Annotated in this window: 86 protein-coding genes, 2 tRNA genes and 8 pseudogenes (2 of these 96 only partly in view); 33 read left to right on the top strand and 63 right to left on the bottom strand. The window is 37.6% G+C overall.

Annotated features, from left to right (window positions below):
• A protein-coding gene (gene aspS / locus NNJ73_RS07970; RefSeq protein WP_254493588.1) for an aspartate--tRNA ligase crosses the window boundary here: on the bottom strand, positions 1 to 1,705 show its 5' portion. The gene continues 89 nt to the left of window position 1, outside the view; the window shows 1,705 of its 1,794 coding nt (coding positions 1–1,705); it begins with the start codon at positions 1,703 to 1,705; its stop codon lies beyond the left edge, outside the window.
• 133 nt (positions 1,706 to 1,838) lie between these two features.
• Between aspS and rnd the strand changes: the two genes are divergently transcribed.
• Positions 1,839 to 2,993: a ribonuclease D gene (gene rnd, locus NNJ73_RS07975; RefSeq protein WP_254493589.1), complete on the top strand. Its 1,155-nt coding sequence runs from the start codon at positions 1,839 to 1,841 to the stop codon at positions 2,991 to 2,993.
• A 374-nt stretch (positions 2,994 to 3,367) separates the two neighbouring features.
• Here rnd and NNJ73_RS07980 read toward each other — a convergent pair whose 3' ends face one another.
• Both NNJ73_RS07980 and NNJ73_RS07985 read right to left on the bottom strand, forming a co-directional pair.
• Positions 3,368 to 4,885 carry a Ppx/GppA family phosphatase gene (locus NNJ73_RS07980; protein WP_254493590.1) on the bottom strand — a complete coding sequence of 506 codons (1,518 nt, stop codon included), beginning with the start codon at positions 4,883 to 4,885 and terminating at the stop codon, positions 3,368 to 3,370.
• A 6-nt stretch (positions 4,886 to 4,891) separates the two neighbouring features.
• Complete coding sequence (locus tag NNJ73_RS07985) at positions 4,892 to 7,075, bottom strand: RNA degradosome polyphosphate kinase (protein WP_254493591.1); 2,184 nt, start codon at positions 7,073 to 7,075, stop codon at positions 4,892 to 4,894.
• A 325-nt stretch (positions 7,076 to 7,400) separates the two neighbouring features.
• On the opposite strand from NNJ73_RS07985, the gene NNJ73_RS07990 reads away from it, so the two are divergent.
• Both NNJ73_RS07990 and NNJ73_RS07995 read left to right on the top strand, forming a co-directional pair.
• Positions 7,401 to 7,649, top strand: a complete 249-nt coding sequence (locus NNJ73_RS07990) for a zinc-finger domain-containing protein (RefSeq protein WP_120100827.1) — start codon at positions 7,401 to 7,403, stop codon at positions 7,647 to 7,649.
• Between the two features lie 46 nt (positions 7,650 to 7,695).
• Positions 7,696 to 8,943 carry an FAD-binding protein gene (locus NNJ73_RS07995; protein WP_254493592.1) on the top strand — a complete coding sequence of 416 codons (1,248 nt, stop codon included), beginning with the start codon at positions 7,696 to 7,698 and terminating at the stop codon, positions 8,941 to 8,943.
• 179 nt (positions 8,944 to 9,122) lie between these two features.
• Here NNJ73_RS07995 and dnaE read toward each other — a convergent pair whose 3' ends face one another.
• Positions 9,123 to 12,611, bottom strand: coding sequence for a DNA polymerase III subunit alpha (gene dnaE, locus NNJ73_RS08000; protein ID WP_254493593.1), 3,489 nt, complete (start codon positions 12,609 to 12,611; stop codon positions 9,123 to 9,125).
• A 376-nt stretch (positions 12,612 to 12,987) separates the two neighbouring features.
• Here dnaE and recG point away from each other — a divergent pair, with 376 nt between their 5' ends.
• Positions 12,988 to 15,096 carry an ATP-dependent DNA helicase RecG gene (gene recG, locus NNJ73_RS08005; RefSeq protein ID WP_254493594.1) on the top strand — a complete coding sequence of 703 codons (2,109 nt, stop codon included), beginning with the start codon at positions 12,988 to 12,990 and terminating at the stop codon, positions 15,094 to 15,096.
• Positions 15,097 to 15,497: 401 nt separating this feature from the next.
• Here the strand turns inward: recG and glmS are convergent, their stop codons facing one another.
• From glmS to NNJ73_RS08030, 5 genes are all read right to left on the bottom strand, one after another.
• Entirely contained in the window at positions 15,498 to 17,321 is a 1,824-nt protein-coding gene (glmS, locus tag NNJ73_RS08010; RefSeq protein WP_254493595.1) for a glutamine--fructose-6-phosphate transaminase (isomerizing), read from the bottom strand.
• A 174-nt stretch (positions 17,322 to 17,495) separates the two neighbouring features.
• Positions 17,496 to 18,860: a bifunctional UDP-N-acetylglucosamine diphosphorylase/glucosamine-1-phosphate N-acetyltransferase GlmU gene (glmU, locus tag NNJ73_RS08015; RefSeq protein WP_254493596.1), complete on the bottom strand. Its 1,365-nt coding sequence runs from the start codon at positions 18,858 to 18,860 to the stop codon at positions 17,496 to 17,498.
• 14 nt (positions 18,861 to 18,874) lie between these two features.
• On the bottom strand, positions 18,875 to 19,681 hold the full coding sequence (locus tag NNJ73_RS08020; RefSeq protein ID WP_254493697.1) for a cytochrome c biogenesis CcdA family protein: 807 nt from the start codon (positions 19,679 to 19,681) through the stop codon (positions 18,875 to 18,877).
• A 25-nt stretch (positions 19,682 to 19,706) separates the two neighbouring features.
• On the bottom strand, positions 19,707 to 20,690 hold the full coding sequence (locus NNJ73_RS08025; protein ID WP_254493698.1) for a carboxypeptidase regulatory-like domain-containing protein: 984 nt from the start codon (positions 20,688 to 20,690) through the stop codon (positions 19,707 to 19,709).
• Positions 20,691 to 20,730: 40 nt separating this feature from the next.
• Positions 20,731 to 21,054 (bottom strand): iron-sulfur cluster assembly accessory protein, encoded by a 324-nt coding sequence (locus NNJ73_RS08030; RefSeq protein ID WP_254493597.1) that lies wholly within the window; start codon positions 21,052 to 21,054, stop codon positions 20,731 to 20,733.
• A gap of 109 nt (positions 21,055 to 21,163) precedes the next feature.
• Between NNJ73_RS08030 and NNJ73_RS08035 the strand changes: the two genes are divergently transcribed.
• The 3 genes from NNJ73_RS08035 (at position 21,164) to NNJ73_RS08045 (ending at position 26,816) form a co-directional block, all read left to right on the top strand.
• Positions 21,164 to 22,366: a deoxyguanosinetriphosphate triphosphohydrolase gene (locus NNJ73_RS08035; protein ID WP_254493598.1), complete on the top strand. Its 1,203-nt coding sequence runs from the start codon at positions 21,164 to 21,166 to the stop codon at positions 22,364 to 22,366.
• A 30-nt stretch (positions 22,367 to 22,396) separates the two neighbouring features.
• The gene (argS, locus tag NNJ73_RS08040; RefSeq protein WP_254493599.1) at positions 22,397 to 24,154 is read left to right on the top strand and encodes an arginine--tRNA ligase; all 1,758 of its coding nucleotides are present in this window, start codon (positions 22,397 to 22,399) and stop codon (positions 24,152 to 24,154) included.
• Positions 24,155 to 24,305: 151 nt separating this feature from the next.
• Positions 24,306 to 26,816 carry an SPOR domain-containing protein gene (locus tag NNJ73_RS08045; RefSeq protein ID WP_254493600.1) on the top strand — a complete coding sequence of 837 codons (2,511 nt, stop codon included), beginning with the start codon at positions 24,306 to 24,308 and terminating at the stop codon, positions 26,814 to 26,816.
• A 173-nt stretch (positions 26,817 to 26,989) separates the two neighbouring features.
• Here NNJ73_RS08045 and NNJ73_RS08050 read toward each other — a convergent pair whose 3' ends face one another.
• Positions 26,990 to 27,265: a hypothetical protein gene (locus tag NNJ73_RS08050; protein ID WP_254493601.1), complete on the bottom strand. Its 276-nt coding sequence runs from the start codon at positions 27,263 to 27,265 to the stop codon at positions 26,990 to 26,992.
• Between the two features lie 308 nt (positions 27,266 to 27,573).
• Here NNJ73_RS08050 and NNJ73_RS08055 point away from each other — a divergent pair, with 308 nt between their 5' ends.
• Positions 27,574 to 28,680: a branched-chain amino acid aminotransferase gene (locus NNJ73_RS08055; RefSeq protein ID WP_254493602.1), complete on the top strand. Its 1,107-nt coding sequence runs from the start codon at positions 27,574 to 27,576 to the stop codon at positions 28,678 to 28,680.
• Between the two features lie 115 nt (positions 28,681 to 28,795).
• Here the strand turns inward: NNJ73_RS08055 and glpX are convergent, their stop codons facing one another.
• Together glpX and NNJ73_RS08065 are read right to left on the bottom strand one after the other, a co-directional pair.
• Entirely contained in the window at positions 28,796 to 29,782 is a 987-nt protein-coding gene (gene glpX, locus NNJ73_RS08060; protein ID WP_254493603.1) for a class II fructose-bisphosphatase, read from the bottom strand.
• A 133-nt stretch (positions 29,783 to 29,915) separates the two neighbouring features.
• Positions 29,916 to 31,232 (bottom strand): homoserine dehydrogenase, encoded by a 1,317-nt coding sequence (locus NNJ73_RS08065; protein WP_254493604.1) that lies wholly within the window; start codon positions 31,230 to 31,232, stop codon positions 29,916 to 29,918.
• Positions 31,233 to 32,658: 1,426 nt separating this feature from the next.
• On the opposite strand from NNJ73_RS08065, the gene NNJ73_RS08070 reads away from it, so the two are divergent.
• From NNJ73_RS08070 to NNJ73_RS08080, 3 genes are all read left to right on the top strand, one after another.
• Positions 32,659 to 32,733, top strand: a tRNA-Glu gene (locus NNJ73_RS08070).
• Positions 32,734 to 33,502: 769 nt separating this feature from the next.
• Positions 33,503 to 34,717, top strand: coding sequence for an NADP-dependent isocitrate dehydrogenase (locus NNJ73_RS08075; protein ID WP_254493605.1), 1,215 nt, complete (start codon positions 33,503 to 33,505; stop codon positions 34,715 to 34,717).
• A 116-nt stretch (positions 34,718 to 34,833) separates the two neighbouring features.
• Positions 34,834 to 36,264 (top strand): MFS transporter, encoded by a 1,431-nt coding sequence (locus NNJ73_RS08080; RefSeq protein ID WP_254493606.1) that lies wholly within the window; start codon positions 34,834 to 34,836, stop codon positions 36,262 to 36,264.
• 43 nt (positions 36,265 to 36,307) lie between these two features.
• On the opposite strand, the gene NNJ73_RS08085 is transcribed toward NNJ73_RS08080, so the two are convergent.
• The gene (locus NNJ73_RS08085; RefSeq protein ID WP_254493607.1) at positions 36,308 to 37,507 is read right to left on the bottom strand and encodes an MFS transporter; all 1,200 of its coding nucleotides are present in this window, start codon (positions 37,505 to 37,507) and stop codon (positions 36,308 to 36,310) included.
• 654 nt (positions 37,508 to 38,161) lie between these two features.
• Complete coding sequence (gene tgt, locus NNJ73_RS08090) at positions 38,162 to 39,280, bottom strand: tRNA guanosine(34) transglycosylase Tgt (RefSeq protein WP_254493699.1); 1,119 nt, start codon at positions 39,278 to 39,280, stop codon at positions 38,162 to 38,164.
• Between the two features lie 928 nt (positions 39,281 to 40,208).
• Here tgt and NNJ73_RS08095 point away from each other — a divergent pair.
• Entirely contained in the window at positions 40,209 to 40,493 is a 285-nt protein-coding gene (locus NNJ73_RS08095; RefSeq protein WP_254493608.1) for a hypothetical protein, read from the top strand.
• 239 nt (positions 40,494 to 40,732) lie between these two features.
• Here NNJ73_RS08095 and NNJ73_RS08100 read toward each other — a convergent pair whose 3' ends face one another.
• The 5 genes from NNJ73_RS08100 to ssb all read right to left on the bottom strand — a co-directional run bounded on the left by NNJ73_RS08100 (position 40,733) and on the right by ssb (position 45,920).
• Positions 40,733 to 41,245: a peptidylprolyl isomerase gene (locus NNJ73_RS08100; protein ID WP_254493609.1), complete on the bottom strand. Its 513-nt coding sequence runs from the start codon at positions 41,243 to 41,245 to the stop codon at positions 40,733 to 40,735.
• 17 nt (positions 41,246 to 41,262) lie between these two features.
• A complete protein-coding gene (locus NNJ73_RS08105) occupies positions 41,263 to 41,865 on the bottom strand; it encodes a peptidylprolyl isomerase (protein WP_254493610.1) in 603 nt (200 codons plus the stop codon).
• A 12-nt stretch (positions 41,866 to 41,877) separates the two neighbouring features.
• Entirely contained in the window at positions 41,878 to 42,375 is a 498-nt protein-coding gene (gene coaD, locus NNJ73_RS08110; RefSeq protein ID WP_254493611.1) for a pantetheine-phosphate adenylyltransferase, read from the bottom strand.
• A gap of 24 nt (positions 42,376 to 42,399) precedes the next feature.
• The gene (gyrA, locus tag NNJ73_RS08115) at positions 42,400 to 45,183 is read right to left on the bottom strand and encodes a DNA gyrase subunit A (RefSeq protein ID WP_254493612.1); all 2,784 of its coding nucleotides are present in this window, start codon (positions 45,181 to 45,183) and stop codon (positions 42,400 to 42,402) included.
• A gap of 230 nt (positions 45,184 to 45,413) precedes the next feature.
• Positions 45,414 to 45,920 (bottom strand): single-stranded DNA-binding protein, encoded by a 507-nt coding sequence (gene ssb, locus NNJ73_RS08120; protein ID WP_254474180.1) that lies wholly within the window; start codon positions 45,918 to 45,920, stop codon positions 45,414 to 45,416.
• Positions 45,921 to 46,249: 329 nt separating this feature from the next.
• Between ssb and uvrA the strand changes: the two genes are divergently transcribed.
• Positions 46,250 to 49,165 (top strand): excinuclease ABC subunit UvrA, encoded by a 2,916-nt coding sequence (uvrA, locus tag NNJ73_RS08125; protein WP_254493613.1) that lies wholly within the window; start codon positions 46,250 to 46,252, stop codon positions 49,163 to 49,165.
• 154 nt (positions 49,166 to 49,319) lie between these two features.
• On the opposite strand, the gene NNJ73_RS08130 is transcribed toward uvrA, so the two are convergent.
• Positions 49,320 to 49,490 carry a hypothetical protein gene (locus tag NNJ73_RS08130; protein ID WP_254493614.1) on the bottom strand — a complete coding sequence of 57 codons (171 nt, stop codon included), beginning with the start codon at positions 49,488 to 49,490 and terminating at the stop codon, positions 49,320 to 49,322.
• A gap of 748 nt (positions 49,491 to 50,238) precedes the next feature.
• On the opposite strand from NNJ73_RS08130, the gene NNJ73_RS08135 reads away from it, so the two are divergent.
• The 3 genes from NNJ73_RS08135 (at position 50,239) to NNJ73_RS08145 (ending at position 52,745) form a co-directional block, all read left to right on the top strand.
• The gene (locus tag NNJ73_RS08135) at positions 50,239 to 50,577 is read left to right on the top strand and encodes a P-II family nitrogen regulator (RefSeq protein WP_254493615.1); all 339 of its coding nucleotides are present in this window, start codon (positions 50,239 to 50,241) and stop codon (positions 50,575 to 50,577) included.
• A gap of 56 nt (positions 50,578 to 50,633) precedes the next feature.
• Complete coding sequence (gene glnA, locus NNJ73_RS08140) at positions 50,634 to 52,043, top strand: type I glutamate--ammonia ligase (RefSeq protein WP_254493616.1); 1,410 nt, start codon at positions 50,634 to 50,636, stop codon at positions 52,041 to 52,043.
• Between the two features lie 156 nt (positions 52,044 to 52,199).
• Positions 52,200 to 52,745, top strand: a complete 546-nt coding sequence (locus NNJ73_RS08145; RefSeq protein ID WP_254493617.1) for a hypothetical protein — start codon at positions 52,200 to 52,202, stop codon at positions 52,743 to 52,745.
• Between the two features lie 29 nt (positions 52,746 to 52,774).
• On the opposite strand, the gene NNJ73_RS08150 is transcribed toward NNJ73_RS08145, so the two are convergent.
• Positions 52,775 to 53,557: an ATP12 family chaperone protein gene (locus tag NNJ73_RS08150; protein WP_254493618.1), complete on the bottom strand. Its 783-nt coding sequence runs from the start codon at positions 53,555 to 53,557 to the stop codon at positions 52,775 to 52,777.
• A gap of 264 nt (positions 53,558 to 53,821) precedes the next feature.
• Between NNJ73_RS08150 and NNJ73_RS08155 the strand changes: the two genes are divergently transcribed.
• From NNJ73_RS08155 to NNJ73_RS08170, 4 genes and pseudogenes are all read left to right on the top strand, one after another.
• Positions 53,822 to 54,055: a hypothetical protein gene (locus tag NNJ73_RS08155; RefSeq protein WP_254493619.1), complete on the top strand. Its 234-nt coding sequence runs from the start codon at positions 53,822 to 53,824 to the stop codon at positions 54,053 to 54,055.
• Between the two features lie 83 nt (positions 54,056 to 54,138).
• Positions 54,139 to 54,552, top strand: a complete 414-nt coding sequence (locus NNJ73_RS08160) for an EamA family transporter (protein ID WP_254493700.1) — start codon at positions 54,139 to 54,141, stop codon at positions 54,550 to 54,552.
• Between the two features lie 12 nt (positions 54,553 to 54,564).
• Positions 54,565 to 54,999: pseudogene (locus NNJ73_RS08165) on the top strand (EamA family transporter); the annotation flags it as partial.
• The gene (locus NNJ73_RS08170) at positions 54,996 to 56,255 is read left to right on the top strand and encodes an acetyl-CoA carboxylase biotin carboxylase subunit family protein (protein ID WP_254493621.1); all 1,260 of its coding nucleotides are present in this window, start codon (positions 54,996 to 54,998) and stop codon (positions 56,253 to 56,255) included. The pseudogene NNJ73_RS08165 and the gene NNJ73_RS08170, both read left to right, overlap by 4 nt.
• A gap of 568 nt (positions 56,256 to 56,823) precedes the next feature.
• Here NNJ73_RS08170 and NNJ73_RS08175 read toward each other — a convergent pair.
• The 3 genes and pseudogenes from NNJ73_RS08175 to NNJ73_RS08190 all read right to left on the bottom strand — a co-directional run.
• On the bottom strand, positions 56,824 to 59,574 hold the full coding sequence (locus NNJ73_RS08175; protein ID WP_254493622.1) for an autotransporter outer membrane beta-barrel domain-containing protein: 2,751 nt from the start codon (positions 59,572 to 59,574) through the stop codon (positions 56,824 to 56,826).
• A gap of 1,463 nt (positions 59,575 to 61,037) precedes the next feature.
• Positions 61,038 to 61,445 carry a hypothetical protein gene (locus NNJ73_RS08185; protein ID WP_254493623.1) on the bottom strand — a complete coding sequence of 136 codons (408 nt, stop codon included), beginning with the start codon at positions 61,443 to 61,445 and terminating at the stop codon, positions 61,038 to 61,040.
• A 374-nt stretch (positions 61,446 to 61,819) separates the two neighbouring features.
• Positions 61,820 to 62,023, bottom strand: a pseudogene (locus NNJ73_RS08190) (hypothetical protein); the annotation flags it as partial.
• A 165-nt stretch (positions 62,024 to 62,188) separates the two neighbouring features.
• Here NNJ73_RS08190 and NNJ73_RS08195 point away from each other — a divergent pair.
• Entirely contained in the window at positions 62,189 to 62,530 is a 342-nt protein-coding gene (locus NNJ73_RS08195) for a hypothetical protein (RefSeq protein WP_254493624.1), read from the top strand.
• 1,157 nt (positions 62,531 to 63,687) lie between these two features.
• On the opposite strand, the pseudogene NNJ73_RS08200 reads toward NNJ73_RS08195, so the two are convergent.
• The 9 genes and pseudogenes from NNJ73_RS08200 to NNJ73_RS08225 all read right to left on the bottom strand — a co-directional run.
• Positions 63,688 to 63,882, bottom strand: a pseudogene (locus tag NNJ73_RS08200) (hypothetical protein); the annotation flags it as partial.
• Positions 63,879 to 64,433, bottom strand: a complete 555-nt coding sequence (locus NNJ73_RS10125) for a filamentous hemagglutinin (RefSeq protein WP_371923255.1) — start codon at positions 64,431 to 64,433, stop codon at positions 63,879 to 63,881. The gene NNJ73_RS10125 and the pseudogene NNJ73_RS08200, both read right to left, overlap by 4 nt.
• Complete coding sequence (locus NNJ73_RS10130; RefSeq protein ID WP_371923256.1) at positions 64,370 to 65,134, bottom strand: hypothetical protein; 765 nt, start codon at positions 65,132 to 65,134, stop codon at positions 64,370 to 64,372. Before NNJ73_RS10130 ends, NNJ73_RS10125 begins: the two co-directional genes overlap by 64 nt.
• The gene (locus tag NNJ73_RS10135) at positions 65,076 to 65,411 is read right to left on the bottom strand and encodes a hypothetical protein (protein WP_371923257.1); all 336 of its coding nucleotides are present in this window, start codon (positions 65,409 to 65,411) and stop codon (positions 65,076 to 65,078) included. Before NNJ73_RS10135 ends, NNJ73_RS10130 begins: the two co-directional genes overlap by 59 nt.
• Positions 65,412 to 65,464: 53 nt before the next feature.
• Complete coding sequence (locus NNJ73_RS10140; RefSeq protein WP_371923258.1) at positions 65,465 to 65,584, bottom strand: hypothetical protein; 120 nt, start codon at positions 65,582 to 65,584, stop codon at positions 65,465 to 65,467.
• Between the two features lie 592 nt (positions 65,585 to 66,176).
• The gene (locus NNJ73_RS08210; RefSeq protein ID WP_254493625.1) at positions 66,177 to 67,553 is read right to left on the bottom strand and encodes an amino acid permease; all 1,377 of its coding nucleotides are present in this window, start codon (positions 67,551 to 67,553) and stop codon (positions 66,177 to 66,179) included.
• A gap of 453 nt (positions 67,554 to 68,006) precedes the next feature.
• Positions 68,007 to 68,255 (bottom strand): hypothetical protein, encoded by a 249-nt coding sequence (locus NNJ73_RS08215; protein ID WP_254493626.1) that lies wholly within the window; start codon positions 68,253 to 68,255, stop codon positions 68,007 to 68,009.
• Positions 68,256 to 68,773: 518 nt separating this feature from the next.
• On the bottom strand, positions 68,774 to 70,312 hold the full coding sequence (gene hutH / locus NNJ73_RS08220; protein ID WP_254493627.1) for a histidine ammonia-lyase: 1,539 nt from the start codon (positions 70,310 to 70,312) through the stop codon (positions 68,774 to 68,776).
• A 179-nt stretch (positions 70,313 to 70,491) separates the two neighbouring features.
• Positions 70,492 to 70,679 (bottom strand): annotated as a pseudogene (locus tag NNJ73_RS08225) (hypothetical protein); the annotation flags it as partial.
• 394 nt (positions 70,680 to 71,073) lie between these two features.
• Between NNJ73_RS08225 and NNJ73_RS08230 the strand changes: the two are divergent.
• The 4 genes from NNJ73_RS08230 (at position 71,074) to parE (ending at position 75,583) form a co-directional block, all read left to right on the top strand.
• Positions 71,074 to 71,700 (top strand): LemA family protein, encoded by a 627-nt coding sequence (locus NNJ73_RS08230; RefSeq protein ID WP_005773316.1) that lies wholly within the window; start codon positions 71,074 to 71,076, stop codon positions 71,698 to 71,700.
• On the top strand, positions 71,700 to 72,551 hold the full coding sequence (locus NNJ73_RS08235) for a YgcG family protein (protein WP_254493628.1): 852 nt from the start codon (positions 71,700 to 71,702) through the stop codon (positions 72,549 to 72,551). The genes NNJ73_RS08230 and NNJ73_RS08235 overlap by 1 nt, the downstream gene beginning before the upstream one ends.
• A 145-nt stretch (positions 72,552 to 72,696) precedes the next feature.
• Entirely contained in the window at positions 72,697 to 73,434 is a 738-nt protein-coding gene (gene lipB, locus NNJ73_RS08240) for a lipoyl(octanoyl) transferase LipB (protein WP_254493629.1), read from the top strand.
• Positions 73,435 to 73,516: 82 nt separating this feature from the next.
• Complete coding sequence (gene parE, locus NNJ73_RS08245) at positions 73,517 to 75,583, top strand: DNA topoisomerase IV subunit B (protein WP_254493630.1); 2,067 nt, start codon at positions 73,517 to 73,519, stop codon at positions 75,581 to 75,583.
• Positions 75,584 to 75,600: 17 nt separating this feature from the next.
• Here parE and recJ read toward each other — a convergent pair whose 3' ends face one another.
• Positions 75,601 to 77,385 carry a single-stranded-DNA-specific exonuclease RecJ gene (recJ, locus tag NNJ73_RS08250; RefSeq protein ID WP_254493631.1) on the bottom strand — a complete coding sequence of 595 codons (1,785 nt, stop codon included), beginning with the start codon at positions 77,383 to 77,385 and terminating at the stop codon, positions 75,601 to 75,603.
• 294 nt (positions 77,386 to 77,679) lie between these two features.
• On the opposite strand from recJ, the gene rplM reads away from it, so the two are divergent.
• Both rplM and rpsI read left to right on the top strand, forming a co-directional pair.
• Entirely contained in the window at positions 77,680 to 78,144 is a 465-nt protein-coding gene (rplM, locus tag NNJ73_RS08255) for a 50S ribosomal protein L13 (RefSeq protein ID WP_254493632.1), read from the top strand.
• A gap of 3 nt (positions 78,145 to 78,147) precedes the next feature.
• A complete protein-coding gene (gene rpsI, locus NNJ73_RS08260) occupies positions 78,148 to 78,633 on the top strand; it encodes a 30S ribosomal protein S9 (protein ID WP_254493633.1) in 486 nt (161 codons plus the stop codon).
• Between the two features lie 313 nt (positions 78,634 to 78,946).
• Here rpsI and NNJ73_RS08265 read toward each other — a convergent pair whose 3' ends face one another.
• The 6 genes from NNJ73_RS08265 to NNJ73_RS08290 all read right to left on the bottom strand — a co-directional run bounded on the left by NNJ73_RS08265 (position 78,947) and on the right by NNJ73_RS08290 (position 85,595).
• Positions 78,947 to 79,312: a response regulator gene (locus NNJ73_RS08265; protein WP_005773308.1), complete on the bottom strand. Its 366-nt coding sequence runs from the start codon at positions 79,310 to 79,312 to the stop codon at positions 78,947 to 78,949.
• Positions 79,313 to 79,874: 562 nt separating this feature from the next.
• A complete protein-coding gene (locus NNJ73_RS08270) occupies positions 79,875 to 80,108 on the bottom strand; it encodes a hypothetical protein (RefSeq protein ID WP_254493634.1) in 234 nt (77 codons plus the stop codon).
• A 1,126-nt stretch (positions 80,109 to 81,234) separates the two neighbouring features.
• Positions 81,235 to 82,023 carry an ABC-2 family transporter protein gene (locus NNJ73_RS08275; protein WP_254493635.1) on the bottom strand — a complete coding sequence of 263 codons (789 nt, stop codon included), beginning with the start codon at positions 82,021 to 82,023 and terminating at the stop codon, positions 81,235 to 81,237.
• A complete protein-coding gene (locus NNJ73_RS08280; RefSeq protein WP_254493636.1) occupies positions 82,007 to 82,741 on the bottom strand; it encodes an ABC-2 family transporter protein in 735 nt (244 codons plus the stop codon). Before NNJ73_RS08280 ends, NNJ73_RS08275 begins: the two co-directional genes overlap by 17 nt.
• A 64-nt stretch (positions 82,742 to 82,805) precedes the next feature.
• Positions 82,806 to 83,825 (bottom strand): ATP-binding cassette domain-containing protein, encoded by a 1,020-nt coding sequence (locus tag NNJ73_RS08285; protein WP_254493637.1) that lies wholly within the window; start codon positions 83,823 to 83,825, stop codon positions 82,806 to 82,808.
• Between the two features lie 786 nt (positions 83,826 to 84,611).
• A complete protein-coding gene (locus tag NNJ73_RS08290; protein WP_254493638.1) occupies positions 84,612 to 85,595 on the bottom strand; it encodes an RluA family pseudouridine synthase in 984 nt (327 codons plus the stop codon).
• A gap of 234 nt (positions 85,596 to 85,829) precedes the next feature.
• On the opposite strand from NNJ73_RS08290, the gene NNJ73_RS08295 reads away from it, so the two are divergent.
• The gene (locus NNJ73_RS08295) at positions 85,830 to 87,617 is read left to right on the top strand and encodes a glucan ABC transporter ATP-binding protein/ permease (RefSeq protein WP_254493639.1); all 1,788 of its coding nucleotides are present in this window, start codon (positions 85,830 to 85,832) and stop codon (positions 87,615 to 87,617) included.
• 665 nt (positions 87,618 to 88,282) lie between these two features.
• Here NNJ73_RS08295 and alaS read toward each other — a convergent pair.
• The 10 genes and pseudogenes from alaS to NNJ73_RS08350 form a co-directional block, all read right to left on the bottom strand.
• A complete protein-coding gene (alaS, locus tag NNJ73_RS08300) occupies positions 88,283 to 90,955 on the bottom strand; it encodes an alanine--tRNA ligase (protein ID WP_254493640.1) in 2,673 nt (890 codons plus the stop codon).
• 167 nt (positions 90,956 to 91,122) lie between these two features.
• Positions 91,123 to 92,166: a recombinase RecA gene (gene recA, locus NNJ73_RS08305; RefSeq protein ID WP_254493641.1), complete on the bottom strand. Its 1,044-nt coding sequence runs from the start codon at positions 92,164 to 92,166 to the stop codon at positions 91,123 to 91,125.
• A 452-nt stretch (positions 92,167 to 92,618) separates the two neighbouring features.
• Positions 92,619 to 93,442 (bottom strand): annotated as a pseudogene (locus NNJ73_RS08310) (DNA adenine methylase).
• A gap of 154 nt (positions 93,443 to 93,596) precedes the next feature.
• Complete coding sequence (locus NNJ73_RS10145; protein ID WP_371923265.1) at positions 93,597 to 94,964, bottom strand: phage tail sheath subtilisin-like domain-containing protein; 1,368 nt, start codon at positions 94,962 to 94,964, stop codon at positions 93,597 to 93,599.
• A gap of 711 nt (positions 94,965 to 95,675) precedes the next feature.
• Positions 95,676 to 97,673 (bottom strand): transposase domain-containing protein, encoded by a 1,998-nt coding sequence (locus NNJ73_RS08325; RefSeq protein ID WP_254493050.1) that lies wholly within the window; start codon positions 97,671 to 97,673, stop codon positions 95,676 to 95,678.
• Complete coding sequence (locus NNJ73_RS08330; RefSeq protein WP_254493642.1) at positions 97,657 to 98,133, bottom strand: hypothetical protein; 477 nt, start codon at positions 98,131 to 98,133, stop codon at positions 97,657 to 97,659. The genes NNJ73_RS08325 and NNJ73_RS08330 overlap by 17 nt, the downstream gene beginning before the upstream one ends.
• Complete coding sequence (locus tag NNJ73_RS08335; RefSeq protein ID WP_254493643.1) at positions 98,130 to 99,101, bottom strand: ParB/RepB/Spo0J family partition protein; 972 nt, start codon at positions 99,099 to 99,101, stop codon at positions 98,130 to 98,132. The genes NNJ73_RS08330 and NNJ73_RS08335 overlap by 4 nt, the downstream gene beginning before the upstream one ends.
• Complete coding sequence (locus NNJ73_RS08340; RefSeq protein WP_254493644.1) at positions 99,101 to 99,499, bottom strand: hypothetical protein; 399 nt, start codon at positions 99,497 to 99,499, stop codon at positions 99,101 to 99,103. The genes NNJ73_RS08335 and NNJ73_RS08340 overlap by 1 nt, the downstream gene beginning before the upstream one ends.
• Positions 99,483 to 99,620, bottom strand: coding sequence for a hypothetical protein (locus tag NNJ73_RS08345; RefSeq protein WP_254493047.1), 138 nt, complete (start codon positions 99,618 to 99,620; stop codon positions 99,483 to 99,485). The genes NNJ73_RS08340 and NNJ73_RS08345 overlap by 17 nt, the downstream gene beginning before the upstream one ends.
• A 67-nt stretch (positions 99,621 to 99,687) precedes the next feature.
• Complete coding sequence (locus NNJ73_RS08350) at positions 99,688 to 99,993, bottom strand: helix-turn-helix transcriptional regulator (RefSeq protein ID WP_254493645.1); 306 nt, start codon at positions 99,991 to 99,993, stop codon at positions 99,688 to 99,690.
• Positions 99,994 to 100,139: 146 nt separating this feature from the next.
• Between NNJ73_RS08350 and NNJ73_RS08355 the strand changes: the two genes are divergently transcribed.
• Positions 100,140 to 100,667 (top strand): helix-turn-helix domain-containing protein, encoded by a 528-nt coding sequence (locus NNJ73_RS08355; RefSeq protein WP_254493646.1) that lies wholly within the window; start codon positions 100,140 to 100,142, stop codon positions 100,665 to 100,667.
• Positions 100,668 to 102,464: 1,797 nt separating this feature from the next.
• Here NNJ73_RS08355 and NNJ73_RS08360 read toward each other — a convergent pair.
• The 3 genes from NNJ73_RS08360 to ilvA all read right to left on the bottom strand — a co-directional run bounded on the left by NNJ73_RS08360 (position 102,465) and on the right by ilvA (position 105,978).
• Positions 102,465 to 103,847: a DEAD/DEAH box helicase gene (locus NNJ73_RS08360; protein WP_254493647.1), complete on the bottom strand. Its 1,383-nt coding sequence runs from the start codon at positions 103,845 to 103,847 to the stop codon at positions 102,465 to 102,467.
• A 287-nt stretch (positions 103,848 to 104,134) separates the two neighbouring features.
• Positions 104,135 to 104,665, bottom strand: coding sequence for a hypothetical protein (locus tag NNJ73_RS08365; RefSeq protein WP_254493648.1), 531 nt, complete (start codon positions 104,663 to 104,665; stop codon positions 104,135 to 104,137).
• Positions 104,666 to 104,700: 35 nt separating this feature from the next.
• Complete coding sequence (gene ilvA, locus NNJ73_RS08370) at positions 104,701 to 105,978, bottom strand: threonine ammonia-lyase IlvA (protein WP_254493649.1); 1,278 nt, start codon at positions 105,976 to 105,978, stop codon at positions 104,701 to 104,703.
• A gap of 149 nt (positions 105,979 to 106,127) precedes the next feature.
• Here ilvA and NNJ73_RS08375 point away from each other — a divergent pair.
• Positions 106,128 to 106,213: transfer RNA gene (locus NNJ73_RS08375), tRNA-Leu, on the top strand.
• 200 nt (positions 106,214 to 106,413) lie between these two features.
• Here the strand turns inward: NNJ73_RS08375 and NNJ73_RS08380 are convergent.
• The 4 genes and pseudogenes from NNJ73_RS08380 to NNJ73_RS10150 all read right to left on the bottom strand — a co-directional run.
• Positions 106,414 to 106,927, bottom strand: a pseudogene (locus NNJ73_RS08380) (antA/AntB antirepressor family protein).
• A gap of 486 nt (positions 106,928 to 107,413) precedes the next feature.
• Positions 107,414 to 108,571, bottom strand: a pseudogene (locus NNJ73_RS08385) (tyrosine-type recombinase/integrase).
• Between the two features lie 179 nt (positions 108,572 to 108,750).
• Positions 108,751 to 109,113 carry an XRE family transcriptional regulator gene (locus tag NNJ73_RS08390; RefSeq protein ID WP_254493650.1) on the bottom strand — a complete coding sequence of 121 codons (363 nt, stop codon included), beginning with the start codon at positions 109,111 to 109,113 and terminating at the stop codon, positions 108,751 to 108,753.
• A 64-nt stretch (positions 109,114 to 109,177) separates the two neighbouring features.
• A pseudogene (locus NNJ73_RS10150) lies at positions 109,178 to 109,332 on the bottom strand (DNA adenine methylase); the annotation flags it as partial.
• 127 nt (positions 109,333 to 109,459) lie between these two features.
• Here NNJ73_RS10150 and NNJ73_RS08395 point away from each other — a divergent pair.
• From NNJ73_RS08395 to NNJ73_RS08405, 3 genes are all read left to right on the top strand, one after another.
• On the top strand, positions 109,460 to 109,609 hold the full coding sequence (locus tag NNJ73_RS08395; protein ID WP_254493651.1) for a hypothetical protein: 150 nt from the start codon (positions 109,460 to 109,462) through the stop codon (positions 109,607 to 109,609).
• A 964-nt stretch (positions 109,610 to 110,573) separates the two neighbouring features.
• Positions 110,574 to 110,855 carry a hypothetical protein gene (locus NNJ73_RS08400; protein ID WP_254493652.1) on the top strand — a complete coding sequence of 94 codons (282 nt, stop codon included), beginning with the start codon at positions 110,574 to 110,576 and terminating at the stop codon, positions 110,853 to 110,855.
• A gap of 231 nt (positions 110,856 to 111,086) precedes the next feature.
• Positions 111,087 to 111,365 carry a hypothetical protein gene (locus NNJ73_RS08405; RefSeq protein ID WP_254493653.1) on the top strand — a complete coding sequence of 93 codons (279 nt, stop codon included), beginning with the start codon at positions 111,087 to 111,089 and terminating at the stop codon, positions 111,363 to 111,365.
• Between the two features lie 13 nt (positions 111,366 to 111,378).
• Here NNJ73_RS08405 and NNJ73_RS08410 read toward each other — a convergent pair whose 3' ends face one another.
• The 6 genes from NNJ73_RS08410 to NNJ73_RS08440 form a co-directional block, all read right to left on the bottom strand.
• Entirely contained in the window at positions 111,379 to 111,609 is a 231-nt protein-coding gene (locus NNJ73_RS08410) for a hypothetical protein (protein WP_254493654.1), read from the bottom strand.
• 116 nt (positions 111,610 to 111,725) lie between these two features.
• A complete protein-coding gene (locus NNJ73_RS08420) occupies positions 111,726 to 111,953 on the bottom strand; it encodes a hypothetical protein (protein WP_254493656.1) in 228 nt (75 codons plus the stop codon).
• Positions 111,950 to 112,612 carry a lysozyme gene (locus NNJ73_RS08425; protein WP_254475209.1) on the bottom strand — a complete coding sequence of 221 codons (663 nt, stop codon included), beginning with the start codon at positions 112,610 to 112,612 and terminating at the stop codon, positions 111,950 to 111,952. The genes NNJ73_RS08420 and NNJ73_RS08425 overlap by 4 nt, the downstream gene beginning before the upstream one ends.
• A gap of 64 nt (positions 112,613 to 112,676) precedes the next feature.
• A complete protein-coding gene (locus NNJ73_RS08430; RefSeq protein WP_254492184.1) occupies positions 112,677 to 113,006 on the bottom strand; it encodes a hypothetical protein in 330 nt (109 codons plus the stop codon).
• A gap of 9 nt (positions 113,007 to 113,015) precedes the next feature.
• On the bottom strand, positions 113,016 to 113,825 hold the full coding sequence (locus tag NNJ73_RS08435; protein ID WP_371923267.1) for a hypothetical protein: 810 nt from the start codon (positions 113,823 to 113,825) through the stop codon (positions 113,016 to 113,018).
• Positions 113,826 to 115,158: 1,333 nt separating this feature from the next.
• A protein-coding gene (locus NNJ73_RS08440) for a biotin transporter BioY (RefSeq protein ID WP_254493658.1) crosses the window boundary here: on the bottom strand, positions 115,159 to 115,343 show its 3' portion. The gene runs 370 nt beyond the window's last position; 185 of the gene's 555 nt are visible here — the last part of the coding sequence; its start codon lies beyond the right edge, outside the window; the stop codon is at positions 115,159 to 115,161.

Consider the following 115,343-nt stretch of genomic DNA (forward strand, 5'->3'; position numbering starts at 1 on the left):
GATCAAGTGCCTGTTGATTCATAGGAAATAAAGCAACTTCACGTAAATTTTTAACACCTTGCAACAGCATAATAATGCGGTCAATTCCCGCAGCCATACCACCATGGGGTGGAGCCCCATAATGGAATGCACGATAAAGAGCACCAAAACGATCTTTCACAACTTCCTTAGAAAGTCCTACAAGTTCAAAAACTTTAAGCATCATTTCAGGCAAGTGATTACGAATTCCACCGGATGCAATCTCATAACCATTACAAACAAGATCATATTGAAAAGCTTTAAGCGTAAGAGGATCTTGACACTCAAGAGCATTTTCTCCCCCTTGAGGCATAGAAAAGGGATTATGGGCAAAATCAATCTTTTTCTCATCTTCATTCCATTCAAAAAATGGAAAATCAACAATCCACGCTAAAGAGAAACTCTTTCTATCGACAAGGTCTAATTCTTCCCCTACCCGTATGCGGGCTGCTCCAGCAAAAGATGCGAATTTTTTTGGATCTCCAGCCACAAAAAAACAAGCATCCCCATTTTCAAGTCCAAGTTGCATACGAAGTGCTTCAGTTCGCTGCTCACCAATATTTTTGGCAATAGGCCCTGCTCCTTCAAATTTTCCTTCTTCTTCACGCCAGAAAATATAACCGAGCCCTGGTTGCCCTTCACCTTGTGCCCATCCATTCATACGATCACAAAAAGCACGACTTCCACCCCTTTTAGCTGGAATAGCCCACACTTGTGCTTTATCATCATTCGCTAAAATCTGAGCAAACACTTTGAAACCAGAATTATAAAAATGCTGAGAAACATCTTCCATAATAATCGGATTACGCAAATCAGGCTTATCAGAACCATATTTCCGCATTGCTTCATCATAAGAAATGCGAGGAAAGCTTTGTGTCACCGTTTTTCCATTTGCAAATTCTTCAAAAATAGAACGCATAATGGGTTCCATAGTTGTTAAAACATCTTCCTGCTCAACAAAACTCATTTCAACATCTAATTGATAAAACTCACCAGGAAGACGGTCAGCCCGCGGATCTTCATCTCTAAAACATGGCGCAATTTGAAAATAACGATCAAAACCTGACATCATCAACAACTGCTTATATTGCTGTGGTGCTTGTGGTAATGCATAAAATTTTCCCTGATGAACACGACTTGGAACCAAAAAATCACGTGCACCTTCCGGCGATGAGGCTGTCAAAAGCGGTGTTGTAAATTCCGTAAAACCATTATTTTGCATAGCCCGTCTCATAGCCGCAATAATTTCAGTTCGACGCATGATATTTTTGTGCATAGTCTCCCGACGCAAATCAAGAAAACGATATTTTAATCGGATATCTTCAGGATAATCAGGCTCACCAAAAACCGGTAAAGGAAGCTCTTCAGATTTTGAAAGAATTTCTACCTCTTGTGCAAAAATTTCAATCTCACCTGTTGGAAGCGTTGCATTAATAACCTCATCAGAACGTGCACACACCTCCCCATCCACACGAATAACCCATTCAGAACGCACTTTTTCAATAACTTTAAAAGCTGGCGAAGCAGGGTTCGCAACAATTTGTGTGATTCCGAAATGATCGCGTAAATCCACAAAAAGAATTCCTCCATGATCACGAACACGATGAACCCATCCCGAAAGACGAACTTGTGTTCCTACATCACATTTACGAAGAGCCGCACAATGATGACTGCGATAACGGTGCATGTTTTTTTGCCTTTGATTATAATATTCACATGCGCTACAAACGCTTTTTAATAACCATTTGTCAAGATATGAGAATAAAAACGCGAAAATAAAGTCAATAAAAGACAAATTTAATGTATCGAATGATAATAAAATGATGAATCTTATTACACAAACAACAGATCTTGAAATTGCACTTAATGCTCTACGGACCTCTGATTTTGTAACAGTTGATACTGAGTTTATCCGCGAAACAACTTTTTGGCCTCAACTGTGTTTAATTCAGCTCGCATCACCAGATGTTACAGTTTTAATTGATCCCATAGCACCAGATATTGATTTACAAGCATTTTTTGACCTCATGATCGATAAAAAAATTGTCAAAGTTTTTCATTCTGCTCGCCAAGATATTGAAATGATTTATTATCTTGGAGGCGTTATTCCTTCCCCTCTCTTCGACACACAAATAGCAGGATCAATTTGTGGATTTGGTGATTCGATCTCCTATGATCAAATTGTACAACGCTGCACAGGGCATCATCTTGATAAATCTTCCCGCTTTACAGATTGGAGTTGTCGCCCCCTGTCTGAAAAACAACTACTCTATGCCCTTGCCGATGTAACTTATCTAAGAGATGTTTACCTCCTCTTAAAAAAAAGATTAGAAAAGAGTCAACGTGTTCACTGGATGGATGACGAAATAACGATTCTTTTAAATCCTAAAACCTATGATATGCCAGAAGATGAAGCATGGAAAAAAGTGAAAGGAAAAGTTAAAAAACCGCGTGAACTTGCTGTATTACAAAAGATAGCAGCTTGGCGTGAACGTAAAGCGCGAAAATACAATATGCCCCGTCGCCATATCATGAAAGATGAATGTCTCATAGAAATAGCAACCCAACAACCAAAAGATGAATCTGCGTTAAAACGGTTGCGCAGTCTCAGTAAAAATTGGGATAAACACTCAATTGCGCAATCATTAATCAAAGCTGTCCATGAAGGCTTAGAGGTCGATCTTTCTACTTTACCCCCCATTCCTAAATATAACCCACTCAATGATACGACAGCCGCTGCTATCGATCTGCTCAAAGTCTTATTAAAACTTGTTGCAGACGAAAACAGCATTGCCCCTAAAATTATTGCAACATCCAATGATTTAGAAAAAATCGCCAATGGAGGAATAAAGAAAAATATCCCCGCTATGAATGGCTGGCGCTATGAAATATTTGGTCAAAAAGCCGAACAACTTCTAAAGGGTCAGATAGGTTTTTACTTTAACGATGGAAAAATAAGCACAAAACAGCTCTAAATGTACATTTCCCCCACATTCTCAGATTTCCATAAAATCTCCTAAAGGAAAGCTTGTTCTATGTCAAAATGAGTAGCAAATCAAAAGAGAAAAATTTTGTAATCGCATCTTATTAAATCAATTTTATTTGAAAAATATAAAAGAACTTCTGAGTAAATTTAAAACATTCTCATTTTTTAAAGATCCATTATGCTCCTTATATCTACATCAATTGGTATCGTTATAAGAATAATACAAATAGGATAAATAAAATCTGCTGCTGACAAATTTAAAAACTTAAATAGTAAGCTCTTATTAAAGAGAAATGAGCGAGCATAAAACCTAAAATACCTAATCTTTTAAGATCTAAAATGCGAATAAACAAGGAGGAAACATCAAGAAACTTCAAAAGCAAGAGGTTGTTTTATTATTTTTGATAACTTCTTTAATCGCCCAAGAGGACGTTCTCCTAATAATCCAGCATAATTTTTTGGAATCTGCAAAACGATATGATCTTCTTTTTTAAGCCACAATAAATGAGGTAAAATCCCTGCAACAGAAGCGCTAAACAGGTGAGCAATACGCATGGTTTCACCAAGAATACGTGCTTTTTCAATGATACTTTGCGTTGCTAATTGAAAAATGGGAAGAGATTCTTTATCAACCAATAAACTTGTATTGCGAAAAAAAACAGCAAGTGCTGCATAAAGGCGCCCCTCATGAGAAATTCCTGGATAAGACCCTAATGCTATCTGATTGGCTGCTTCATTCCCCCGATAATCTGGATGTATACGCCAACCAATATCCGCAAGAAGACAAGCCGCTTGACGATAGCGGCTTTCATTTTCAGTTTCTGAAATTCCAAAAACATCAAAGGCATTCGCCGTAAAATCAATAAGTTCTTCTGCTTGTTTTGGTGAACGTGCTCGTAAAATAGCCATTTCTGTACAGGCAGCAATGAGAGGGTCTGAAAGTCGAATCGCCTGCGGCAAACGTGAATAAAGAAAACCTTCACGAACACCAGCACCAGAAAAGATTATCTTTTCAAACCCCATACACTGAATGAGTTCAATAAGAACAATGGCCCCATACGATAAAAGTTTCCGACGATTCTGTGAAACCGCCGCAATCCCTCTCATATTATCAATATTGCCACCTGCGACAAGATGTAAAAAACTCTCCATTTCCACGGCATCAACTTCATAGCCATGCATAACAGGAAGTCGATAGTGTTTCATTGCCATATGGAGTTTTGCCAAATTACGCCATGTTCCCCCTACGGCATAAAAATAAGGTGCCATACCTCTACGTGTACGTACAACAGAAGATTTATAAAATTGCTCATGTACAATTTTTGCAGCGACAGCACTATCATTATTTGACATATACTGTAGTCGTAAACCACCCAATGGAAGCGTTATCCCTTCACCAACATCAGAATGATCAACACCAATGAGTTCTAGACTTCCACCACCAAGATCTCCAGAAAGTCCCTTTGGTTGATAAAAAGTAGAAACAACCCCATAGGCGGAATACATCGCTTCTTCACTTCCTGAAAGCAGATATATTTTATTTTGTAAAATATCTTCAGCACTTTGAATAAACGCGACGCCATTTTTTGCATCTCGTGCTGCTGCCGTTGCTAAAGTATAGACCTCATCGGCCCCAATCTGTCGACAAAGCGTACGAAATCGCTTAAGCGTTTGCAACGCCATTTTCATCGCTTTTTCTTCTAAAAATCCCGTTTTTGCCACACCATGACCGAGACCACACAGAATCTTTTCATTAAACAAAACCGTTGGTGAGCGAACAAGCCCCTCATAAATAACCAACCGAACAGAATTTGATCCAATGTCAATAACAGCAACAGGCTTACGCCCTTTTAACCGGCCTTGAGCATCTCTATATGTCATTGGAATTCAGTCTTTATGCACTTCAGCTTGTTGCCGATGCACCGCAACCAAGCGCGAAATAGAAGATTCAAAAGACTCACTTTCCCCCGCAAAACCTGTATTGGCCATAAAATACTCCTGCGCATTAAACGGACTTTCACCTCTCTGCGGTGTGATACGTTTTGATGTTCCATCTTTCAGTATATCAAAGCTTTGTTGATTATCAATCAGATTAGCCAGCATAATTTGTAAAAGAATCTTCCGCCGCACCATTTCATTAAAAATTGGAACCAATATTTCAATACGGTAGTCTAAATTACGAGGCATCATATCAGCAGAACCTAAGTAAACAAGTGCATTTTCATTAGGCAAATCTTGACCATTCCCAAAACAAAAAATGCGACTATGTTCAAGAAAACGCCCTACGATTGATTTTACACGAATATTATCCGAAATTCCTGGAATACGAGGACGTAAACAACATATCCCCCGCACAACCAAATCAATCTGTACCCCTGCTTGACTAGCACGATATAAAGCATCAATAATTTCAGGATCAACTAATGCATTTACTTTCATCCAAATAGCAGCAAGCTTTCCTTGTTGTGCATGAGCGATTTCTCCTTCAATATGCTGAAGAATACGACCACGCAATGTTAAGGGCGAAAAAGCAATCTTCATTGTTTCATGTGGGCGCTCATAGTGCACAATATAATTGAACAATAACACAACATCATGAGCGATATCATCATCCGTGGAGAAAAAAGAAAGATCCGTATAAGTTTTAGCGTTAACAGGGTGATAATTTCCTGTTCCAAGATGAACATAAGAACAAAGACGTTTTCCTTCACGTCTCACAACAAGAGACATCTTGGCATGTGTTTTTAAGGTAATAAAACCAAAAATAACTTGAACTCCAGCACATTCAAGATCTCGTGCCCAACGAATATTCGCTTCCTCATCAAAACGTGCTTTAAGTTCTACCAAAGCCGTTACAGACTTTCCCCGTTTAGCAGCTTCAATCAAAGCGCTAACAATTGGGCTATCATTTGATGTACGATAAAGTGTTTGTTTAATTTCTACAACATCAGAATCGCAAGCAGCTTGACGTAAAAATTGGACAACAGCATCAAACGTTTCATAAGGGTGATGAATCACGATATCATTTTCACGAATAGCCGCAAAACAATCCCCATTATGTTTACGAATAGATTCGGGAACACGAGGAATATAAGGAATAAATTTGAGATCATCACGGGGAATAGAAACAATCTCTGAAACCATATTAAGTGCCAAAGGCCCATCAAGAACATGAATACAGTTATCAGGAACAGCAAGACAATTCGCTATAAATTGGCGTAAATTCTCTGGCATTTTTGCGTCAAATTCAACGCGAATAACCTGCCCACGCCGCCGCCTTTTAAGCGCCTTTTCAAAAAAATGAACAAGATCCTCAGCTTCTTCTTCTACTTCAATATCGCTATCTCGAATCACTCTAAATGTACCAATTTCATTAATCTCATAGTGAGGAAAGAGATATTTAATAAAAAGGTAAATAACATCTTCAGATGCAATAAAACGAAAATGATGCCCCTCTTCTTGAGGAAGAAGAATAAAACGCCTCAAAAGCATTGAAATGGGCAATAACACTGTACGTGCGTGTTGCCCCGCCTCTTCAGACAATTGAAACGCAAGAGAAAATCCTAAATTAGGGATAAAGGGAAAAGGATGTGTAGGATCAACAGGCAAAGGTTTTAGAACAGGCAAAATTGTATCAAGAAAATATTTTTCAAGCCACGATTTTTCAATGTCTGAAAGATCATCAGAACAAATAATTTCAATATCATTCTTTTTTAATTCGCCACGTAAAACATTTAATTCCCGTAGTTGCTGAACCTGCAACTTTGAAATTTCAGCTAATACAATATCAAGTTGCTCCTGTGGAGTATACCCATCTGCACTGCGTGCTGTAACATGAGCACGAATTTGAGCCGCAAGACCAGCAACACGAACCATAAAAAATTCATCAAGATTTGTTGCTGAAATCGAAAGAAATTGTAACCGTTCCAATAAAGGATGTTTCGAATTAGCCGCTTCCATCAAAACACGATTATTAAATTGTAGCCATGAAAACTCTCGATTAATAAACCGCACCGGATTTTTCATTGTTATATCCGATAGAGAAATTTTATCTGCCACCCTCTGTTCCATATATGCTCATTAATCTTCTTTTATACTGTCTAAAATTCTTGACGCGATATCTCACATAACATTCTATAATATGTTATCTTCCTCATAATACATCAATGTCTCATTTTTATTATTATGTTTCCATTTAATATTTAAAAATACTTAGAAAAAAGTCCCATATGCAAAGTGCTAAAACCATGACGATTATTCTATATAGCATAAAAGAAAAGCACTTTGCCTTAAAAAGCATCTTGCATTATTATAAGCATTATTACAAACTCACGCTTGTAAAATGGAAGAGCCGCATCATAGCTGATGAGACAATTTATTCTGGAGTTCATACACCATGGCTGATCATAACATTCCCCATTTCCAAAATGACCTTGGATATAAAACAATTGAAATTGGTGTGAAAGAATTTATGTGCGTAGGCGCAACACAACCATTCGATCATCCTCATATCTTTATCGATATGGGAGCAGCTGATGAGAAAATCTGCCCTTATTGCTCAACCCTTTATCGTTATGTTCCCTCACTCTCCTACGATCAAACAAACCCAACAGGATGTTTATATCATCCAGAAGAGCGAGTATAATGCGTTATCGGGCTTTCTACCACTCTTTTAGTTCTGCTTATTGAATATGAAATCATTTGTGGAGCAATCACCCATCATCGTTGGAGGCGGAATTGCGGGTTTAAGCACCGCTTTAGCGCTCGCTCATAAAGGAATTGCAAGCACCATTATCGAAAAATGTAAGCAACTTGAAACGATAGGTGCTGGTATTCAACTCACTCCAAATGCAACATCTATTCTTGCTCACTGGAAACTTCTTAACAAACTCACTGAAGTCGCAATAATCCCAGATTTTCTTGAGTTAAAAGATGGAATATCTTTAAAAACACGTCTACATGCTCACCTTATCAATCTAACAGAAAAATATTGGAAAGCCCCTTATATGACCATTCATCGTGCGGCTTTACAAAAAATTTTATATAATGCAGTGATTGAAAATCCCCTGATTAAATACAAAGCAGGCGAAACAATCGTATCTTCTAGCCACTCCGCAACCAACATTAAAATAACGACAACAAAAACAGATACAGCAACAAAACAGCTTTATTCAACGCCCCTCCTGATCGGATGTGATGGTGTATGGTCAACATTAAGGCAACAAGCTCCTTTTCATGAAAAAGCAAATTTTAGTGGCTTTATTGCTTGGCGTGCAACAACAGTATATGATAATCTTCCTCAAAGCTTTCGTTCTTCGCTGCAAAATATGAGGACAATCACAGCATGGATGGGACCAAACAATCATCTTGTTGTCTATCCCCTTCAGGCGTCAGAAAAAATTTTTAACTTTGTCGCTATTACGCATGGAGAAAATTCAAAAGAAGGATGGGCGCATAAAGGAGATAAAGAAAAACTCAGATCTCTTTTTAAGGATTGGAATTCAAAAATCTTACAAATCTTTGATCATATTGATGAATGGAGATATTGGCCGCTCTTTCACATGAAAAAAAGTCGTTTTCTAGGCTTAGAGAGACAAATATTTGTTGGCGATTGCGCACATGCAGCTTTACCTTTTGCAGCGCAAGGTGCTGCTATGGCAATTGAAGATGCTGCCACATTAGCAGAAGCACTTTCATTGAAAGATCTTTCATTAGCAAAAGCACTTTCGCTTTACGAAACAACACGCATCCCCCGTATCGCATCAGTCAAAAAACGTGGAGATTTCAACAGATTAGCTTATCATGCAACCGGTCCCATAGCCATTGCACGTAATCTCATGATGAAAATTTGTACGCCTGAGAGCATTATGTCAAATCTTAATTGGCTTTATAGGTATGATGCGATGAATTCCATAAAAAGTAATGATAAAAGCTTATAAAATTCTTTCAGTACTTTGAATATCACCAAAGAAAGAGATTTTTTTGACTTTATGATACTAAAAGCCCGTCAATAATTTAACAAGACCTTTCAAAATCCCTTATCTGATTTTTAAAGCTCAACTTTTAACTTTTCCAAAAGCAAAAATCCCCCCAAATAGCCTCTATCTTTAATCTCGTTTTAACTCAATTCCACTTCGACAATACCCTGAATTAATTTCATAGCATTTGCAACATGTGAATTGACCTTATATCGCTTTGGAAGTGCAATTTCGACTTCTCGCAATCCCTCTTCTTGAATTAAAATAAGCCCAACCTCTCCATTTCCCCCAAGCTTTAAATTTTGTTCAATTTGTGGAAGCATATCAACTGTTTTTATAAAAAGACGCATCATTTTATGCTGCTGTAATGCTTCCTTTTCCAAAGACTGAATTGTCTCAATTCGCAAATTAACCCCTTCAGAGCGATTTTCTGCGCTCACTGTAATAATAAAAGATTTTCCAGGTTCTAGCATCTCCTCATAATCCGAAAGTGCTTCAGAAAAAAGAACGGCCTCATATTGTCCGCTTGTATCAGAAAAATGAATAATTCCCATTTTTTTACCGGACTTTGTTTTGCGCACATTTTTTGCGACAACGGTTCCAGCAAGACGCGCAGCTGTTGCTCCCCCTTTAACGGCATTGGCAAAATGACTCCAAGTCTGAACGCGTTTTTTGGCAAGAATAACCTGATACTCATCCAATGGATGAGCCGAAAAGTAAAAGCCTATTGCTTGAAATTCTCGATAAAGTTTCTCAGCTGGCAACCAAGGAGTCGTTTGGGATAAAATCAATGGTTCTTTTAATCCACCTTCCATTCCAAATATATCAACCTGCCCGCTAGAGTTGTCATCGAGAATACGAAGTGCCCGCGCATGAAGTGTTCCAAGATTGGCTAATAAAACCTCACGCGCAATATTAAAACAATCAAAAGCGCCAGCACAAACTAAACTTTCCATTGCACGCTTATTAACAATACGAAGATCAACGCGTGCACAAAAATCTTCCAGATCCTTAAAAATCTTATTTCCACGACAAGCGACGATATGATCGACAACTGTTTCTCCTACCCCCTTAATGGCAGCAAGAGAATAATAAATACAGTTATCACCAACTTCAAAAACACGATGAGATGTTTGTATAGAAGGTGCAATAACTTCAATACCCAGCCTTAATGCCTCACGCCGAAAATCATTGAGCTTATCGGTATTCGTCATATCATGCGTCATTGAAGCAGCTAAAAACTCAACGGGATAATTGGCTTTCATATAAGCTGTTTGATAAGAAACAATTGCATAAGCAGCAGCATGAGATTTATTAAATCCATAATCGGCAAATTTTGCTAAAAGATCAAAGATAATATCAGCCTGCTCTTTATCAACACCACCAGCAACGGCTCCATTGACAAAACGTGTACGCTGTTTTTGCATTTCTGCATGAATTTTTTTCCCCATAGCACGACGTAATAAATCAGCTTCTCCAAGTGAATAACCAGCCAGCACCTGAGCAATCTGCATCACCTGTTCTTGATAGACTATAACACCTTGTGTTTCTTTAATCAGATGATCTATTTTAGGATGAATAGAAGCTATTTCCTCTTCCCCGTGTTTGCGTGCATTATAGGTTGGAATATTCTCCATTGGACCAGGACGATAAAGCGCAACCAGCGCAATAATATCTTCAATACGGTCTGGCTTCATTCCAATCAGCGCCTTGCGCATACCAGAACTTTCCACCTGAAATACGCCAACCGTTTCACCACGTGCCATCATAGCGTAGGTTGCTTCATCATTCAGAGGAATATTTGACAAATCTATTTTGATCCCTTGTCTAGCAACAAAATCAACAGCCATTTTCAAAACAGTAAGCGTTTTTAATCCAAGAAAATCAAACTTTACCAGCCCGGCCTGTTCAACATATTTCATATTAAATTGCGTAACAGGCATATCAGAACGAGGATCACGATACATCGGGACAAGCTCCCAAAGTGGACGATCTCCGATAACAATCCCAGCAGCATGAGTGGAAGCGTGACGATAAAGTCCCTCCAACTGAAGTGCTATATCTAATGTGCGTCCAACAACGGGATCTTTTTTCTTTTCTTCTTCAAATTTAGGTTCATCCTTAATCGCATCCGCTAATTCTACCTGACTTCCTGGTGTGGCAGGAATTAATTTTGTAAGATAATCCACCTGACGATAAGGAACTTCTAAAACACGCCCTACATCACGCAAAACCGCACGAGCTTGTAACTTACCAAAGGTAATAATTTGAGCAACTTGATCACGTCCATATTTTTTTTGAACATATTGAATAACTTCTTCACGCCGCTCTTGACAAAAGTCGATATCAAAATCTGGCATCGAAACACGGTCTGGATTGAGAAAACGTTCAAAGAGAAGAGAAAAACGCAATGGATCAACATCGGTAATCGTCAATGCATAAGCAACAAGTGAACCAGCACCAGAACCCCGCCCTGGACCAACAGGAATATCATGAATTTTCGCCCATTTTATGAAATCTGAAACGATAAGAAAATATCCAGAAAATTGCATACGCGTAATAACCGAGACCTCATAATCAAGCCGCTGTTCATAATCTGCGATCGTATAGCCTTCAGCCAATCCAATCGTTTTAAGTCGCATCTCTAAACCAGCTTTAGCTTGATTTAACAATTCACTATCTTCTGCTTCTAAAGTAGTTTCTGAACTAACAGATTGTTCTATAAAACGAGGTAATATCGGTTTTCGAAGAGGCGTGGCAATATGACAACGTAATGCAATTTCAACACTATTTTCTAAAGCTTCTGGAAGATCAGAAAACAGTGCAACCATTTCATCTTGTGACTTCAAATAATGATCTGGCGTCACCCTTTTGCGATCAGGGTTAGAGACGATCTGCCCTTCTGAAACAGCCATTAATGCATCATGCGCTTCATACCCTTCTCTCTTCAGAAAAAAAGCTTCATTCGTTGCAACAAGAGGAACTTCATGCGCATAAGCCAATTCAATAAGATCTGCTTCTACTCCTCGGTCATAAGAGCCATGCCGTTGTAATTCCATATAAAGACGATCAGCAAAAATTTTTTTTAAATAAATTAAGCGCTCAACAGCGCGTTCTTTTTTTTCTTCTGCCCAGGAAAGATTAATAGGTCCTCCCTTGCCCCCCGTTAAAGCAATTATGCCTTCACTGTGTGCCGACAACCAATCAGCTTTAATATGAGGAGGATCAGTATCACATTTATCAAGATAAGCACAGCTTACAAGACGAACCAAATGAGCATAACCAGTTTCACTCGCAGCTAACAGAATGACAGAGCAGAAATCAGAAGCATGACGTCCTTTAACCAAACGTGAATGATCATTTTCATCACAAAAATCAACGGTAAGCTGACAGCCAATAATAGGTTGAACTCCATGAGAAAGACAATACTGCGAAAATTCCAAAGCCCCAAATAAATTATTGGTATCGGTAATAGCAACCGCTGGTGCATGATCTGAAATCGCCTGTTGAATAATTTGTGGGATTTTTAAAGCCCCTTCAAGCAAGGAATAAGCAGAATGCACTCTCAAATGAATAAAGCGAGGAAGAGAATTTTTGTCCTCTTGTAGTTTATTTTTATCTTTGATCACTCTCACAATTTCCCACTAAAAACTAAATGCTAAACAGCACCCTTTAAAGAAAAAATTCCACGCTAACATAACTTTAAAGCTATAAATTTATCATCCTACATAGGAAAATATTCCAATTTTATTGATATTTATAAGAGAGTTCCATCAAGAAAATGCTTCTATTCACAGCAAATAAACGCCTAAAATAAAAAGAAACCAAATATAGCTCATATAAGCCCTTTAATTTTAGTATTCTTTTATTGTATTTCTCTTTAAATATTCATTTTTCTTCCTAACACTCAATAAGTTAATAAAACAATTTCTTCTTTATGAATTTATCCCCAAAAAGCTCTTCTAAAGGTCTAGAAAAAACAAAAAGAGCAGGTTAAATTTCCTCATGCTTCCAAGTCTTCTTACCCCTCTTTTTAATTCTATTCGAACCCTTTCTGGTATTACACCTAAAATCTATGGCTTACTGACAAAACTTTTAAATGTTAATCCTACACAACGTGAAGCAACCCTTATTGATCTTCTTCAATTAATGCCTCATTCTGTTATAGACCGCAGAATGCGTCCCAGCATTGCCTATGCAAAAGAAGGAGAGACTGTTACGTTAGAAATTGTCATCGATCAACATCAACCACCCCCTCGTGGTCATAACAAGATCCCCTATCGTGTTATCGCCCATGATCAAACAGGAAAAATAAATTTAGTCTTTTTTCACGCTCAACCTCTTTGGCTCAAAAAACAGCTCTCTGAGGGAAAAAAAGTCATTGTATCAGGGAAAGTTGAATGGTTTAATGGGCAACTTTCAATGGCGCATCCCGACCATATTATCCCGAGTGAACAATCAAATCAGATTCCTCTCATCGAACCTGTTTATCCCTCTACCGCCGGACTCACTTCAAAGACGTTAAGACGTGCTATACAAAACGCTCTCGATTTTATTCCTCTCCTCCCAGAATGGATAGATGAAAATGTTAAAAAGCAACAAAACTTTTCTTCCTTTTCTGTTGCTTTACGCCGTATCCATGCCCCTATTAATCCCGAAGATCTATCCTTAGAAAGTACAGCACGTAAACGTCTTGCCTACGATGAACTGCTCGCTTGTCAATTGGCGCTAGGTCTTGTGCGTTTGAAAACCAAATCTCTTGTTGGGACTTCTCGACCATCAACGGGAATTTATACGAAAAAATTGCTTAATATTCTCCCCTTTCAGCTCACAAAGGGACAGATAAAAGCGCTAGAGGATATAGCCAATGATCTTGCTTCACCAGAACCGATGCTAAGACTGCTCCAAGGTGATGTAGGTGCAGGAAAAACAGTCGTAGCACTCATGGCAATGGCACAAATTGCTGAAAATTCAGGACAATCAGCTTTAATGGCTCCCACAGAAGTGCTTGCTCGGCAACATTTTGCCACCATTGCCCCTCTTGCCGAAAAGATAGGCTTACAAACAACGCTTTTAACAGGACGAGAAAAAGGAAAGTTGCGGACAAATATTTTGAATGATATTTTATCAGGCCAAGTTTCTATCGTCATTGGAACCCATGCTCTTATACAAGACAGCGTTACTTATAACAATCTCGCTTTAACCATTATCGATGAACAACACCGTTTTGGTGTGCATCAACGTATTGCCCTTACAGAAAAAGGCAATAAACCGGATATGCTGGTCATGACCGCCACACCCATTCCCCGCACACTTGTTTTAACAGCTTTTGGTGACATGGATGTATCCAAAATTACAGAAAAACCAATGGGACGACAACCCATTACAACAGCAATACTTTCTTTGAAACGTATGCATGAACTTATAGAACGAATCGCAATTGCACTCGAAAAAGGAGAAAAACTCTATTGGATTTGTCCTTTAGTGGAGGAATCGACAGCTCTTGATCTTACTTCAATTGAAAATCGTTTTGCGTTTCTCCATGAACGCTTTGGAACTCGCGTTGGGATGATCCATGGCAAAATGTCTACAGCAGAAAAAGAAGCTGCTATGGCATCTTTTAAATGCGGAAATACACGTATTTTAGTTGCAACGACCGTCATTGAAGTCGGCGTGGATATCCCAGATGCTTCAATTATTATCATCGAACATGCAGAACATTTTGGTCTTTCACAATTGCACCAATTGCGTGGACGTGTAGGACGAGGTGATAAAAAATCTTCCTGTATTTTGCTCTATAAAGATCCACTCACCAAAACAGCAGCAAAACGCCTAAATATTATCCGTAATACAGAAGACGGTTTTGAAATTGCCGAAGAAGATTGGCGCTTGCGAGGCGAAGGAGAACTTTTGGGAACAAAACAGTCCGGCGTCCCTGAATTTCATATAGCAAATCTTGCTGTTCACAGTGATCTTTTGTCAATAGCAAGAAAGGATGCACGCTTATTTTTACAACGCGATCCTCACCTTTCTTCTGAACAAGGACAAGCTTTACGGCTGCTCCTTTATCTTTTCGGACACGACAATGCTACACGTCTCTTACGAGCAGGATAATGATAGAAAAAAAACTTTGATAAAAAATAAAAATACTTCCCATGCAAATATACTTTTCTTTCTTGGAATCACTCATAAATGATTTAACACCTCCCTACGCCATTTATGCTTCATGAAAGTATAACAAACCAATAGCAGCATCTTTTCTCTCGATCTGGATTACTCTTGCATTAAAGGAGGAGAAGCATAATGCGTTCTTTTGCCCCTTATCTTCATAGATCTGATCCATTTTTTGATCGCTTAAGAGAATATTTTTTATTCTGTCATTAAGGATTTGGAATGAAAAATTCTATCTTTGATATTCTCATTCAACAGAAAAAATGAGAAAACAAACTATCATTATAAATCAATTTGTTATATTTTGATTATTCTCCTAAAATTCAGAAATATACAATCTATTTTTATTCAACGGTGACTGATTTTGCTAAATTACGCGGTTGATCAACATCTGTTCCTAATAAAACAGCCGTATGATAAGCGATTAACTGAATAGGGAGCGCATAAATAATAGGAGCAATAAATTCTGGAACAACGGGCAAAGTAATCGTTGATAAAGTCTTAAGACAAGCTGCTTCTGCTCCTTTTTTATCGGTTATCAAAATAATACGACCATTGCGCGCTCCTACTTCTTGCATATTAGACAAAGTTTTTTCAAACCACCGATCATAAGGAGCCACAACAATAACGGGGATTGTCTCATCCACCAGTGCAATTGGTCCATGCTTCAACTCCCCCGCTGCATAACCTTCAGCATGAATATAAGAAAGCTCTTTCAGTTTTAGAGCTCCCTCCAAAGCAATCGGATAAGAAGTTCCACGTCCCAGATAAAGAACACTTTTTGCATTCACCAAATCACGACAAAGAGATTCAATTTTGCTTTCTAATTTTAAGACCTCATTTAAAATACGGGGAACTTCTGCCAACTGTTGAACCAATTGCTTTGCCATTTGAACCGTGAGATAACCACGTTGTTTAGCCGCGCTAAGTGCGAGTGAAGCAAGCGTTGCCAATTGGCAGGTAAAAGCTTTTGTTGAAGCAACACCAATTTCCGGTCCGGCAAGTGTTGGGAAAATAAAATCAGCCTCTCTTGCCATTGTTGATTGCTCAACATTCACAATTGTAGCTGTTTTTACACCCCGCTCACGACAATAACGCAAAGAAGCCAATGTATCAGCTGTTTCACCAGATTGAGAAACAAACAGGGATAATACATCAGAGGTTATAGGGGGTTCACGATAACGAAACTCCGAAGCAACATCATTATCAACACTCAAAGCGGCATATTTCTCAAACCAATAGCGGGCAACTAAGGTTGAATAATAAGCCGTTCCACAACTCGCAAAAAGGAGACGATGAATATTTTTCCAATCAATCAAATTCTCGAAAGATCGAACGGTATAATTTCCAAGATCAAGATAATGCGCCAAATTATGAGAAATCACTTCAGGTTGTTCAAACATTTCCTTGTGCATAAAATGACGATGATTTCCCTTAGAAATCAATAATGCTTGTTCAAGTAAGGTTGTTACAGAACGTTTTACCAGCTGATTGTCTCTATCGTAAATTGTGACGCCTTCCCGTGTGAGGACAGCCCAATCCCCATCTTCCAAATAACTAATATGATCAACGAATGGTGCCAAAGCAATAGCATCTGATCCCACAAAAAATTCATCTTTTCCATAACCAATTGCCAACGGTGGGCCAGAGCGAGCCGCAATCATAAGGTTATCTTCACCTTCGAAAATAAGAGCAAGTGCAAAAGCCCCCTGCAGCCTTTTCCAACTATTACGCATGGCTTCTTGCGGAGAAAGACCACTTTTTAATGCACGCGTTATTAAATGTGCAATAACTTCAGTATCCGTCTCTGTTTCAAAGATATAACCATCTTCGATGAGTTCTTTTTGCAATTCTACAAAATTTTCAATAATACCATTATGCACAACCGCAAGCTTTTCAGTTACATGGGGATGCGCATTGCGCTCAACAGCAACGCCATGTGTCGCCCAGCGGGTATGTCCAATCCCTAAATTTCCTTCCAGAGGAGTTTTTTTTAATTTTTCTTCTAAATGAACAAGCTTCCCCTCAGCACGTACACGATAAAGATGCCCATTATAAACTGTTGCCACCCCAGATGAATCATACCCCCTATATTCAAGACGTTTTAATCCCTCAACCAAAGAAGATGTAACACACCTCTTTCCAAGAATTCCAATAATTCCACACATTAAAAAGCTCCAACCCACATATCTTAAGATTTAAATCTCATAAAACAATCTAACAGTTTTTATTTTAAACGATAAATAATAAAATAATTCAAACATGGAGTACGGCAATCTTTAAGAATAAACCTCCTCTCCATCGTTAGATCAGTACAAAACAAAGGAATAGACTAAAAATAATCATTTTTTCTGTTTGTTTTTTGACAAGTTATTCTCTAACAAGCGCGCCCGAAATTTTGTTGCATAGCCTTCTTTTATAACCTGTCGTGCACGCCCAAAAGCCATACTGTTCACAGGAATATTTTCAGTAATAACACTTCCTGAAGCGACATAAGAGCCATCCCCTATCACCAATGGGGAAACAAGCGCCGTATTAGACCCAACAAAAGCATGATCACCAATCGTGGTTTTATATTTGTTAAACCCATCATAATTGCATGTAATCGTACCGGCTCCAATATTAGTATGTGCACCAATTTCGGCATCACCAATATAACTTAAATGATTAATTTTAGAAGATTCTCCTACCTTAGCTTGTTTGACTTCACAAAAATTTCCAACCTTTACGAATTTTGCCAACTCTGTTCCAGGACGCAAACGTGCATAGGGACCAATCTGCGCATCTTGACCCACCACAGCACCTTCGAGATAACTAAATGCATGAATAACAGCACCAGAGTGTACTTTCACGCCTAATCCAAAATAAACATTTGGTTCTATCACCACACCTGGTTCAATTTCTGTATCATGAGAAAAATAGACTGTTTCTGGTTTTAAGAGTGTAACACCCGATAACATTAAATCGCGCGCTTTACGTTTTTGCCACAAAGAATCAGCCTCAGAAAGCTCAAGACCGTTGTTAATTCCTACAATATTTTCAAAAGGGACTTCAACAACACGTACATCCAATCCTTCGCGCGAAGCAAGAGAAGCAATATCGGTTAAGTAATATTCCTTTTTCATATTGTTATTATCAACCTTCTCTAAAAGAGAAAGGGCATGTTTTCCACGCATAGCGAGTATTCCCCCATTACAAAAAGAAATCTTTTTTTCTTCATCGCTTGCGTCTTTTTCTTCCACAATTGCAATCAATTGACCATTTTTCTCGAGAAGACGTCCATAACCTGTTGGATCTTGGGTATGAAAGCCTGCAAAAACAACATCTGCTCCATCAGCAAGCTGTGCACGTATTTGGTGCAAAGAATCTTTCTGAATGAGAGGCGTATCCCCAAAAACAATGAGAACATCATCCACTCGCCTTTGCAAAGCTAAACGAGCCGATAAAACAGCATGCGCCGTTCCTAAACGCTCTTTTTGTTCAAAAATCATCACATCTTTTACACATGACTGAACAACATGTGCAACCTCTTGAGCACCAAATCCCACAACAACAGCCAATTGTGAAGATCCTGCCAATTCTATTTGTTTTAGAACATGGCATATAAGAGGCAGTCCAGCAATTTTATGAAGCACCTTAGGCAGAGACGACTTCATACGCGTCCCCTCACCTGCAGCAAGAACAATAGAAAGACAACTTCTAACCATAAAAACACATCAGACTAACGAGAAAATCCAAAAAAGTTCATAATATCGTGCCAACGAATATCTTCAACATAACTCAATGAAGGATAATGCTCTAAAAGCCAAAATGAAAGATCCTGCATAGAGCCTGTTAAAAACAAAATCCCCGTAAGAATAAGAAAAACACCAATAATTTTTTCAACTTTTCCTAAATGAATACGAAAAGCTGCTAAAAACCGCATAAAACGACTGGAAAATAAAGCCGCCAATACAAAAGGAACAGCAAGACCTAATGCATAAACTGCTAATAGAATAGCACCCTCACCCACAGTTTCTTTTGTGCCAGCAAGCGTTATAATAGGTCCTAAAATGGGACCAATACACGGTGTCCAACCAAAAGCAAAAGCTAAACCAATAACATAAGCTCCTAAAGGACCAGCAGGTGTTTTATGAGTCTGAAAACGAGCTTCACGAAATAAAAACGAGATCTTGAAAAGTCCTAAAAAATTTAAACCAAAAATAATAATGATCATTCCAGCAGCAAGAGCAAACCAATCACGATAATACCCGATGAATTTACCAATTGTACTTGCACTAGCGCCTAAAGCAACAAAAACAGTGGTAAATCCAAAAACAAAAGCGATAACAGAAGACAATAAAGCCCACCGTATAAAGACTTTCTCATCACGCTTTTCTGACCGAAAGTCATCAATACCAATCCCTGCCATATAGCATAAATAAGGAGGAACTAACGGCAAAACACATGGCGACAAAAAAGAGAGAGCCCCTGCAAAAAACACACCAACTGTTGAAATTTCAATCAAAACGCACACCCCATCTTTCATCACGGTTTAGTTCTATGAACAACAATCAATCCATATCCTCATCAATTCGTTGCATATTTTGTTCATTCGCCACCACGCTTATATCTTCATCATGACCAGAAACGACAGAAAAAACCTTTTGATAAATTTTATCTTTATTTTTAGCAATGGCAATATACTCTCCCTCCGCTAACACAAGTGAAACATAAGCCCCAACTGTTTCATAAACAATATCACCAGAATCATTGGCAAGAGACCAACTTGTATCTGCAAGCGCTTCTCCTCCTTCTTGTCGTACCAGCTTTAACACAATTTGAGCTGCCTGATGTTCAAGAGTAACTTCCGTTATTTTACCAGCCTCTACTTGAATATCCGAACGAGCCGTCGCATTAATGGAACCATAATGGGAAGCAACATGGTAGCGACCAGCTTTTAAACGCACAACAGATTGAGGTTTAACATTTGATAAAATGATCCCCGTATCATCATTTTCTTTTTCATCCTCATAGATCGTAAAACGTAATTCCTTTTCATTGATTTCACCATTGAGCAGTGTCGCATTTAAAATAAGACCACCTGCCTCAAGATGAAAGTTTTTCACAAGACTCTGCCCATTTTCTAGACGAATATGGCGCATAGCACTCATATGACCAAATGAGACATGAACAAGATAACTTCCTGGCTCTAAATCAAAACGCGCACTTCCCCCCTTATGGGTTGCCACTAATGGTAATTTATTATCAATCCCTAGAATAGGAGCATAAACCCGCCAGACAAGCCCTTTCTCAATATCTTGACGGCTATTTGTTAATCGAGCATTCAAAATGAGTTGTGCTTGAGATGCTAAGTTCTCTTTTTCCTGCTCTTGGGACTTTAGAATAAAACTCCGTGATGGTTCCTGCTGCTGATCTACTCCTTCTTCACAAAAAGCACAGGGGCTCCAGATCAACAAAGTAAGCACCACGCATAACCGCACACATCGGTGCACTATTTTTATAAGACTAGCCATTTTTACATTGTTGACCAACATGATATTTTTTTCAAGAAACAATATCACAAAGCCCCCACTCTCAAATTGAAAAACTTACACCACAACCACACGATGAAACAGCATTGGGATTATGAATTTGAAAAGACTGCCCCATAAGATCATCAACAAAATCAATCTCAGCTCCTTCCATGAAAGGAAGCGATAGTGAATCAATAAGCACAATTGCCCCATCTTTTTTGAGAACGAGATCATCTTTACACATTTCAGAAACCAAGTCATATTTATAAGAAAAACCAGAACATCCACCACCTTCAACAGAAATACGTAAGGCTATTTTATCAGGTTCACGCAAAAGTATCTGTACAATTTGCTGAGCAGCAGCCTCTGAAATTTTCACATTCATTTTATATATCCTTGCATTAAACCATCAAGAAAGAGTATCCCACACTATAAAGAGGAATTTATTCATCATAAACCACTCTCAATTTTAAGATGATAATGGACAGCTTGCAATGGATATAGGCACAATCAACTTCAATTACCAATCTCGAGCCGTCTACAGTGCTCATCCACAAACAAGCCGTGGACGATTATTCCATGAAACGATGAGCTCTACACGCTCACCCTTTCAGCGAGATAGAGATCGTATTATCCATTCTAATGCATTTCGACGTCTTAAACATAAAACGCAAGTGTTTATTGCTGATGAAAGCGATCATTATCGTACCCGCCTTACCCATTCCATAGAGGTTTCTCAAATTGCACGAACACTCGCCCGTGCCCTGTATCTTGATGAAGATCTTGCCGAAGCCATTGCCCTTGCTCATGACTTTGGGCACACGCCCTTTGGCCATGCAGGGGAAGAGGCTCTTAATGAAGCCATGGCTCATTATGGCGGCTTCGATCATAATGCACAAGCCTTACGCATTGTTACAAAACTAGAACAGCGCTATGCAAATTTTGATGGACTCAACCTTACGTGGGAAACCCTCGAAGGTCTTGTAAAGCATAACGGGCCTCTTTTAGGGACTCACACGAAAAATAAAGAAGTTCCCCCCGATATTTTACAATACAATGCCAAGCAAGATCTTGCACTCGATTGTTTTGCAGGACTAGAAGCGCAATGTGCTGCGATTGCAGATGATATCGCATACAATGCCCATGATATTGATGATGGTTTACGATCGCAATTTTTAACCCTCGATCAATTTGAACACATTTCACTAACAGCAGCCATCTTAAAAGATATAACCGATGAGCATCCCCGCCTTGACCAAGCACGACGCGGTTACACACTTGTACGAAGACAAATCACAACCATGGTCGAAGATGTTATCAAACAATCACATGAAAATTTGGCACGCATCAAACCAACCAGTATAAGCGATATTTACCAAGCAAAACAAACTATTGTTACCTTTTCACCGTCAATGACCGTTTACGAAAAAGAACTAAAAAACTTTCTTTTTAAAAATCTTTATTACCACGAACAAGTTCTTAGTCGTCGCAATGCAGCAAAATGCATTGTACAAAAATTATTCAATTGTTATTATGAAAATCCAGATACACTGCCTGAAAGTTGGTGCAAAAAAGCAGTACACTTAAAAAATCAAGAGTTAGCACGTCTGATTGCTGACTTTCTTTCAGGGATGACTGATCACTATGCTTTACGTGAATATCACCGTTTATTTGACCATACAGATCATTTCGTTTAATGGCTTTTAGCATCATCATGGAAGCTTAATATGAATATCTTTAAAAACTTCGAAAAAAAAATTAAAAGATCCATTGAATTATCTGATATAAAAGGAAAAAATGGAGAAGATCTAGATTTATCAAAAATCACCGTTGATCCCCCACGTGATTCCTCCCATGGTCATTTATCAACCAATGCTGCTATGGTTCTTGCAAAATCTATTGGGATGGGGCCCCGTACACTTGCAGATAAAATCATAGAACTGCTTAAAAATGATTCCTCTATTGAAAATATTGATGTTGCCGGTCCTGGCTTTATCAACATCAAGCTTACAAAATTATTTTGGCAAGATGCTATAAAGTCCATGCTTGAATTAGGGCTTTCTTATGGTCGCATGCCGATGGGACAGGGAAAACGCGTCAATGTTGAATATGTCTCAGCAAATCCGACGGGCCCTATGCATGTAGGGCACTGTCGCGGAGCTGTGGTGGGAGATGTTCTCTCCAATTTGCTGCAATTTACGGGCTATAACATCACGAAAGAATATTATATCAATGATGCTGGTCAACAAATCGAAGTTCTCGCTCACTCTGTACTGTTGCGCTATCGCGAAGCTCTTGGACAAAAAATTAATGAAATTCCAGAGGGGCTTTATCCTGGAGAGTACTTGATACCATTGGGTCAATCGTTGGCTCAAGAGTTTGGTGACCAATTCCTCACCATGGATAAAGATGAAGCCTTATCTATCGTGAAAGAACGGGCGATTCAGGCAATGATGTCCATGATTCGCGAAGATTTGGCAGCTCTTAATATTTATCATGATATCTTTTTCTCTGAGCGAATGCTTTACGCAGATAATGCCCGCGCTATTCGTAATACCATTAACGACCTCACTTTAAACGGTTATATCTACAAAGGAAAGCTTCCCCCTCCCAAAGGACAAAATATAGAAGATTGGGAAACAAGCGAGCAAACTTTGTTTCGTTCAACAAATGTTGGTGATGACCAAGATCGTGTTTTGGTCAAATCTGATGGTTCTTACACTTATTTTGCTGCTGATGTTGCTTATTTTCGGGATAAATTTAATCGTCATTTTGATGAAATGATTTATATTCTAGGCGCAGACCATGCTGGCTATGTAAAGCGGCTAGAAGCCATGGCAAAAGCAATTTCTGGGGATAAAGCCAAATTAAGTGTTTTCTTATGTCAATTGGTCAAACTCTTTCGCGATGGTCAACCTGTACGCATGTCAAAAAGAGCAGGATCATTTGTGACTCTAAGAGATGTTGTCGAAGAAGTTGGTCGTGATCCAGTGCGTTTTATGATGCTATACCGCAAATGCGAAGCACCTCTTGATTTTGATTTTACAAAAGTAACGGAACAATCAAAAGATAATCCCATCTTTTACGTACAATATGCAAGTGCACGTTGTCACTCAGTCTTTCGTCAAGCACAAGAAGTGCTTCATATTGAAAGCTTTTCAAAGGACACATTGACCTCCCATCTTCATCGACTAACAGATGACAATGAAATATTATTAATACGCAAACTTTCTGAATATCCGCGTATCATCGAACAAGCCATCATTCATAAAGAACCCCATCGATTAGCGTTTTATCTTTATGATCTTGCCTCCTGCTTTCACACCCATTGGAATAAAGGGAGTGAAAGTCTCAATTTACGCTTTATTCAGCCTAATGATAAAGAGTTATCCTTTGCAAGATTGGGCTTGATACAAGCTGTTATCAATATTTTATCATCAGGACTTAGCATCATAGGAGTCGAAGCCCCAATAGAAATGCGTTGAAAAAGTTCTATAAATACATACAATAGACACTTTATTGGTAAACTTTTTCATGTATCCTTGCATGAGAGGGGGAAAATTTATTATTTTAATATAACAAATCAAAATTAACCATTGATTGCACGTCAGTGCAAATCATTATGTGAGAAAAGCCATGAGCGATAACGATCGCAAAAATCCGCACGAAACAAACCACGATCATGAACATCATGATCCTTTAGAAAAACTTACGCGCATTTTTAATCCGACCAAACAAAACGGAAACCAAAATGAGCACTCTTCTTTAGAGACAGATCGCTCGACATCTCATTCCAAAACATCATCCCCTGATGATTTCGATTTGTCCTTCTTAGAAGAAGAACTTGAAAACAATTTAACACACGACTCAACCTTTGATGATCAAAAAAAGCAATGGAACTTGCATGCAACCAGCAACGCAACAGCCTCAGATATTGCACAAACTGGTTCTTTCAACCATTCAAAAAAAAATAATTTATCTGAAGAAAAATATTCTTCACCGATCAGTCATGATGAAGAACAAATTTTAGACGCGCTTTCTCCATTACCAATCCAAAAGAATCAATTGTCTCAACAGAAAAAGACAGCAACAAGTGATAATCCTTTTTTTGAAAAAAGGAATTTTATCTCACAATCAGAATCAGAAAAATTCTTTTTTAATGAATCTGAAAAGCGCGAAAACAAAAGAGATGAGACAGAAACTGTTGAAAGAACCAATCGTTTTTCACAAACAACCTCACAACAACCTAAGACTTCAAATATACAAAAAACTTATGATGATAATCAAAACTTCTATGATCCTTCCATAAACCATCCCTATAAAATTTCAGCAAACCAAGAAAATTGGACCAAAGAAGATTATATGGATGTCTCCTCTTCTTCAAAAGCAAATGAGTTTTTCTCATCTTCCAACCTTGTGTCGGAAAAACAAAACACGCCAAGAAATCAAACAACAAATGACTTCTCCTCTCCTTTGGATTCTACACACGTTGACCAACAATCTTATTTAGAGAGAGCTTCACAAGAAGATCATACAACCAATTATCCCTATTTTTTTGAAGAAAATCCCTCACAACAAGAAACTTATAGTGAAAAAGTTCCAACATATAATGAGGCTCAAACCCAATACATCAATAAGCCTGAAAATGTCTCTAACCCAAACAGAGAAATTTCATATAACCAAAATAATTTAGATACGTTTCTTTCCTCACCAAAACCTCTTAATACAAAACAAACAGAGAGTTTTTTTGCCCATAATTATACACACAGAGATACGCCCCCTCCCAATGTTGATACTTATAAATTTTCAGAAGAAATTGTAGAAAAAACTGGTCCTATTATGGTTCCAGAAGTCCCGTATGAAGCTCCAGAATATGATGTACCAGCAGGTGGTTTGGAAGAAGAATTTGCAGATGTACTCAATGTAGGAAATGTTCCAACAGATAATTTTTCTCAAAAACAACAGAAAAATAAAGCTTTCACTGAAATTTTTCATCAAACTATGCAAAATTCAAAAGAAGGGGTTTATATAAACTCTAAAGAACAAAATGCCGACTATTTTTCTGCTGGCAATATGGAATATAATTCTCCCTCTTTGAGTGAGAATTCACCATACACAAGCTCAGATGGAATCCCTACGCCTCCCTCAGCGCCTCCTCCCTTTAAAAGTTCTGTTTTGGGGAAAGTTTTCATCAAAGGTATTTTTCTTATTATTTTAGTAGCCATTGGATTTGCTGGTTATTCTTATTTTTTCATGCCATCACAGAAAAATGAAGAAAGGGTCATTATCCACGCTGATAATACACCTTTTAAATTCAAACCAGAAACAATTGAAACGAAAAATGATGTTGCCCATAATCTAGATGTCTACCAACAAACAACTAGACAAAATGACAAACAAGAAAATACACAACAATTTCTTATTGATAGCTCTGAACAACCTGATAACTTAGAGGGATTAAATCCAGAAGAGTCTCCAAACGTTTCATCATCTTCTTCGACTGAATCTGATGTTGAAGATGCAGTCACTGAAGCTATCAATCATACTATTCCAACACGAGAAGTACAAACCGTTATTGTCAATCAAGATGGTACAATAACACTCGCTCCTGTGCATCCAACAGAGAGCAAAACGGCTGCTCAATCTACACAATCCATTGATCAAATTCCTGACGAAATTCAAGATTCGTCCGTTATTTCGTCGCATAATTCCGATAAAAATGACCAAGAAAGTGATTATGCTCTCAAAAATAATATTGATAAAATAATCGCTGAGAATACTTCTAATGCGAGTATTGAAGAAAAATTTATCCCAATTCCATCTCATGCAGAGAGAAATGCAGAAGTTGAAACGCACGCCGCCACTCGTCCCACATCACCAAACAGAGTTTCACCCCAAAATTCAGAGGGTTATTATGTGCAACTTTCCTCTCAACCAACACATGAATTAGCGAGAGATTCTTTGAAAAAGATGAAATCCAAATATGGATTCATTATCGGGTCCCGTCCTTTAAATATTCAGCCGGCTTTTATACCAGAAAAAGGAACATATTACCGTGTTCGTATTCAAACGCAGAACCGTAATGAAGCCATAATCCTTTGTGAAACTATTAAAAATTCTGGTGGAAGTTGCTTCATCACACGTTAAAGACTAACCATGTAACGGTTATTAAAACCGTTTCATGGTTTATCTCTATGATTTATCAAAAACTTCAGAAATTAAAATCATCTCAATCTTTTTCGCTTATGTATTTACGCTAACTTTATTTTTTAATCTGCGTCAGTTTTCACTTTATTTAAAAGATTATGTTTACAAAAAAATCACTGCGTACTCTTATTGGTATAAGGTACAGGAGGGGATGAATTTAAATCTTTTTGGGGCGTTGTTATGCTCTGGTTTGTTTCTAGAGTATTATAATGTGAACTATGTTCAGGAGATTTTGCAAAAAAAGATCCTAAAAAACCAAAAATAAACCAAATAATAAACAGCGCGAGAAGAATAGCAAAAATACCTTTAGCAATTGAAACACGCTGTTCATGATCTTTTTTTTCTTCAGCAATACGTTCTTCATATGTGTGATAATTTTTATCAATCATAGTGGATTTCCTTTTCTCGATTCCCTTACCTTTAAATTTCTAGAAAATATGCATATATGAAATTATTCAGATACTTATTTTGAGAAAACGATAAAGAGAGATAAAGGTTCCAGATACCTTCATAAAGATGGAAAAAAGAGCTGAGAATAGAATGAAAATATCGACCACAGCCTTTGAGTTCTATAATAAAACTCTTTGAGTTCTACAATAAAACATTGACACAAAGGATTTGCTAATAATAGAGTTATGTCAAAATATCTTATTATTTTTATTAATAAAAAATAAAACATTCTCAAAAGGTTTTTCTTATGAAATCTCCCCTATCGTCACTTCCCTTTAAAATAGAAAAGCACCCATCACCTCTGTCAGAAGAAAAACGTGAAGAAATTCTAAAAAATCCTGGTTTTGGTCAATTCTTTACAGACCATATGTGCACTATTCAATGGACGGAAGACAAAGGCTGGCATAACGCCGTTATTTCTCAATACAAAACTTTAGAAATTAACCCCGCAAGTACCGTTTTGCATTATGGACAGGAAATTTTTGAGGGTTTAAAAGCATATCGCGCAAAAGATGGACGCATCTTGCTTTTCCGTCCTGATGCCAATGCACAAAGGTTTATAGAGTCAGCAAAACGGTTAGCCATGCCAGAATTACCAAAAGATATTTTTCTAGATGCCGTTCATCAATTAGTAAAAACTGATCAAAAATGGGTTTCGGATCATCCTAACGCCAGTCTCTATATTCGTCCATTTATGTTTGGTAATGAAAACTTTTTGGGTGTTCGTCCTTCTCAAGAATATCTTTTTTGTATCATAGCCTCTCCAGTTGAATCCTATTTTAAAGGAGAGGAAAAACCTGTCAGCGTCTGGATTGAAACAGAGTATAGTCGTGCTGGTCCAGGAGGGACAGGTGCTGCCAAATGTGGTGGAAACTATGCAGCCAGCTTACTTGCACAAAAAAGTGCAATTGAAAACAATTGTAGCCAAGTGCTCTTCCTTGATATGGTTGAACATACATGGATTGAAGAACTTGGCGGTATGAATGTCTGCTTTATTATGGACAATAATACACTCGTAACCCCTCCCCTTAATGGAACGATTCTTCCGGGAATAACACGTCATTCAATTTTACAGTTGGCTCAACAAATGGGGTTAAAGATAGAAGAGCGTTCTTATCCTTTTGCATCGCTTCAAGAAGATGCAAAGAGTGGACACCTTAAAGAAGTTTTTGCTTGTGGTACAGCTGCCGTTGTCACATCAATCGGCCGTTTTAGATATAAAGGCGGAGAATTTACTATTGGAAATGAAACAATTGGAGAAGTCACAAAACAACTTCGCACACAATTGGTTGATCTTCAAAAAGGGAATACAGAAGATAAAAATGGCTGGGTTTATTCTGTCCAGCTCTCATAATAAGACGATATTCTCATATCTATAAACGCTTCCATGAAGGCATATCGACTTTCATGGAAGTTACACACTCAAAATAATCTCTCTATTTCTTTAAGGATGACAAAAAAGAAAATATTTAATCAAATTTCGAGTGATCTCTATGCTGTGCTTTAATATTACGAACTGTCCCCGTATGGGAACGCATGACAAGAGTTTCTGTTTGAATGTAGCGAGGCGTGAATTTAACACCAGAAAGCATATTACCATCTGTCACCCCTGTCGCTGAGAACAAAACATCACCCTTTGCCATTTCTTCCATTGTATAAACCTTATTGGGATCACTAATCCCCATTTTGGCTGCACGAGCAATTTTTTCTTCTGTATCAAGCAACAAACGACCTTGCATCTGTCCTCCAATGCAGCGTAAAGCAGCAGACGCTAAAACACCCTCTGGAGCTCCACCAATTCCCATATAGAGATCAATACCTGTTTCTTCTGGATCAGTTGTATCAATAACAGCAGCGACATCTCCATCACCAATCAAGCGAATCGATGCCCCTGTCGCTCGCACTTGATCAATCAATTTTTCATGACGAGGTCTATCCATAATACAAACAGTAATCTGATTAACAGCCACTCCTTTAGCCTTTGCAAGAGCATGAATATTATCGATAGGACAAGCATCTATATCCACCACCCCCTTTGGATAACCAGGACCAATAGCAATTTTGTTCATATAAACATCAGGGGCATAAAGGAGGTTACCCTTTTCAGCAATGGCAACCACCGCCAAAGAATTGGCAAGATTTTTAGCACAAAGTGTTGTCCCTTCCAGTGGATCAAGTGCAATATCGATCGCCAGTCCATTTTGAAGACCTACTTTTTCTCCAATATAAAGCATAGGCGCTTCATCCCGCTCACCTTCACCAATCACCACTGTACCCTCAATAGGCAATCGATTAAGTTCCTGCCGCATTGCATCTACAGCAGCTTGGTCCGCAGCCTTTTCATCACCACGTCCACGCCAGCGCGCAGCAGCAACAGCAGCACGTTCAGTGACACGTACCAATTCAAGTGTCAAAATACGATCAAGTCCATTTAAAGTCTTCTGAGTTGTGGGCATGTGAAAAAATCCTACCGAATAAATACCAGAAAAATATGAGCCCTATTAAGCTCTAAAAGTAAAGCTTTTGGCAAAGATGAAAACTTTCCACAAGAGATAAAAGTATTCCAACTTGTCAAATCAAGATAAGTTATCAATTCTCTGCCATACGTTCAATACGAATGAATTGAGATTTTGCAATAAGATGTCCATCTTTTTCAATTTCTGCAAGAGCCTGTCGTACATTCACTTCTGTTGTTTCATGCGTGATTAAAATAATCGTTTTTTCAACCTGATTTTCTACAAAAGGTCTTTGAACAATCGACTCTAACGAAATATGATTATCAGCCATATGCCTTGCAACCGCGGCAAAAACACCAGCACGATCATGAACATTTAAACGTATAAAATAGCCCCCTGCATGATTTGAAATACGTGCTTTTTTATGAGGAGAAAGTTCTAATGCTGGACGTCTTAAAACAGGTGCATACTGAAAACCAGAACTTGCTTTTGCTATATCAGCCAAATCACCAATAACAGCTGATGCTGTTGCCATTCCTCCAGCACCAGGACCAGAAAACAGTAATTCACCCAATAAATCACTTTGAATAGAAAGGGCATTGGTTACACCATTGATCTGTGCAATCATTGAAGATGTTGGGACCATTGTTGGATGAACGCGTTGCTCTATCCCTGAATCCGTTTTTAATGCAACCCCTAAAAGCTTAATACGATACCCCAATTCATCAGCCGCCCGAATATCAATTTGCGAAATATTATGAATTCCTTCAACATAAACATCATCTAACGAAACAGCTGTTCCAAATGCCAAACTTGTCAACAAAGCTAATTTATGAGCCGTATCATTTCCTTGAATATCAAAAGTTGGATCTGCTTCAGCATAACCTAGTCTTTGTGCATCTGCTAAACACTCTCTGAATGAAAGACCTTCTGTAAACATGCGTGTTAATATATAATTACAAGTTCCATTGAGAATACCATAAATCCGCGATATTTGATTACCGACAAGTGATTCTCTCATCGCTTTAATAAGAGGAATTCCCCCTGCGACAGCTGCTTCAAAATGAAGAAAAACACCTTTTTGTTCTGCAATTATAGCCAGTTCGACTCCATGTCGAGCAAGAAGAGCTTTATTGGCTGTCACAACATGATGTCCTGCCTCAAGCGCCCTCTTAACAGCAGTATATACAATATCCAATTCCCCACCAATTAACTCAACAAAAACATCAATCTCATCAAAGGCAGCCATCTCCACAGGTGAATCAAACCATCTTATATTACTGAGATCAATTCCACGGTCACGGCCTTTATCGCGTGCACTAACAGCAACGACTTTGATGGATCGCCCACATTGACAAGCTAAACTATTCGCTTTTTCACATAGAGCTCGAACAACTGAAGTACCAACCGTACCAAGTCCTGCAACGCCAACTTTTAAAGCTTCTGCCATTATCTAACCACTGATCCCTATCTTTATTGAAAAATCATTTAAAGGACGTGCCTATCGACACAAAGAATACTGATACCCCTCCGGACAAAAGAAATCCTCTGCTCCCTTCACTCTCTTTTTTTCTAATAGAATTATCCCCGCTTGTTCAATCAAAATTCCTAAAAATACAAATATTTATTTTCTTTTATTTATTTTTTCAAAGATTTCATAACCTTTATAAAAAATTTAATTCAAAATGAAAATCTACAAAACGGATAAATGCAAGTTTCCTTTAAAAATTTCCTTATTTTTAAATAGGCAAAAACCTTCTCATAAAAACTCAACTCTATCAACAAAGGATAGAAAAAATCTCTCAAAAAACAATCAATAACAAGCAAAAGAATACTGAAAACTTAGTAAGAAAACAAAAACACAACTCTTCTAAATCAACAAGTATTAAACAAAAAACATTCTTTCATATGATACGTAAAGAAAATGGAAAAAATAAAGCAGATGAGTAAATAATACCACATTCTTTCCTACCATTATATAGCTTAAACTCGTTCTTTAATACAAAAATCTTAACGCTCTCCTATATCAAAACAGAACCTTACATTAAAGTAAAAAGCAAAAACTCATGTGTGTACAGCATAATTCTGAAATATTATAAATATGGAGAATAAATTTGCAAAATTTGAAATATTTTATCTCAACTTATTGGCACTCTTTTGAAAAACGAACGAATTGAAATAACAAGAACCTCAATAAACTCTTTATCTGTGCTAATTCATTTTCAAATAAAGAACTTTCTAAAGATGTAAGAGAACAAATAAAAAGCATTTAAATTTTTTACAGTCGTGCAAAAGTAAGTTTGATAAAAAATAATTTTTAGGATATTTTGTAGAACTTTCCTCAATATTTTCCATTTTATCATACAGATTTTCTTTTTGTGAAATTGAATGGCGTCTACAGCTTATGCTTCAAAAGACTTTTTATGTGATTCGTATATTTATTAACTTGCTCATAAATATTGGCTTTCTCCTTCATAAATTATATGGTTTTTCTTTATGATAAGCTCAAATAAACAGCTTTCTGTATCAAAGCTCTCTCAAGCAAGTCACGGAATATTCACATGTACAAGCATGAAACAAAGATGAATAAAATATGCAAAAATAAATATCTTTAAAATGCTGTTATGATCATTTTTATCTATGCCTCAAACTGAAAATAAACAACAAATATTATTCACTTAATATGATGTTCGCAATAAAATTTTCTATCCATCATGATAACTCTGTATTTTTTCTACAACAAAACTTAGAAAATAAAACGATCCAAACAAAAGTCACATAAAAAATTATTCAATAAAACACACTTTTTTCAAAAAAAATGCCCCAGAGGGCTTGCGAAGTAAAAAGATCCTCTCTATAAGCCTCATCATTGGTTTGCGCCCATCGTCTAGCGGTTAGGACATCGCCCTTTCACGGCGGAAACAGGGGTTCGATTCCCCTTGGGCGTACCATTCTTCTTTTTCTTCTATATAAGATATTCATTTTACTTATGTTTTTAAACATGAGGGATCATAAATGAAAATGAAGAAATAGGCTTTTAAAGGAGTCTTTTCGTAAAAAAGGTGCAAAAGTTACCTTGTGATGCATTTTTTGTTTCTTTTCAGAAAAAGCACTCTAATGTAGGTCTTAATAGTAATAAAATATAAGTTGGAGAAAGAGAGCTTTCTCTCATGAGAGGGTGCTTTATAAGCCTATTCATACGTATGATGTTAATTTTTGAATTAAAACCAGCCACACCCTTTATGCATTTCTTTTAACTTTCAAAACTGAAATTGACTACTAAAAACGCATTTTAGATGAATCATTCCTCATTACAGGGCTTTATATCACATTAAATTTTCTATAAACAAACAGGCCGTAATTTTAGATCAAATGGCGATATAAAAATAGATGCTTACTCACGCAAAAAACTCGGAAAACCATCACTGAGAATACAATCAACTTATCAAATCGTTAAATAGAAAATTTGATAATAAAAATGCATCTCCCTATTCCCCAGAGATATCCTTAATTTATTGATTAATTAGACTTTTTATCAGTTACACAATGATGATAGGTTTGCAAACACATCACTTCTTTTCAAAAATTGAACTCTTCAATAAAAGTTTACACTCTATTGATCATATATTCTAACCCCCATATTTACTTGCCCTTTTTACTTTCCATTATAAACCTGAAAGTGCTATAAAGTAATATCACTTAAAAGAAAAAGGACTTCTAATGGCAAAGATCAAAGTAGAAAACCCCGTTGTTGAACTCGATGGGGATGAAATGACTCGTATCATCTGGAAATATATCAAAGATAAATTAATCCATCCCTATCTCGACATTGATCTCAAATATTATGATCTTTCCGTCGAAAACCGTGATGCAACCAATGATCAGGTAACGATTGATTCTGCCAATGCTATCAAGAAATATGGTGTTGGTATAAAATGTGCAACCATCACACCTGATGAAGCACGTGTCAAAGAATTTAACCTAAAAAAAATGTGGAAATCACCCAATGGTACTATCCGCAATATTTTAGGAGGAGTCATTTTTCGCGAACCCATTATCTGTAAAAATGTCCCTCGCCTTGTTCCTAACTGGACAAAGCCAATTATTATCGGACGTCACGCTTTCGGTGATCAGTATAAAGCAACAGATTTTAAATTTCCAGGCAAAGGGAAATTAAGTATTAAATTTGTCGGCGATGATAATCAAGTTATTGAGCATGATGTTTTTGATGCCCCAAGCGCAGGGGTTGCCATGGCGATGTATAACCTTGATGAGTCAATTCGTGATTTTGCCCGCGCATCTTTTAATTATGGACTACAGCGGAATGTTCCGGTTTATCTTTCAACCAAAAATACCATTCTAAAAACTTACGATGGTCGTTTTAAAGATATCTTTCAAGAAATATTTAATACGGAATTTAAAGAAGAATTTGAAAACCGCCAATTATATTACGAACACCGTCTCATTGATGATATGGTAGCTTCTGCATTAAAGTGGTCTGGTGGATACGTATGGGCATGTAAAAACTATGATGGTGATGTTCAATCTGATATTGTTGCCCAAGGCTTTGGTTCTCTTGGTCTTATGACTTCCGTTCTCATGACACCGGACGGTAAAATCGTTGAAGCAGAGGCCGCACACGGCACCGTAACACGCCATTATCGTCAACATCAAAAAAATGAAGAAACATCAACAAATTCTATTGCATCTATTTTTGCATGGACCCGGGGACTAGCGCACCGCGCCAAACTAGATAACAATGAAAAATTAAAAAATTTTACCACCACATTGGAAGAAGTTTGTATTAAAACCGTTGAAGAAGGTTTTATGACGAAAGATCTCGCACTTTTGATTGGACCTAAACAAAAATGGCTTTCTACAACAGGTTTTCTCGATAAAATTGATGAAAATCTCAAAAAAGCAATGAGCAATTAAGCAATAATTTAATTAAAATTCAAAGCTCTATTGAGAGCTTTGAATTTTTCTTGGAAAATTTAAAGAACTACCTTATAAGTAAAAAGAGAATAAACTTTTATTAAATAGCAAAAACAGTGATAAAACAAAGCTGGTCTACGCTTTTATTGGGTAAAAATGGTCTTTGCTTTTTAACGTTTACAGGCGGAGTTGTGTTACACGCCACCAACGTTTATATTGTTATTACTATTTTACCCTCTCTTATGAATCATATTGGCAATGAAATATATTATTCTTGGGTGGCGACTGTCTTCATTACAGCTTCTCTCGTAGGAACTTCCCTTGCAACAAAAATATTAGGAAAATTAGGTCCTCGTAACGCTTATGTTATCTCTGGACTTATCTTTACCCTAGGGACTTTTCTGTGCAGCATTTCTTCATCTATGCCATTATTTTTAATAGGACGCTTTATTCAAGGATTTGGAAGTGGTTCTTTGTTATCCCTATCTTATTCCATGGTACGTATTGTTTTCAGCCCATCTTTATGGTCACACGCATTAAGTGTTATCTCTGGGATGTGGGGAATATCAACCTTGTTAGGACCAGCGATCGGGGGGCTTTCTGTATATTATGGCCTATGGCGAGCATCCTTTTGGATCATTGGTGTATTCGCTATATTTTTCTCACTCATCGCCTTTAAATTTTTACCAAAAAAGAATGAAAATGATATTCCAACATCCCCTCTCCCTCTTCTTCAGCTTTTCACACTCACCTTATTGATTTTTATCATTTCGGTTGGAGGAGCTATGGAGTCGACAATGGCAAAAATCTGCGGACTCGTTATCGGACTTAGTCTTCTCTTTGTTCTAGCAAAAATCGAGACATCGTCCCTTCATCCTATGTTGCCGCGCAAATCCTTTTCTTTTTCTTCTGAAATTTTTCCTGTTTACGCATTGATCCTCGTTATGACAACAGTCGTATACAGTATAGAACTTTATTTTCCGCTTTTTCTTCAAGAGCTTCATGGGCAAGCTCCACTTATTGCTGGTTATATAGCGGCACTCATGAGCCTAGGGTGGACATGCGGAGCGCTCTCAAGTGCTGGTATATCCGCAAGGAAAATTTGCAACATCATTGTATACTCCCCCTTATTAAAACTGTTAGGCATCACCATTCTTTTATGGCTTATTCCAACAGAAGTTTCCACACTTGAATATATTTTTATTATTTGCTTAGCACTATTTTCTATTGGAATAAGTGCAGGCATAGCATGGCCACATTTGCTCACAAGGATCTTACAATGTGTAAATGATGAAGATGCTCTGCGTGCAAGTGAATCCCTTACCTCTGTACAACTATTTTCAGCGGCCTTAAGTGCAACTCTAGCGGGAGTCATCACTAATCTTGCTGGCCTTTTAAATCCTGGAGGGAAAATAGGAATGATCTTAGCAGCAAAAACGCTTCTGATCGTGCTTATGGGGCTTTTATTTTGTTTTGCTATTCCATTAGCGCTGCGCATTTCCTACTGCATATTAAAAAATCCAATAGGACATCCCAATAATAACTAAAAATAAATATAAAAATTCTCTCTCCACTCAAAAAAGAACAATATTAAGTACGCTTCTCCATAAACCATGAGACGCAAAAAACTATTAATCCGCAAAAAGTTAGAATACCCCCTAAAACAGCTGTATATTCATAACTATAGCCTAATTTTAAAACCAATGCTCCAGATTCTGCACCAAGAGCGTTGGCAATATTAAAAGCAGACTGCATTAATGCTCCTGCCAAAATCTGTCCCTGTAGTGCAACATCCATAATTTTTGTTTGTATAGAAGGCATAGCCGCAAAAGAAGTTCCAATAAAAAAGCATCCTATTGCAGCTGTTAATGGAGCACAGGATAAAAAGAAAAAAAGAAAAAAAACAAATACGCTCCAAAGCATAGAAAAAAATATCATCGGTGAAATGCCTATTTTAACAGCCAGTTTAGGCCCCAAGAGATTTCCACCCACCATCCCCAATCCAACTAAGGGCATGATAAAGGGTATCCACTCAAGCGGCACACCAGAAATATGCATTAATGTTGACTTAATATAAGTGAAAACAGAAAATAATCCTGACGCTCCCACCGAAACCATTGTCAAAAGAAGCCACACCTGCTTTTGCTTTAATGCACTCATTTCACGTAAAGGGCTCGTTCTTTGGATCCTTGAATCGCAAGGCAAAAAATTCCAAATAAGCAAACAACACAATAAGGCAATCATACCCACAAGGATGAAAGCAATCTGCCAACCAATAAATTGACCAATCCAAGTTGCACTTGGTGCTCCTAAAACGGTTGCAATGGTTAAGCCAAGCATAACATACCCAACAGCTTTAGAACGTTCATTCATTTCCACCATTGAAGAGGCAACCATAGCTGCAAGTCCAAAATAGATTCCATGGGGAAGACCACTGAGAAAGCGTAATGCGACTAATATACTAAAATCAGAAAAAAAAGCACTCGCAATATTTGCTAAGGCATAAAAAAACATCAACCCTATCAAAACAGTTTTGCGTGAAAATTGAGCTGTCGCTACAGCCAAAAGAGGGGCTCCAATCACAACCCCTAATGCATAAGCAGAAATATATTGACCCGCAGTAGGAATATCAACAGATGAACTTCGTGCCATTTCTGGCAGAAGCCCCATTGCAACAAACTCTGCGGTCCCAATAGAAAAACTCCCCACCGCAAGGGCTAAAATTGCTAAACATCGTATTTTCGAATCAATCTCCAATGCAAAAATGTTTTGTTTATGAGAATCCATCATATCATCACTTCTGGATAAGCGTTTTTGCTGTAGATATCTGTAATACGTAAAAATAAAAATTCAAAACATTGTTACATGCATGCCAAATCGTCCCCAATAAAGTTTTAGAAACATTTTGATATATAAGCATTTTATGAAATTTTTAGTAGAATTCTTTAATGGAAGATCTTTAAAAAAGTATAATTATATTGTAAATAGTAATTATACTAACATATAAAAATAATAAAAACATAATCTTTAAAACTATAAATTTTAAAGATTATAATATTACTTTGTTATTATTTTAATTTTCTAAGAGTTTATCTGTTCTGCTGCATGTAACATATTCTTTACCTTAATCAATAAAAAAACACAAAAGAACTCATAAAAATACAATTTTCATACTTCTTTAAGAGTTCGCTAACGCCTCATTAACATTGTTGTTTTAGACAGTCATCAGAAACAGAAATAAACTGTTTTTCTCCGGATCAGGTAGCGCGTACCGGAGTAACAGTTTCTGTTTTGTATGATAATTATAAAAAAATATGTGCCTCATAAAATAGCACCTTTACGTTTTAAGATAGTGCAATTCTATATTTTTGGAAGGTATTTCTAATTTCATTTTTTTAGTAAAATTTATAAGTAAAAAATAAAATGCTATATGAGATGAATGTGTTAGCGCCCTTGTGCCCATAGAGCACGTGTTTCAGCACAGAAATCAGCATAACAGCCTTCTTCAATGGCATCACGAATTCCTTGCATCAATTGTTGGTAATAAAAAAGATTATTCCAAGTCAACAACATCCCCCCTAGAGATTCACCAGATTTGATCAAATGATGCAAATAAGCACAACTATAATCATTTGCTGCCGGACAAAGTGACAGTGGATCAAGAGGATGGGGATCTTCTGCATAACGCGCATTGCGTAAATTAATTCTACCAAAGCGCGTAAAAGCTAAACCATGGCGTCCTGCACGCGTTGGCATAACGCAATCAAACATATCAATACCACGCGCAACACTTTGTAAAATATCATCAGGTGTCCCCACTCCCATAAGATAGCGTGGTTTATCCTCTGGCAAAATCGGACAAGTAATATCCAATACTGCTGTCATAACACTCTGTGGCTCACCAACAGCAAGCCCTCCAATCGCGTAACCTTTTAAATCCATTTCTTTTAATGCTTGAGCAGAACGTTCACGCAGTTTCATATTATCACCCCCTTGAACAATCCCAAACAATGCTTTATCTGGCTGTTCCCCAAAAGCTGTTTTACAACGTTGTGCCCACCGCAATGAAAGTTCCATAGCTTCTTCCATCTCTTTTTCAGTGGCCGGTAATGCAATACATTGATCCAACTGCATCTGGATATCTGCATCAAGAAGTCCTTGAATTTCGATAGAACGCTCTGGACTCATTTCATAGTAGGCTCCATTAATGTAAGAGCGAAAAATCACACCTTGTTCGTTAATTTTACGGATGCCCGCCAATGACATAACCTGAAAACCACCAGAATCGGTTAAAATAGGTCCATTCCAGCGTGAAAATTTATGTAATCCTCCCAAACGGGCAACTCGTTCAGCGCCTGGACGCAACATTAAATGATAAGTATTCCCCAAAATAATATCCGCCCCAAGATCACGTATTTGATCCATATACATAGCCTTAATGGTTCCTGCCGTCCCCACAGGCATAAAAGCAGGTGTGCGAACACACCCACGTCCGGTAATAATTTCACCTCGACGTGCACATCCATCTTGAGCAATTTTTCTATAATGAAATGTTTTTATCATCACTGTTATCTTCTTCGATTTGATTCCATCAATGCATACTTCTATAGAAAGAAAAAAGATATCTTCCTTACAAGCATTGCCATAAATTTTATGAATTAATTTTTGATTCACTCAAACCAGTATAAAAAGATAAACGAGATAAAAGAACATTTACTATCAAGAAACCACTATAATTAAAGAAATAACCTAGCTCCAGAAAATAACAAAAATATCACACCTCAAAATATCGATGCTTAACACACCAAAGCCTTAAAATAGAACTGTGAAATTATTATCTCAATAATCTCGTCTTTACGTCCTTTCATAAGCAAGAATTTTGTACACATTCGCTTCCGATATGCTTCAATTTGAAAAATAAATTTTTTCATCTATTGTGCAACAGATTGATTTATAGAGATAATTCACTTTTTGTATATTGAATGAGAGAGCCCAATAGCGTAAAATTGTCTCATTCCAAACCTAAACTATATTGAATTAATCACTTACTTATACATTGCAAGAAACTAGGCCCTGTAGTAGTGAAACTATACAATAAAAGACTAAAAATGACTCTTGTGAATGCTCTTCAAGTGCCAAGAACTTGAGTTGCAACATTAGGAACTGGCAAAGTGTGTGATAGTGCCAGCTTGCTCTTTTATTAAGCTATTAAGCATCAAGATAGTGCTACTCAATAAGTTTTATATGACTCATAGTGACCTTACCGTTAGATTATCCACGAAATGGACTTAGATGTGCTAAGAGATGTTTCTTTAAAACAAACGCATAAATATGCAACACAAGTATATTTCATTTAAAGTATTCCTCCATAAAAGAACGAGCAAAACAAAAGTGTAAAGCATGCATAATCTCTGTCATCTAAAAGATATTGCTTTAAATGATTTTGAAAAAAATAAATCTGAATTAAAAAGGAGATGACAAGATCAACTTTTTGTGTTCACCTTTACGTCTTTATATTCTTCCCAAATTAGATAACCTTCCTGTTTTAGAGATTATACCAATAAGAATATACACAATACGCTCGCGCTTTCACCTTGCCTATGAAGATTGGAACAGACAGGCTCTTACCTACCTCAATATGTGTTTCAAACATGCTGCTGCATTAGGATTGGATGTTAATATACAAGCAGCAACAAAAGCACATTCTTTTCAAGAAAGGAACAAAACCACTAAGAGACCAGCAATGAATCGAAGAGAAGTGCCGGCATTTTTATAAAACACTTTGCAAAACACTCCCCCTAACACAACTGGCTTTTCGTTTTTTTATCCTAGCCGCTTTCCGTACAAACCCTTAACATATTCTTGAAAATCAAATTGAAGGGAATAATAGAGAATTCTAGCTCAAAAATATGAAAGGAAAGTATGATACTACAAAAGTAGTTTCGTATACCTTTATTGATCAGAAAAGAATATTTTTCTCCCAGAAATTTACAATTGAAATCAGTATAATCTATACTACTTTGCATCCGCAGCAATAACAGCTTTGGTAATTACATCAGGATCGATAACAGGTTCACCGCGCTTAATTTTATCAACATTTTCCATACCTTCAACCACCTGCCCCCATATGGAATATTGACGATCAAGCCACGGAGCATCTGCAAAACAAATAAAAAACTGCGAATTAGCGGAATTTGGATTCTGACTCCGTGCCATAGAAACTGTACCACGCTTATGAGAAAGATTTGAAAACTCTGCCGTTAAATCTGGTTTTTCTGAACCACCCGTCCCCGCACGTGATAAATTAAATTTTTCACCATCCTTCTTTCCAAATTGCACATCACCAGTCTGCGCCATAAAACCATCAATAACGCGATGAAAAATAACATTATCATAAGCGGCTTCACGAACAAGTTCTTTAATACGTGCAACATGGCCAGGCGCTAAATCAGCAAAAAGTTCAATAACAACTCTGCCCTTCGTCGTTTCAAGAATTAAGATATTCTCTGGATTTTTATTCTCAGCCATATGAAAACTCCTTTGATTTATCTTTCAATTTGTAAAGTAGCAGCATTAATAACATCAGGATTTGTTACAGACCCATTATTACTTGCGGTGCCTTTTTTAATGTTATCAACAACATCCATCCCCTTTATGACTTCTCCAACAATCGTATACTGACCATTCAAAAAAGGAGCATCATCAAAACAAATGAAGAATTGAGAATTCGCGGAATCCGGATCTTGTGAACGTGCCATCCCAACAGTACCGCGCTTAAACGACTGCTTTGAAAACTCTGCTGGTATATTGGGATAACTTGAACCTCCCATACCAACGCGTTTCAGATCAAAATCTCTACTGCCTTTTTTTCCAAACTTTACATCACCAGTTTGTGCCATAAAGCCAGGAATAACGCGATGAAACACAACATTATTATAAGCTCCCTCTTCTGTTAGTTTTTTGATTTGCGCAACATGTTTTGGTGCCAAATCAGAACGCAGACGAATAATAACATCACCGCCTTTGAGAGATAAAACAAGCAGTCTTGCATCACTTGTTGTGCTTACTGAGCTGAAATTATCAGCAACAGCGCGCAATGAAAAAAAACAAAAAACACATATTAAAACAACAAGAATTCTACGAAACACAATTATTCCCCCCTATAAAGACTGGAATTTCGAACGTAAAGCTTGTGCAATATTGGGCGGCACAAATGGTGTCACATCCCCTCCCATAGAGGCAATTTGACGGACCAATGTAGATGTTATTGCACGTCCACAAACGCTTGCTGGCAAAAAAACAGTTTGCAATTCAGGAGCCATAATAGCATTCATCCCAGCCATTTGCATTTCATAATCAAGATCAGTACCATCACGCACCCCACGAATGAGAAATGAAGCACCAACTTCACGCGCCTTCTCAATGAGAAGGTTATCAAATGAAAGAACCTGCAACCGATCAGAATCCACCCCCAACAAATCTTTCCCTACCTGCGTAATAAAACCAACGCGTTCTTCAAAGCTAAAGAGTGCTTTTTTGTCTGCCTGTATACCTATAGCAACGATCACCTTATCAGCTAACACAAAACACCCTTTCAAAACATCAAGATGACCGTTTGTAAGAGGATCAAAGGAACCTGGATAAAAAGCAATTTTCATGATTGTACTCCACCCTCTTCAAAATTACTTTTCTTCGCTCATATCAACTGTATCAGAATGCTTCTCACCTTCATCCTCTAATGAACGCGTATCATCTTCAGGTTCAGAAATACGCTCAACCGATACGACTCTTTCACCTTCAGCTGTATTAAAAATTGTCACCCCCTTCGTTGAACGCCCAGCCGTACGAATTCCCTCAACAGGGACGCGAATAAGCTGTCCCCCATCTGATACCAACATAATTTGATCTTGTGCCTTCACGGGGAAAGCCGCTACTAATTTACCAATTTCAGCTGTTTTAGATGGATCTGTTGCACGAATCCCTTTTCCACCACGTCCCGAAATCCGGAATTCATAGGAAGAAGAGCGTTTGCCATAACCAAATTCACTCACGGTTAAAAGCATTTGTTCACGTGCATGAAGTTCTGCATAACGCTCATCTGTTAACTCTGTTTCAGCGCCCCCATCTTCCTCATCAAGCGTAACAATATCTTCAACATCAGCATCTGCACCATCAGCACGCCGTTCATTCATCACACGTTTAATGTAAGCAGAACGCTCAATGGACGTGGCCTCAACATGCTCTAAGATTGTCATCGAAATGACTTTATCGCCTTGAGCTAAATTGATACCACGAACCCCTACAGAATTACGCCCTACAAAAACACGAACACCTACCACTGGAAAACGGATACATTGTCCATTCGCTGTTGTGAGAACCACATCATCGTATTCTGTACAGGTCTCAACAGAAAGAATTTCATCTTCTTCATCAAGTTTCATGGCAATTTTACCATTACGATTAACCTGAACGAAATCTGATAACTTATTACGACGCACAGTTCCACGTGTTGTCGCAAACATGATATCCAATGCACTCCAACTTGCTTCATCTTCTGGCAAAGGCATAATCGTTGTAATGCGTTCGCCTTGTTGTAAGGGAAGCATATTGATCAAAGCCCGTCCGCGCGATTGCGGTGTACCCAGAGGCAGTCGCCAAACTTTTTCCTTATAAACAATCCCCCGTGATGAAAAGAAAAGAACCGGAGTATGCGTATTGGCGACAAACAAACGCGTAACAAAATCCTCATCTTTTGTAGACATCCCAGAACGTCCCTTACCACCACGACGCTGTGCACGATAGGTATTAAGAGGAACGCGCTTAATATAGCCACTATGGCTCACCGTTACCACCATATCCTCTGGTGCGATCAGATCTTCACTCTCCATCTCAGCGCGACCAAAACCAAATACGCTCCGTCGCGGCGTTGCAAATTCCTCACGAAGAGCAGTCAACTCATCTTTAACAATACCCATAATGCGTACACGCGATGCCAAAATATCAAGATAATCAGCAATATCCACGCCAATTTTATTCAATTCATCGGCGATTTCATCACGTCCAAGGGCTGTCAACCGTTGCAAACGCAATTCTAAAATAGCACGCGCCTGTTCTTCAGAGAGATTATAAGTACCATCCTCATGAATAATATGACGGGGATCATCAATAAGTTTAATTAAAGGTGCAACATCCACCGCTGGCCAGCGTCGCTCCATTAACTGTGTACGTGCTGTTTGCGGATCAGGCGCTTTGCGAATAAGGGCTATGATTTCATCAATATTGGCAACAGCAAGGGCAAGACCAACCAAAACATGGGCCCGCTCACGGGCTTTACGCAAAAGATATTTTGTTCGCCGACTAACAACCTCTTCCCGAAAATTAACAAATGCACGAAGCATATCAAGCAACGTCATTTGTTCAGGTTTTCCCCCGTTCAACGCAACCATATTACAACCAAAAGAAGTTTGCAGCGGCGTATAACGATATAATTGGTTTAAAACAACTTCCGCAACAACATCTTTTTTCAACTCAATAACGACACGATAGCCATCACGATCAGATTCGTCACGCAAATCAGAGATTCCCTCAATGCGTTTATCACGCACTAATTCCGCCATTTTCTCAATCATCGTTGCCTTATTAACCTGATAAGGAATCTCACTCACAATGATTGCCTGTCGACCACTGCGAATTTCTTCAATTTCAACTTTAGCACGCATAATAATTGAGCCACGCCCTGTCTCATAAGCTGAACGGACACCAGAATGGCCCAGAATAATCCCCCCTGTAGGAAAGTCTGGACCAGGAATAATTTCAATGATTTGATCGAGTGTAATACTAGGATTATCAATTAAAGCGATACAACCATCAACAACTTCACCAAGATTATGGGGCGGAATATTGGTTGCCATTCCCACAGCAATCCCCCCTGAGCCGTTAACCAAAAGATTAGGGAAACGCGCTGGTAAAACAACCGGTTCACGTTCACGCCCATCATAATTATCCTGAAAATCAACAGTATCTTTATCAATATCAGCTAAAAGCGCTTCTGAAACCTTTTCTAAACGACACTCCGTATAGCGCATTGCCGCAGGCGGATCACCATCAACAGAACCGAAATTCCCCTGACCATCAATCAATGGATTTCTCAAAGAGAAGTCCTGCGCCATACGCACCAAAGCATCATAGATTGAAGCATCACCATGGGGATGGAATTTTCCCATAACCTCCCCAACAACACCAGCAGATTTACGATACGGTTTATTAAAAACAAGTCCCATTTCATTCATGGCATGAAGGATACGTCGATGAACAGGTTTAAGACCATCACGGACATCAGGGAGTGCACGCGAAACAATAACGCTCATCGCATAATCGAGATAAGAGCGTTGCATTTCATCAATAATGCTGATTGGTTCAATACCGGTTAGCACATCACGTTCTAGCTGTGGAGTAAGATCGGTCACAATTTAAAAACTTTCAAAAAAGAATCATTTCATTTTGTTTATATCGAAAAATACACCAGAATGCTAATTTCTCGCCCATAACAAAGGAGAAATTTAACAATATTTTTCAAGATGTTATTAATTTCTATCAAAAATTACCCCTAATTAAACAATTTCCACTTCGCTAAACTCCAAAAATCTAAAACAAACAAACCATAAAGAAATCGTAATACTTTAAAATTTAAAGGCTCTTAGAAAGGAACGTCATCATCTAATTTGTGAGAAAAACTTTCTCCCATTTGGCTATTATTTTGACCAAAAGTATTTCTCTGATTTGAGCTACTATCCGCAAAGCCACCACTGTAACTGCCCCCTTGACTTGCTCCTTGCTCCCCACTAGCTCCCCCACGCCCATCAAGCATTTGTAATTCACCACGGTATTTTTGCAAAACAACCTCCGTTGTATAACGATCATTTCCATTTTGATCTTGCCATTTCCGTGTCTGTAACTGTCCCTCAATATAAATTTTGCTGCCTTTTTTTAAATATTGCTCTGCAATTTTGACAAGGTTCTCATTAAAAATAACAATATTATGCCACTCAGTGCGTTCTTTTCGCTCATTTGTATTCCGATCACGCCAACTTTCTGAAGTAGCAATACGCAAATTTGCCACTTGATCTCCAGAATTCAAACGGCGGATTTCGGGATCTGACCCGAGATTACCAATCAAAATAACTTTATTAAGGCTACCAGCCATCGCATAAACTCCAAAATTTTAATTCGTAAAATACTGTTATAGAACAGTTATAACCATCTTGACCTTCAATTTGCACGCCTGTAATTGACCTTCAATACGGATATTGTTATCCTTTCCCAATATTGGATCCGTGTAATTATAACAAAATATGATAACGACGCATAGTTTATTCCATCACTAGAGAATAAAAAGCTGCTTATTTGTATTTTCTTTTCATAAAATTATACATTCTTTCTACGTTAAAGCAGCCAAACACGTTGTAATTCTAAAAAAACAGTTTTATTCCATTTTAGAGGCTCAATTTTTGTCACATATGCTAAGGATAAAATATGACTCATCAAAAATATATCTCCATTCGCGGTGCACGTGAGCATAACCTTAAAAATATTGATCTCGATCTTCCTCGTGGTCAACTCATTGTTATAACAGGACTTTCTGGATCAGGAAAATCATCTTTAGCTTTTGATACAATTTACGCTGAAGGACAACGCCGCTATGTCGAAAGCCTTTCGGCTTATGCACGCCAATTTCTCGAAGTCATGCAAAAACCCGACGTTGATCGCATAGACGGCCTTTCTCCAGCCATCTCCATTGAACAAAAAACCACCAGCCGCAACCCGCGTTCAACAGTCGGTACCGTCACTGAAATCCACGACTATATGCGTCTCCTCTTTGCTCGTATTGGTATTCCTCATTCCCCTGCGACAGGACGTCCCATTGAAAGTCAAACGGTAAGCCAAATGGTTGATCAAATTATGGCCTTACCAGAAGGAACGCGAATTTTTATTATGGCCCCCTTGGTGAGAGGACGAAAGGGAGAATATAAAAAAGAGCTCACAGAACTTTTAAGAAAAGGATTTCAACGCGCTAAAGTCGATGGAGATTTCTATGAAATCCCTGATATTCCACCTCTTGATAAAAAATATAAACATGACATCGATGTCGTGGTAGACCGTATTGTTGTCAACAAAGATATCACCTCTCGCTTAGCGGATAGTATAGAAACCTGTTTACAGCTAGCAAATGGACTTGCCATTGCTGAAATGGCTGACCAACCCTTGGCACAAAAAGAAACGACAAAGGAATCAGCTCATAAGTCAAAAAATGACACACATAAACGGCTTCTTTTTTCAGAAAAGTTTTCCTGTCCTGTATCAGGTTTTTCTATCCCTGAAATTGAACCACGCCTTTTTTCGTTCAATAATCCTTTTGGAGCCTGTCCTCTCTGCGATGGACTGGGAATCAAAAAGGCAATAGACCCAATAAAAGTTGTCCCCAATAAAAATCTTACCTTAAAAGACGGAGCCATTGCACCTTGGGCTAAATCAGATTCACTTTATTATAGCCAAACCTTAGAAGCATTAGGAAAAACTTACGATTTCAAACTCACAAATCAGTGGTGTGAACTCTCTCATGAAGCACAACAAGCTATTCTCTACGGTACAAAAAGAAATGAAATTTCTTTTATCTACAAAAATAATTCTGGTTCACATAAAATGACTCAACCTTTTGAAGGAGTCATCCCCAATATGGAGAGACGCTGGAAGGAAACTGACTCTGCTTGGTCGCGTGAAGAAATTGAGCGTTATATGTCTTCTTCCCCTTGTCCAGCCTGTCACGGTTATCGTTTAAAACCAGAGGCACTCGCTGTAAAAATCCATGGGATGCATATTGGGCAAATATCAGATCTTTCTATTCTCAAAGCAGATGATTGGTTTGCCAATATTCATCAATATCTCACGGAAAAACAACGCAATATTGCGGTACGTATTTTAAAAGAAATTCGCGAACGCTTAGCTTTTTTAAATCATGTAGGATTGGAATATCTCACCTTATCTCGAAATTCAGGGACACTTTCAGGGGGAGAAAGTCAGCGCATTCGACTAGCTTCCCAGATTGGTTCTGGTCTTACAGGAGTCCTTTATATTTTAGACGAACCATCTATCGGTTTACATCAACGCGATAATGAACGTCTTTTGGAAATGCTGCGCCATTTACGCGATCTTGGTAATACAGTCATTGTCGTTGAACATGATGAAGATGCCATTCGCACAGCAGATCATGTTGTCGACATGGGCCCTGCGGCAGGCATTCATGGTGGTGAAATCATAGCGCAAGGAACACCACAAGAAATTATAGAGAATCCAGCTTCTCTCACAGGCCAATATCTTTCAGGAAAAATGGCGATTAGACTACCGACAGAGCGACGCAAAATATCAAAATCGAAAACCCTTAAAGTCATCGGCGCCAAAGGCAATAACCTTAAAAATATCAGTGCAAATATCCCTCTTGAAACCTTCACATGCATCACCGGTGTTTCTGGAGGAGGAAAATCAACATTTCTTATTGAAACGCTTTTTAAAGCAGCATCCCATCAGATCATGGGTAGTCATCACAGTCCTGCCAGCTATGATAAAATTGAAGGCTTAGAATTTCTTGATAAAGTCATTGATATCAACCAATCCCCCATTGGGCGCACCCCACGCTCTAATCCCGCAACCTATACAGGGGCTTTTACACCGATTCGTGACTGGTTTGCCGAACTTCCAGAATCAAAAGCCCGTGGTTATAAAGCGGGACGTTTTTCATTTAATGTTAAAGGAGGACGCTGCGAAGCCTGCCAAGGTGATGGAGTCATCAAAATTGAAATGCACTTTTTACCGGATGTCTATGTAACTTGCGATGTCTGTAAAGGAAAGCGCTATAATCGAGAAACACTAGAAATAAAATTCAAAGGACAATCTATCGCCGATATTTTGGATATGACAATCGAAAAGGCTGAGGAATTTTTCCACGCTGTTCCGGCTATTCATCGTAAAATGGAAACCCTCATGAAAGTAGGATTGGGTTACATAAAAGTAGGGCAGCAAGCGACCACGCTTTCTGGTGGAGAAGCACAACGTGTCAAGCTTGCAAAAGAACTTTCACGAAAAACAACGGGACGTACACTTTATATTTTGGATGAACCGACAACAGGTTTACATTTTCATGATATTTCTAAACTTCTTGAAGTTCTCCATGAACTAGTCGAGCAAGGCAATACTGTCATCGTCATTGAACATAACCTTGACGTTATCAAGACAGCCGACTGGATTATTGATTTAGGCCCAGAAGGTGGAGATCGTGGGGGTGAAATCGTTGCAATTGGACGTCCTGAAGACATTATTAAGGTTCCCGCTTCCTATACGGGAAAATTTCTAAAAGATGTTTTACGGCGCCAATCTTTCTACAATTCCAACTCTTAAAAAGGCTTACCCTTGAAAATACAGCATACGAATAAAGCCTGTACTTTTTATTGTTGCCTGTAAATTATTTGTCTTATGCCAGTGCAGCAGCATGTTTAAAACAAAGACTGAAACGTTTTTTAGCGCTTTATAAGCTGTTTCGGTTTTCGTATTATCAATAGGAACGCGCGCATAATGGCGTATCTTTTTCCTGTTTGTTTATATCTGAAACGACCAGACAGTCTAATTTGGGAAGAATACAAAGTCTTAAGGATATAAAAAAGTTTTCATCTTTTCCATCTCCTTTTAATTCATCTTGATCTTGACGATTTTCAAAAGCATCCACAGCAAGATCTTATAATGCAGATTGAACATCGCTTTACACTTTTGTTTATCACGTTCTTTAATAAGATCAGGCTCTTCGAAGGGATGGAACACCCCAAACGGAATAATTTGCGTTGCCAATTCCAGACGCCTATTTAAAAAAAAATATTTCTCAATGCTCTAAAGCCCATTTCACGACATCCCCTGAAATGGCATTTTGATACATCGATTATTGTACACCAGCATCTTTATGCTTATGGCAGGATAAATCGTCGCTATCATGATATTTACCAATATTTGCTACTCTCCATTGCTACCTCAAAGCCCTTACATTTGAAATGTCATACATTATCGGCATTTTATTTCTCTCTTAACCGTTTTTATCCGCACACTCATACGATTAGGATATATAAAGATATTGTTTTAATTGATTGATGATAAAAAGATCTAAAATGAGAAAATCTCACGCGATTAAAGTTTCTCATTCAATATGAGAAACGTTTACTTATCTTTATAAGTCAATGTATTATTCAATAAAAAAGTAAAAACTCTCTTATTATATTATTATCTTAATTCTATACAAAGAATTGTAAGATTTTTTTCCAAAACAACAGCATTGCGCTTTATTCTACAAAAAACTCTCCTTCAAGAGCATAGAGTATCATTGTTTTCGAGTTTTTGTGCACAAAGTATCTGTTGGACATCTTAGAGTTGTCAATATAATGTGATCCAGTCTAAAAAGACAAAATAACGTTGGAGATAATTTCAGCATGAAAAAAATTGAAGCCATTATAAAACCTTTCAAACTTGATGAAGTAAAAGAAGCGCTTCAAAAAATTGGATTACATGGTATTACAGTAACAGAAGCAAAAGGTTTTGGTCGTCAAAAGGAACATACAGAACTTTATCGTGGTACGAAATATGTTGTTGACTTTCTCCCTAAAGTAAAGATTGAAATTGTTGTATCCGATGAAAAACTGGAACAAACTGTTGATGCAATACGCAAAGCAGCTCAAACAAAACATATAGGAGATGGAAAGATATTTGTCTTTTCCATTGATGATGTCATTCGTATAGGCACTGACGAAACTGGGATCGATGCTCTTTAATAAACAACGAACAATTCACCTTTATTACCCTCAACGCCATATTAAGGAAATTGAATATGACAACCGCATCAGATATTATCAAACAGATTGCAGACAACGAAATCCGTTTTGTTGATTTACGTTTTACTGATCCACGAGGAAAATTGCATCACATTACAATGGATATTGCAGAGATCAGCGAAGATACCTTTAGTGATGGTGTTATGTTTGATGGTTCTTCAATTGCTGGTTGGAAAACAATTAATGAATCTGACATGGTTTTAATGCCTGATCCCAAAACAGCGCATATTGATCCTTTTTTTGCTCAGTCTACTTTGGTCATATTTTGTGACATCCTTGACCCTGTTTCTGGTGAGTTTTATCGTAGAGATCCTCGTTCTATCGCCAAAAGGGCTGAGGTTTATATGAAATCTTTAGGTATTGGAGATACAATCAATATAGGTCCAGAAGCAGAGTTTTTTATCTTTGATGATGTGCGCTATAAAACAGACCCTTACAATACAGGATTTAAACTCGATTCAAGTGAACTTCCTTCTAATGATGATACAGAATATGAAACAGGCAATCTAGGACATCGCCCACGAATGAAGGGAGGCTATCTTCCTGTTCCACCGATTGATTCCTGCCAAGATATGCGTTCTGAAATGCTCACAGCACTCAAAGATATGGGCGTGCAGGTTGAAAAACACCATCATGAAGTAGCAGCCGGTCAACATGAATTGGGGATTCGTTTTGATACGCTTGTTCGCGAGGCTGATAAGATGCAAATTTTTAAATATGTTGTGCATCAAATAGCAAACAGTTATGGGAAAACAGCAACTTTTATGCCAAAGCCTATTTTTGGTGACAATGGCTCAGGAATGCATGTCCATATGTCCATTTGGAAAGATGGAAAACCCATTTTTGCGGGAAATGAATATGCCGGACTCTCAGAAACATGTTTATTTTTTATTGGTGGTGTTATTAAGCACGCAAAAGCAGTCAATGCCTTTACCAATCCATCCACAAACTCTTACAAGCGCTTGGTTCCTGGTTATGAAGCTCCTGTCCTTCTTGCCTATTCGGCACGTAATCGTTCTGCATCTTGCCGTATTCCAATGAGTTCTTCGCCAAATTCAAAACGTGTAGAAGTTCGTTTTCCAGACCCAACAGCAAATCCCTATTTAGCATTTGCAGCCCTTTTAATGGCTGGTCTTGATGGCATCAAAAACAAAATTCACCCTGGACATGCTATGGATAAAGATCTTTATGATCTTCCCTTAAAAGAACTTAAAGAAATCCCTACCGTTTCGGGAAGTCTGCGTGAAGCACTTGAAGCACTCGACAAAGATCGTAGCTTTCTAAAAATGGGCGATGTTTTTGATGATGATCAGATTAATTCCTTTATTCAAGTAAAGATGCAAGAAGTCTTGCGTTACGAAACAACGCCTCATCCTGTTGAATTTGATATGTACTATTCTGTTTAAACAATCAGTACGTATTCTTTTGATTTTTAAAATGGAGGCGAAAGCCTCCATTTTTGTGGATATCCGCCTCATGCCAGAGCATAAGAAGCTTTTTTCTCATCTGCTTTTCCTTTATAATCATTTTGGATTTTTTCAAATTAATTAATAAGGTTTCTAATGCTGCGAATTTGTTTACTCGTTCCCGTTTTTTTATACATGATCACTATCGCACCGATAGCGCAAGCGAGTCCCATGAAAAACCCAATATTTCGTCTCTTTGAAGAAGAGATATTAGCTTACAGTCAAGCACTTCAAAACGCCGATGCGAATGTTATTTTAAATGCTATCCCTCCCAAAATCATCAACAGCTTAACCGCTCAAAAAAATCTTAGTCAATCACAATTTCGGCAAATCATGAAAAGCCAAATTGAACAGTTAGCAGAAAATTATAAGATTGAAAGTATCCATATTGACCAAAAACAAAAACGTGAGGGCAAACTTGATAATGGCATTCCTTATTTTGTTATACCGGTAGAGTTTGTAACGACAACAAATTCTGGGCAAAAATGCTCTATTCAAACTGAGATTATCGCCCTATTTGACCATTCCCAATGGTATTTTATTCATGGGAATGAAGAAGCGCTCTTAAACATAACAACTGAGGCATTTCCTGGACTTGAAAAAATTAAAATCAACCCTCTAAAAATTACAAAAATACTGTAATGGGAATAAAGACACACTGAAAAAAAAACTTATAAACAAGTTGTAACAATGGTAGCAGCAGCTTTGAATTCAACTTTTTTATGAGCACGACACACCATTGCTTCCTTATCCGTTCCCCATTGTTCCATCATCCAATCTTCATCTAAATGGGCAATAGACCAAGCATAGTCCGAATCAATTTGTCCCGCAGCAACCGCAAAAGCAATAAGAGCAGATCCTGTTAAGGTTGTCATCGTATGAAGTGCAGCAAGCATATAAGGAGACTCAACGCGACGCAAATAATGACTCACGGCTTGAATGGCTTCTGGTGATTGTTCCGCATGCATCAGCCCTTCTGTCAAATAAAAGCGTGCGCCTAATTTTTCTTCTGCCCAATCCAATAAAGGATCCCATTGCTCAGATTGTTTTTGCACCAACTCTTTAGGGGTTTGTGCACGATAAAAGATCATATCACAAGCAACAAAACGCAATAAATCTTCAAAAACAGCCTGCATATCATCAGCGATACCATCAATAACAGTATTAACCAGACGCGTCATCGGCATTGTTGCTGGATCAACGACATTCTTTTGGCTTTCGAATTCCTGAGCAATGAATTCAGCAAACACTTTCGTTGGCACAAGAAAGTGACGCTTTGCAGGTGTTTTAACGGGACGTTCATCTAATAAGATCGTAAAGCCTCCCTCCTCACAAGTAATTTTTACTTGCTTATAAAACCGTTTAGGATGAGGTTGGCATGAAAGATTTTGAGTTTTTTGGACAGAACTATTTTTATTCAAGGGACTATCAAAATAATTCAAAATTTCACGCATATTGTTTTACCTCTGATATTTCAAAAAAAATGACTTGTTTTCAAAGCGCTATATATCTTATTTAAGATTTAAATTGATTTTTTACCTATCTTACAAAAAGAAAAAAGATCTCACCCATCCAAATCTGATTTTAAAATATATCCTTTATTGAACAAACAAAACAATCATCTTCTCCATATATTCTAAAAACAGTTGTTAGAATAATTTTTAAAAGAATTTGTTTTCTTATACCTTGCCTTTAGAAATATTAATTCGAAACAAACATTGATTAAAACGATTCAAGATTATATTCAATTTGACTTAAAGCATCTTAAGCAAGTAATATCGCTGGTAATTGCAGATATAGAAGCACTTGAAACATTAGATGATGACGCTTATTTGGCAGGGGCTAAGGATTATATCCAAAATAATCTTGGAAAACCGAAAACCTCACAGTCACGATTTAATTTTTCAACATCACATTATGCACAGCGCGTTATTGGGGGATTAAATCGTTGAATTTCTTAAAAGGACGGTTATTCTTATTTACCTTTGCCATTCTCGCATTGTTTTCCATAAGTTGGTTATTATCTAAGAATTTGGTGAGCAATATACCTGTCATGCATGCGGTTGGACTGAGGTTGTGTGCGACTGCTGCTACCTTATGGTTGATGGCAGTCTTTCGTGAGAAAGCTGTTTTCAGATCCCTTCCCTTGCTTTCAATGATACCTTCTTTTTTAATTCTATCGGTGTTAGGATTTTCGCTATATTTTATCTGCAGTTTTGGTGCATTAAAATCACTCAAAGCCAGTGATTTAACCATGGTTTTAGCCACTATTCCAGGAATTACCTATCTATTGGGGACTCTGACGAAGTGCCTTATGTTCTCATGGTTCAAGCTTATCGGTATGATCATTGTCAGTGTAGCAGCGATAGCATTCAATATAAACAATATAGAGGGTGAATCTTACAGCCTAATAGGAATAGCTCTTGCTTTAATAGCAGCGCTTTCTTAGTCTACATATGGTTTATTATCTAAACGTTATCTTAAAAATTTGCCTTTGCTCACCTCATTGGCTTGGATCACGACAATTTCTGCAGCATCGTTTATGCCATTATTCATTTTTGATCCCACCCCACTCTTCTATCTTAAGTTAGAAGATATATTGAAAATATTGATTTTAGCAACTGTTTGCTCGGCACCCGTTTACGTATTGTACCAAAAAGTTCTCGCTGAGGGAGGCGTATTATATGCCAACACTATTGGTGTATTATCTCCTTTTGCAGTGGTTGCATGTGAATGGATCATCGGCTCGAGCCCTTCTCTCAATATGATCAAAATAATTGCCATGATGATGGCTGTTATAGGGATGTCACTCTTATTTATAGATGCATCAAAGGTATCTAAATGGCAACAGAAACGCCATTCCCAAAATTCCAAATTTAATGAGGAAATAAAATGAAAAAACTCGCATTAGTTTGCCAACGCAATGCAAAACTACCCTTTATATTTGAAGCAGCACAAGCCGCTAATATCGAATTAGTCATGATCTATGATACCGCTGAAAGCGCTCCTATTCAGCTCCCTGCAGCAGTCACTTCAACTTGGCAACTTCCTATTTTTGATAATCCAGAGGCAGCTCTAGACGCTTTTGCATCAGGTGTCAAAGAACGCAATATTCGTGGAGTTATGACCCTGCGTGAAGAAGCCATTCTATGGACCGCTTTGGCTGCCAAAAAAATCAATGCTCCAAGTATTGAACCAGAAGTAGCGGCATTAACCCGAAATAAATATCTCATGCGTCAAGCTTTTGCTAAAGCAGGGCTTAGAACACCAAGATTTCTTTATATAGATAATCCAGAAGACCTATCACAAGCGCATGCCTTAGACTATCCGCTCGTCATTAAACCCATCTCTGGATGGGCAAGTACAGGCGTAATGTTAGCTAAAAATTCCACCGAACTTCCTGATCTCATTAAAGCGGTATGGAATGTTCAGCATAAAGACATGGCACGTTTTAACGATGCAAATAAACCTTTAGGTTTAGTTGTTGAACAGTATTTGTCAGGAAAAGAGTTTGTCGTAGAATGTTTTGTTGATACAGCAGGTGTACATGTTCTAGCGGTTGGTGACAAAGGACAACCTGAAGGGCCATGGTTTGAAGAAACAATTTATCGTCAACGCTGTGATCTAGATGATCCTCTCGTTATTGCTTTATGTGAGGTTGCATGCTCTGGGGTGAAAGCTCTTGGTATAAATATGGGTGCTGCCCATGTAGAGCTACGCCTAGATGCCAATAACTTGCCTTATATCATTGAGATCGGTGCTCGTATTGGTGGATCGGGTGTCTCCCATTTTATTGTGGAGCAAGGCACAGGGGTTTCATTTGCAAAATTTTGTATGAATGCCGCTTTAGCTGAACAAAACCCCGACCTTCCTAATATACTCCCAGCTAAAAAAGTGGCTGCAAATTACATTATTCCTCTTCATGGATATGGACGCTTCTGTGGATTTTCAGGTCTCGATAAGGTTGAACAACATCCTCAAACCGCCAGAACAATAATTTTCTTTGAAACTGATCATATCTCACCACCTCCACCAGCATTTGGTGGATATCCTGGTTTTATTTTCTCTGTTCATGCCTCAGATCAAGAAGCACGCGATTACCATAAATGGCTTGATGATACCTTAAGTATTACATGGAAAACCGATATTTAAACACCCTGATAGAGATATTTCTACTTACTCTTAATGTTGATATGAATCTTATCAATACAGGCAAAATCACAATGCGATTACCTAAAACTTCGCAAAAGCCTTCTCCTTAAAGGAGATGTTGAATTTGATAGTGATAATTGATCCATAACTTTGCACACTCTCCCTCTAAAAGAGAGGTATTTACACACACTCACATGCTTTTAAAATGCTTCTTATAGTCTATAAAGCGAAGTGGAAATATGAAGCTGTGCATTTTACGCATCACCCTTCTTTACTTAACAGCAAAAGCCCCCAATTAAAAATCAATACTCCTTCCTGTTATACTTGATATTCACCTCCTTAAACAACGGTGTTTTAAAGCATAATAGGATAACAGTGTTGCTATTTTAAAAAGCTAATGACGGATGCATCTCATATATTTGTAGTCCAAAAAACACAAGCAGATTTAGAGTTTCATTGACAAATTTTTTAAAGCATTTGAGCCCCCTATCAAGCAGATAAAAAATTTAAATCAAAGTGGTCCCTTCATATTTATGAAAACACATGGATTATTTTTAAAAAAGATTTATTAAAAATGATAACGCAATCCACCAGAAAAACGAACGCCAGAAAAGCCTGCCTTGGTTAGCTTATGCTGATAGCTAAGATTACTATGAAGTGTAACTTTAGAAGAAAATTGTGCATTAATCCCCAAACCTGCTTCTAAAGAAGAACCAAAAGCCCCTAACTGGAAAACATCTTTTAGATGAACAAATTGTTTTTCACCAAAATGATGGGCAAGATGAATATTGCCATTTAAAGAAATAATACGATCCTTTTCATATGCCGTAAATGTTTTACTTAAATACCCTCCAATACGCATCAACCATTGATCTGCTTTTTTTATCTCAACATCAACTCCATCAATATCACGAAACTTATCAAATTGAAGATGTTGATAAATAAGCTGAATCTGCGGATCAAAAAGAAGACCTTCCTGTCCTATCATAAACACTTTACCAGCAGACAACGAAACGCTCAGAGGATTTACTTTTAATGTCGCCGTCTTACCCCAAGCATGAGTAAGCACATCGCCTTTAAACAAACCATAAGATAAAAGACCATCTCCATAAAAACCCGTATTGTGTTCCACACTACCGTATGCCGTAAATGTCCATTTATTAAACGGACTCTTTTGACTTTGTTCCACGTTACGAGGTTGTAAGGAAAGCTTTCCATAAGTTCCCATAATCCCAAAAGATATCGTACTATATGCCCTCTCTATTGTTTTGAGTAAAATATCTGTTTCTATAGCGTTATAATCAACATTCCCATCGTACCCATATTCAAGGAGAGACAAATCTGTGACATAACGATAACTCCCACCGTAACCATAAACAGATAATGCAAAATTCTCTTTAACTTTTAACAACTTACGAGAAATAGACCGCGTAGCTTGCAACTGCTTTTGTTGATTACTAATATCCATGAGTCCAACATGAAACAAAGCATTTTGTAACAGAAGATAGGTCGGAACTTGTGGAACAACTTCTCTGATCTTTAACTTAGAATGAGGAAGATTAGCCCCCCCTAAAGCAGGCTGAATATATTTACTTTCAAGGCGGAAATCCCAAAAATCTCCCTCTCCCTCCACCAATCTTTGAGAAGTTTGTGCTTGTCCAAGAGAAGAATCTGGACCATAGGCATGAAGATAATATTGGTAAGGCAAACCCTCTACTGCAATATAAGCACGATTTAACTGAAAAGAATCCTCTGTTGCTTTTCCAGAAACCTGAATAAGTGAAATACTCTGAGCATTTTCACCCGTTGCCATTTCTCCCTGATTTCCTACAATAAATTGCACATAAACTGTCGTTTTTCCAGAAACATCACCCTGTATCAAAAGCCGATCAGTCTTTTTATTATCAAGCAACCCATCACGCCCGAGATAGGTATTGAGATAAATATCCGCACTATCTTGCGCACTATAAACTTCTTTCTCTCCCTTTCCAATATAAAGTGTCTGATACATGTGAAACATTGGCTTTTCAAAAGCAATAAAACTATCAGAAAGTTTTACAAATGAAATAAATGAACTCGTATGATTTGCAACGTGCGAATCTATCTCTCTTCTTCTTGTCAAAAACCATTTTGATCCTTTTGTCAAATAAAGCTCAGCAATAGAATCATCGGCAACACGAGTCCCTCCTATCAATGAAGAAGAATCAGCCAAAATCGCGACAGCCCCCCCTTTTTCAGCTGTTAATAATAAATCACCAGAAATTTTAGTGCCTTCTGTTACAGCAATATAACTCTGACTGTTATGACTATGAATAGCTGTTCCAGCTGGAACTTCAAAAACCGTCCTTTTCAAAAAAACAAGTCCCTGTTCGTACGCATTAGTCTCTCCTCCCGTTTCAAAATGCATACCATGCTTGTTTCCTATTACCTTAATCGTTGTATCTTCAATATTAACCCGCGAAATTAAAATATTTTCTCCCCAGCCGACACCAGATTGTGTGTTAAAATCCTGTCCAACTGTTAAAACACGAACATCCGTAGAAACAATATTCGTATTTTTTAAATAAACAGAGCCCTGCTGTTTCACATTCAAAACTGTATGCGCAATTTTTTCATTTGTATTTTCTCTATCTTTTGTTTTCTGACGTTTTGAAGTAATGGTAACACCATCTAAAGTTGCACGCCCCCCTCTCCCCACATAAAGCGCAGCGGCATCATTCACATCAATAAATCCACCTTTCATCTGAATATCCGCATCAGCCGTAACGAAAAGAGCACTCTCTTGACCAATCCCCTGACCTTCCACTTTAATTTTTGTATTCGTCAACCTAACAGATGCTCCTACCTTCTCTGCATAAGCAGCAACCTGAGTAGCTTCAATTATTCCATGATTGACCTCAATTATTCCACGATCAGCTTTAAGACCTATTGACACATTTTTAAAAGCTGAATCGCTCAAGACAATTTTTCCTCCTCGTGATACAACAGCCCCATAAATATCTTCTATACCCGCAGTACCTTCAACCTCTATACGCATTGCCTGAATAACTGTATTAAGCTCCTGTACACCTATAGCAGCAGGCAAAGTTAGAATCCCCTCCTCACTCTTTGGTTGAACAGGTGCCGTGAATTTATATATTTTATCACTAATTGTATGCTTTGCACCATCACTGCATTCATAAGGTAATTTGCTTTCATCACATGACAGTGATACAAGTGAGCGAGAATGTGCCTTAATATTTGTGTTTAACAAAAAAGAAAAAATAGCTGCTGTAAAAACGCACGAATACAAGCGATTATGAAATACCTTGATTATCATTGCTTTTCAAAACTTTCTTTTTTCAACAAAAACAAAAAAATGCGGGCAAAACAATAAACAACAAATTAAACACAATAAGAACAAAATAAACAAAGTTATTTTGTTTTTTATGATAAATGATAGCATTTTATAATATGTTTTGTATTTTATGTAAAGAAAGAACAAAAAATTTAAAAATATCATTGAAGATGGCAATCTCTTTAAAGATTCACCCCCCCAATGCTGAGAGCTATGGCACAAAGCACCAGAAAATTAATCTCAAAAAAACGCGCCGAAATGTAAACTTTAAGGAGATATAATATTCAATTTATCTCATTTTCCAAAAATAAAAATACAACGAAATGAGAATAATTTTTAAGATTAAAATGATCAAAATATATTAATAAAATATCACGCGATGAGATACAGTAAAATCTATAACCGCATTATTTTTTAACCACAACAAAAGTCCGAGGAAACGCACACTGAGATGTAAGCTAATGTACATAATTTCTACATTAAAACTGCCAGCTATCTAGAAAAAAATTGAATAAACAAAAAAACTTCTCTTAATGTCCTACCATCCATGATTTGAATGAATTAATGAAATACTTTAAAAAATATCATCTCAAAATAGATCATAAAATGAAAAACTATTTACATAAAAACCACTTGCATAAAATTTTATCAAAATCAGTTCTGTGAAAGCAATCTGCTTATTATTAAAGCTGATATTTTAGCAAAACCATTTTTTGCCACTTTTTATATCAAAATAAATTTCTAAATATTCCCCGATATTATCATCTGACAATAACACTATTGCACTCTCAAAGCCGATGAATATCACTATATCAAGAGGTAAAAGAACTGTATTTTCTCTCGCTTCTCCATAATATTTCATTCAATTATTGCTTTAAAGATGAAAATTTCACTTTTTCAGAGCTTTTTTTTATTTTCTGGCATTTTTTATCATTCTCAAGTCGTAACATCAAATCTCGCTCTTGCTTTGTCGAATTGGTTAAAGCAAAAGTATCATTGTCCATAACCTGTCCCGCTACCATTAAATTAACTAAAAATGAATCACTTTCTCGGCACTGATGAAAAATAAATTCCCTTTAAATCTTGCAATTTGTACCGATAACCTGCTTTAGTCATGCACTCATAAACTGCAGTAAACTCATTTGCACGCAAATCCATATTTTCAGAAGAAGCATAGATTGGTTTTCAGCCACATTTTGACAATACTTGTTAGACCACAGACTTATTAACACTGGGCTTTCCCATAATGTCAGCGTCAATGGAGGAAGTTTGCTAACACATCCAGCAGAATTTTATAAAACTATAGCACTTAATAATTTCGATATTTTTTTCTCGTACCTAAAACAACTTTAGAGAGCATAGAGATCGTACATCGAAAAAGCAATCTCGCCTCGCCCCCCCTGCGAGAATAAGAAATATGAGGATTTGATTATAGCAACCTCAACTTAAGGCTGACATTCGGGTTGTTCTTTGTGCTCTTCACAATGTGGACTATTCAAACGCCTCTCTACACTTCGCTGAGGAATAACAGCATCAGGTTGACAAATTGGAAGATTTTCATATTTCTCTTTCTCACACCATTTCACCCTTCCCACTTTATCCTGAAAACCCGCTTGTATCATGCATACACTGACAGTTTCCTCTTCATTGAATCGCTCATTCATACTTTTGTCTGTATTAAGACGCCCATCCAGATACTGTATTCCACACTCCAACAAAGCTTTTTTAACCTCAAGTTGATCTGCACCAGACTTTTCCCATGTATCTACAGCCGTTCGCGAAGGCTGTTCTGGGTAACACCCAGCCATAACAAATAAGGTTATCCCGCTTAATAATTTTAAAATCTGCTTCATTTTCCTATCCTTGAATAATTTTAATATCACGAAACAATCTATAAATTATTTTACATGCTGCGTTTTCATTTCCAAAACAATGATAGACATTCTCACTCTTTATTATCATTTATCTTTTTCCGATGATTATGCCATTCGGTATTGTATCAAAAAGACAGTAAAATTACTACTAAAATCATATTCTATCAATGTTATGGTTATAATTACTCTCAATATTTTAATTACAATTAAAATAGATATTTTTATAAATTGTTGCACCTACATTTATAGCTCCCATAGATAAATAGCGTCGGGATAGTTGGTTGAGAAAACAATCTCGCACAAACATGGGAACACATGGAGGTGGGGATTGTAATTTCCAAAAACAGCAAAACTTAAGGTTGGCATTTACGGCTATTTTTATATTTTTTACAAAACGGACTGGTTAAGCGCTTCTTGACGCTGCGCTGGGGGATGACTGCATCTGGACGACAAATGGAAAGGTTTTCAGCTCTAAAAGTATAACATGGCCCTCCCGCTCTTGCTACCTCTTCATCTTTATAGCGGAACCCTGCTTGGAGCATGCAAGCATAAAATGAATTCTGTAGATCATTTTAGAGGTGGAATATGAGCTTGGCTCGCTACAAAACAAATCCATTTTTGGATAACATGACTATTCCTGTAAAAGGAAAACCAATTAGATTATCTCGTTTAGGACGAGATAATAATATTTTAATATTTTGGTAAATCAAAATACTAGAGAAATGCATGGTACCCATGTAAACACCTTCAAAAAGGTGGATGGTGAGCAGTTTGTTAAACTGTTTACGGACAATATTGGTTTAACTTTTGAACTGTCATCAGCAGGAATTAAAGCTTTCCGAGTTTTGTTATGGGCGGTTCAAAATCTAGCGCTATCGAAAGATGAAGTAGATTTGGATAGCTTCATTCTAGAGGATTTCTTAAACTCTCAAACAATATCAGAACAACCATTAAGACTTAGCATTGCAACTTTTAAAAGAGGAATTAATGAGCTAGAAAAAGCTCAAATCACTGCAAAAACATTGCGGCAAGGACGTTATTATAAATCCAAATTTTGTTTTTAATGGCGATAGAATTGCCTTTACAACTGTTATTCAACGTAGAAAACATGAAAAATCAGATGAAAATACTCTAGATATGTTTGATGATTTAATTACATCATGAGATTTTCACAAAATGAGAGGCTACCGCCTCTCAAACTCTCCGTACGCTCACCAAAATCATGATTAGATGAAAAACGTCTCTGTTGGCGCCAAATTTAGTTCTAGAATGCGTTTAATGAAAAAAACAACTATTTACGTTTCTAAGCTAAAAACTCCTTACAGAGCTTTTTTAAGCCAAATAGAATATTTTTAATTCCTAAAGATCATTTTCAAAAAATCTCACAAACCAAAAGCTATATTTGCTACTAAAAGCATTTTTTCATTTCTCTCAATTTGAAAAGTTTCCAATGCGCATTTTATGCGCTCCTGAAAAATGTCTTTTTCAAAGATTTTTTGAAGGCGCAATTATACGTTTTATTTTTAAACGTAATTTTGGGGCTCAAAACGCTTATCGAAAAAATGATATTTTCTCCATTTTAGCGCCATAAGAAACTCCCTAAAACATCATGATTTCGGAGCCGTGCGGGAACGTAAAAACAATCCGTTAGGTTCTGAGTCAAGGTCACCGTTAGGCGCCCCGAAGGAGTTACCTTGACCCTAAGAACATAGGATTGTTAGTTCCCAAAAGCACGGCTTTGAGATCATGATTTTGGTGAGTGCACGGAGAATTTGAGAGGCGGTAGCCTCTCATCATATTTTGATCGTAGATATTACAAATAACAGTGAAATTGCAGACTATAGCTACTGTGATTTTGATGATTTTTTTCATTACCAAGCTCCTATTTAAAAAAAAAGACCACAAGCATCATGCTTTCAAAGGATTCAATCCAGATTTTTACGGTCAAGGATACCCCTTCGGGGCGCTTAACGGCATCCTTGACCGTAAAAATCGAGCGGATTGTTTGATCCTTTTTGAAAGCATGATGTTTGTGGGTGTAAGGAGCCAATTTTCTTTAATGAAATGACTGATTTTTCTCCTCAGATAAGAATTAAGAAGGGATTCGACGGAAGAGCCCAGAAATCCTAGATTCAATTTTCAGAATCTGTACTACGGTAGCTCAACCCTTGTTGCGCGCTAGCTCAAAAAATGACTTGATTTATTGTTGCTTTTGCATTAACGTTATTTTTTTGTTTTCTGGATCGCCCTCATAAGGGGTTGGCATGCCACATTCTAGCAAAGCTTTTCCTATCTCAGTAAAATCTGCTCCTGGCTTCTCCCATGCACTCAAATATTCTCCAGGAGTTTTATTAAACTGACATCCTGCAATACCTAACAAAGTTACAACACTTAATAGCTTTGGAGTTTGTTTCATTTTTTATTCCTTGATTTACTTAAAGGAAATTGTTTTAGATGAGATGCGCCACAGCGCCATGTACACTTATCACCTTCATCTCCAAGGCAAGTATGGGGACTTATGGAATCTGTGAACATATTCCACATTTCTTTCCACCAGTTACTACCAGCAGGTATTGTCTCGTAAGTATAGCCATTGCCGCCAATCCATCGACTTACAAGGTCATATCCATGACCATCAAAACCAACCGTGGTTTGTTTGCCGTCACTCACATAAGCTAATAGAACGGATGCAGCCAAAATATTCGCCGCTGGTCCATAGAGATTGATATTCATGTTTTCGTTGGCTATCCCATGCACACCTTCTTGTTTGAAAGAATTCAGCGTATTTTCCACTGTCATGTCACCGCAGCTATGACCGTTAAGCTCCAACCCTGTATTGCCGTAGATATACAGCAGATCTTTTGCTTCTTGTGTTGAATTGGTCAATCCCCAAAAGTTATTTTCTAAAAACTTCTGATAGCCTGCAACCAGAAGTTCTGAAATAGTAGAATCGGCTTCTGGGAGCACAACAAAATAAAGCAGTACATTTTATCTTTTGCATGTTGCTCTGCATAAACAGTGGCTTCCTCTGGTGGTGTAAAGATGCCATTAAAGAACACATGCACCCTGCCATCAGAATCTTCCTGTAAATGCTGATTTTCTTCATCGGTTAAACAATGAAACTTAGAGATATTTTGTCCACGGGCGTCTTTTATAGGTACCCCATTTTCATCTGTTTTATAGATTATGTTGCCCTGTTCATCACGATCGACCATAGCGAGAGGGTGTTCTTTGAGAAACATGGTTTTATAAGACTCATCGCTGTATTTAAATCCTTTCTCCAGCAATTGCATGGCCATTTCACGGTTTTCATGGACGATTTGTTCCAGCTTGGTGACATCTATGGGAGAGACACCCTTATGAGCGTTGACAGTATCGCGATTAAGGAAAACAATGGCGTGGTCTGAATTTTGCCCTGTCAGTAGCATTTGCCCTGCTTCATCGGTTATCACAATGGTGCTATCGCTGATGGCAGATTTGGTTTCCCTTTCTGCTCCATCCATGGCTTTGCCATGATTTAAAACATTCTTAGCAATGTTTTTTATAGAGTCATTTTCAGAGAAGCTAAAACCATGGCTGCTGGCTTGAGCATGCACACTGTTAGTAATATCACTGGTGCTGATGCTTGCTGTGATCAAACGTTTTTTTCTGCCAGCGCCTGCTGTCAATGATACCTCCGTTCATGGTTGTTTGATTTTTAGCGTTGATCTCAAAGCCGTCTGCTCCTGCTTTGATGCCTGATTGCTCCACAACACTGTGATAATCACTAGAGGATTTGTCTTTTTGGAAAGAGGCGTTCATTAAACTTCCTCCACCCGTTGTTTCTGCACCAAATACAACAGAAACAGAATTTTGCTTGTTAGAGGTTTTTCCTGTATCACTGAGGCTGATAATAGTGAGAGCGCTACCAACACCCATCTCTTCTATACGATTTGCAGAAAGCACGGCCCCCGCCAATGTGGTGTTTTGCCCACTGTTGGTATGAATAGTGTTAGTACCTATAATATAATATGGCTGTTCTTGTGTTGCATCTGTTCACTCGAGCCATTTCCTTTACTAAAAGAAGCATTCCCCATCCACCCTGCCCCACTCGTGCCGTAGCTGTAGCCAACATTCATGGAGGCACTTTGCGAATGATTTTGCATTGTTTGCGTATTTTTTCACTTTCAAAGGTGATATCTTGCCCCGCTGTCAGATTAATATTCCTGCTCTGTTCATCATTACTCAGAGGGTTTGTGCCAGCGATAATATCCGCTTCTTTAATAACAAAATTTAAAAACTCAATTTTAAAAAAGCCTATAAAATAATTTATTTGGTTCAGTTGAGTATCGATGAAAAAAATACAAATCAAACTATAGAAACAATTCTCACAATAACTTCTCTTATGAAAGAGAACTTCATTAATAAGTTTAGAAAAAGATATTTTCTTATAGCCTTGTATCTAATAAAACCTATTAGTACTGTTAGGCATTTTAATATAAAATCATTTTAACATGAAGTACTTATCTTAATAGTATAGCTCACCATTAAAAAATGCCTGATATTCATATGATGGAGTTATTATCATAAATAATGGCTCACAAAATATTCCAAAGCAAATCGATAACGAGCAGATTGTTTTCAATTTAAATTATCCCAATCTTTGAAGGAAAACGGTTAATACCCGTTCTCCGAAAGACATTAACTACTTCTTTTTAGTTTAACCTTTCTTTATTGCAGTTTCTTTTGCTTAAAATTGTAAAGCTTAAGGGCATAGAAACAAATAACAAGCCAAGCAATCCAACCAACACCAACAATTAAAACTGGTCGCGTCTCATCAAAATACCATAAAAGCATAAAAATAAAAACCATAAATAAAATAGAAAAAATTGACCCCATCGGCCAAAATGGAATGGGAAAGTTTAAAGCATTCTGTACTTCTTTAGGCATCTTAATTCGCATAAAAATTTGCGAAAGTAGAATCATCATCCAAACAAAAACTGTCGCAAATGTTGCCATTGCTGCAATAAGAAAAAAAAGCTTTTCATGATAAAAATAATTAAGGACAGCACCAAGAAGAAAAATAGTAAAGATCATCAAAATAACAAAAACTGGTATACCGTTTTTTGATAAATATTGAAACTTCTTTAAAGCATAACCTTCTTGCGACAAACCATGAATCATACGACAAGCACCATACATTCCACTATTCATTGCCGAAATAGCCGCTGTAACAACAACAATGTTTAAAATATTTGCTGCATATGAAATCCCAAGATTTTCAAAAATGGATACAAAAGGACTATCCATAAGACCAATCTCATTCCAAGGATAAAGAGACATTAAAATAGCTAATGTCATGATGTAAAAAAGCAAAATACGAAATGGAGTAGAATTAATTGCCTTTGAAATCGTTTGATAAGGGTTTTGAACTTCCATGACTGCCATGCCAATGATTTCTATACCACCAAAAGCAAAAACAACAACACTAAAGCAAGCTAAAAAACCAAACCAACCATTGGGGAAAATACCACCATTCTTCCATAAATTATGAACAGTAACCGTGGAAGAATGAGCACCTTCACCCCACCCAAAAAAAATAATTGCTATTCCTAAAATAATCATCGCAATGATAGCGATCACTTTAATAGAAGACAGCCAAAATTCTAGCTCACCATAGACTTCTACAGCAGCTAAATTAATACCTGTAATGATGAGTGTAATACTCAGTGCCCATACCCAAGGAGCAACATCAGGGTACCAAAACCCCATATAAGTGGCAAAAGCTGTAATATCAGCCAAACCAACAAGAATCATCTCAAATACATATGTCCACCCCGTTAAAAAACCTGCCAATGGCGATATGTAATTTGCCGCATAACGCGCAAAAGAACCAGGTAATGGATTATGAAGGATCATCTCTCCTAAAGCCCGCATAACCATAAAAATAGCTAAACCAGAAATACAATAGGCAATCAAAACACTGGGACCCGCAAGCTTAATTGCTTGGGCTGATCCATAAAAAAGACCTGTTCCAATAGCAGAGCCAAGAGCTAAAAAAATAACTTGACGCTTACTCATCCCTCGTTTCAGTTCATTTCTTGCCATTACTTTCCTTCTTTATTAAAATGTTGGTGAAAATCCACACCACAATAAACAGCTTTATGATAAATAAAGTCTCATGTTTCTTTCACGAATATATTTCAAAAAACATCAAAAACCAGCCAGTCCAACGCTTTGCTCTAAACAATAAAAAATACTTATATGGCAAATTATACAGTTTTTATAATCTGCAATTTCGTATTATTTTATTGAAATAAAGTGATAATGAATTTTTTTATAATTGTCATTTAATTCATTTTGTATTCTCTGGTTTTTTACAAAGAAAATTAGCCTTAATGTGTAGTGTGAACTTTTAGGCTTCATTTCAGTGCACCGAAATAGAAGCCTAAAAGTTCATAACAAGCGCATTAACTATGGCATACAATTAATTTTTGTGACTTTAAGCAAGTTCTCTTTGAGCCCATAAAACAAACTTTTTACGCCAATTGAAGAACTCAATCAATGATAAAGCGAATCTCGCCAATTTTTAAAAGTATGAGAAAGTGAATCTACAGCCCATCTTCTAAGGGCTCCAACAGCCTTAACGGCAAGCTTTCCGACGAAAAAAAAATATACGGTAAAAATAGCATCTTTAACTGTTGATCCAATAATATCTCCCTCCTTTCCTCTGGGAATTTGCCCTGAGATATTACTAAAACCTTTGTTTTTAGCCAAAACAAGAGGCTCTTTCTCTTGAGACACCATCATAATAAAAATTTCCTCTGGAAAGCTACCTCTCCTAAAATTTGCATGAACCTCAAGAGTTTGTGAAAAACAAAAAAGAATTGTTGTTAAAATACATAATCTAGTACTTTTAAACATTTATTTCTCCTTTTTACTTAAATACAAAAATTAACTATAAAACTCATAAAGTATTAACAAATAAGAAGAATATAAAATAAAATTTTTATTTAATATAATGCATATAATATAATTTATAATTATAAAACATAATATTACAATACATAATTTTGGGATATTATTTAAATTAAATTAAAAATATCTGATAGAAATCATAAAGTATATTTACTTTAATTTTATAGATTATAAACTTATGATGATAAATTTAGATCACTATAAAGTAAAATATATATAGTTGGTTACAAACAGCAGATATATAGATAATCGATTAAGTAATTGAAATATAGTATTGATTTTCTATATTTTTATATGAGGAAGTTTTAAAATATAATATCCACCCTTCCTCATTGACCTTAAAACAAATATCATTGAAAACTTAATGAAGGAAAAATTGTTTCTGGTAAAACAGATAATAAAGTCCCCTCACGCACAAGTATATGCGCTCGCTGAAGATCTGGAGCCAGATAGCGATCTTCCTTAAGTGAAGCAATATTTTTGCGTAAACATTCCATAACAGACTGCAAAAGAGTACTTGTTTTTAAAGGTGCGCGATATTCAATTCCTTGTGCTGCAATAAGCGTTTCAATGCCAATAATTGTAAAAAGGTTTTCGCTCATTACCAATAACCGACGAGCACCATGGCAAGCCATTGAAACATGATCTTCTTGATTGGCTGAAGTTGGTGTTGAATCAACGGAAGCAGGATGAGCCATTTGCTTATTTTCAGACATTAAAGCTGCTGCTGTTACTTCAGCGATCATAAAACCTGAATTAAGACCTGCATTGTGTGCTAAAAAAGCCGGAAGATCATAAGAGACTGCTGGATCAACCATAAGAGCAATACGCCGTTGAGAAATAGCCCCTATTTCACACAAAGCAAGAGCAATCTGATCAGCAGCAAATGCTACAGGCTCAGCATGAAAATTGCCACCTGATACAACTTCACCATTCCTTAAAATTAATGGATTATCTGTAACAGCATTTGCTTCAATAATCAGTGTTTTGGCTGCTGCTTGCAAAATATCAAAACATGCTCCCATAACCTGTGGCTGACAACGTATACAATAAGGATCTTGCACACGCTCATCACCCCGCAAATGTGCTGCACGAATTTCTGAATCTTCTACAAGTTTTTCCAATGTTTTCGATACGGCAATCTGCCCATAATGGCCTCGTAAAATATGGATATCAGGGTGAAATGGCGCTGTCGACCCCATGGTAGCATCTGTCGTTAAAGCCCCAGCCAACAATCCACCACACAATGCCCGATAAGCTCGGAAAAAGCCGGCAAATGCAAGTGCTGTTGATGTTTGAGTCCCATTAATAAGAGCCAGACCTTCCTTTGCCTCTAAAATAATAGGGGACAACCCTGCTTTTTCTAACGCAGCTGCTCCACTCATACGAACATTTTGAAAAAACGCTTCTCCTTCTCCTATCATAACAGCCGCCATATGAGCAAGTGGAGCAAGATCACCTGAAGCGCCAACAGATCCTTTTTCTGGGATGACAGGAATGACACCCTTTGCAAGCATATTTTCCAGCAAATTGACCAACTCTAGACGAACCCCAGAGGCTCCTCTTCCCAAAGAGATAAGCTTTAAGCTCATCATCAAACGCACAATATTTTCAGCAAGGGGATCTCCTACCCCACAACAATGGGACAAAATAAGATTTCTCTGTAAAACAGTGACTTTGTCTGCACCAATTTTAATGGAAGCCAACTTCCCAAAACCAGTATTAATACCGTATACAGGCTCGCTTCCAGCAGCAATTTCAGCAATGCGCTGCGCTCCTTTCTCGATAGCTAAATGCGTGTCATGATGCAGCTTACTGATTGCACCATCAAAATAAATAGCTTCAAGTTCGCTAAGCGTTACCTCACCTGGTTTTAGTATAATCGTCATAATTTTCTTTCTTTATTTAATTAAAGTATAATTCTTAACATTATTAACCCTTCTATAAAACCTATAAAATAAAAAAATAATCATTCTTTGAATGAAAATGCTTTTTTAAAAGCCATTCCTTAGGATAAAAATAGCATGATATTGCTGCTATTCCCTAAAAACTTAACAATTTCCTCTCATGCAATGCCTGCTTTAGTCCTATCTACGACGGACAAATGCTTTTTATTCTTAAAAGGAAAAAACATGGTCTTCACAATAAGGTAAGGGGAGAGTGAAAACGATAGCGATCATAATCATCAGCTAATCCGTCAAACTTTTCACTTTGCCGTTGAACGTTTTGCAATGCAGGAATTCCCCCCTTCTTCATAATTGTTGATACCCATAATTCAAAAGCTTTTTATCCAATAGGTTAAGCATGACTTCTAAAGGAGGCAAAATGTGAACTGCCTCTTCTTTTTATAAGCTTGATACCGACACTCTTCTTTTCCTCAATTGTTATTTTCTACGTTCTGAAATAAAAAAATCCTACGAAAATAATATAATCTTCGATAAAAAATAATTGATATGAATAGTGTTGATCTTTCACAAGATGACATCTATATTCTTCTTATTATTTTCATATCAACAAGTCACTTAAGCGTGCTAAAAACGCAGAGAGACGTCAATCTATTAATAATAATAGCCGTTTATAAAATTCAAAATACTTTCCACCAGTAAGTTAAACCCTATATGATACATAAAATATCTGTGGAGACATCTTTATGTTAAATGGACAAACTTCTTCAATGTTTAAAATATTAAAACAATTTTCAATCATTATTTTTTTGGCAGGGTTAATACCATTTTTAAGTGGCTGCGGATTTAATACGATACCAACAAATGAAGAAAAAGCACACGCCGCATGGAGTGAAGTACTCAATCAATATCAACGCCGTACAGATCTCATCCCCAATCTTGTAGAAACAGTTAAAGCTTACGCCGCCCATGAACAAAGCGTTTTCACAAATGTCATTGAAGCACGTGCCAAAGCAACACAAGTCAACATTAATGCAGATATGTTGAATAATCCGGAAATTATGCAGCAATATCTCAAAAATCAAGCCAATTTATCAAGTGCACTTTCGCGACTTATGGCAGTTGTCGAAAACTATCCGGATCTTAAAGCAAACCAGAACTTTCTTGCTCTTCAATCACAACTAGAAGGAACTGAAAACCGTATTTCCGTTGCACGCCGCGATTATATTGAAACAGTTCGTGCCTACAACACGGCACTCAAAACAATGCCAACAATGATTTGGGCAAAATTATGGTTTCGTGACGCTAAACCGATGCCAACTTTTACCATCGATACGGATAGCCAACAAACTCCAAAGGTTAATTTTAATTAATGAAACCATTTCAACACTTTATACAACGTCGTTTTTTTCGACGTTTATGGGTTCCTTTAAGCATTCTATACTTAATCATTGCATTGGGGAATGTCTCTTACGCATACACTAAATTCCCTCCCTTAACCGGCTATATCAATGATATAGCTCATTTACTTGACCATGCAACAAAGAGAAATTTAACGGAAAAGCTTGCTACACTCGAAGAGAAAACAGGAGATCAAATTGTTCTTGTAACGCTCCCTACTCTCTCGGGAAATGATATAGAAACTTACAGCAATTCTCTTTTTCGCACATGGAAGTTAGGTCAAAAACAAATCAATAACGGCGTATTAATCGTCATTGCCCCCAATGAACGTAAAGCACGTATTGAGGTAGGCTATGGTCTGGAGGGAGAACTAACAGATGCCATTTCCTCTGTCATCATTAATAGCTTCATGATTCCTCATTTTCGTGAAGGAAATTATCAAAAAGGAATTGTCGAATCGGTTCATGCAATTATCAAAGTGATCACACAAAGCGATGCTGATTTTTCTTTTCGAATCAATCAAAAAGCGAAAGCTGTTGAAGAACAACGTAAACAAGCTGCAAAAGAAGAAATGATTATAAATACAATCATGTTTCTCATCCTCTTTATAGCAATGGGGTTGCCCATTCTTGCTATGATTTTTGGTCAAAAAATAGGTCCACGAAAGTATCTTTGGATGGGTATTGTCTTCACACCTTGGTTTTTAAACTTAAATACGAGGGGTAGAGGTTCTGGTGGAATTTTTGGTGGACATTCAGGAGGAGGAGGATTCAGAGGCGGTGGTGGATCATCAGGTGGTGGTGGTGCAACAGGAAGATGGTAAAACGAACGTAACGCGTTTTTTAATAAAATTCATTACATTTCTCATTAAAAATTCATTGCATTTCTCATAAAGTGTCTCTTAATCTTACGTTTTTGTTATTTTTCTAATTACAATACAAACTCAAACATTAAGATAAATATTGCCAATGACATTTGAATTGAAACATAGAGATCGTCGTCACTTATCACATCATTTTAATGCAATTCTAGGAAATCCACCCGTTGAATGGAAAATAAGTGATCATTTGGTTGAATATCCTGAAGCGCTGCGTTACATGCAGGAACGTGTGGAAAAAATTTTTGCAAAAACGGCCCATGAACAAGTTTGGCTTCTTGAACACCCTTCCCTTTATACAGCGGGTACGAGTGCAGATAAAAAGGATCTTTTAGCGCCTCATTTATTTCCTGTTTATGAAGCAGGACGTGGGGGTGAATTTACTTACCACGGTCCAGGACAGCGTATTGCTTATATTATGCTTGATCTTAAACGCCGAAAACAAGACATTCGTGCTTTCATTAGTGCATTAGAAGAATGGATCATACAGATGCTTGCCCGCTTTAATATTAAAGGCGAACGCAGAGAAGATCGCGTTGGTGTCTGGATTAAACAATCTCATAGCCCATCAAAACAAAATGATCTTTCTTCCGAAGATAAAATTGCGGCAATTGGCATTCGAGTGCGAAAATGGATAAGCTTTCATGGGGTTTCTATCAATGTTAATCCTAATTTAGCCCATTACTCAGGAATTGTTCCTTGTGGAATTACAAACCACGGTGTAACAAGCTTTCTTGATCTAGGGTGCCCTGTAACAATGCATGATATTGATATTGCTCTCAAACAGACTTTTGAACAAATTTTTGGTCCAACAATTGATATTTCCTAACTGCATTGCTTTTTAAATAAAAAACAGGCATAAAATTTATTCTAATAAATATTTTGTTTTATGAGGTGGATAGTTAAACGCTATGAGCGATAGCAACAAGGATCTTTTTAGTGTTTTAAATAAAGCTCAATCTAGGGTCAATACAAAAGAAAGCACTCTGCAGTCTCCAATGAAATCAAAAGCAATGGTTTCAAAAAAAAGTGCAAAAAATACGCAAGAAGACGACTATAATGCACTCTCTATTCGAGTGCTTGAGGGCTTAGAGCCTGTACGTTTACGCCCTGGAATGTATATTGGCGGAACAGACAGTAAAGCACTTCACCATTTATTTGCTGAAATTATTGATAATGCGATGGATGAAGCTGTTGCTGGTTACGCAGATTCCATTGAGGTCTCATTAGATAAGAACGGTTATATAACAGTTACAGATAATGGACGTGGTATTCCTGTCGAAAATCATCCTCAAATGCCTGACAAATCAACTCTAGAAGTTATTATGACACAACTCCACTCCGGAGGAAAATTTGATGGAAAAGCTTATCAAACTGCGGGCGGACTTCATGGAGTAGGAATTTCTGTCGTCAATGCTCTGTCAGATAATATGGAAGTTGAGGTTGCACGAGAACGAAAACTTTACCGACAACGTTTTTCACGCGGTATTCCTCAATCTGGATTAGAAGATTTGGGAGATGTTTATAATCGTCGTGGTACGCGTGTTCGTTTTCATCCTGATGGTGAAATTTTTGGTGAAAAAGCAGCTTTTGATCCAGAAAAAATCTATAAGATGGCGCGCTCCAAAGCCTACCTTTTTGGCGGTGTAAAAATTCGCTGGACTTGTGATCCCGCCATGCTTGAAGGCGTAAAAAATATTCCTGAAAAAGCTGTTTTTCATTTTCCCAATGGGCTTAAAGACTATTTACTCGCGTCATTAAAAGACGAATATCGCGTCACATCAGAAATTTTTTCTGGCAAAACACAACAAAATAATGGTCATGGCTGTGTTGAATGGGCCATCGCTTGGCATGGCGGTGATGCTCATGTGCAATCTTATTGCAATACTATTCCTACAGGAGAAGGTGGAACGCACGAAACAGGACTGCGTCAAGCTCTTTTGCGTGGACTGAAATCCTATGCTGAGTTAATAGGAAACAAGCGTGCAGCGATCATTACATCAGACGATATTATGATTTCAACGGCTGCAATACTTTCAGTTTTCATCAAAAATCCTGAATTTGTTGGACAAACAAAAGATCGATTAGCCACAATCGAAGCGCAACGTATTGTTGAGAATGCAATCCGTGATCCTTTTGATCATTGGTTAGCAAACTCCCCCCAAGAAGCAACGAAACTTCTTGATTGGGTTATTGAACGTGCTGAAGAACGTGTTAGACGCCGCCAAGATAGAGAAATAAGTCGAAAAACAGCTGTCCGTAAATTACGTCTTCCCGGGAAACTTGCAGATTGTAGCCAAAACCATGCTGTGGGTGCTGAATTATTCATTGTTGAAGGGGATTCTGCAGGGGGATCGGCTAAACAAGCAAGAAATAGAGCAAACCAAGCAATTTTACCTCTTCGTGGTAAAATCCTTAATGTTGCCAGTGCTGCCCATGAAAAAATGAACTCAAGCCAAACAATTAGCGATCTTATTCTTGCTCTTGGATGTGGAACACGCTCTAAATATCGTGAAAAAGATCTCAGATATGAACGTATTATCATCATGACAGATGCAGATGTTGATGGCGCTCATATTGCGTCACTGCTCATTACCTTCTTTTTTCAAGAAATGCCTGACCTTATTCATCAGGGACATTTATATCTCGCCGTCCCTCCCCTTTATAGAATATCGCAAGGCGGAAAAGTTGTTTATGCACGTGATGACATCCATAAGGATGAATTGCTCAAAACTGAATTTACAGGAAAAGCGAAAATTGAAATTGGTCGTTTTAAAGGGCTGGGTGAGATGCGTGCAGAACAACTTAAAGAAACGACGATGCATCCCCAAAAACGCACACTGCTTCGTGTTTCTATTGATGCTGTGGAAATACAAGAAACGAAAAAGACTGTAGAAAGTCTCATGGGAACAAAACCAGAGGCACGATTTCGTTTCATACAAGAAAATTCTACTTTTGCTTCTAATTTAGACATCTAATGTAAAAAACATCTCTTTTAAACCACTGCAGCAGCGTCAATCACACGCAGTTGCGGATTGATTGTTCCATTCCAATAATTCAAACTAAGATGACCAGCTAAATGAATCATTTCACCAATATTTCTCGACAGAAAATCACCAAGCGCTGTCCCTACAGCACGAAAAGCTATTCCTTGGAGTTTTTTGCCTTCCGCGTTAGATACAATGAGGCGAAGGTGTCCTTTACCAACTTCAGATAGGTTCATTAATCGATGAGAGGGAAGAACAAAAACAGGTGTTGCATTTCCTGTCCCAAAAGGCCCTGCCTTTTCAAGCAACTCAAATAGTGCTTGATTAACACCAGAAGCAGAAAGAGAGCCATCTATACTAAGAGACTTTTTTGCATGTAATTGTGAAACCATGACAGAAATTTTTTCTTCTAGCCATTTTCGAAAGCTTTCAATTTTTGTCGATTGAATTGTAATGCCTGCTGCCATACTATGTCCCCCTCCTTTTTCTAATAAATTGAGTGTAACAGCTTCACGAACGAGTGCCCCTAAATCTATGCCGCTAATTGAGCGTCCTGACCCTACGCCATTTCCATCTTCTCTCAATGCAATAGCAAAAACAGGACAAAAAAAACGCTCTTTGAGGCGGGAAGCAAGAATACCAATAATTCCCGGATGCCATTCTTGATGAGCAATAACCAGTGACAATGGTGTTTCTTGATCTTGATAAAGAGAAGCAATATAAGATTCCGCCTGTGCTAATTGAATATTCTCCATTTCTTGGCGTTCTTGGTTGAGTTGATTTAATTGTTCTGCTATTCTGTTCGCCTCCTCTTTATTCTCACAGCTGAGCAAACGTGCCCCCAAAGCTTGGTCACCAATACGCCCTCCCGCATTAATTCTAGGACCTAACAAAAAACCTAAATGAAAACTATTAAGTGGTTCGCCTATCCTTGCAACTTTTGTTAAAGCTGCTACCCCAGGATTATGCATAGAACGAGCAACTTGAAGTCCTTTTACCACAAAAGCGCGGTTAACCCCCTGCAATGGCACAACATCACATATGGTTGCCAAGGCAACAAGATCAAGCATACTGAGAAGATCAGGCAATGGCCCTTCGAATTTTTTTTGCCGCAGTAAACGATGGACCCAAGCTAACGTAACAAAGACAACACCCGCCGCACATAAATGCCCTTGTCCAGAAAAATCATCAGGGCGATTAGGATTGACAAGAGCAACAGCTTCTTGATGAACTTCTGACATTTGATGATGATCTAAAATCACAACATCAGCACCAGCAAGTCTCGCCGCTTTTACAGCATCTGGACTATTTGCTCCACAATCAACAGTAATAATTAAACGGGCACCTTCTTGCACAAGCATTTTCATAGCTTGTTCATTTGGCCCATAGCCTTCAACAATACGATCAGGAATATAAATTTTGACTTCAATCCCAAAATAACGAAAAAAACGCGCTATAAGTGCCGATGAACAAGCGCCATCAACATCATAATCACCAAAAACAGCAACCTGTTCTTGATTAAGAAGAGCCTTAACAATACGCTCTGCTGCGCATTGCATATCAACAAAACTTTCTGGATCAGGCATGAGTGTACGCAATGTTGGATTAATAAAAGCAACAGCTTCAGTTTCATCCACATATCTTGCTGAAAGAACTCGTGCTAACTGATCAGGAAAACCAAATTTCTGAGAAATCGCACGCGCATTACTTACTCCTTTAACATCAAGGGCATCTAACCAAGCCTGACCACAAGCAGAAGATTCAACATTGAGAAAATAACGAGACAGCTCCATTACTATTTATTTTATAATGAAGATTAATAAAATACAATCATGTGTTAAAGACAAAATAGCCTTTTGCAACATTCACTCCCCAAAATGTACATAAGCACCTCCTCATAGGAGGTATCATAATACCTCACTTATAACATACTGTTTTATAAAGTTTTTATTTTCTCTTGACGTCAATCAAAAGACATTATATCAGAGTGAAAAGTGTGCGTTAGATATTTCGCTATGAGAACAATTTTCAACACACAACAATAAAATTTCCCTCATGATAGAGGGCGTTAATTAAAGGATACTTCTATGGCAACTTTTTCACAAAAGCCAACTGAAGTGGTGAAAAAATGGATTATTATTGACGCAGAAAACCTTGTTTTAGGGCGTCTTGCTACATTTGTTGCGAACCGCTTACGGGGCAAACATAAAGCTACATTTACGCCACATGTTGATGATGGAGACAACGTTATTGTCATCAATGCTGATAAAATAGCTCTTACCGGTAAAAAATATACAGATAAAAAATATTATTGGCATACCGGCTATATTGGTGGAATCAAAGAACGTACAGCGCGTCAGCTTCTCGAAGGACGTTTTCCCGAACGCGTTGTTGAAAAAGCTGTAGAACGTATGATTCCGCGTGGTCCCCTTGGTCGCCGTCAATTGAAGAATCTCCGTGTTTATGCTGGAAGCCAACATCCGCATGAAGCACAACAGCCCGAGTCTCTTGACGTTAGTGCTTTAAACCGCAAAAACAAAAGGATTGCTTGAATTATGGCTGAAATTAATTCTCTTGCTGAGCTCAGTGTCGTAACAAATACTGTGGAAGCTCATGAAAATATCGCCCCTGTCCATGTGCAAAAGCTTGATTCACAAGGGCGTGCCTATGCAACAGGAAAACGTAAAGATGCTGTTGCGCGCGTATGGATTAAACCAGGTTCTGGAAAAATTACCATTAACAACAAAGAATTTGACAAATATTTTGCTCGTCCTGTTTTGAGAATGATTCTTCGTCAACCAATTGTTGCAACAAATAGGGATACCCAATTTGATATTATTGCAACCGTTGCAGGTGGTGGTCTTTCTGGACAAGCTGGTGCAGTACGTCATGGTATTTCTAAAGCTTTAACTTATTATGAACCAGAGCTTCGCCCAATTTTGAAAAAAGGAGGATTTCTCACCCGCGATAGCCGTGTCGTTGAACGTAAAAAATACGGTAAAGCAAAAGCGCGTCGCTCTTTCCAGTTTTCGAAACGTTAATTTCAATATTTGTGCAATATATAGAGCCCCGTTTTCATCGGGGCTTTTTTCGCCCTGCTAAAACAGACTTTTAGATGAATGCAGGAGAAAATCTTATACCACTTAGAAGAGAATAAGAGTATAAAACAACAACTTCTCTTAAAACAAAAACTAAGAAACATAAACAAAAAAATAAAAAACTCTTTTCAATTTTTAAAGTCTGTTTTGGAAACTAAAATATATTCCCGCTAAAACACAAAAATATTTGCACGATAACTTTAGCAATCCCATAAGCCTTTCAATGCCTTTTTCTATCATTATTTAACAAAGAGCTTTAATCCACAAAATGTTTCACCATTGTAATAAAATGAGGAACAGAAATAGGCTTTGACATATATTCTTCACATCCACTAGCACGAATTCGCTCCTCATCCCCCTTCATAGCAAAAGCTGTTACAGCAACGACAGGGATTGATCTCAGTTCCTCATCTTCTTTTAATTGTTTAATAACATCTATTCCAGAGACCTCTGGCAACTGAATATCCACAAGAATAAGAGATGGCATCGATGAACGCGCCAAATCTAGTGCCATAAGACCATTCCGTGTTTCAACAGTTTCATAGCCACTCGCTTCTACAAGATCACGGAATAACTTCATATTAAGCTCATTATCTTCCACGATCATGACTTTCTTTGACATTCGTATAACTCCGCCCTTCTCAGATAAAATAAAGAAATAGAAATGAATCCACATTCTCTTTGCTTAAGATAAAATGATAAAAAAAATTGTAAACCACAAAGAGACGAAAAGCTTCCAATAAAAGAATTTTTGCAAAGATTTGTAAGACACATCACTATGCTTTTTCAGTTCATTAAAAAGAAAATCCACAATAACCATGATTGTATGACTCTGTGTTTTTTAAGTGGATACACAAAGTTTATGGGTATCTCAATTAAAGCAGATGATAACCCTGTTGCTTTTGCAAAAAGATATGTATTTTCATCATAGAAAAAATATCAACGACAAACTTAGTTCAAATGCATATTTTGAAGAGAAAAAAATTTAATTAACTTTAGAAGACAGCTGATTATTTAAATTTAATGCACCCTATTCTACCATCCTACAAACAATATCTTAATGATAAAAAGGATAAATTTATCAATAACACTAAAAGTAAAAAAATACATAAACCGTTATTTGAAATCACGGTTTGTTTAATATATAATATTTAATAACAGAATAATTTAAAGTTCATCAATGATTAATAGCCCCAAGTGCTTCGAGCATAAGAAGTAAATACTCTTTGACCTGGCGTTTGGTGATGGGTTAGAGGCTCTCTAGTAAATAAGTATATAAAATACGCAACTAAACCAAAAATCGCTGCCTCCATTCCTATTAAATTCGCTACTTTCTGGACATTTTTTTCAACACTTTGTCCTACAAATTGACTCATAACCGCATTAATAGTTTTAATAACTCCATTTTCTTGTTTCATGGCAGAAATAAAAACAACGTTTTGAAATCAACCATTCACAGAATGAACATTTGCTCCTAAAACCTGTGAAAAGAAATAAATCCAATATTTTTACATCACAACATAAAAAATATTACTCAATTGTCTTTTTTCATTAAAACATAATGAATTTTTTTATTGTATGTCGAGAAGAAAAAACTAACCAAGTAAAAGTTAGCGTAAGCACAAATTTAGTTTTTTGATTGGAAACGCAAAATCAGATGAGATAATAATGGCATTAATGAATAAACCAATTTTAATCCACAAAGCCATTAAAACATTTTAACGATTTTACGGCCTTTTGTTTCTATTGTTTCTAAAGAATCGCGGAATAACCCCAGTTTAAGTTCGTTATCTTCCACGATCATGATTTTTGATATTGATATAACTTCACCCTTCTCAGATAAAAGAGAGAAATAGATAATGAATACATTCACTCTCTACCCAAAATAAAATAAATAAAAATATAAACCTATCCATATTTTCATCGTAGAAAAGCTATCAATCACAAAACTTAACTCAAATGCACGTTTTGAAGAGGAAGCAACTTAAGTAACTTTGATATACGTAAATTTTTTGATCTGTAAGTAATCCGTAGTTTATATGCCCAATCAAAAATTTATTCTTGTAATTTTATGTTGTCTCGAATGCCTTTGTTTTACATCAATACGAGCTATGCAATAAAAAATCAAAAGAGAGATTAACTAGGTAGGTCTATATGAAACTTTAAAGCAGATCTGCATGTTATTCTTGCATTGTTAAAAGCAAAAGTAGTAACAAAATTGAAGAATAAAAGGGGCGTTATAAATGCGAATATCGCCACAGCGTCTATTTTTTCTGCCTTATATAATTTTCAAAAAGTTTGGTAAAAAGATATGAATGATACATGAAAAAGTTCTCAATCTTTTCAATCTCTATATCACAAATGCACTATTTAGTACTGATCACCAGAAACATATGACAGCTGATTTTATGCATCAATATATCTAAAAAACCATGTACATGTTTTCCCTACATCACACAGCCAGCGTAAATGATAATATTTTACAGCACAATAGAATTATTCACTCAATTTTTTATTTTTATAAATTAGGCAAACTTTTATATATCATCCCCCTAATCCATTAAATTTACCCATTGCTTTCTTATAACTTATGAAAGTCACGGCAATAAAAAGAAAAGTGCTCAACAGAAGATATCCAATATTCCATTCATTTTTACCAAGCAGGAATGATACAGGGAGGGAAGCAGAAAAAGCTAGAGGCAGCAAAAACAGCAGCCATTTTACAAGATTTAAGGGATAGATAGCTATGGGGATAAAGGAAAGTTGGTAAAGCATTGCATGAAAATAAGCGACGGGCATCTTACGGCTGGTTATGAATGTTATAAAGTTGAACATCATGAAAAAACACATGTTTACGATAAAGACACAACCAATTGCAACGATAAAGGAAAACCATTTCAGCTTTATTTCTGACATATCTGGTAGCAAGACAAATGAATAAGCACTCACACAAACAATAAAGAGCTTAATCAAATAAAGAGGTTTACACCAGCCAAACAGGATTAACAGCCAAACTGAAACAGGCTTTGTCAGATATCCCTCAATTTTCCCTTCGGCTACTTTTTCAAAAAATGTTTCAATAGAGGTGGTAAAAATATTCAAAAATATCCCAAGCAAAATGAAAACAACAAAGATAAGATGAATTTCATCTCTGCTATAGTTTCCAATATTTCCTGAAAAGCAAGAGATTTTATCAATAAAGATAAACTGAATAAAATAATAGCACAGAGAAAGAATAAATTCTCCAATGAAGTTTTTACCGTAAACAGTTTGTCGGCGCACATTCATGCTGATAAAATAAAGGATTGTTTTCACCTCATCCCCCTGCTCCATGATAGACTTTCATTCCTTTTTTCCAAGCAATATGAATGAAGAATAAAAAACACAAAATATAAAAAACACTCCCCACAATAAATTGCTCGAACACTTTCAGATCATGCATTGAAAGAAATTCGGCAGGAGCTGAAATGGTAAAACGATAAGGATTAAACTGCATCAATGGAATGAGCCATGTTGGCCAAAAAGAGGGAGGCAGAAGAGTGCCACCAAGAAGCGCTGAACTGAGAATACTAAAAGAGAGCAAAATATTGTATTCAATCACCCAGAAACTTAATAAAGCAATAGCAAAGGAAAGGAAAAAGCACAGCAATTGTGAGAAAACAATAATGAGAAAAAATGACAGGAAAGCTATAAGCAATGCTAAAATATTCTCAGAAGATAAACTAAGCTTTACAGCAAAGATAGCAAGTAAAGGCATAACATAGAGCACACTTTCACCCAAAAAGGTAAACAGCATTTGCATCATGTAACTGAATGGTTTGGTGAGATAGACTTCTAACTTCCCTTCTTTAACATGCTGAGAGAAAGATTGAATGACGCCATAACCATTATTTAAGCGTGAGAAAATTAAGGCAAAGGCATAATAATATATCATATCATGAAAACTAAAACCGTTTATACTATCGCTTGTGTCAGAAAAAAGTGCATTCCACAACAGAAGTTGAATCACAAAGGGTGAGAGCGTCCCCATAACGATATCGGTAAAAAACATTGCTCTATCACTAAGGATCGTAAGCAACCCATTCTTGGCAAAGAGAAAGAGAGCAAAGAAATGGTTAGAGAAATTCTTTAAATTTAACACGGAGCATCTCTTCAAGTGAGGGAGTAGATACAGAAAAGGGACAGTTAAGTTCTGTTGCGATTTCTCTGATAAAACGTGGCACATCTTCACGCGGGAGTGAAATCTCTAGTGTACATTTTTCATCATTAAAGTGTTTCTCTTTTAAAGGAGTGGACAATTTTATTGCCAGTTCATCAATGTCCTTTATAAGCGTTGAAACTGTTAGTAAATGTTCACAAAAAAGCGTTATTCTTACATTTGAGGGGATCATCTCTTTTAACGTATCAATAGCGCCATGAAACTGCTTTTTTCCTTTATGTAAAAGAAGAATATCATCAACGTAACCATCGATATCTCCCATGTCATGACTGGTAATGATGTATCCCATAGCTTGCTCTTTTTTGAGTTTTTTAAGCAGCTCCCTGATTTCATGTTTGGAGGTAATATCAAGACCAATCGTTGGCTCATCGAGAAACAATAATTGAGGTCTAAAGGACAAATTAAACGCTAACTCGCTTTTTACTCTCTCACCAAGGCTTAGCATACGAACGGGTTTATCCATGATATGCTCAATATTCAAGAGCTCGGTAATTTCTTTAAGATCACGGTGAAAAGAGCTTGGCTCAAGGTTATATAAGGGGCGCGCCATTTCCAGACTATAGCGTAGGGGTAAATCCCACCATAAGCAATTTTTGTGACCAAAGACCACGCCCAGAGACTTGAACAGAGTTTTTTTGGCATTATAGGGATTAACGCCTAAAACTTTAACATCTCCCTCATCAGCAGCTTGTATGCCAGAAAGTATTTTAATCAATGTTGATTTTCCCGCTCCGTTAGGACCAACAATTGCGAGTGCTTGCCCTGAACACAAGGTAAAACTGATCTCTTTTAGCGCCTGATATTTTGCATAAGTAGGCTTGAAAAGAGAAAACACTTTATTGGTAAAACCCGTTGCATTGTTTATGCTGCGGTATATTTTTGAGACGCTCTTAACGTCAATCAATAATGATCCCATCAGTCATTCCTCATTTCAACTTATCCCCTCTTGGAGCACTTCCACAATCTTTGAAGATTTGTTTTTTCACTGGAAAAAAACAAACGTATTCAAGCCATCTTTAGAGCACTAAAACGCACCTGATGCTTTCTCTCCAATTTCCAATATGACACATATGATGAATTCACTTCAATGAAGCGCTAAGACTCTAAAAACTTGTTTCTTCTTTTGTGAAAGATAATCTTTCAGATAAATTCAAATAAATTAAATCAGTAAAAGAATAAGTAGTCATTGAAAGGAGTACTTTGCTGATAAGTTTCATTGTATAAGCAAAGGTACAAAGCATAAATCTATAAATATATCAAACCCCACCGCTAATAGGATAAACTTCCTTGAAAACAATAATTTGTTGAAAAGTTGCTCTCCCTAAGAGTTCCTGTAAAAGTCTTCACTTATTTTCCATGAAAAAATCAAAAATTGCCATTACTTTTTCAGTCAATATCCTTCAGATTTTATCTCATTCATCTTTCTTAACATAACATGCCTCCCCAATATATGACCTCTGTAGATAATTCAAAGGAACAGTTTTATAAGCCCAGATTATTAAAGATACACCCTATCTAGAAATAACAATACAATCAAATAAAAAACTGTAGGAAGAAAATTTATGATATTTGAAAATTCATTACTCAAAAACACAATTTTTTTATAGCACTTACGAAAACTCTCTTCAAATAATGCCCTCTCCATCTTAATCAAATTTATAGATAAAATTTTTACCAATCAAAAAAACAAATGAAGTTTTTTTTATTCTGTTTCAGCATCACGCTCATTAAAAGACAAAAGATTAAAACTTTGGAGCATATGAGGTGGTAAAGGTGCAACAATATCCAATATGCCTCCTGAAGGATGCGGAATACGAATACGACGTGCATGAAGATGAAGGCGATTTTGAATGCCTCCTGGTAATGTCCAATTACTATCAGAAAAAAAATACTTTGAATCGCCAATGATAGGATGATCCATATGGGCAGCATGCACACGGAGCTGATGTGTTCTCCCCGTATAAGGTTCCATTTCAAGCCACGAAAGAGCCCGTCCACGCGACTCTAAAACGCGGTAGTAGGAAACCGCATGATGCGAATCCGGCTCCCCATGGTCACAAACACGCATTTTATCACCTTGTGCAGTCATTTCCTTAACCAGCCACGTTGAAATTTTATCCTGTTTTTTTTTAGGAACGCCCCGAACCAACGCCCAATAAGTCTTTTTTGTTTCCCGCTCTCTAAAAGCAGCTGTTAAGGCCTGTGCAGCTCCCCTAGAGCGAGCAACAATAAGCACTCCTGATGTTTCGCGATCAAGGCGATGAACTAAACGCGGCTTTTCACCTTTTTTATTGCGCCATACCTCAAGCATACTGTCTATATGACGTGTTAAACCAGAGCCTCCTTGTACAGCGAGACCTGCTGGTTTGTTAAAAACAAAGACCTTTGGATCTTCATAAAGCAGCATTTTTTTTAAAATAGTCCCATCATCCTGCCCACGAAGTGTTTTATCGGTTATTAGTAAACTTTTCTTATCATCAAGAGGAAGAGGTGGAACACGAACAGACTGTCCCATACAAAGGCGCGTATCAGCTTTAACACGTCCACCATCAACCCGTACCTGACCAGAACGCAACAATTTTTGTAAAGCTCCAAACCCAAGTCCTGGATAATGCACTTTAAACCAACGGTCTAAACGCATTCCATTTTCGTCTGTCTCAACCTTTTTTATTTCGACACCTGCCATGAAAGTTCCCTTACCTGATAATTTTCCCTACCTAATATTTTTTTCCTGATAATTTTATTGATCTATTTTGCGCCTTTATAAACACAAAAATTCATATTCTCGTTGGCTTTATCACACCATATTACAATGAGTATCCAAAATTGCCTTTTCTTAACGTTCAATTTTTATTAGTTAGAAATTCGAGTTTATAAATCAGTAGCCTTTACGCTTAACAGCGCATGGAGATCATTAATAGTGTCCTTATTCAAAACCTATGCACGTGTTCTCACTTACCTAAAGAGAGAAAAAAATGCATCTCTTTTAATCTGTACCGCTAATATTATGTTAGCGATTATCACCATTGCAGAACCTATTTTATTTGGACGCGTTATTGATTCTATTACAGAAAAAACAGGAACCATCCCTACCCTTGCCATTTGGGTTTGTTTTGGTCTTTTTCATATTATCGCTTATGTCCTTGTTGCTCGTGGTGCGGACCGCTTAGCCCATAGACGCCGTTTAACGGTTTTAACAGAATCTTTTGAACGTATCATTGCCATGCCTTTAATTTGGCATCAACAACGCGGAACGTCCAACGCACTCCACACACTTTTGCGTGCAATAGACGCCATGTCAACCATATGGCTTGATTTTATGCGTCAACATCTTTCAACACTTGTCGCCTTATTGGTTCTCATCCCCACAGCCTTTAACATGAATTGGCGTCTTTCAATAGTCTTAGTTGTACTTGCCATCATCTATATCTTAATTGCCCGTTTAGTGATGCGAAAAACAAAAGACGGACAAGCCGCTGTAGAATGCTATCATCATAATCTTTTTAAACATGTCAGTGATTCAATCTCTAATGTTTCTATTGTGCAAAGTTATAATCGAATAAAAGAAGAAACGTCCATACTGCACCAACATACAAATGCTCTGCTTAAAGCACAAAACCCTGTTCTCAATTGGTGGGCGCTCGCCAGTGGCTTAAATAGAATGGCTTCAACAGTTTCAATCGTCTGTGTTCTTCTCCTTGGAGCTTTTTTTGTTGCAAGAGATCAATTAAGGGTAGGTGAAGTCGTTGCTTTTGTCGGATTTGCACAACTCATGATTAGCCGTCTAGATCAAATGAGCAATTTTATTAATTGTGCAATATCCTCACAAGCAAAACTGCAAGAGTTTTTTGAAATGGAAGACTCAACTTTACCTATCAACGAATCACAAAATCTCCCTTCCCTCCAAAATATTAAGGGCGCTATACAATTTCACCACGTTACCTATAAATTTCCAAATTCTTCTCAAGGTGTTTTTGACATTTCCTTTAAAGTGGAAGCAGGACAAACTGTTGCGATTGTAGGACCAACAGGAGCTGGGAAGACAACATTAATCAATTTATTGCAGCGCATATACGACCCTACCTTGGGGCATATCTCCATTGATGGAATAAATATACGCTCGATCAATTGCGAATCTTTACGACAATCTCTAGCGACAGTGTTTCAAGATGCGGGTCTTTTTAATCGCAGTATTCATGACAATATCTCAATAGGAAAAGCAAGCGCAACAAACGAAGAACTTTATGAAGCAGCAAAAATAGCAGAAGCTCACGATTTTATTCTAAAAAAAGCTGATTGTTATAACACAATGGTGGGCGAACGAGGAACTCGATTATCAGGTGGAGAAAAGCAACGGTTAGCAATTGCACGTGCTGTTTTAAAAAATGCCCCCATTCTCATTCTCGATGAAGCAACAAGCGCTCTTGATGTTGAAACAGAAGCACGTGTCAAAGATGCTCTTGAGAGCATAAGCCATAACCGCACCACTTTCATTATAGCTCATCGCCTCTCAACAATACGCAATGCTGATGTGATCCTCTTTCTGGAACAGGGTTATTTAATTGAAAAAGGAAGCTTTCAAGAGTTGATCGATAAAGGGGGCCGTTTCTCTAAATTTTTAAAAGCAAGCGATTTAACAATCACGCCACCAGAAAGAGAAGGAGAAAATGAAAACGTCATCCCCTTACATGAAGCCATAGCATCATAAAAATAATACTCTTCACAAATCTCATGCAAAAAAATATCTCAATGCAAAACATTGCAAAAATGCTCTGTTCGTGGGTAAGCAAAAAATTTCTAAGAATGCCATAATCTATTTTAAATGCAGTAAGAGCACACAGAAAAACTTGAATTAATATAAATATTTAGTTTTGTGCAGTATTTATCTGATTTATATGATTAATTTACGTTCCATAACTTGCAAGAAAAACCTGTTCTCTTACACATGAGCCGCAAAGAAAACCAATAAAACAGCTCTAAAAAACGAACCTCTTATGAAGAGCGAGCAATAATTTAAGCAATTTGAAAACGAAAAAGCGATAGCTTATAATCTAATAAGCTTAAGAGACTGTTATGTAATAAATCTTGCGTTATCCTCTTCACAATTCCTATTGTAAAATAGGATAGAGATGTTTCTTTTAAAATCAATATAATAGATGCATATCCTTCATGAAATATATGATCCGTCCAGCTCATAAACAAAAGCATGAAGCACCGCACAATCTTGCTAACGCAACACTATTTTTTTATCTTTACAATGTTATCTCTCTCTCTCAATGACGCTGTATCTACATTTGAGCAATACACCAAACAGATATTCGTTTATACGCCAATCCAACATACAAATGTAAAAAATACCGATAAGGAAACTTTTTACTTTTTAAATTTTTCTAGAAAATCTTTTAATCCTGCAAATGCCTCATCAGCCTTGTTCCCCTCAGGACCACCAGCCTGCGCCATATCAGGACGCCCACCACCGCCTTTCCCACCAAGAATAGCTGAAAGAATACGAACGAGATCAACAGCATTTAACTTATCTGTTAAATCATCCGTAATACCAACAACAGCACTCCCCTTGCCATCCTCCGAAACACTAATAAAAGCAACCACTCCAGATTTAATTTGTTTTTTCCCAGAATCAACAAGTGCTTTAAGATCCCGTGGTGGAATATTATTTACAACACGTCCCATAAAAGAAAGTTCATTGATAATAGTAATATCACTTTGACCACTTTCTGTTATTCGCCCACTCAACACCATTTTCTTGCGTACATCATTCAACTCTTTTTCAAGTTTACGACGATCATCAAGCAAAACTCTCACCCGTTCTTCTAAATCAGAAGAAGAAGTTTTTAAAAGATCAGCAATTTCACGAATACGTATATCTTGGCAGCTAAGATAAAGACGCGCTGCGGCACCTGTTAAAGCTTCAATACGGCGCACTCCAGCTGAAACAGAACTTTCAGAAACAATATGAATCAAACCAATATCCCCTGTTCTTTCCACATGTGTCCCTCCACAAAGTTCAATAGACCAAGACCTTTTTAAGTCTCTCTTTTCAAGCAACTCTCCCATAGAAACAACGCGAACTTCATCACCATATTTTTCCCCAAAGAGTGCCATTGCTCCTTCAGAAATTGCATCATCAACAGCCATAAGGCGCGTTGTCACTTTATTATTTTGCAAAACAATCTCATTTGCTAAATCTTCTATTTTTTTCAATTCTTCTGCCGAAATAGCTTTTGGATGAGAAAAATCAAACCGCAACCGTTCCGGCGACACAAGAGAGCCCTTTTGAGTAACATGAGATCCCAATACCTGCCGTAAAGCCTCGTGTAACAAATGGGTAGCAGAATGGTTCGCACGAATTTTTTTACGACGAACACCATCAACGGTTAATTCTACACAATCAGAAATCTTAGCATGACCAGATTTAACTTCTCCAAGATGAATAAAAACACTATCAGCCTTTTTCTGAGTATCATGCACCTCAAAAATAAAATTTTCACCAGAAATGATACCACTATCACCAATTTGTCCACCAGATTCACCATAAAAAGGAGTCTGATTTAACACAAGAATGGCTTTCTGCCCTGAAGAAACTTCATCAACAATTTTACCATCACATACAAGAGCTGTAAGAATACCTTTAGCTTTTTCTGTTTCATACCCTAAAAATTCTGTACCCCCTACCTGATCACGAACAGAAAACCAAATTGTCTCCGTGACAGCTTCACCTGAACCAGACCAATGAGCACGAGCTTCTCCTTTTTGACGTTCCATTGCTTCGTCAAAGGCATCAACATCAACAGATATTCCACGACGCCGAAGAACATCTTGCGTCAAATCAAGTGGAAAACCATAGGTATCATAAAGCTTGAAAGCAACATCACCCTTTAAATGATCCCCTTCTTTAAGCTGGGCACTTTCTTCATTTAACAAACTCAGTCCTCGTTCAAGCGTTTTACGAAAACGTATTTCTTCTAATTTTAAAGTTTCAGAAATCAAAGATTCAGCCCGCACCAATTCAGGATAAGCTTGTCCCATTTCGCGAATGAGAGCAGGCAAAAGCTGCCACATTAAAGGTTCTTTAACACCAAGAAGATGTGCATGACGCATAGCACGACGCATAATGCGACGTAAAACATATCCTCTTCCCTCATTGGAAGGAAGAACACCATCGGCAATTAAAAATGCCGATGAGCGAAGATGATCAGCAATAACACGATGACTGGCAATAAAATCACCCTCTGCCTCAATCCCAGTGATTGCTTCTGATGCTTCAATTAATGCACGAAAAAGATTAATATCATAATTATCATGAACACCCTGTAAAACAGCCGCAATACGCTCTAACCCCATACCGGTATCAATAGAAGGATGAGGCAAGTCAACACGGTCTTCCTTAGAAAGCTGCTCATACTGCATAAACACAAGGTTCCAAATCTCAATAAAGCGATCACCATCTTCATCCACACTTCCAGGGGGACCACCCCAAATTTCATCACCATGATCATAAAAAATCTCCGAACAAGGACCACAAGGACCTGTTTCTCCCATTGACCAAAAATTATCAGCTGTCGCAATACGAATGATTTTTTCATCTGAAAGACCTGAGATTTTGCGCCATAATTCAGCAGCAACATCATCACTTTGATAAACGGTTACCAACAATTTATCTTTTGGTAGACAGAATTCTTTTGTTAAAAGATCCCATGATAAAAAAATGGACTCTTCTTTGAAATAATCGCCGAAAGAAAAATTCCCCAACATTTCAAAAAACGTATGATGGCGCGCTGTATAGCCAACATTATCAAGATCATTATGTTTTCCACCTGCACGAACACATTTTTGTGCTGTTGTCGCCTTTTTATAAGGATACTGTTCAAGTCCCGTAAAAACATTTTTAAACTGCACCATCCCTGCATTTGTAAACATGAGTGTAGGATCATTGCGTGGAACAAGTGGGCTAGAAGAAAGAACTTGATGCCCATGATGATGAAAATAATCCAAAAATGTTGACCGGATATTATTAACACTATTCATATCTACACCTGCAGAATACCGCACAAAACCTTAAAAGAAAAATCCCCCCATTAAATATCCTCTTTGCCACGCATGGAGTCAATTTAATCAAAGAACGGAATATTTATTTTTTAAAAAAATTGAGAAAAAATTTTAAATGAAAAAATTATAGACGAAAAAACGGTTTATCAAAGAACTTCATCACTTTCCGTATTTTCAGACCCTGCGTTTTCTAACAATTCAATCGCAATCAAACCAGCATTTTGACGCAAAGCCGTTTCAATTTCTGCCGCTATTTCTGCATGCTCACGTAAAAACTGCTTCACATTTTCACGTCCCTGCCCTAAACGTTGAGAATTATAAGAAAACCACGAGCCAGATTTTTCTACGATACCCACCTTGACTCCTAAATCAATCAATTCACCTAGCTTGGAAATCCCTTCCCCATAAATAATATCAAACTCAACCTGTTTGAAGGGAGGAGCCAACTTATTCTTCACCACTTTAACACGGGTCTGATTACCAACAATCATATCGCGATCTTTAATAGACCCAATACGGCGAATATCCAAACGAACAGAGGCATAAAACTTTAAAGCATTTCCTCCCGTTGTTGTTTCTGGCGAACCAAACATCACACCAATTTTCATGCGAATTTGATTAATAAAAATCACCATACAGTTAGAGCGAAAAATAGAAGCAGTGAGTTTCCGCAAAGCTTTGCTCATCAATCGCGCCTGTAATCCTGGTAAAGCATCGCCCATTTCACCATCAATTTCCGCTCGTGGTGTTAAAGCTGCAACAGAATCCACAACAAGCACATCAACAGCACCAGAACGAACCAACGTCTCTGTAATTTCCAACGCCTGTTCACCGGTATCTGGCTGAGAAATGAACAAATTTTCTAAATCAACACCAAGCTTACGCGCATAGATAGGATCAAGCGCATGTTCCGCATCAATAAAAGCACAGATTCCTCCCCCTTTTTGAGCCTCAGCAATAGCATGCAAAGCCAATGTTGTCTTCCCAGAACTTTCTGGTCCATAGATCTCCACAATACGCCCCTTGGGTAACCCACCAATCCCTAAAGCAATATCCAAGGATAACGATCCTGTTGGAACGGTTTCAATTTCAACAACTTGCTCTTTTTGTCCAAGACGCATAATCGAGCCTTTACCAAAAGAACGTTCAATTTGTGAGAGAGCAGCATCGAGAGCTTTTGTTTTATCCACGATTATATCCTTGACCGATTCATAATAATCTAACACTTAAAGTGTATATTGCCCTTTTAATTTAACTAAAGCCTTGAGTTTAGATTTTCACAGACTATTTTCATCCTTCCCCTTACGTTATGCCTATAACATATCATGACCAGCAAAATTAAAGAACTGGCATTCCCTATCTTATGACACAACATAAACTCAAAATAAAATAATACTTTAATATAAGAGAGTAAGTTAACACATTTATCTCTCTAGAAAAGCAACAATTTAAATTTCAACACAATGTTTAACCTTCCTGCTTACCCCTATGTCCCTAAGAAAAAACTCCCCCCTTTGTAGCTTGCCAGCAGGTTTTGTACCAATTTATTTTGTTTCACATGATTTTTAAGGGGTTCTCTAAGGGTCTTCAAAGTCCTTTCAAAGGTTGTTTAAATCCCTTTAATAGATCTTTTTCTCTTCTCCTAAATATCACAATTGGTAATGATGAGTTCCTTTGCTGGAATCGCATTATTTGACAAATTACAGGAATAAATTGTTCTCACCTCTTTTATATGGAATTGACTGAAGGTTTTTCGTATCTCTGGCACATCATTGAGAGAGAGAGAAGAAACTTTCCCTTTAATTGTGCAAGCAGCATAGACATCGTCTGGTAATCCTCCCGCTTAAACAAGTCCTTGCCATAATAATCTTCAACACCAAAATAAGGTGGATCAAGATAAAACAAAGTATTTGGCCGGTCATAACGCACAATAAAATCAGACCAATCTAAATATTCAATGGTAACACCCGCTAAACGGCGGTAAATAAGCTTTAATAAGTCCTCAAGTTTCAAAGAATTAAACCGTGCTCCACGGTTAGGATCAACTCCAAATGTACGCTTAGCCACCTGACCAGCGAAACTCAATTGCTGGAGATATAAAAACCGCAAAGCCCGTTCTAAATCTGTAAGGGGGCTTGGATCTTGTGAAGTAAAACGTTGAAACAGCTCACGGCTGCTAATCTGGAACTGCAACAGATCCATAAAAGGGTGATAATGGCGTTGCAACACCCGAAAAAAATTCACCACATCCCCGGAGCGATCATTGATAACTTCATATAAGGGAATCAATTTTCTCCTAAAGAATATTCCTCCCATGCCAACAAAAGGTTCAGCATAAGTACGATGAGAAATGCCCTCAATGATTTTGATAATAGTTTTGGCTAACTTGATTTTGCCACCAATATAAGCAGCAGCTGGCGAGATGGGTTTAACGGATTTTAATTTTTCCTTATGAAGTATATCCATTATTTTTTAACACTCTTTCATCTATATTAGCCGTCTTCTCATTGCTTTAAGTGATAAGAAGTGGCTGCGATGTTAAGTTAAGTCGCATCGGACGGGGTTGTCGCAAAACTATCTCCCGTTGGCTGGGTGACCAGCCCAGCCTCTATTTTTGTTCCTATCCTTGATTTAGCGCTTCTAGGGTAATTTCTGTGATGTATCCGCTTTGCTTTTCATAGCGATGGGTCACGGTTGCAGCATGCCATGGGCCATTGATTTCGTCTCGAAACCCTTGAAGCAAAAGCGGTTGACCCGCCATGATTTCAGGGCGCCCCTCGAGGCTTAAAGAACCACTGCCCATGGCTCGACAAAGCCTATCCGACTCGGAAGCAGCCGCTGCTAAAGCTTGCTGCTTACAAGGGTAACACATCCGCAGACGGCGAATGGGCCCCGTATACCCTGTGCGATGCGTAACAACGTGTTGTTGCCCTTTTGTGCGATCAAAATACCGTGCTTCTATCATGCCATATTGGGTGCGCGGCTCGAGACTAAATTCCCAATGGGAACACTCCTGTTGATGGATGGTCTGAAGCGGGAGATTGTCCCCGCTTAAAAATAAAAACTTATTGTCTTTGATCAAAAAACGCGCCTGCATCCGATCAGCAAGCCGGGTTAAAAAATCAATCGCCGATTGATCGGTGCGTACCACATTGACAAAACGCCAGAGTGGATCACTCGAGGTGGTGTGATTGCCCCATAAAATGCGTCCATTGGCAGCCAATTGACCTTGGGCATTTTGGCTAAGGCGGGCGGGAATAAAGGTGGCAATATCAGCTTGATTGAGACGATTAGCCTCATGATCAATTTCCCCATCAAAATAGCTAATGGGGCGTGCTGTGCCTAAAATACCTTTAACATCTTGATTGGAGGGAGACCAAAAAACACCTCCCTTTTGTTTGTCCCGTTTGATAAACATGGCTGCCACAAAGGGGCTTGCCGGTTTGATACTAAAGCCCCCCTCACTATTTGCTACCCGCACAAAGGGATCAATCAGATAACAAAAACGTGAGGAGAAATCTGCCCGAAAGGCAAGGCTTTCTTCCGTATTTTTGCCCCCCGTATCAAACACCGCAATGGCTTGTAGCTTTTCGGCAACCTGTTCTAGAGCATCTGCTAGCGGGTTTTTAGCATTATCAAGGCGCCCTGCACTATAAGCTGGTGCTAAGAGAATTCCAGGTTCCACACCCAAATGCCCTCTAGCATGCGCTAGGGCATGAACACCGGTTAAAGAAACACTTGACCCCACCATTTCGGTTTGTGTCTCAGCCATAGTGGATTTTTCCTCCACCCGCACGAAGATCACTTGTGCCTCAATCCCTTGCGCGCGAACGGCGTTGATAACATCAAGGGCAGTGCCTTTTTTCCCAAGCTTTTGGATTTTCTCTGTCTCATGGGTAAAGACCAACACGGGTTCGTTAAGGGGATAGGTCTGTGCATCCGCATCAGGGGCTGTAACAACCGCCCCAATGGCGGTTTGGCTAAACATTTCTAAAGGGCGAGAAGCTTGACCATCCTCAATGAGGCGAATACCATGAACACTGCGTGTATGCGAACTTGCTGTGACCAGATAAACATGCGGACGGGTCGAGCGGTAATAGCGGCAAGTTTCCGTTTTGCCACTGCCCGCATCAAGGGTAATCATCACCATATCCCCCGTACTTTGTGCCAGTGTTAGCGTGTCAATGATTTCACTCGCTATACGGTTCTTTTGAAACGCTGGCTTTTCAGGAATCATCTCCAAAAGCCCTGCCGTTTCTTTTAATGTTTCAACCCATTGTTGAACTTTCGCATTTTGCTTGCCTAATTGCCCCGCATAACTACCCGCATACCACTGCGAAAAGGTGCCATCCGGCATGCCAATACGCCGCGCTACTTCTGCTTTAGTCCAGTCATTCGTCCGTCCTAGAGCGCGCACTGAATCCACAAGCGTATCCCATAAAGCAATATCATCACTATTGCGGTTTTGTGCTGTCCCATCGGGCTGTTTTTTTGGTCGCTCCCAAGGATTTTTATCAACGGTTGCATTTATCGCGTACTTCATATATATTCCCCTTTCGTATTGATTTAGACTATTGGTAAGGGGAAGGGCTTAAACCTTGCCCCTTATCTTTTGTCTCTCAATAAACTCTCCAAGCCGTACGCGATACAAAACCAGCCCCCCTTGTAGGCACTCTTGTAAGTCCCCCCCCTTCCTTTCCTATCTTCTAGGAAACTTGATCACTTCACGCCCCTCACTTGAAGCGCTAAGGCGTCTTAAAGCTTGGTGCAAATGTTGACTAAACTCTCGGGAATCTAAAGCCTCATCATCCCCTAAAACCGCATCAGGGGCTTTTAAAGCAAGATTCCCCGCATTCTTTGGCATCAAGCGGCTTACCTTTGGGGAAACAGAACGCTTGGATTTTGCATCATCATCCCTCCGTGCAACTTTTGCATAAACATCCGCCAATTGATCCGGCGCAAGTTTTGCCGCCAACTGCTTTTCTGCTTTAACTGCCTTCACATATTCTTTACGCAAACGCCCATTCAAACGCGCTGCCTGCTGGTCATAAAAACCCACATCCGCAAGGCAAGGCGCTAAACAAAGCAACTGATTATTCAAATCATAAACCCGCAAATCTTGGTGCAAATTATCTGGGTCAAAGCGCACAATCACCTTTTCTCCCGCATAGCTATTCAACGCCCGCGCCCAATAGCGATTGCCATAAAAATGAATCTCACCCGTCCCCTTTTGCGTACGCAATGCTTCTGAGGTCAAAAGCCATAAAGCCCTCTGTGCCGCTGTTGCTTGCCGAACAATCGTCCCTTCTGCCTTTAAACTTTCTGCAAAAATCTCATCAAAACTGCGCCCCGCACATGTCAGCGCCTTACGTCCTGCTTGCGCATTATGCGCCACAATCTGCGCCCCAACATGGGCTTTGAATTCTTCCAATTCCATCGCCCGCTTACCATAATCTTCCGGTTTCGCATCGGGCTTATTACCCGTATAAGCTCCAGCACATAACGGATGTTTAGAAATCGCTTCTGCCAAATCACGCCATGCCCGCTCAATCGGTTTTGACTGTCCGCTATAAGGTGTGGTCCATTGTAATTGAATACCCAAACTGGTCAAAAGACCCTGCGGTTCATCCGCCTTAATCTTAAAACGAAAGCGGTTTTGCACACCCCCAGAAATCCATTTGCTGGTAAAAGCACGCCCATTATCCAAAGTCATACGCTCCGGTATCCCATAAGTCTCCACCATATCCCCAATCACCAAGCGTACGATTTCCCAAGTCTCAGCATCTGATAAGCGCCACGATAAAATCTTGCCTGAATAAAGATCTTGAATGGCAATCAAATAAAGCCGTACAGGCTTCGAGCCCCAAGGAACATTCACAAAAACATCCAACTTATGCCCGTCCATATTCACCGCTTCCATTGCATGCAGTGCACGCCGATCACGCCGTTGGGCGGGATAAAGCTTTTTTACCATCTCCTCGCCCTCACGCGCTAATGCTACAACCGCCTTGGAAACTTGCGCCTTAAAACGACGGCGTAACGCCCGCTCTGAAGGGATCGGCGCCCAACCTTTCTCACGCGCAACCCCAACCATCCGCCGATAACATGCCGAAAATGCAGGGCGAGAAGGGCGTAAATAATCCGAACATAAAACCTCAAAAGCCTCTTCATGACAGGGCGCAAACGGCGAAACAGTCTCCTCGCCATAACAAGGCGCCAGCGCTGCTAACCAATCACACCGCGCGACCCCTTCAACCATCTGCCGCCAATTAAAAAGCGACATCCGGCTAACCCCAAACTGAACCGCACACAAACTTGCCGCATCATGCACCCCCATACCGGCATGGAGTAAATCTTCCCAAAAACAAAGCGCCTTCAAACGCTGTTCACAACGGCTTTTATGCGCCTTTGAAAGCCCTTCATAACGCGCCCAAAGCGCTTCTTTTTGTCTCTTTTCCTCCACCCTTTGCAAAACATCAACACTCCCCTCCCGCAACAACAATGCCATCCGCGCCCCTTCGGGTAATAAAGAAACATGGTACTCCCATACCGGCTTGGTCTTACTTTCCACCTTCCGTGAGAGTTCAGAATTTTTTCTCCAATATGCCCGTCCATGGTTTTCAAGACTTTTATAGGTAGATGGCAACCCCGGCAAAGCCGCCTTAGCCAATTCAGCAATACTAAACCACTCTTTCATGGCTGCCCCGTCTAATACGCACCGGAACCGCACGCATCGCTTTTAATTGTGCGGCAATCTCACGCTGTTCCTGCTGCAATCTTGCAATTTCTGCCAATCGCGCTTCATCCCCTTGCAACAACAGCAAACCATCCTCACTCACCACCTCATCCCAAAGCCAAAAGGCGCCCGTCGCCCGTACAAAAGCTTTAAATCGCGGCAAAGAAATATCCATATCCACCTGCTTACTTTCAGCAACATAAGCATCCAAACTCGCCTTACTCAAACAACCAATACCTAAATAATGCGCCATACGCTCTGCAATCTCACTGCGCTCATAGCGACATTCTCGCAAAGCCCGCGCCATAGCCCGCTTAATGCGAGAGCGAAACCGCTCTAAATCAATCTGCGCAACGGGTTCACGACAGGGGAAAACCGGACGTTGAAAAAAATCAAGTTGATGGGAACCACGCGTCTTCATGCCTGCTCCTCCCCCGATTGCTTATTCAAATAATCATAAAACCGCGCCCGTGTCTGTGCATCCGCTCTCTGCCATACCCCCAACAATTGAGCAAAAATCCGTTCCTGTTCATTAACTTTCGGGGGTATATTAATCCCATTGACCAAATCAACAGCCCGCCGTAAATCCCCCTCAACCTGTTGCAAAGCAATCGCCACCCGCCGCTGCGCAACCGGCTCCATCTTCGCCAACTTCAACAACTGCGCTTGATTATCCGCAAAAGCAGTCCCCCGCAAAACAGACCGCAACTCCGGCTGTAAATGTTGGGCAATGCGGTTGAGGAGTTTCACCGACTCCTTCGATAAACCAATCCTATCGGCAACATGTGTGGCAAAGTGCAGACTTTGCATTTTGCCATTTAAATCACCATCATTTGGCAAAGGGTAAAGTTTACCCTTTGCCACTTTCTCTCCTTCACACCCAGTTTCATGGTGCTCTGTAGAACCATCTTTTGGCAAAGATGCAACTTGCACCTTTGCCACTTTGTCCTTTGTATATTGCTCACCACCGATCAAAGGGTAATGTTTACCCTTTGATTTTCTGTCCCCACCAACCTTAATTTCCCCATACTTCTTTTCCCACAATTCGCGGTACGTCTGCACAAACAAAGCGCGGTCAATCACTGACAATTCATTGCGAAACAAATTCTCTGCCACTTCTAAAAGCGCAGCATTTTCTTTATCCGCTTGCACCACAACAGCATCAATGGCGCCATACCCCAAAAGCTCCGCCGCCCGTAACCGATGCGCACCCGCAATCAACGTATAATGCCCCTCTTTCGCATTGGGCGTATGGCGCACGGTAATCGGATTCATCAACCCTTCTCGTGCCATCGATTGGGCAAGCGCCTTGGCATGCTCATCATCAACAGGGCGTATACGCTCCGGTACAACAATCAAATCTAAAGCAATCTCTTGAAACCGTGCCATTATCCAACCGCCTTGTCCATTTCTCGTAAAAACAAATCCATTGCACGCCCCGCCCATCTTCGATAGGCTCTAGCAAACACAGGCTCTTCCAAACGCCGATTAATTGTACGCAAAGAGCGAGCAACAGCAGTGCGTTCACGCTCTTGTATAGCAACAATACGCCGCCGCGGAACCTCAAACTGATAATGCAAAATATGAATAGCAATCTGTCGTGCTAATGCCGCATCAAATAAGCCATGCGGAGGGTCAATAATATACCGGATTGGTACATGCCGAAATCCACCACTCACTGCCTTAAAAGAACAAGTCACCATAATGTGCAACCGTTCAGCTTCCGAATACGGATTAAAAATTTCTCTTTTAGCCTTTGGGGTCCATAAATTATAAGCCGCAACCATAACCACCCCCGATAAAGAAAACTTGACCACCTAACCTTAAAAAACAACCCATCCAATCGGCTGCTTGATGCGGCAACAGTGTGCAATCTTTCTTGTCTATTTTGTATTGATCTTTAGACATTGATAAACCTTTTTATCTTATGGTATCTAAATACATGGCAAATGCGCTAACACGCAGAGCCTAAAGCTCAAGCAGCATTACCACGTGATAGGGTAGAAACAACACAATCCGTATTGGCGTGTTTTGCTGCTTTAAAAATGCGACGGCGACTTTTAGGGTAGCGGTCGCTAAAAACCTGCTCGACGGGCAAACCGATAAAATCGGCAATAGCACGTTCGGCTTTCTCGTTAGACCGTGTCCAAATGTGTTGAACACTGGATGACGATAGTTGATAAGCTTTCGCGAGCTCCGCCAAAGTCATATTACGGCGGCGTAGCTCAGCTAAAATACTATGGCGATCCCATACTTGAATGCATGTTTGTGTGGTTGTCATAACTTTCGCTCCTGCTTCAAACGGATGCTGCAACATCCGTTTTTTGTGGGGTTAAATGTATAATAAACGCCCTCTATATCGGGCGGTAATTAAAGGTATATCTACAAATGGGATATTAGTCAACCCCGTTTGTAAACATTTGTGATATGAAACGACAAAAAAATGAGCCCAAAACTGCATTAGCAAAACGACTCACAGAAGTTAGAAAGCTTGTGGGCTTATCTCGTGATATATTTTCTCTTAAAATTGGTATCAGTATTCAAGGGCTTGGAAATTACGAACGCGGTGATAGAACTCCAGATGCAACGGTTTTATCAGCATATAAAGAAAAATTTGGAGTGAACCTGAATTGGCTTTTGACCGGTGAAGATGCAATGTTTATAGACATGATGATGGCTCGGTCTTTCAATATCTCTCCGCCTACCATTCCTGCTGGTCTCATGAAAAAACTTGGTCGCATAGCTTATACAACCTATCGCGATGCAAAAATTAAACTCCCCCCCGAAGATATAGCGGAACTCGCGGCGGAACTTTATAAAAAACTGCAAGAGCTTGTTCAAGACATCAACGACAAGGAAGAAATAGAGCTTACTTTGCCTCTTCTAAAATTGCATTTAAAGCGTCAAATAGAAGCTGAAAAAGAACATTCCAAAACTACACAAGATACGGCTTAATGCTCCTCTAAAATAAAAAATCGATATGAAAATCTTTTTACATTAGAAAATGTTATGTAACAATTTGATTTATAAATATAAATTACCTCTAAAAATAGATAATCACCTATAGGTGAAAATCTTTTTTGCTTTTTTGGTTATTTTTGGCTGATTTTGCAATGCGCTTCACATTTTATCGGATTTTTTTCAAAGGGTCTTCAAAGGCGGTTTTCTGGGCTTTCACAGACTTTTTAAAAATCTTCAAAGCATTTTCAAAGACCTTTCAAAGCCTTTTCTCATTTTTACGCTCAAATTTCGATTTTCACTCTTTTTGTCACTTTTTTGCAATTTTAGGTGTCAAAATCTATTTTGACAAAACACGCATTTAATGCTAAATTTTATACATAAAAACAATAAATTATCACGTATTCCTATCTAATCCCACTTAGTACAAAACCTAGTGTCAAACTACAATGATAAAAATGAGGAAAGAGGATTTTTGCAATAAAGTAAAAACGCAATATCCTATACGGGATTTGTTTTTTTGCAATGAACGCAAAAATGATTGATTCATTTTAAAGGGAAAACGATTGTACAAGTTTTTTCTTATTGATAAATTTTAAATAATTACTTCTTTCAGTCTGCCAAGCCTCTATCAGAAAGTGCCATAATTATTTGCACAGTATAAATGATATTTTCTTTCATGAAAGAGAATGATTAAACGCTATCAGTAATAAAAAAGCTTTCGTATAAGTTTTGTTTCCCAACCCAAAAATGATTTTTACTCAATAAAGCTCAAAAAACTGTTCTTGAAGCAATCATTTTAAAAAGCGGAAAAATAACAATCAAAATCATCTATATTATTGCCATACACCCCATCCGCCCTCCCCACCCTGAAAGCAAAAACTCCCAACCGAAAAGTCTGTAAAAAATCCAGCTTCTTATTCTCACGGTTTTTTCTTACTCATCACGTCATAAACTCTAGAAACAGCCTTGCCGTGAATATTCATCACACAGTCATAAAAACACTAAGTGCATAAAGTTTATAGGCTTTATATCACGATCCTAAACGAGAGTGTTTTTACAGCATAAACAGAGATTATAATCTAAGTTGTTGAGAATTCTGTGAAAGCCTTCAACAAATCATGAGTGTTTTCTCCATTGTATCGTGCATCTACACATATCTTTAAAAGACATCTCTTAAATCCCCCAAGCCCTTTTACAATGGCTTCCGTAAATGGTTAAAATAAAATCCATTGATAAGCATCATCTTTACTGAGAATAAAAGCCATACATCATACTATTTTCTAATTCTTAATGTTAGCTAATATCCCTTGCCTTTATAAAAGGTTACAAGAAGAATTTTATTGATTTCTTCAATGTTTATCCACACAACAATCTCATTTGCAATATGCAAATGAATATAGTTTTAATGACTGAATATAAATAGATTCGAAATGCGAAAATTTTACGATAGAGGAGGATTATTTAATATATAAAACAATCAGTTATCATTATATAATCAAATTTTTAATTTAAAAGTTATCATGAAAGATAAGACACATCTTTTATCCCTATTTTTAAAAATGGGAATAAAGCAAATAAATAATCGCCTCTATAATGAGACTTTTCTTTCAAAAGATTTTTACATCAATCCAAACATTCAAAGGTTTTCATTTCTAAAGTTCATTTCTAAAAAATGACAACCTTTGAAGCTTTCTCTTGTTCTGGCAAGGGTATTATATACCTTTTTTAAATTGTGAAGGAATAGATAACGGTAAAAAACGCCCAAAGCATGATTTCTTTTCAGGATTTTATTTAAGCTGCCTTCTTAGCTGACTTGCGAAAACGAAAAGACTTTGCACGCTTTGCCGCTGCTTTTGCTTTTTTATGCCTCTCATTTGAAGAGGAAGAATTCTTCTGCTGTAACTGTGCAGCATCATCTTTTCGACCTAAAAACCGTTTCTGACGTTTAGATTTTTTTGAACGGCGTTCTTTATTGTTTTCTCTTTCTTCACTTTTTGGCACAATCAGCTTTTCTGGAAATGCTGCAAATTGTTCTGGAACAGATTCAGGCACCAATTTCATACGAATCAAGCGCTCTATGGCACGCAACCGAACCCTTTCTATTTTTTCATCAAAAAGCGTAAGTGCTTCACCCGATGCACCATTGCGTCCTGTACGACCAATCCGATGCACATAACTTTCAGCTTCATCTGGTAAGTCGTAATTAATAACGTGGCTTATTCCTGGTATATCAATACCGCGTGCAGCAATATCTGTTGCAACAAGGATCTGGACCGATTTTTCACGAAAAGCTTTTAAAGCAGATTGGCGAGCACCTTGTGATTTATTCCCATGAATTGTTGCAACTAAATAGCCTATCTTTGCTAAATGACGTGTGACAGCATCAGCCCCATGTTTCGTTCGAGTAAAAACAATAACCGAATTAAAAGCTGGATTTGCCAAAATTTTACTTAAAACATTCTTTTTTTCACGCGTAGGAACACAATATAATTTCTGTGTAATCTCTACAGCCGTAGTGCCTTGAGGAACAACTTCAATCTTCACCGGATCATTGAGTAAACACTGTGCGAGCGCAGCAATTTCTTTCGGCATTGTTGCAGAAAAAAGTGCTGTCTGACGCTCTTGATGCAAAAGCTTCGCAATTTGCTTAATATCATGAATAAATCCCATATCCAACATACGATCTGCTTCATCCAAAATCAAAAAACGAGAGTGAGAAAGATCAACACATTTTTCACGAACAAGATCTCTCAAACGCCCTGGAGTAGCTATTAAAACATCCACACCTGCTTCCATACGTTTAATTTGTTTAAAACGTGATACTCCTCCAAAAATAAGACACGTCGAAAGATGCGCTCCTTTCGCCACAGTGCGAATTGCTTCATCAATCTGAACAGCAAGTTCACGCGTTGGTGCTAAAATCAAAGCACGTGCAGTTTTAGGACAGCGTTTGTCACCCAAAGTTAAAATTTGACTTAAAATAGGCAAGCCAAATGCCAAAGTTTTTCCAGAACCTGTCTGTGCAATCCCTAAAATATCGTATCCTTTCAACATTATTGGGATAGCTTGTTCTTGTATAGGCTTAGGTTTACTCATCCCAGAAATACGTAAATTCTTAATCAAAAGATTAGGCAAACCTAACTTTTTAAAAACATCTTCTTTTTTTATAGGCAAAATGAAATCTTCCCTCAGCTGAACAACTTTTACGAAGTCATCAGCTGAACTCTCCACTCAAGAATCCGCGCAAGAGAAATCCTTGACATTTTAAACAAAGCAACGCTTGAAAAGCGACCTGCGCAACTCATGAGTACCTTGAAATCAAGGTAAAGGCATATAACTTCACTTTACAAAAAGCTAACAAACCAGCTTAAATACCTTTACCCTTATTATCATTGGATTATGCTAAAAAAGCAAGGACTTTACGAAATACATTTATCGCGACCCCCAAATATTGAAATCGTTTATTTCTTAATGATTGTCTCTATCGGCAAATGTACCTTGATAAAATCAGGATAAATCTCGAGAAAAACTGGATTTTGTAAAGTTTTTTGGCCGCCATAAATTAAATACCATTGGGTTTTATCAAAAATCGCCAAAGTTTTATATTGAATAATGCGATCCTTCATCTCAAGGACTGTTGGAATTAAAGCATATAAAGTACCGTTATCTGTTTGAAGATACTCAATATTTCCTTTGTCTAAACAATAAGCACCAAAAGGCAAATTCTCAAATTGCCTATGCAACTGTTGAAGAAAATTATCACGTAAAGCATCCTCTGTTGTATTCAACCGACGTGCCATCTCTTTATAAAGCCGCTCAGGCATATAATGAGATATAAGCGAAAAATCCTCACTTTTTATAGCATTATTGACATCAACAACTATTTTGGACAATTCAGTTTTTTGTAGTGCTGTTGGCTGAGATGCTAAACTCTGTTGATGAACAATCGAAAAGAAAAATAGACTCAGCACAAAATAAAAAATAGATTTCATTTTTACACTTCTCGTTTTAGTAAAATTTCAATTTTTCAAATAACAAAATCAAATAATGTTTGATCATCTGTAATATCACGATAGCGCCAACCTAACGCTTGAAATTTTTCTTCTAAGAGACGAAAATTGTCATATTTTTTTGTTTCAATCGCAACCAATACAGAACCAAAATTTCTCGCTGATTTTTTTAAATATTCAAAGCGTACAATATCATCATCCGGTGATAATGTAGACAGAAAATGACGCAATGCACCAGGATGTTGCGGAAAACTAAAAATAAAATATTTTCTCAAGCCTTGGAAACGTAAAGAACGCTCTTTAATCTCTGGCAAACGCTCAAAATCAAAATTACCTCCTGAAATAACGAGAATAATTTTTTTACCCTTTAACTCTTGAGATGGAATACTGTTAAGTGCATCAATCGATAAAGCACCAGCTGGTTCAAGAACCACACCTTCTACATTAAGCATTTCAACCATCGTAGAACAAACGCGATTTTCAGGAACCGTAATGACAGAATCAGGAGAAAAATGCTTTAAAATTGTATAGTTTAGTGCACCAATTTCAGCCACCGCAGCCCCATCTACAAAAGTATCAATATTTTCCAGTTTGATCCTTTTTCCACTCTCCAAACAAGCAAGCAAGCTTGCAGCTCTTTGGGGCTCAACAAAACGAAGCTTTGTATTCCAACCATATTCGCGTAAGAACTTGCTTATCCCACTTGCCAAACCACCTCCCCCTACCGGCACAATCATTAAATCTGGCTCACTTTCTCCATTGAGTTTTTTCCATTGCAAAGCAGCTTCACAGAGCACTGTTGCTTGCCCCGTAATAATGCGAATATCATCAAACGGAGGAGCCATCACACCACCGTTCTCCACGACAAAAGATTGCGCAGCTTCATAACATTGATCAAATGTTTCACCAACCAAACGGATATCAATAAACTCTTCACCAAAAATACGTGTCTTCTCAATTTTCTGTTGTGGCGTTGTCATAGGCATAAAAATCACGCCTTTACGTTTAAAATAACGACAAACAAAAGAAACCCCTTGTGCGTGATTCCCTGCTGAAGCACACACAAATGCAGAATCTGACGATATACTGCTCAGCATTTCTGAAACAAAATTGAAAGCACCACGAATCTTATAAGACCGCACCGGTGTTAAATCTTCACGCTTCAAATAAATTTCTGCATCATATTTTTGGCTTAGAAAATCATTCCTTTGAAGGGGAGTTTCAGCAAACACGTGATGCAATCCCACCATAGCTTTTGTGACGTCTTGAATAAATTTACTCATAACACGGATCATTTCATACTTTGTTTATATTATTAAAGGCTTCTTCTAGCGATAAAGAAAACCATTGTCAGTCAAAATTTCACGAAAAAAAATGAAAATTTTTTCTTTTGTCATTAATTCTTGATTCAATAAAAGATATAGCTTATGAGAGAACCCTCATCGCGGACGTGATGAAAACGGTAAACATAGCAGACTTAAAATCTGCCGGTCGAAGACCTTGCGGGTTCAAGTCCCGCCGTCCGCACCACAATATGTGAATTTTCTTTTATTTTTCAGTAACTTATTAGAAATCACGCTATCAGATGGTACTGAGATAGTACTAAAATGCGAATCATTGCTGCTTTTTTGAGGCATATTTTGGGACTAAATCACCATACCGTGTTTTGCTTCGACTCCCCAATTCCCCTCCCCGCTCTTTAAACGGGGAGATGAACCATACTTTTAAAATTAAGCCGCTTTAACAACAGATCTTGCTAAGACCTGTTTTGCTTCTTTAATTAATGCTTTATAATGTTCAAGTTCTTCTTCGAGTCCATTTGCATCTAACAAACTCCTCATCATCACTCCTAAGATTTCTCCAACGCCGGCAGGTGTTTTTAAATACTTATAAGAAAATGTTCCATAATCAACAGATTGGCTTTTTAACTGTTTCTCACATTCAATAAAGTAACGACGCGCCTGTCTACCTTTCTCATTGCATTCGATCATTGAGAGCTCTTTCGCCATATCTAAAGTAAGATGGTATTCTGTACTTGGACGACCACCTTTAAGTTTTACTCTTTTTTTGAGTAAAACTCACAAAGTCTTGATTTTCTTGAAAAGAATATTCTTCAATCCGTCGTGAAATCCAATCGTTAAAGCGTATATTAATGTCTAAAAACATATGTAATCCATGCGCGTTAACAGTTTGCACAGTTTCCTGATCAATAACTTTTTCTGATATTTTAATGAGAGTGTTCATCTTATTAGTCCTTTTGTTTTATAAATTTAAAGCATCCAGGGCTAAAACAACCGAACTAATACAGTCCTTCGTGTCTTTAGGTTACCCTTGGACATACACACGAAGACCCTGGATATAATTTCATGGTGGGCAACAGATCTTTCGGGATACCGCTGAACCGATTAGTTACGAGGTGTTTTAAGCCTCTTCGCTAAACTATAGCGGTTTACAAAAACTGTCAAATATTTTTTGAGAAATCCTAAAATGATAACATCTAAAAGGATGCCGGGTGCTGAAAAACACGGTCGATAGTCCGTCGTTACGCTTTTCCCAAAAGGGTATTGTATAGCGTAACCACATCCGACAAAGCCATTATACGCATCTAACATACAATGAGTCAAAGTCTATAATGTGTGGAGAAAAGATTGTTTCGGCAATCTATCCGCTATCGATTCAAGGTGTTCTTCAGGCACCTGATTCAACGATAGACACATTGTTATAAGTCTGTCAAGCCGCTCCTGTTATAAATGCAACCCACTGTTCCAAGAAAACATGGCGTTGTTCTAAAAAATCTGTCCGCATATAAGCTTTTGTCACCGAAATCCCAACTGAATGTGCAAGAACAGTTTCGGCAATCTCAAAAGGCGTTGACGTTGTCTCTGCTATCCAATCCCGTAAGCTTGAACGGAAACCATGGGGTCTATAATCAAAACCTTTGTTTTTCATGAATTTAGAAAGTGTTACATCAGAAATTGGCTTTCCGGCAAAACCAACAAATAAAAAACCATTTTTTTCAAAGAAGAGAGATTTTTCAATCACTTTCAAGGCTTCATCACTCAATAGCACACGAAAATCTGAAACTTTCCCTACAATACCTTTCATATTTTCTTTCGGTATTGTCCATATACCCTTATCTATTTGTTCAAGACGTAAATATCGCAATGGATATGACCGTACTCCAGTCAAAACAAGGAGCTTTAGTGCTAAATTAGAAAGGATCTTATCATCCAAGCTCTGATAAAAAGCTGGAACTTCTTGCCATGGCATAGCTGGAATATTTGTTGATGTAACACGAGTTTTTCCTAAAAGTGCGCGTGCTTTCATACAGGCTTGTAAATCAACATCCAAACCAAGAGCCGCAGCATATTTCAAGCAAATGTTAATACGATTAAGTGCTTTTCGCGCTGTATCTGCTTTTTCATGCCAAAGAGGTGAGAGAACATTGCGAATGATATTTGCTGTTAATTGTTCTATAGGCAAATTCCCTATGTGTGGGATAACATGTAACTCCAGCAGAGAAAACCAACGCCCACTTTTGCCTTCATTTTTTAACTCTGCTTTTTTACTTTCAAAAGCCGCCTGCGCAACTTCTTTAAAGCTATTGCTTTGCTGCTTTAAGACAGTTTGTTCTCGAAAGACAATAGGATCATTACCTTCTTTAAGAATATCGCTATAATATCTTGCAAGCTCTCATGCTTCTTTTAAAGAAAGTCTTGTGACAGGACCAAGCCCCATTTCACGGCGCTTATTGTGGTGTGTATAGCTAAAAAACCAAGAGCGTGTATTGTCTTTTCGAACATTCAACCATAGCCCCGCCCCATCACAATATTTGCCCTGAGGAGATGCCTTTACGAATGCCGCTGATAATCTATGAATCGCCCTCACTTAATTTACCTTCTCGTCCACCTTTTTTGGTCCACCTTTTAGACCACCTTAAATTTTTGATTTGAGATTTTTTCTTTAATCCTTAATTTTTTTATTGGAACATAAAAAACTATACATATCAATACGCTCTTACACATATTTATATACTTTGAATCTTGTTGATAAAGCCTAGATAGCCTCTATAGGGCGCCTCTTTTTTTATCGAATTTCTCTAACAATTTTTTAAATTTTGTTAAGTCTTGTTGTGAAAAATTCTCTAAGTTTCTAACAAACATACCAACAATTTCACATCTGCATGTATCAGAAGGTTTTATTGTAAAACTCCTTCGACATGCATAGGCTTCTTTTCTTAAAAGTAATGCTTCCTTTTGATCTAAATCATATAATTCTATGATTTTGACTTCCATGCCAACCGGTACAGATTTCTTGCCAATCTCGACTGAAGATAATACAGATACGTCTAATTTCTTAGCCATATCTAAGAGACGTTCGGAGTGATCAACGCGAAGTTTACGTAAAATTTTACCAAAAGATGTAACCATATAAAAAGTCCTGTTAGAGGAGAAATATTACTTCTGATTCTAACAAATCTTTTTCAAACTTTCCTCAATTATTACGAATCAGAACTTCTTTTCGAGGTGTTTTTTTGCCGTACCTGCTGTCCAAAGGGCCTCTAATTCTAAAAAGTCAAAATCTTTAAAGATATCTCGAACCTTATCACAATCATTCAGACTGAAAACAAATTTACCTTGAATCCCTTTGCTGAAAATAAGCAAAAATATCGTCTAATGTCTCTATACAAAAGCAATCATCAAGCATATAAATATTTAGGATTTTTTTACCTCCTTCAATAAAAATAAATAGAATAAAAAGCTTATTGGTGTACTCATGCTTGTTAATCTTAAGGCTATAATCCACGATCTTTCTCAAGAAACAAATATAGTTACAGTTCTTAAGGAAGCTATCGTTAACTCTATACAAGCGCATGCAACACAAATTGATATTTTATTCCAACTTTATGGTGATAAAGATTTATGACAAAACCAACCAGTTTTTTCTATCTGCGTTTTTGATAATGGAGATGGTTTCACAAAAGAGAATATTACCTCTTTTTCCACCTATAAAAGTGATTATAAAATTAAGGAAGGTTGTAAAGGTGTTGGACGTATTACTTACTTAAAAGTATTTAAAAAAGTTGAGATTACTAGTTTTAATGAATGTGAAGATAATGTCCAAGTTTCATTAAATTTCACTCCAGATTTTACACAAGATTCTTTTAAAAAAGAAAATGGTAAACGAGATAAATGGTGGACTACAAAATTATTTTTTGAAAATCCTTATACACAAAATGATTTTAATATACGCATAGTTCGTGATGAAATTTATTATCATCTTCTTCCTTTATTTTTTTTAAATAAAAAGAAAGATATTAAAATTAACTTTTATGTACATGAAGCGGAAGATTTAGAAGACTTATATAAATTAAGAAACGCAGAAAATTTAGAACGGTTAGAGAAGAGCACAATAAGTACGCGAGATTTACCTTATTTAGAAGTTAAAGGTTTCAATATCGGTTCTTTAGATATTCCCTTCACTCTTTCTTATTATTTTGAAGACAACACAAATTATAGGGCTAAAATAGAAGCTTTCTATTGTGCTAACAACCGCACTGTTATGCCTTTTTCACAGTTTATAAAACTTAATCCAATAAAAAATGTTATAATGATATTTTTATTAGAATCACCTGTTTTAGATCAATATGTTAATGATGAACGAAATGATTTTCAGATTGATAAAAAAATCCAGACTTAGAAACCCAACTGACTTGGAATGATATTAATAAGAAGTTAGAGCATATTCTAGATGAAATAATTAACTATCATTTCCCCAAAATTAAAGAAGAAAAAATTGCTCTTCTCCAAAAGGTTTCTAAAGAATATCCTTACTTGGTAGAATTCTAGACACAAAAGATGTAATTGGAGGTATCCTTACAGAAGATTCATTGATTGAAAAAGCAGAGAAAAAATATTCAACAAAAAAATTAGCATTCAAAAGAATTCTTCGTGAAGATAAAGGAATACCAAAAGATAATTTTAAAACAGCACAAAAATTTGCTAGTCTAGAATTAACCCAATATATTCAATTCAGAAACGATATTCTGTGCCAATTTTCTAATTTACTACAACCTAAAACTTTAGAAAAGGATATTCATAATTTATTTGTTCCACAACAATATACTGCTGATAAAAACTTACCTTTAGCATTAAAAGAAAATAATTTATAGATACTTGATGACACCTTAATAAGCTATAGTTATTTACAAAGTGAGAAGAATATAAAGAACTTCCTTTCACAAGTTGATAAAGCTTCACTCGATGTTGAAAAAAATAATAAAGGGTTATCGAGTTGACCTGATATAGCTTTATATTTTGATTCTGAGGAAAAAAAACGGGCTGTCTTAATAGAGTTTAAAAGTCCTGTAGCGGATTATAAAAATACAGGCGTTGCTCAATTAATGTATTATGCCGAAACACTTAAGAAATGTGGTGTTGAGGAGATGTATCTTTATCTGATTGCTGAAATAGATGACGCTTTTTCACAAGTTTTATGTGTTACAAATTATTTCACTAAAGTTTTTTCTCCAGAAGGAGAATATTATCGGAATTATTGGTCTAAGTTCAACGCTTGCATACAAGTTGTATCTCCAAAAACTCTTTTAGAGAACGCAAGGTTAAGAAATAGCACCTTTATGGATATTATTAAAAAGGATTCTTTACGTCATGAAACAATATAAATTGATTAAATTTTTAACTCTTTGTTATCCATTTTTTAAAGTGTGAGAAGTGATTATCTAGTGCGTCCATGAAACGGGATAAATCGATGACAAACATAAAGACAATGAAGGCAATCCACTTTATAAGGCATGACATCATCTTTAAGCCTTGATAGGTTTCTATCATCTCATGAAGAAGCCGTTGTTCTGTCTCTGAGAGATCTTGTTCCTTCTTACTTCCCTTGCTACTCATTTTGCTAACCACATAAGCGTGCTCCCTGTTGATTATGTTTCAATATATCTCTTGCTAAATTGGGACTGATCGCGTTCAGATCTTGCTTGTCTAAATAAATTGGTAACCAACTAACACAAGAAACTGTCCTATTTGCCGCGCACCCAACGAGACAAAGCAGAATGCACACAAGAATCACTTTTTTGATTAATTTCATTTTTCACCTCAAAACGGGTTGTTGCTGTTTTTAAAGCATGCTCTTTTTGCTTGTACTGTTCACTTTTCTTGCCAAGGTGAAACGCTTTGGCTAAAGCCATTAAAAAAACGGCTAAAGCCGCTAACAGAAGAGACAAATTTCTTTTAAACCAGAAAATCACAAGCGCTGTTCCTTAAACCGCTTGGCAACAATCACCAGTCCTGTACACGCCGCTAAAACCATAATCCCTGCTAACGCCCACTGAATTGGTCCATTACCAACAAAAAAGCCTCCAAATCCTGAACAAGACCCTATAATCGGGGCTAGCGCCTCTATCTTGAAAAGACCTGTTCTCTCCTTCGTTTCTACCCTGTGATAGTTCGAAGCAATGTAAGACCCTTTCGCCCACAAACCGGCTTCGGCTGCTCGACGGTTGGATAATCCCACAAAAGGCTTACCCCCTATCTTATTCCATTTCTGTAATTCACTAGGAACAGCTTCATAATCCCCTTGATTAAGCTTCTTCAACAACGTTGACTTGCTAAAGGCTTTCGTTCCTACGTTATAGCAAAACGATACCAATGCCGCGAATTGGCAATCCGTTAATGAAACCGTCACCGATTCCTCAACCGTCTTCTCAAATTGCTTTAAGTCTTCACAAAGAATTTCTTCTGCTTGCTCTTGTGTGATACGCATGCCTTTTTTAACAAGCGGTTGACCGGCATTGCTGGTGTGACCATACCCTATCGTCCAGATACATGCTACATCTCTATAAGCCTCTAAACGTAACCCTTCCCACTGTTTGATAAGCTCTAATCCTTCCTTTGATATCTTTCTCATCTGACCCTCCATAAAAAAAGCCCCACATCTGTGAGGCTGGATTAAAATCTTCTTTTATGATCTTCTATTGGCTATGCTCTTTGATCAACTGCTCGACTTCTTCAACACGAAAGCCAAGTTGAAAAAGCGGTGCATATTCGCTTTCCTGTAATTCATACTGACAACGCTTTTTGACAAAATCTCCATTGAGATCAGACGGCATTTCGGTTATGAGAGCAACCTTATGCGTGTCATCTTCTACCCCCTCTTCTCCTTCACTGAGCTCTTTGATAAAGACCCAATAAAAACGCGTTGATAAAAGCTGCTCTAGCCTTTTTACCGTTTCTTCCCTATCAAATTCGAGCATATTTAGATAATCTTGCTTCGTATTTAAGTGTTCTGGATAAGAAAACATTTTAACCTCTCAAATAAATCTACGTGAGCGGCTGCATCCACGCGCCGAAACTTGTTCATTTGCAGCATTGATAGATATATATCCTCGACCAAATCGGTGGCTATCCCCTTCAATATTCCAAGTCCCTCCAGCTACCATTGCCTTAAGATCTACATTATCTGCTGTTGAGAAAAAAATAGATCCTGACAAAAACTGCCACATATAGCCGCAACCATCCTCACATCCTATATGAGAAATCATACGACGATTTGCCGTATCCCTATGTCCTCCGGAATATTTTGGAGAAGGTGCCTTTTTACCTTGAATACTTGTCTTATCATTACTCCCATGCATAGCAGAAGCAAATTCTTCATCACTTAATAATGACTTATTTACAAGCATCATATCTGTTGTATGCTGCATATAACTACGGTTAGTTGTTACATTTGCACGATAAACCGATTTCGTATTTACACCGTCGCCTGACTGAAGATAAATATCAACCCAAAGATCTGTAGAGAAGTCGTAAACCATTCCTTCTGGTGAACTATAAGGGCGGTGATTGAGACACCAAACAGAGTGGGGTAATATATCCCCTGCACGATAACCCGATAAGAGATGACCAGAAATCGTACCAACATCCGCACAAAGCGTGTGAAACCCTCCTATCTTGCGCGAATTATTGACGGCGTAACCGCTTGGATACGTAGAGTTTTCCGATACAACAAATTTATGAGACTGTCCTCCATCAGAAACCAAATAAACATAATAATCCTTGCCTGCCGAAAGAGACGGCATGCCTATTCTCGTGTCTGCAAGATATTGATTTATAATGATAATTCACTGTTTTGTATGTTGAATGAGAGTCCCGAATAACCTAAGATTCTCCCATTTAAAATTTATTTATATTCAATCAATTAAAATCACTTGCTTGCACATCGCAAGGGTGACTAGCATATGAATAGAAAACGTTTTATGAACCATCTCAGGGCCAAGAGCTATAACAACATTGAAACTGGCAAAAATGTATGATGGTATCGACTTTCTCCTTCATAACTGAAAAATGCTCGTGTCCCAATATATTATTCGTGAGGACTTTAGCATTATACCATCCACAAGCATCGTCATAAAATAGGTGTAACGTCCTTGATAAATGCCTTTTGAAAATAAACTCGTAAATTAACAACAATAGGTAAATCATGTTTGAGCTGTTCTCTTTGTCAGTGAAGGACATCACTCTATTAAAAAACATGAGACATAAAAACGTAAAGCAATGCGTAATTTTCATTATTAAAAAGATATTGATGTGAGTGCTTTTGAAAGTCGGAAAACCAAATCAAAAGAAAATGACCAAACGATTGATCGCCTTATATCTATCCCACATCATTTTCTCTAAAAAATTTATGAAATTGATACTCAGCCATCTTTAAAAAATTAAAAGACTTATAAACCTTCTTTCAAAAATGAAACTTACACCACTCTTTCAACAAGGTAAAAATTTTAAAATCAATTGGTAAAAAATTCAAAAATAATTATTGCAAATAAACTAATCATTCTTATTGTTTTACAAAAATATTAATATTTTTTAAAGCCCATTATAAAAATTTATTAATTCAGTCTTAAACGTTTATATACTTTAAATTATTGCTAAAATAAATAAGATAATTATAATATTAATGTATATAATTATTATTTATATATAGTATACATCATGTTGTTTATTATATTGATGATAAAATTATTTTATAATTAATAAAAAATAAATATTCTACCATTTGAATATGTAAAATATTGAATAATATAAATACATTCCTAAATTAGTATACACACGTTTTGTTGTTTCAAAAGAAATGTCATATTTTTCCAAAATACATCATGATCACCAGGATGGGTTGGTAAAATAACTTTATTTAATAAATAATCTCTCTGTTTACTAAGAAATAAATATGATTTAGAAATTTGAATATGAGTATATTATATTTATAATTTTTTAATATATATTTTATAAAACAGAATTAAAATTTATAATAAACATATAAGATATAATAAATTATTTATTTTCTATATATTCTATTTCACTAAAAGACAAAGGTGAGATAAAAATACTTTAAGCTTGTTACTATTTTCGCTCTATCTTTCTCATACAATATAATACAAAGTTCAAGAATCAGAACTATCCTTTCTTGGAATGAATGAGAGGGACAGTTTTTTTAATGGTAAGCGCTACAAAAGATGCAATCAGAACTTTCAAAAAACCACCAATTAAAAAACCTGATGAGCTTATTAAAACTGTCAGCAAAGACACTTGTGTCATATACGCTGTCCATGGAATACCAAAAGCATAGACAACGCCTATAC

It is taken from the genome of Bartonella sp. B1099 (assembly GCF_944801835.1).
Taxonomy (GTDB): domain Bacteria; phylum Pseudomonadota; class Alphaproteobacteria; order Rhizobiales; family Rhizobiaceae; genus Bartonella.

What these genes read in the sequence shown, in the direction of transcription:
- rnd (WP_254493589.1), top strand. Translation starts at nt 1,839, where the DNA reads ATGATGAATCTTATTACACAAACAACAGATCTTGAAATTGCACTTAAT.
- NNJ73_RS07980 (WP_254493590.1), bottom strand. Translation starts at nt 4,885, where the DNA reads ATGACATATAGAGATGCTCAAGGCCGGTTAAAAGGGCGTAAGCCTGTT.
- NNJ73_RS07985 (WP_254493591.1), bottom strand. Translation starts at nt 7,075, where the DNA reads ATGGAACAGAGGGTGGCAGATAAAATTTCTCTATCGGATATAACAATG.
- NNJ73_RS07990 (WP_120100827.1), top strand. Translation starts at nt 7,401, where the DNA reads ATGGCTGATCATAACATTCCCCATTTCCAAAATGACCTTGGATATAAA.
- NNJ73_RS07995 (WP_254493592.1), top strand. Translation starts at nt 7,696, where the DNA reads ATGAAATCATTTGTGGAGCAATCACCCATCATCGTTGGAGGCGGAATT.
- recG (WP_254493594.1), top strand. Translation starts at nt 12,988, where the DNA reads ATGCTTCCAAGTCTTCTTACCCCTCTTTTTAATTCTATTCGAACCCTT.
- glmS (WP_254493595.1), bottom strand. Translation starts at nt 17,321, where the DNA reads ATGTGTGGAATTATTGGAATTCTTGGAAAGAGGTGTGTTACATCTTCT.
- glmU (WP_254493596.1), bottom strand. Translation starts at nt 18,860, where the DNA reads ATGGTTAGAAGTTGTCTTTCTATTGTTCTTGCTGCAGGTGAGGGGACG.
- NNJ73_RS08020 (WP_254493697.1), bottom strand. Translation starts at nt 19,681, where the DNA reads ATGAAAGATGGGGTGTGCGTTTTGATTGAAATTTCAACAGTTGGTGTG.
- NNJ73_RS08025 (WP_254493698.1), bottom strand. Translation starts at nt 20,690, where the DNA reads ATGTTGGTCAACAATGTAAAAATGGCTAGTCTTATAAAAATAGTGCAC.
- NNJ73_RS08030 (WP_254493597.1), bottom strand. Translation starts at nt 21,054, where the DNA reads ATGAATGTGAAAATTTCAGAGGCTGCTGCTCAGCAAATTGTACAGATA.
- NNJ73_RS08035 (WP_254493598.1), top strand. Translation starts at nt 21,164, where the DNA reads ATGGATATAGGCACAATCAACTTCAATTACCAATCTCGAGCCGTCTAC.
- argS (WP_254493599.1), top strand. Translation starts at nt 22,397, where the DNA reads ATGAATATCTTTAAAAACTTCGAAAAAAAAATTAAAAGATCCATTGAA.
- NNJ73_RS08045 (WP_254493600.1), top strand. Translation starts at nt 24,306, where the DNA reads ATGAGCGATAACGATCGCAAAAATCCGCACGAAACAAACCACGATCAT.
- NNJ73_RS08050 (WP_254493601.1), bottom strand. Translation starts at nt 27,265, where the DNA reads ATGATTGATAAAAATTATCACACATATGAAGAACGTATTGCTGAAGAA.
- NNJ73_RS08055 (WP_254493602.1), top strand. Translation starts at nt 27,574, where the DNA reads ATGAAATCTCCCCTATCGTCACTTCCCTTTAAAATAGAAAAGCACCCA.
- glpX (WP_254493603.1), bottom strand. Translation starts at nt 29,782, where the DNA reads ATGCCCACAACTCAGAAGACTTTAAATGGACTTGATCGTATTTTGACA.
- NNJ73_RS08065 (WP_254493604.1), bottom strand. Translation starts at nt 31,232, where the DNA reads ATGGCAGAAGCTTTAAAAGTTGGCGTTGCAGGACTTGGTACGGTTGGT.
- NNJ73_RS08075 (WP_254493605.1), top strand. Translation starts at nt 33,503, where the DNA reads ATGGCAAAGATCAAAGTAGAAAACCCCGTTGTTGAACTCGATGGGGAT.
- NNJ73_RS08085 (WP_254493607.1), bottom strand. Translation starts at nt 37,507, where the DNA reads ATGATGGATTCTCATAAACAAAACATTTTTGCATTGGAGATTGATTCG.
- tgt (WP_254493699.1), bottom strand. Translation starts at nt 39,280, where the DNA reads ATGATAAAAACATTTCATTATAGAAAAATTGCTCAAGATGGATGTGCA.
- NNJ73_RS08100 (WP_254493609.1), bottom strand. Translation starts at nt 41,245, where the DNA reads ATGGCTGAGAATAAAAATCCAGAGAATATCTTAATTCTTGAAACGACG.
- coaD (WP_254493611.1), bottom strand. Translation starts at nt 42,375, where the DNA reads ATGAAAATTGCTTTTTATCCAGGTTCCTTTGATCCTCTTACAAACGGT.
- ssb (WP_254474180.1), bottom strand. Translation starts at nt 45,920, where the DNA reads ATGGCTGGTAGCCTTAATAAAGTTATTTTGATTGGTAATCTCGGGTCA.
- uvrA (WP_254493613.1), top strand. Translation starts at nt 46,250, where the DNA reads ATGACTCATCAAAAATATATCTCCATTCGCGGTGCACGTGAGCATAAC.
- NNJ73_RS08135 (WP_254493615.1), top strand. Translation starts at nt 50,239, where the DNA reads ATGAAAAAAATTGAAGCCATTATAAAACCTTTCAAACTTGATGAAGTA.
- glnA (WP_254493616.1), top strand. Translation starts at nt 50,634, where the DNA reads ATGACAACCGCATCAGATATTATCAAACAGATTGCAGACAACGAAATC.
- NNJ73_RS08145 (WP_254493617.1), top strand. Translation starts at nt 52,200, where the DNA reads ATGCTGCGAATTTGTTTACTCGTTCCCGTTTTTTTATACATGATCACT.
- NNJ73_RS08150 (WP_254493618.1), bottom strand. Translation starts at nt 53,557, where the DNA reads ATGCGTGAAATTTTGAATTATTTTGATAGTCCCTTGAATAAAAATAGT.
- NNJ73_RS08170 (WP_254493621.1), top strand. Translation starts at nt 54,996, where the DNA reads ATGAAAAAACTCGCATTAGTTTGCCAACGCAATGCAAAACTACCCTTT.
- NNJ73_RS08175 (WP_254493622.1), bottom strand. Translation starts at nt 59,574, where the DNA reads ATGATAATCAAGGTATTTCATAATCGCTTGTATTCGTGCGTTTTTACA.
- NNJ73_RS08185 (WP_254493623.1), bottom strand. Translation starts at nt 61,445, where the DNA reads ATGAAGCAGATTTTAAAATTATTAAGCGGGATAACCTTATTTGTTATG.
- NNJ73_RS08195 (WP_254493624.1), top strand. Translation starts at nt 62,189, where the DNA reads ATGCATGGTACCCATGTAAACACCTTCAAAAAGGTGGATGGTGAGCAG.
- NNJ73_RS10140 (WP_371923258.1), bottom strand. Translation starts at nt 65,584, where the DNA reads ATGAATGTTGGCTACAGCTACGGCACGAGTGGGGCAGGGTGGATGGGG.
- NNJ73_RS08210 (WP_254493625.1), bottom strand. Translation starts at nt 67,553, where the DNA reads ATGGCAAGAAATGAACTGAAACGAGGGATGAGTAAGCGTCAAGTTATT.
- NNJ73_RS08215 (WP_254493626.1), bottom strand. Translation starts at nt 68,255, where the DNA reads ATGATGGTGTCTCAAGAGAAAGAGCCTCTTGTTTTGGCTAAAAACAAA.
- hutH (WP_254493627.1), bottom strand. Translation starts at nt 70,312, where the DNA reads ATGACGATTATACTAAAACCAGGTGAGGTAACGCTTAGCGAACTTGAA.
- NNJ73_RS08230 (WP_005773316.1), top strand. Translation starts at nt 71,074, where the DNA reads ATGTTAAATGGACAAACTTCTTCAATGTTTAAAATATTAAAACAATTT.
- NNJ73_RS08235 (WP_254493628.1), top strand. Translation starts at nt 71,700, where the DNA reads ATGAAACCATTTCAACACTTTATACAACGTCGTTTTTTTCGACGTTTA.
- lipB (WP_254493629.1), top strand. Translation starts at nt 72,697, where the DNA reads ATGACATTTGAATTGAAACATAGAGATCGTCGTCACTTATCACATCAT.
- parE (WP_254493630.1), top strand. Translation starts at nt 73,517, where the DNA reads ATGAGCGATAGCAACAAGGATCTTTTTAGTGTTTTAAATAAAGCTCAA.
- recJ (WP_254493631.1), bottom strand. Translation starts at nt 77,385, where the DNA reads ATGGAGCTGTCTCGTTATTTTCTCAATGTTGAATCTTCTGCTTGTGGT.
- rplM (WP_254493632.1), top strand. Translation starts at nt 77,680, where the DNA reads ATGGCAACTTTTTCACAAAAGCCAACTGAAGTGGTGAAAAAATGGATT.
- rpsI (WP_254493633.1), top strand. Translation starts at nt 78,148, where the DNA reads ATGGCTGAAATTAATTCTCTTGCTGAGCTCAGTGTCGTAACAAATACT.
- NNJ73_RS08265 (WP_005773308.1), bottom strand. Translation starts at nt 79,312, where the DNA reads ATGTCAAAGAAAGTCATGATCGTGGAAGATAATGAGCTTAATATGAAG.
- NNJ73_RS08270 (WP_254493634.1), bottom strand. Translation starts at nt 80,108, where the DNA reads ATGAAACAAGAAAATGGAGTTATTAAAACTATTAATGCGGTTATGAGT.
- NNJ73_RS08275 (WP_254493635.1), bottom strand. Translation starts at nt 82,023, where the DNA reads ATGGAGCAGGGGGATGAGGTGAAAACAATCCTTTATTTTATCAGCATG.
- NNJ73_RS08280 (WP_254493636.1), bottom strand. Translation starts at nt 82,741, where the DNA reads ATGTTTTTTACCGATATCGTTATGGGGACGCTCTCACCCTTTGTGATT.
- NNJ73_RS08285 (WP_254493637.1), bottom strand. Translation starts at nt 83,825, where the DNA reads ATGGGATCATTATTGATTGACGTTAAGAGCGTCTCAAAAATATACCGC.
- NNJ73_RS08290 (WP_254493638.1), bottom strand. Translation starts at nt 85,595, where the DNA reads ATGGCAGGTGTCGAAATAAAAAAGGTTGAGACAGACGAAAATGGAATG.
- alaS (WP_254493640.1), bottom strand. Translation starts at nt 90,955, where the DNA reads ATGAATAGTGTTAATAATATCCGGTCAACATTTTTGGATTATTTTCAT.
- NNJ73_RS10145 (WP_371923265.1), bottom strand. Translation starts at nt 94,964, where the DNA reads ATGTTTAGCCAAACCGCCATTGGGGCGGTTGTTACAGCCCCTGATGCG.
- NNJ73_RS08325 (WP_254493050.1), bottom strand. Translation starts at nt 97,673, where the DNA reads ATGAAAGAGTGGTTTAGTATTGCTGAATTGGCTAAGGCGGCTTTGCCG.
- NNJ73_RS08330 (WP_254493642.1), bottom strand. Translation starts at nt 98,133, where the DNA reads ATGAAGACGCGTGGTTCCCATCAACTTGATTTTTTTCAACGTCCGGTT.
- NNJ73_RS08335 (WP_254493643.1), bottom strand. Translation starts at nt 99,101, where the DNA reads ATGGCACGGTTTCAAGAGATTGCTTTAGATTTGATTGTTGTACCGGAG.
- NNJ73_RS08340 (WP_254493644.1), bottom strand. Translation starts at nt 99,499, where the DNA reads ATGGTTGCGGCTTATAATTTATGGACCCCAAAGGCTAAAAGAGAAATT.
- NNJ73_RS08345 (WP_254493047.1), bottom strand. Translation starts at nt 99,620, where the DNA reads ATGTCTAAAGATCAATACAAAATAGACAAGAAAGATTGCACACTGTTG.
- NNJ73_RS08350 (WP_254493645.1), bottom strand. Translation starts at nt 99,993, where the DNA reads ATGACAACCACACAAACATGCATTCAAGTATGGGATCGCCATAGTATT.
- NNJ73_RS08355 (WP_254493646.1), top strand. Translation starts at nt 100,140, where the DNA reads ATGAAACGACAAAAAAATGAGCCCAAAACTGCATTAGCAAAACGACTC.
- NNJ73_RS08365 (WP_254493648.1), bottom strand. Translation starts at nt 104,665, where the DNA reads ATGAAATCTATTTTTTATTTTGTGCTGAGTCTATTTTTCTTTTCGATT.
- ilvA (WP_254493649.1), bottom strand. Translation starts at nt 105,978, where the DNA reads ATGATCCGTGTTATGAGTAAATTTATTCAAGACGTCACAAAAGCTATG.
- NNJ73_RS08390 (WP_254493650.1), bottom strand. Translation starts at nt 109,113, where the DNA reads ATGGTTACATCTTTTGGTAAAATTTTACGTAAACTTCGCGTTGATCAC.
- NNJ73_RS08395 (WP_254493651.1), top strand. Translation starts at nt 109,460, where the DNA reads ATGCTTGTTAATCTTAAGGCTATAATCCACGATCTTTCTCAAGAAACA.
- NNJ73_RS08405 (WP_254493653.1), top strand. Translation starts at nt 111,087, where the DNA reads ATGTATTATGCCGAAACACTTAAGAAATGTGGTGTTGAGGAGATGTAT.
- NNJ73_RS08425 (WP_254475209.1), bottom strand. Translation starts at nt 112,612, where the DNA reads ATGAGAAAGATATCAAAGGAAGGATTAGAGCTTATCAAACAGTGGGAA.
- NNJ73_RS08430 (WP_254492184.1), bottom strand. Translation starts at nt 113,006, where the DNA reads ATGTTTTCTTATCCAGAACACTTAAATACGAAGCAAGATTATCTAAAT.